Source organism: Acinetobacter colistiniresistens (assembly GCF_000413935.1).
Classification (GTDB): domain Bacteria; phylum Pseudomonadota; class Gammaproteobacteria; order Pseudomonadales; family Moraxellaceae; genus Acinetobacter; species Acinetobacter colistiniresistens.
In genome coordinates, this window is sequence record NZ_KE340381.1 from 256,880 (window position 1) to 372,222 (window position 115,343).

Annotated in this window: 95 protein-coding genes and 5 pseudogenes (2 of these 100 running past the window's edge); 40 read left to right on the forward strand and 60 right to left on the reverse strand. The window is 39.1% G+C overall.

Annotated features, from left to right (window positions below):
- The 6 genes and pseudogenes from F907_RS04255 to F907_RS04230 all read right to left on the reverse strand — a co-directional run.
- Positions 1-29, reverse strand: partial view of a type I restriction-modification system subunit M gene (locus F907_RS04255; RefSeq protein ID WP_016652909.1) — the 5' end (the start) only. The gene continues 1,531 nt to the left of window position 1, outside the view; only the first 29 of its 1,560 coding nucleotides appear in the window; its start codon is at positions 27-29; its stop codon lies beyond the left edge, outside the window.
- Between the two features lie 85 nt (positions 30-114).
- Positions 115-2,058, reverse strand: coding sequence for a BRCT domain-containing protein (locus F907_RS04250; RefSeq protein ID WP_016652910.1), 1,944 nt, complete (start codon positions 2,056-2,058; stop codon positions 115-117).
- Between the two features lie 74 nt (positions 2,059-2,132).
- Positions 2,133-3,290 (reverse strand): annotated as a pseudogene (gene ligA, locus F907_RS04245) (NAD-dependent DNA ligase LigA); the annotation flags it as partial.
- A 71-nt stretch (positions 3,291-3,361) separates the two neighbouring features.
- The gene (locus F907_RS04240) at positions 3,362-4,351 is read right to left on the reverse strand and encodes a cell division protein ZipA C-terminal FtsZ-binding domain-containing protein (RefSeq protein WP_016652912.1); all 990 of its coding nucleotides are present in this window, start codon (positions 4,349-4,351) and stop codon (positions 3,362-3,364) included.
- 1 nt (position 4,352) lies between these two features.
- Complete coding sequence (gene smc / locus F907_RS04235) at positions 4,353-7,802, reverse strand: chromosome segregation protein SMC (RefSeq protein ID WP_016652913.1); 3,450 nt, start codon at positions 7,800-7,802, stop codon at positions 4,353-4,355.
- Positions 7,803-7,812: 10 nt separating this feature from the next.
- Positions 7,813-8,508, reverse strand: a complete 696-nt coding sequence (locus F907_RS04230) for a GntR family transcriptional regulator (protein ID WP_004663651.1) — start codon at positions 8,506-8,508, stop codon at positions 7,813-7,815.
- A 347-nt stretch (positions 8,509-8,855) separates the two neighbouring features.
- On the opposite strand from F907_RS04230, the gene F907_RS04225 reads away from it, so the two are divergent.
- The gene (locus tag F907_RS04225; RefSeq protein WP_016652914.1) at positions 8,856-9,821 is read left to right on the forward strand and encodes a hypothetical protein; all 966 of its coding nucleotides are present in this window, start codon (positions 8,856-8,858) and stop codon (positions 9,819-9,821) included.
- A 14-nt stretch (positions 9,822-9,835) separates the two neighbouring features.
- The gene (locus F907_RS04220) at positions 9,836-10,378 is read left to right on the forward strand and encodes a GTP-binding protein (protein ID WP_016652915.1); all 543 of its coding nucleotides are present in this window, start codon (positions 9,836-9,838) and stop codon (positions 10,376-10,378) included.
- Here the strand turns inward: F907_RS04220 and F907_RS04215 are convergent.
- Entirely contained in the window at positions 10,375-11,175 is an 801-nt protein-coding gene (locus tag F907_RS04215) for a sulfite exporter TauE/SafE family protein (RefSeq protein ID WP_016652916.1), read from the reverse strand. The genes F907_RS04220 and F907_RS04215 overlap by 4 nt on opposite strands.
- Before the next feature lie 29 nt (positions 11,176-11,204).
- Here F907_RS04215 and F907_RS04210 point away from each other — a divergent pair, with 29 nt between their 5' ends.
- Both F907_RS04210 and F907_RS04205 read left to right on the forward strand, forming a co-directional pair.
- Positions 11,205-11,957, forward strand: a complete 753-nt coding sequence (locus F907_RS04210; protein WP_016652917.1) for a biotin--[acetyl-CoA-carboxylase] ligase — start codon at positions 11,205-11,207, stop codon at positions 11,955-11,957.
- A 14-nt stretch (positions 11,958-11,971) separates the two neighbouring features.
- Positions 11,972-12,715 (forward strand): pantothenate kinase, encoded by a 744-nt coding sequence (locus F907_RS04205; RefSeq protein WP_016652918.1) that lies wholly within the window; start codon positions 11,972-11,974, stop codon positions 12,713-12,715.
- Here the strand turns inward: F907_RS04205 and F907_RS19485 are convergent.
- Positions 12,685-12,807 (reverse strand): annotated as a pseudogene (locus F907_RS19485) (serine hydrolase family protein); the annotation flags it as partial. The gene F907_RS04205 and the pseudogene F907_RS19485 overlap by 31 nt on opposite strands.
- A 37-nt stretch (positions 12,808-12,844) precedes the next feature.
- Complete coding sequence (gene ffh, locus F907_RS04200; protein WP_016652919.1) at positions 12,845-14,251, reverse strand: signal recognition particle protein; 1,407 nt, start codon at positions 14,249-14,251, stop codon at positions 12,845-12,847.
- A gap of 147 nt (positions 14,252-14,398) precedes the next feature.
- Between ffh and F907_RS04195 the strand changes: the two genes are divergently transcribed.
- A complete protein-coding gene (locus F907_RS04195) occupies positions 14,399-15,208 on the forward strand; it encodes a cytochrome C assembly family protein (protein WP_016652920.1) in 810 nt (269 codons plus the stop codon).
- A gap of 80 nt (positions 15,209-15,288) precedes the next feature.
- A complete protein-coding gene (locus tag F907_RS04190) occupies positions 15,289-16,218 on the forward strand; it encodes a tRNA dihydrouridine synthase (RefSeq protein WP_016652921.1) in 930 nt (309 codons plus the stop codon).
- A gap of 67 nt (positions 16,219-16,285) precedes the next feature.
- Here the strand turns inward: F907_RS04190 and F907_RS04185 are convergent, their stop codons facing one another.
- The 7 genes from F907_RS04185 to F907_RS04155 form a co-directional block, all read right to left on the reverse strand.
- A complete protein-coding gene (locus F907_RS04185) occupies positions 16,286-17,320 on the reverse strand; it encodes a DUF6160 family protein (RefSeq protein ID WP_016652922.1) in 1,035 nt (344 codons plus the stop codon).
- 98 nt (positions 17,321-17,418) lie between these two features.
- Positions 17,419-20,079, reverse strand: coding sequence for a DUF6160 family protein (locus tag F907_RS04180; protein ID WP_016652923.1), 2,661 nt, complete (start codon positions 20,077-20,079; stop codon positions 17,419-17,421).
- 27 nt (positions 20,080-20,106) lie between these two features.
- Positions 20,107-20,865, reverse strand: coding sequence for a hypothetical protein (locus tag F907_RS04175; RefSeq protein WP_016652924.1), 759 nt, complete (start codon positions 20,863-20,865; stop codon positions 20,107-20,109).
- Positions 20,866-20,940: 75 nt separating this feature from the next.
- Positions 20,941-22,434, reverse strand: a complete 1,494-nt coding sequence (locus F907_RS04170) for a hypothetical protein (RefSeq protein WP_016652925.1) — start codon at positions 22,432-22,434, stop codon at positions 20,941-20,943.
- A 13-nt stretch (positions 22,435-22,447) separates the two neighbouring features.
- Positions 22,448-25,009, reverse strand: coding sequence for a hypothetical protein (locus F907_RS04165; protein WP_016652926.1), 2,562 nt, complete (start codon positions 25,007-25,009; stop codon positions 22,448-22,450).
- Between the two features lie 325 nt (positions 25,010-25,334).
- Positions 25,335-25,904 (reverse strand): dCTP deaminase, encoded by a 570-nt coding sequence (dcd, locus tag F907_RS04160; protein WP_004675063.1) that lies wholly within the window; start codon positions 25,902-25,904, stop codon positions 25,335-25,337.
- A 115-nt stretch (positions 25,905-26,019) separates the two neighbouring features.
- Positions 26,020-26,613, reverse strand: coding sequence for a LysE family translocator (locus F907_RS04155; RefSeq protein ID WP_016652927.1), 594 nt, complete (start codon positions 26,611-26,613; stop codon positions 26,020-26,022).
- Between the two features lie 311 nt (positions 26,614-26,924).
- Between F907_RS04155 and F907_RS04150 the strand changes: the two genes are divergently transcribed.
- A complete protein-coding gene (locus F907_RS04150) occupies positions 26,925-27,497 on the forward strand; it encodes a DUF2062 domain-containing protein (protein ID WP_016652928.1) in 573 nt (190 codons plus the stop codon).
- An 18-nt stretch (positions 27,498-27,515) separates the two neighbouring features.
- Here the strand turns inward: F907_RS04150 and apbC are convergent, their stop codons facing one another.
- The 3 genes and pseudogenes from apbC to F907_RS0118120 form a co-directional block, all read right to left on the reverse strand.
- Entirely contained in the window at positions 27,516-28,745 is a 1,230-nt protein-coding gene (gene apbC, locus F907_RS04145; protein ID WP_016652929.1) for an iron-sulfur cluster carrier protein ApbC, read from the reverse strand.
- Between the two features lie 160 nt (positions 28,746-28,905).
- Positions 28,906-29,442: a hypothetical protein gene (locus tag F907_RS04140; RefSeq protein ID WP_016652930.1), complete on the reverse strand. Its 537-nt coding sequence runs from the start codon at positions 29,440-29,442 to the stop codon at positions 28,906-28,908.
- Between the two features lie 190 nt (positions 29,443-29,632).
- A pseudogene (locus F907_RS0118120) lies at positions 29,633-30,169 on the reverse strand (GNAT family N-acetyltransferase).
- 107 nt (positions 30,170-30,276) lie between these two features.
- On the opposite strand from F907_RS0118120, the gene F907_RS04135 reads away from it, so the two are divergent.
- A complete protein-coding gene (locus F907_RS04135; RefSeq protein WP_032862347.1) occupies positions 30,277-30,774 on the forward strand; it encodes a hypothetical protein in 498 nt (165 codons plus the stop codon).
- 52 nt (positions 30,775-30,826) lie between these two features.
- Here the strand turns inward: F907_RS04135 and F907_RS04130 are convergent, their stop codons facing one another.
- Together F907_RS04130 and F907_RS0118125 are read right to left on the reverse strand one after the other, a co-directional pair.
- A complete protein-coding gene (locus F907_RS04130) occupies positions 30,827-31,276 on the reverse strand; it encodes a hypothetical protein (RefSeq protein WP_016652934.1) in 450 nt (149 codons plus the stop codon).
- Positions 31,273-31,713 carry a hypothetical protein gene (locus tag F907_RS0118125; RefSeq protein ID WP_032862303.1) on the reverse strand — a complete coding sequence of 147 codons (441 nt, stop codon included), beginning with the start codon at positions 31,711-31,713 and terminating at the stop codon, positions 31,273-31,275. The genes F907_RS04130 and F907_RS0118125 overlap by 4 nt, the downstream gene beginning before the upstream one ends.
- Positions 31,714-31,907: 194 nt before the next feature.
- Between F907_RS0118125 and metG the strand changes: the two genes are divergently transcribed.
- From metG to F907_RS04115, 3 genes are all read left to right on the forward strand, one after another.
- The gene (metG, locus tag F907_RS04125; protein ID WP_016652936.1) at positions 31,908-33,965 is read left to right on the forward strand and encodes a methionine--tRNA ligase; all 2,058 of its coding nucleotides are present in this window, start codon (positions 31,908-31,910) and stop codon (positions 33,963-33,965) included.
- An 85-nt stretch (positions 33,966-34,050) separates the two neighbouring features.
- Positions 34,051-34,536: a hypothetical protein gene (locus F907_RS04120; protein ID WP_016652937.1), complete on the forward strand. Its 486-nt coding sequence runs from the start codon at positions 34,051-34,053 to the stop codon at positions 34,534-34,536.
- A gap of 133 nt (positions 34,537-34,669) precedes the next feature.
- A complete protein-coding gene (locus F907_RS04115) occupies positions 34,670-35,647 on the forward strand; it encodes an MBL fold metallo-hydrolase (RefSeq protein ID WP_016652938.1) in 978 nt (325 codons plus the stop codon).
- A 60-nt stretch (positions 35,648-35,707) separates the two neighbouring features.
- On the opposite strand, the gene F907_RS04110 is transcribed toward F907_RS04115, so the two are convergent.
- Positions 35,708-36,331, reverse strand: a complete 624-nt coding sequence (locus F907_RS04110; protein WP_016652939.1) for a LysE family translocator — start codon at positions 36,329-36,331, stop codon at positions 35,708-35,710.
- 356 nt (positions 36,332-36,687) lie between these two features.
- Here F907_RS04110 and F907_RS04105 point away from each other — a divergent pair, with 356 nt between their 5' ends.
- Positions 36,688-38,310, forward strand: coding sequence for an oleate hydratase (locus tag F907_RS04105; protein ID WP_016652940.1), 1,623 nt, complete (start codon positions 36,688-36,690; stop codon positions 38,308-38,310).
- Between the two features lie 46 nt (positions 38,311-38,356).
- Here the strand turns inward: F907_RS04105 and F907_RS04100 are convergent, their stop codons facing one another.
- Both F907_RS04100 and F907_RS04095 read right to left on the reverse strand, forming a co-directional pair.
- Positions 38,357-39,115 carry a class I SAM-dependent methyltransferase gene (locus F907_RS04100; protein ID WP_016652941.1) on the reverse strand — a complete coding sequence of 253 codons (759 nt, stop codon included), beginning with the start codon at positions 39,113-39,115 and terminating at the stop codon, positions 38,357-38,359.
- A 100-nt stretch (positions 39,116-39,215) separates the two neighbouring features.
- The gene (locus F907_RS04095) at positions 39,216-39,893 is read right to left on the reverse strand and encodes a DUF1345 domain-containing protein (RefSeq protein ID WP_005158588.1); all 678 of its coding nucleotides are present in this window, start codon (positions 39,891-39,893) and stop codon (positions 39,216-39,218) included.
- 334 nt (positions 39,894-40,227) lie between these two features.
- On the opposite strand from F907_RS04095, the gene F907_RS04090 reads away from it, so the two are divergent.
- On the forward strand, positions 40,228-41,100 hold the full coding sequence (locus tag F907_RS04090) for a 1-aminocyclopropane-1-carboxylate deaminase/D-cysteine desulfhydrase (protein WP_016652942.1): 873 nt from the start codon (positions 40,228-40,230) through the stop codon (positions 41,098-41,100).
- 53 nt (positions 41,101-41,153) lie between these two features.
- Positions 41,154-42,350: a BaiN/RdsA family NAD(P)/FAD-dependent oxidoreductase gene (locus tag F907_RS04085; protein ID WP_016652943.1), complete on the forward strand. Its 1,197-nt coding sequence runs from the start codon at positions 41,154-41,156 to the stop codon at positions 42,348-42,350.
- A gap of 35 nt (positions 42,351-42,385) precedes the next feature.
- Here F907_RS04085 and F907_RS04080 read toward each other — a convergent pair whose 3' ends face one another.
- The 3 genes from F907_RS04080 to F907_RS04070 form a co-directional block, all read right to left on the reverse strand.
- Positions 42,386-42,565 carry a hypothetical protein gene (locus F907_RS04080; protein ID WP_005158592.1) on the reverse strand — a complete coding sequence of 60 codons (180 nt, stop codon included), beginning with the start codon at positions 42,563-42,565 and terminating at the stop codon, positions 42,386-42,388.
- A 256-nt stretch (positions 42,566-42,821) separates the two neighbouring features.
- Positions 42,822-44,384: a mechanosensitive ion channel gene (locus F907_RS04075; protein ID WP_016652944.1), complete on the reverse strand. Its 1,563-nt coding sequence runs from the start codon at positions 44,382-44,384 to the stop codon at positions 42,822-42,824.
- 228 nt (positions 44,385-44,612) lie between these two features.
- Entirely contained in the window at positions 44,613-44,813 is a 201-nt protein-coding gene (locus tag F907_RS04070; RefSeq protein ID WP_032862350.1) for a hypothetical protein, read from the reverse strand.
- 206 nt (positions 44,814-45,019) lie between these two features.
- Between F907_RS04070 and F907_RS04065 the strand changes: the two genes are divergently transcribed.
- Positions 45,020-45,442, forward strand: a complete 423-nt coding sequence (locus tag F907_RS04065; RefSeq protein WP_016652946.1) for a hypothetical protein — start codon at positions 45,020-45,022, stop codon at positions 45,440-45,442.
- A 20-nt stretch (positions 45,443-45,462) separates the two neighbouring features.
- Here the strand turns inward: F907_RS04065 and F907_RS04060 are convergent, their stop codons facing one another.
- Entirely contained in the window at positions 45,463-46,224 is a 762-nt protein-coding gene (locus F907_RS04060) for a ferredoxin--NADP reductase (protein WP_016652947.1), read from the reverse strand.
- Between the two features lie 84 nt (positions 46,225-46,308).
- Between F907_RS04060 and gigC the strand changes: the two genes are divergently transcribed.
- On the forward strand, positions 46,309-47,193 hold the full coding sequence (gene gigC, locus F907_RS04055; protein WP_004663735.1) for a LysR family transcriptional regulator GigC: 885 nt from the start codon (positions 46,309-46,311) through the stop codon (positions 47,191-47,193).
- Between the two features lie 9 nt (positions 47,194-47,202).
- Here gigC and F907_RS04050 read toward each other — a convergent pair whose 3' ends face one another.
- The 16 genes from F907_RS04050 to ndhC all read right to left on the reverse strand — a co-directional run bounded on the left by F907_RS04050 (position 47,203) and on the right by ndhC (position 64,191).
- The gene (locus tag F907_RS04050; RefSeq protein WP_032862306.1) at positions 47,203-47,910 is read right to left on the reverse strand and encodes a cold shock domain-containing protein; all 708 of its coding nucleotides are present in this window, start codon (positions 47,908-47,910) and stop codon (positions 47,203-47,205) included.
- 76 nt (positions 47,911-47,986) lie between these two features.
- Positions 47,987-48,280: a cold shock domain-containing protein gene (locus F907_RS04045; protein ID WP_016652949.1), complete on the reverse strand. Its 294-nt coding sequence runs from the start codon at positions 48,278-48,280 to the stop codon at positions 47,987-47,989.
- A 117-nt stretch (positions 48,281-48,397) separates the two neighbouring features.
- Entirely contained in the window at positions 48,398-49,033 is a 636-nt protein-coding gene (upp, locus tag F907_RS04040) for a uracil phosphoribosyltransferase (protein ID WP_004663741.1), read from the reverse strand.
- A gap of 108 nt (positions 49,034-49,141) precedes the next feature.
- Positions 49,142-50,638: an NADH-quinone oxidoreductase subunit NuoN gene (gene nuoN, locus F907_RS04035; RefSeq protein WP_016652951.1), complete on the reverse strand. Its 1,497-nt coding sequence runs from the start codon at positions 50,636-50,638 to the stop codon at positions 49,142-49,144.
- 3 nt (positions 50,639-50,641) lie between these two features.
- Positions 50,642-52,240 (reverse strand): NADH-quinone oxidoreductase subunit M, encoded by a 1,599-nt coding sequence (gene nuoM / locus F907_RS04030; RefSeq protein WP_004663744.1) that lies wholly within the window; start codon positions 52,238-52,240, stop codon positions 50,642-50,644.
- A gap of 1 nt (position 52,241) precedes the next feature.
- Positions 52,242-54,137: an NADH-quinone oxidoreductase subunit L gene (gene nuoL, locus F907_RS04025; protein WP_016652952.1), complete on the reverse strand. Its 1,896-nt coding sequence runs from the start codon at positions 54,135-54,137 to the stop codon at positions 52,242-52,244.
- The gene (gene nuoK, locus F907_RS04020) at positions 54,134-54,442 is read right to left on the reverse strand and encodes an NADH-quinone oxidoreductase subunit NuoK (RefSeq protein WP_004638057.1); all 309 of its coding nucleotides are present in this window, start codon (positions 54,440-54,442) and stop codon (positions 54,134-54,136) included. The genes nuoL and nuoK overlap by 4 nt, the downstream gene beginning before the upstream one ends.
- Positions 54,442-54,960: an NADH-quinone oxidoreductase subunit J gene (gene nuoJ, locus F907_RS04015; RefSeq protein ID WP_171068390.1), complete on the reverse strand. Its 519-nt coding sequence runs from the start codon at positions 54,958-54,960 to the stop codon at positions 54,442-54,444. Before nuoJ ends, nuoK begins: the two co-directional genes overlap by 1 nt.
- Positions 54,960-55,502, reverse strand: coding sequence for an NADH-quinone oxidoreductase subunit NuoI (gene nuoI, locus F907_RS04010; RefSeq protein ID WP_005273046.1), 543 nt, complete (start codon positions 55,500-55,502; stop codon positions 54,960-54,962). The genes nuoJ and nuoI overlap by 1 nt, the downstream gene beginning before the upstream one ends.
- A gap of 18 nt (positions 55,503-55,520) precedes the next feature.
- The gene (gene nuoH, locus F907_RS04005) at positions 55,521-56,537 is read right to left on the reverse strand and encodes an NADH-quinone oxidoreductase subunit NuoH (protein ID WP_004770773.1); all 1,017 of its coding nucleotides are present in this window, start codon (positions 56,535-56,537) and stop codon (positions 55,521-55,523) included.
- 3 nt (positions 56,538-56,540) lie between these two features.
- Complete coding sequence (nuoG, locus tag F907_RS04000; RefSeq protein WP_016652954.1) at positions 56,541-59,225, reverse strand: NADH-quinone oxidoreductase subunit NuoG; 2,685 nt, start codon at positions 59,223-59,225, stop codon at positions 56,541-56,543.
- An 11-nt stretch (positions 59,226-59,236) separates the two neighbouring features.
- The gene (nuoF, locus tag F907_RS03995; protein ID WP_005273043.1) at positions 59,237-60,562 is read right to left on the reverse strand and encodes an NADH-quinone oxidoreductase subunit NuoF; all 1,326 of its coding nucleotides are present in this window, start codon (positions 60,560-60,562) and stop codon (positions 59,237-59,239) included.
- Positions 60,559-61,068, reverse strand: a complete 510-nt coding sequence (gene nuoE, locus F907_RS03990) for an NADH-quinone oxidoreductase subunit NuoE (RefSeq protein WP_004804770.1) — start codon at positions 61,066-61,068, stop codon at positions 60,559-60,561. The genes nuoF and nuoE overlap by 4 nt, the downstream gene beginning before the upstream one ends.
- A 12-nt stretch (positions 61,069-61,080) precedes the next feature.
- Positions 61,081-62,868, reverse strand: a complete 1,788-nt coding sequence (nuoC, locus tag F907_RS03985) for an NADH-quinone oxidoreductase subunit C/D (RefSeq protein WP_005239472.1) — start codon at positions 62,866-62,868, stop codon at positions 61,081-61,083.
- Between the two features lie 87 nt (positions 62,869-62,955).
- Positions 62,956-63,633, reverse strand: a complete 678-nt coding sequence (locus tag F907_RS03980; RefSeq protein ID WP_004638049.1) for a NuoB/complex I 20 kDa subunit family protein — start codon at positions 63,631-63,633, stop codon at positions 62,956-62,958.
- Positions 63,634-63,639: 6 nt separating this feature from the next.
- Positions 63,640-64,191, reverse strand: a complete 552-nt coding sequence (ndhC, locus tag F907_RS03975) for an NADH-quinone oxidoreductase subunit A (RefSeq protein ID WP_005239474.1) — start codon at positions 64,189-64,191, stop codon at positions 63,640-63,642.
- Positions 64,192-64,588: 397 nt separating this feature from the next.
- Here ndhC and F907_RS03970 point away from each other — a divergent pair, with 397 nt between their 5' ends.
- The 3 genes from F907_RS03970 (at position 64,589) to F907_RS03960 (ending at position 67,474) form a co-directional block, all read left to right on the forward strand.
- Positions 64,589-66,007 carry a GGDEF domain-containing protein gene (locus F907_RS03970; RefSeq protein ID WP_016652955.1) on the forward strand — a complete coding sequence of 473 codons (1,419 nt, stop codon included), beginning with the start codon at positions 64,589-64,591 and terminating at the stop codon, positions 66,005-66,007.
- A 92-nt stretch (positions 66,008-66,099) separates the two neighbouring features.
- On the forward strand, positions 66,100-66,456 hold the full coding sequence (locus F907_RS03965) for a hypothetical protein (protein WP_005239477.1): 357 nt from the start codon (positions 66,100-66,102) through the stop codon (positions 66,454-66,456).
- 316 nt (positions 66,457-66,772) lie between these two features.
- Positions 66,773-67,474, forward strand: a complete 702-nt coding sequence (locus tag F907_RS03960) for a glutathione S-transferase (protein ID WP_016652956.1) — start codon at positions 66,773-66,775, stop codon at positions 67,472-67,474.
- Between the two features lie 144 nt (positions 67,475-67,618).
- Here the strand turns inward: F907_RS03960 and bfmS are convergent, their stop codons facing one another.
- Together bfmS and bfmR are read right to left on the reverse strand one after the other, a co-directional pair.
- The gene (gene bfmS, locus F907_RS03955) at positions 67,619-69,259 is read right to left on the reverse strand and encodes a sensor histidine kinase BfmS (protein WP_016652957.1); all 1,641 of its coding nucleotides are present in this window, start codon (positions 69,257-69,259) and stop codon (positions 67,619-67,621) included.
- Positions 69,260-69,366: 107 nt separating this feature from the next.
- The gene (bfmR, locus tag F907_RS03950) at positions 69,367-70,083 is read right to left on the reverse strand and encodes a response regulator transcription factor BfmR (RefSeq protein ID WP_004655457.1); all 717 of its coding nucleotides are present in this window, start codon (positions 70,081-70,083) and stop codon (positions 69,367-69,369) included.
- A gap of 545 nt (positions 70,084-70,628) precedes the next feature.
- Here bfmR and F907_RS03945 point away from each other — a divergent pair.
- Both F907_RS03945 and F907_RS03940 read left to right on the forward strand, forming a co-directional pair.
- A complete protein-coding gene (locus F907_RS03945) occupies positions 70,629-73,469 on the forward strand; it encodes a ribonucleoside-diphosphate reductase subunit alpha (protein ID WP_016652958.1) in 2,841 nt (946 codons plus the stop codon).
- 133 nt (positions 73,470-73,602) lie between these two features.
- Positions 73,603-73,992, forward strand: coding sequence for a hypothetical protein (locus tag F907_RS03940; RefSeq protein ID WP_016652959.1), 390 nt, complete (start codon positions 73,603-73,605; stop codon positions 73,990-73,992).
- Here the strand turns inward: F907_RS03940 and F907_RS03935 are convergent.
- On the reverse strand, positions 73,960-74,622 hold the full coding sequence (locus tag F907_RS03935; protein ID WP_016651315.1) for an IS1595-like element ISAcra1 family transposase: 663 nt from the start codon (positions 74,620-74,622) through the stop codon (positions 73,960-73,962). The two genes, F907_RS03940 and F907_RS03935, sit on opposite strands and share 33 nt — an antisense overlap.
- A 97-nt stretch (positions 74,623-74,719) precedes the next feature.
- On the opposite strand from F907_RS03935, the gene F907_RS03930 reads away from it, so the two are divergent.
- The 5 genes from F907_RS03930 to F907_RS03910 all read left to right on the forward strand — a co-directional run bounded on the left by F907_RS03930 (position 74,720) and on the right by F907_RS03910 (position 79,989).
- Positions 74,720-75,580 carry a tyrosine-type recombinase/integrase gene (locus tag F907_RS03930; RefSeq protein ID WP_016652960.1) on the forward strand — a complete coding sequence of 287 codons (861 nt, stop codon included), beginning with the start codon at positions 74,720-74,722 and terminating at the stop codon, positions 75,578-75,580.
- A gap of 2 nt (positions 75,581-75,582) precedes the next feature.
- Positions 75,583-76,986 (forward strand): tyrosine-type recombinase/integrase, encoded by a 1,404-nt coding sequence (locus F907_RS03925; protein WP_004777369.1) that lies wholly within the window; start codon positions 75,583-75,585, stop codon positions 76,984-76,986.
- Complete coding sequence (locus F907_RS03920; RefSeq protein WP_004777370.1) at positions 76,986-79,046, forward strand: hypothetical protein; 2,061 nt, start codon at positions 76,986-76,988, stop codon at positions 79,044-79,046. Before F907_RS03925 ends, F907_RS03920 begins: the two co-directional genes overlap by 1 nt.
- Positions 79,047-79,068: 22 nt before the next feature.
- A complete protein-coding gene (locus F907_RS03915; RefSeq protein WP_004777371.1) occupies positions 79,069-79,485 on the forward strand; it encodes a hypothetical protein in 417 nt (138 codons plus the stop codon).
- Between the two features lie 63 nt (positions 79,486-79,548).
- Positions 79,549-79,989: a hypothetical protein gene (locus tag F907_RS03910; protein ID WP_004777372.1), complete on the forward strand. Its 441-nt coding sequence runs from the start codon at positions 79,549-79,551 to the stop codon at positions 79,987-79,989.
- Between the two features lie 197 nt (positions 79,990-80,186).
- On the opposite strand, the gene F907_RS03905 is transcribed toward F907_RS03910, so the two are convergent.
- The 5 genes and pseudogenes from F907_RS03905 to F907_RS18575 all read right to left on the reverse strand — a co-directional run.
- Positions 80,187-81,722: an SAVED domain-containing protein gene (locus F907_RS03905; protein ID WP_004777373.1), complete on the reverse strand. Its 1,536-nt coding sequence runs from the start codon at positions 81,720-81,722 to the stop codon at positions 80,187-80,189.
- A gap of 19 nt (positions 81,723-81,741) precedes the next feature.
- Positions 81,742-82,686, reverse strand: coding sequence for an AAA family ATPase (locus F907_RS03900; protein ID WP_004777375.1), 945 nt, complete (start codon positions 82,684-82,686; stop codon positions 81,742-81,744).
- A complete protein-coding gene (locus F907_RS03895; RefSeq protein ID WP_004777377.1) occupies positions 82,686-83,207 on the reverse strand; it encodes an HORMA-1 domain-containing protein in 522 nt (173 codons plus the stop codon). Before F907_RS03895 ends, F907_RS03900 begins: the two co-directional genes overlap by 1 nt.
- 10 nt (positions 83,208-83,217) lie before the next feature.
- The gene (locus F907_RS03890; RefSeq protein ID WP_004777378.1) at positions 83,218-84,183 is read right to left on the reverse strand and encodes a CBASS oligonucleotide cyclase; all 966 of its coding nucleotides are present in this window, start codon (positions 84,181-84,183) and stop codon (positions 83,218-83,220) included.
- A 321-nt stretch (positions 84,184-84,504) separates the two neighbouring features.
- Positions 84,505-84,615: pseudogene (locus tag F907_RS18575) on the reverse strand (IS3 family transposase); the annotation flags it as partial.
- A gap of 573 nt (positions 84,616-85,188) precedes the next feature.
- Between F907_RS18575 and F907_RS18580 the strand changes: the two are divergent.
- From F907_RS18580 to F907_RS19490, 7 genes are all read left to right on the forward strand, one after another.
- A complete protein-coding gene (locus F907_RS18580; RefSeq protein ID WP_004655460.1) occupies positions 85,189-85,320 on the forward strand; it encodes a hypothetical protein in 132 nt (43 codons plus the stop codon).
- Between the two features lie 141 nt (positions 85,321-85,461).
- Positions 85,462-86,745 (forward strand): ribonucleotide-diphosphate reductase subunit beta, encoded by a 1,284-nt coding sequence (locus F907_RS03885; RefSeq protein WP_016652961.1) that lies wholly within the window; start codon positions 85,462-85,464, stop codon positions 86,743-86,745.
- 854 nt (positions 86,746-87,599) lie between these two features.
- Complete coding sequence (locus tag F907_RS03880; RefSeq protein WP_016652962.1) at positions 87,600-89,024, forward strand: NERD domain-containing protein kinase family protein; 1,425 nt, start codon at positions 87,600-87,602, stop codon at positions 89,022-89,024.
- A gap of 53 nt (positions 89,025-89,077) precedes the next feature.
- Positions 89,078-90,243 (forward strand): IS3-like element ISAba22 family transposase gene (locus tag F907_RS03870; protein ID WP_085944217.1). Its coding sequence is split into 2 segments (ribosomal slippage): positions 89,078-89,336 and positions 89,336-90,243, totalling 1,167 coding nucleotides; the frame shifts between segments, so codons are not numbered across the junction.
- Positions 90,244-90,293: 50 nt separating this feature from the next.
- Entirely contained in the window at positions 90,294-93,797 is a 3,504-nt protein-coding gene (locus F907_RS03865) for an AAA domain-containing protein (RefSeq protein ID WP_016652963.1), read from the forward strand.
- Positions 93,790-95,352 (forward strand): hypothetical protein, encoded by a 1,563-nt coding sequence (locus F907_RS03860; protein WP_016652964.1) that lies wholly within the window; start codon positions 93,790-93,792, stop codon positions 95,350-95,352. The genes F907_RS03865 and F907_RS03860 overlap by 8 nt, the downstream gene beginning before the upstream one ends.
- Positions 95,353-95,770: 418 nt before the next feature.
- The gene (locus F907_RS19490) at positions 95,771-96,004 is read left to right on the forward strand and encodes an ion channel (protein WP_373866227.1); all 234 of its coding nucleotides are present in this window, start codon (positions 95,771-95,773) and stop codon (positions 96,002-96,004) included.
- 530 nt (positions 96,005-96,534) lie between these two features.
- Here the strand turns inward: F907_RS19490 and F907_RS03855 are convergent.
- The 4 genes and pseudogenes from F907_RS03855 to F907_RS03845 all read right to left on the reverse strand — a co-directional run bounded on the left by F907_RS03855 (position 96,535) and on the right by F907_RS03845 (position 99,850).
- Positions 96,535-97,647, reverse strand: a complete 1,113-nt coding sequence (locus F907_RS03855) for a DUF3800 domain-containing protein (RefSeq protein ID WP_016652965.1) — start codon at positions 97,645-97,647, stop codon at positions 96,535-96,537.
- 53 nt (positions 97,648-97,700) lie between these two features.
- A pseudogene (locus tag F907_RS18590) lies at positions 97,701-97,861 on the reverse strand (IS5/IS1182 family transposase); the annotation flags it as partial.
- A gap of 977 nt (positions 97,862-98,838) precedes the next feature.
- The gene (locus F907_RS19300; RefSeq protein WP_016652966.1) at positions 98,839-99,108 is read right to left on the reverse strand and encodes a hypothetical protein; all 270 of its coding nucleotides are present in this window, start codon (positions 99,106-99,108) and stop codon (positions 98,839-98,841) included.
- 178 nt (positions 99,109-99,286) lie between these two features.
- Positions 99,287-99,850, reverse strand: coding sequence for a TetR/AcrR family transcriptional regulator (locus F907_RS03845; RefSeq protein ID WP_016652967.1), 564 nt, complete (start codon positions 99,848-99,850; stop codon positions 99,287-99,289).
- Between the two features lie 1,085 nt (positions 99,851-100,935).
- Between F907_RS03845 and mqo the strand changes: the two genes are divergently transcribed.
- From mqo to F907_RS03825, 3 genes are all read left to right on the forward strand, one after another.
- Positions 100,936-102,576, forward strand: a complete 1,641-nt coding sequence (gene mqo, locus F907_RS03835; protein ID WP_016652969.1) for a malate dehydrogenase (quinone) — start codon at positions 100,936-100,938, stop codon at positions 102,574-102,576.
- A 78-nt stretch (positions 102,577-102,654) separates the two neighbouring features.
- On the forward strand, positions 102,655-103,896 hold the full coding sequence (locus F907_RS03830; protein WP_016652970.1) for an MFS transporter: 1,242 nt from the start codon (positions 102,655-102,657) through the stop codon (positions 103,894-103,896).
- A 38-nt stretch (positions 103,897-103,934) separates the two neighbouring features.
- Positions 103,935-104,390, forward strand: coding sequence for a hypothetical protein (locus tag F907_RS03825; protein ID WP_016652971.1), 456 nt, complete (start codon positions 103,935-103,937; stop codon positions 104,388-104,390).
- A gap of 48 nt (positions 104,391-104,438) precedes the next feature.
- Here F907_RS03825 and F907_RS03820 read toward each other — a convergent pair whose 3' ends face one another.
- Positions 104,439-106,499 carry a choline transporter gene (locus tag F907_RS03820; protein ID WP_016652972.1) on the reverse strand — a complete coding sequence of 687 codons (2,061 nt, stop codon included), beginning with the start codon at positions 106,497-106,499 and terminating at the stop codon, positions 104,439-104,441.
- A gap of 117 nt (positions 106,500-106,616) precedes the next feature.
- The gene (locus F907_RS03815) at positions 106,617-108,227 is read right to left on the reverse strand and encodes a BCCT family transporter (protein WP_016652973.1); all 1,611 of its coding nucleotides are present in this window, start codon (positions 108,225-108,227) and stop codon (positions 106,617-106,619) included.
- Between the two features lie 265 nt (positions 108,228-108,492).
- On the opposite strand from F907_RS03815, the gene betI reads away from it, so the two are divergent.
- The 4 genes from betI to F907_RS03795 all read left to right on the forward strand — a co-directional run bounded on the left by betI (position 108,493) and on the right by F907_RS03795 (position 113,213).
- Positions 108,493-109,119 carry a transcriptional regulator BetI gene (gene betI, locus F907_RS03810; RefSeq protein WP_016652974.1) on the forward strand — a complete coding sequence of 209 codons (627 nt, stop codon included), beginning with the start codon at positions 108,493-108,495 and terminating at the stop codon, positions 109,117-109,119.
- Complete coding sequence (betB, locus tag F907_RS03805; RefSeq protein ID WP_016652975.1) at positions 109,112-110,584, forward strand: betaine-aldehyde dehydrogenase; 1,473 nt, start codon at positions 109,112-109,114, stop codon at positions 110,582-110,584. Before betI ends, betB begins: the two co-directional genes overlap by 8 nt.
- Positions 110,585-110,674: 90 nt before the next feature.
- Positions 110,675-112,369, forward strand: coding sequence for a choline dehydrogenase (gene betA / locus F907_RS03800; RefSeq protein ID WP_016652976.1), 1,695 nt, complete (start codon positions 110,675-110,677; stop codon positions 112,367-112,369).
- A gap of 61 nt (positions 112,370-112,430) precedes the next feature.
- Positions 112,431-113,213, forward strand: a complete 783-nt coding sequence (locus F907_RS03795) for a TorF family putative porin (protein WP_081402449.1) — start codon at positions 112,431-112,433, stop codon at positions 113,211-113,213.
- Between the two features lie 71 nt (positions 113,214-113,284).
- Here the strand turns inward: F907_RS03795 and F907_RS03790 are convergent, their stop codons facing one another.
- Together F907_RS03790 and F907_RS03785 are read right to left on the reverse strand one after the other, a co-directional pair.
- A complete protein-coding gene (locus F907_RS03790; protein ID WP_016652978.1) occupies positions 113,285-114,460 on the reverse strand; it encodes a zinc-binding dehydrogenase in 1,176 nt (391 codons plus the stop codon).
- Between the two features lie 774 nt (positions 114,461-115,234).
- On the reverse strand, positions 115,235-115,343 hold the final stretch of the coding sequence (locus F907_RS03785) for a GMC family oxidoreductase (RefSeq protein WP_016652979.1). It continues 1,496 nt past the right edge of the window; 109 of the gene's 1,605 nt are visible here — the last part of the coding sequence; its start codon lies off the right edge, out of view — the gene reads right to left on this strand; it ends in the stop codon at positions 115,235-115,237.

Here is a 115,343-nt window from a genome sequence, read left to right on the forward strand (position 1 = left end):
AGTTCGGCACGTTGTTGTAAACTTGTCATTTGTTAATTCCTGCTTTTAATTCGTTTATTGGTTGTCCACCAGCGTATGCCTATTCGCGACTGGCTTTTAGCAATGAGCCGCTTTCTAAAGTTCCCCAATTAATTTAAGGTATTCCTGTTCAGTCAATACTTTAACGCCTTTATCACGAGCTGCAATAATCTTAGTTTCACCGACCTTGTCGCCAGTTACTAGATAGGTAGTTTTACCAGTAACCGATTTAGCCACGTTAGCCCCAAGTGCTTTCGCATGCTTTTCCATATCGCTACGGGAACCTTGTTGCATCGAACCAGTAAATACAATAAGTGATCCAGCTATAGGAGAATCTGAACGCTCTCTATCAGACTCCTTGGACGTAATACTTAAATTGAAACCTAGGTTATATACTTTAAAAAACTCTTCTTTCACATTTGCTAGACCTTCAACAATAGCTTCTGCACTTAATTGTGCAAACCCATCTATTTTAACCAAGTCCTCGACCGATATTTCAAAAACTTCAGCAATGGCATGATGCTGAAGTAATCTTTCACAGTTTCCGCCAGCTAATCGGGTAACTCCAAATGCAGCAAGAAACCTCCAATCCTCTATTTCAATCTGTCTACTTGCTTGGAGTTGATCAATAAGATTCTGTGACGTTTTATCTCCAAATCCAAACTCTACAAATTGATGCTTAGGAATCTGATAGATTTCGTGGATATGCTTAATACCTTGATTGGTTATTTTTTCAATCACCTTTGGCCCAAAGCCATCTACATTACCCAATGTTTTAAAAAAATGAATCAGTGTATTTTCGGTTTGGGCTGGACAGTCTGACTTATTCGGGCATATCAAATGATCGCCTTCCCAAATAAGATGAGCACCACAACTAGGACAATTTTCAGGTAATTCTGGCTCTGCTGGTTTAATAACTTGTTCAATTTTTGGAATAACTAAGCCACTTCTGACTAGCTTAATGATTGCGCCAGGACCAACTCCATTTGTCTTCACCATATGATAGTGGTGAACAGTTACTCTGCTTAAAGTAGCCCCACTAAGTTTTGTCGGAACCAATTCAGCTACTGGTGAAACTCGACCAGTCCTTGAGGTCTGAGGAACAACTTTTAATACTTCAACTTCAGCCGATTCATCGTTCACTTTAAAAGCAATTTGCCACCTATGAAACTTTCTCGTAGAGCCCATATGCTCTTTGATCGGTGCATTTGTAGTTTCTAAGACTAATCCATCAATATCAAAATCAACTGAGTTCCACATACTTTCAAGAATACTCTCAAAGTTTGACAATAACTCTTCAATACTTCCCGTCCAGTTATCTAATAGTGAAAAAGGGTAGAAGACACAGACACCTTTATCAATTGCCTTTTGGACATCTTCATCAACTTTCTTTTCAGCGATAATTGCTGCTTGGATATTGCGTGAGTTTTCAAACTTTTCTATCAACACCCTATTAAAGTAACTTTTCTTGATTACGATTTCGCCAGGGCCTAAACCTCTTCCTGCATTTTTTGCTACTTTAAGTCCTCGTTCAAATGCACGAGTAATATCTTGACCTCTTGTCCCATCACCTCGGGTGTAGAGAGTTGTACCATCATCATAAGCAGCATAACCATCAAGTTTTGGTGTAACCTTAATCTCAATCAAATTTTGATCAAATTCAATTTCTGAAGCGGCTTTAGTAATCCTTTCCGTCCATTTTTTAATTTCTTCCAAAGAATATGCTTTATCGGTAGAAAGCATTTTCTTTGGAAGTGGAACAGTCTTACTATCGATTAAAACTTCAGGCTCTACACTTAATAAGAATGGGTTCTCTGGATCAAGAGTTTTGAAGTAGTTAAGATATTCATCATACTGCTTATCTTCAATAATCGGATAACCGGATCTGTAAAGAGCATTAGCAACTTTAAGCAATATTTCCAACTCTTCCCAACTGTGATTATTTGAAAAAAAGAGTTTCTCTACATCGTCTATACTTAAATTAAGCTCGAGCTTTTCAATAATGGCGATTTGGTTGTCGTTAAATTTATAGTTAGACATTACTGCTACCCTTATACTGCCATTTGAAAATCTAATTGAGTTCTACTTGAAATACTTGAGTTCATGGTGACACCTACATCGCCAGTACGATAGACGCTGACAGTATCGCCTACACGCACATCTAAACGATGGATTTCACCAATATTGTGTAAAGTCACATTGGATACGGTAACGCCTCCCACAAATACAGGGGCTAAACGCGCAACTGGGGTAAGTGTTCCAGTACGCCCCACTTGCCAGTCAATATTTTCGACTTTAGTGAGCGCAGCCTGTGCTGGGAATTTATAAGCTGTTGCCCAACGCGGTTCACGACTTAAAAAGCCCAATTGTTGTTGCTGTTTAAGGCTGTCCACCTTAATCACCATACCATCAATTTCAACTTTAAGATCTGGACGTTCTTGTTGGATTTGTTCATAGCGTTGCTGTACCTCATCAATCGAGGCACAGAGAAATTGACGTTCTGCGATTTCAAAACCAAATTTGGTCAACCAATGCAGGCTATCATGCATGGTCTCTAGTCCATGATTCGGTACACACTGCGCAATCCCATAAGCATAGAACGCTAATGGACGTGAGGCTGCGATATTTGGATCAAGCTGCCTTAGACTTCCTGCTGCGGCATTCCGTGGATTCGCAAAAGTCTTCTCGCCTTTCGCTTCTTGATCGGCATTGAGTTTTTCAAAGCCTTGCTTTGGCATCAGCACTTCACCACGCACCTCAAGAAACTCTGGAATCGCTTGATGCTGACTGGATAATACTTTAGGTAGATTCCGAATGGTTTTAACATTTTGAGTAATGTCTTCACCTGTCTCACCATCGCCACGAGTGACCCCACGAACCAATACACCATTTTCATACCACAGTGAAATCGCTAAGCCATCGAGTTTAAGTTCAACTTCATATTGAACTTTTTGATTCGGTAGACGCTCATCAATACGGCGTGCAAAGGCAAACAGGTCTTCCTGATTAAAAACATTACCTAAAGACAGCATCGGCACTGCATGAGTCACGCTTTCAAATTTTGACAACGCTTGACCACCGACTTTATTGGTCGGGGTATCTGCCTGAATACATTCTGGATATTGTTGTTCTAAGGCTTTCAGTTGATGAAATAAATGGTCATATTCACTATCAGAAATGGAAGGTTGATCCATCACATAGTAAGCATGATTATGTTTTGCAATCAGTTGAATTAACTGACGCATTTGCTCAATAACTGAGTTGTGTTCCATTTAAATTTCACCATATAAAAGGGCGGAAAAACCGCCCTATAATTTTTACTAAATTTATTATAAAAGATTCATTAGACGGTTGCTTGATTTGGACGATAATCAATCACATGATGACGCCAATGTTCTTTCAACTGCGGCGTGAATTCAAGATTGTTTTCATCGTAAACTTTACCATCAATCTCACGCGCAATTAAGCCTGCGATACTGGTCATCATGTCATAGCCTGTCACCGCCTTGCTATTTGGCAATGCAAGGAAAAATGCCAAACCCTGCACCTGTTCCGCAGACAATGTTTCCAAATCAAAACCAGCAGGTCCATTATCTGTGACACGTAATACAGAGAACATTAATGGGCTTGGCTCATCGGTATTTTCATAACGATGGAAGCAAGACATCTCTCCAAAACGCAGGCCATATTTCAGCAATACTTTGAGTGCTTTATCACCAGACAAAGCACGGCGTGGGTTTGGATAAACATTAAGGGCAATGATCTGTTCAGCAGTCGCCAATGCACTTTCATCATCACAGCGTTGCTGCTCATGCAGATGCACATCCAGAATATTGCTTTCACCGTCAAATTCCTCAATTTCAACAGTTGCAATATTTGGGTTTAAGCTAAGCTCTGTTTCAGCTTTCTCATCCTCAGCTTTTTCTGGCGTTGCTAAAAGCGCTTCAACTTCGTCTTGAGACTGCGATTCTAGAACTGTCTCTTGTTTATTTGCACTCGGAGTGAACTCAACGACTGGCTCAGGTTCAATCACAACATCAGTTTCACTCGCTTTTACAATGTTTTCTGCAGCAGTTGTTTCAACTGGCGCTTTTGCTTCAATCGGTGCCGTGTTAAAACTTGGTTCAACGCGTTCAACTGTAGCGGCGACATTGCTTTGTAGAAGTTGATCTCGCACATGACGAGGAATCACAGGTTGCTGACTTTCAGGGTTAACATGAAGATCTGCTTCTAATGAAGGCTCAACTGGTTTTGGTTTTCTTAAAATCATGATCAAACCAACGAGCATAATCACAACGGCGATAACAATGCCTATTATTGTATTCATTTCCATATTAGGACTCCGCAACTAACCCGTATTCTTTTGCCTGTTCTAAATCGACAGTCACTAATTTTGATGTGCCCGGCTCTGGCATGGTCACTCCCAGTAAATCAGTTGCCATTGTCATCGCCAATTTATTATGTGTAATGTAAATGAATTGCACTTGTTCAGAAAGCTCTTTTACCAAATTACAATACCGCTGCACGTTGGCATCATCAAGTGGTGCATCAACTTCATCTAATACACAGAAAGGTGCTGGATTTAACCTAAAGATCGCAAATACTAAAGCCAGAGCAGTTAAGGTCTTTTCACCACCAGATAATAGTGCCAAAGAACTATTACGTTTGCCAGGTGGACGTGCCATCAGCTTCACCCCAGACTGCCAATCACCTTCAAGGCTTAAAGCCGCTTCACCACCACCAAACACCTTTGGAAATAGCAGTTGTAACTCTTGATTGACCTGATCAAAAGTGGTCATAAACAACTTACGCGTTTCCTGATCAATACTTTTCATCGCGTCTTTAAGCTGATCAACAGTATTTTGCAAATCTTGCATCTGATGACTCAGCTCATCAAAACGCTGTGACACCTCTTCGTATTCTTGAGAAGCTGCTAAATTAACTGCGCCAATTTTCTCAAACTGTTGTTGTGCTTTTTCCAGTTTTTGCTGATGATCTTTCATTTCTATCGACAGATCAGATAAAGCTTCCGCATTTAATTCTTTCAGCTGTTCCAGATAATGTTCACGATCTGATTTTGCTGTCTGCCATGCTAAACGCTTTTGTTCCAACTGCTCACGCACCTGCTCGTCTTTCTGTTGAGCTTGATGACGTTGTTCTGTGAGTTGTTGCTGTTTCTCTTGTACTTGATTGAGTTCAAGCTGCCATTCATTCCATGTTTTCTGTAGCTTTTCTGTTTGCTGAAATTGCTCGTGAAATTCAGACTCCAAGTTCGGCAGCTCAAGCTGAATCGGATCAACAAACTTCTTAGCCTGCTCAATTTGTTCGATGATTTGACGATATTGTGTTTTCAGGAACGAGATATCTTTTTCCAATAACTCAATTTGCTGATTGGCTTGCGAGGTCTGGCGGCGTAAAGCTTCACGTTGCTGTTGTTGTTGAGTCAACTGCTGTTGTTGCTCATCCAACTGCTCATTCAAGTTTTCCACCTGAAACTGTAGCGTCTTATAGTTCGGCAACACCGCTTCTAATTTCAATGCAAGCGCATGTAGATCAATCTCCAGATCATCACGCTGCATGGCATCTTCTTCCAGTTGCACATCCAGTTGTTTCAGTTGCTCTGCCAGTTGCTGCTGTTGCAGCACAAAAGCCTGTGCGGTACTTTGTAGCTTGGCAATCTGCACATCCAGTTGCTGCAACTCTTTTTGCTTTTGTTTCACACTTTGCTGCTGTTGCTGCAAGATTTGTTGTTGCTGTTGCAGGCTTTGCTGTTGTTGGAAAAACTGGTTTTCCAAATCAAGCAACTGGGGTTGTTTCTGTGCCAGTTGCTGTTGAATTTCCTCTAAACGCACCTGATGAATGAGCATCCCCTGCGCAGTTTGACTATCTTCATCATAGTGCAGTGCAATCACCCAGTCTGAGCCGACATGATAACCATCAAGCGTCAGAATAGATTGTGCTTGCTGGAGATGCACTTGATATCGCAATGCTGTGGCTAAATTTTCTGCAACGGCGACATTTGTCCATAAAGAAGATTGTGGTGCCTCGATCCATTCACTCAAACAAGTCAGCTCTGCAACTTGAATAGGCTGCTGTTGTGATGATTTTAACTGTCGAGCCACACCTTCCTGAAATGATTGTTCACCATCCAGTACATGCGCTTGCAGCCACTTAGCCAAGAACTTCTCAATAATGCTTGCATGCGCTTTAGCTTGAGCGCTTAAACGTAGGCTTTGCATCAGTCGAACTGCATGTTGATCCTGCTTCGGGCTTTGCTTTGCGACAAGCTGATTCAGGTTTTTTTGTTCAGCCAATAACACCTGAATCTCTGTTTTTAAACTCTGTACATCAGTCTTGCTTAACTGTTGTTGATCTTGCTTAGTCTGAACATCCTGCTGTAATTGTTCAATCGCAGTTTCTAACGTAATAATTTCCTGTTGCAGTTGCTGCTGCAATTGTTCTAACTGCGCCTGTTCATCATCCTGAACCTGAGCACGAATCTGAGTGGTTTGTGTTTGCAGGGTCTGCTTTTGCAGCTCAATCCGTAGCACATTCTTACCCAACTGCTCAATTTGCGCTGCCATCTGCAATTTTTTTTGTTGTTGCTGATCGACTTGGATTTTCAGTTGTTCAAATTGCTGTTGTGCTTGCTTATGTTGTGCTTGAACATCAGTAAAATTTTGCTCAGCCGTTTGTGTCTGCTGTTCTAAAGCAAGTAAGCTTTCGTTTTGCTCATCAAATTGAGTTGTTAAAGTTTCGACCTGTAACTCTGATAATTGTAAACGCTCTTTGGTTTGTAATTTTTGCTGTTCAAGTTGAACCAAACTACTGCTGTTTTGCTGGAATAAACTCTGTTTTTGTTCCAAGGTCATTTTTAATTCAGATAGCTTTTTCTCAGCCTGTTGCCATTCATGCTGTAAAGGCGAAGACTGCTGAATTAAACGCTGGAATAAAGCGCTGGTGGCTTCAAGATCATGTTCAATGGTTTGAGATTCAGAACGAACCAGTTTAAAATTTTCGCCCAGTGCCGTCATTTCAACCGTATATTCTTGCTGTAATTTCTGACTCTGATTAGCTTGGAACGAAAGGATTTCAATTTTTAAAGTTCGAATCTGCCCTTCTAGGGTCTTATATTGAATTGCGGCTTCAGACTGGCGCTTTAAACTTCTAAGTTGGGATTTTAGTTCAGCGGCAATATCGTCTAAACGCGCCAAATTCTGTTCAGTATGCTCTAAGTGCTGCAAGGTTTCACGACGACGCGCCTGATAACGTGATACCCCTGCAGCTTCTTCGATAAACACGCGCATTTCTTCGGGCTTGGCATCGACCAAACGGTTAATCATGCCCTGTTCGATCACCGCATAAGAACGTGGCCCTAGGCCTGTCCCCAAGAAAATATCGGTGATATCACGACGACGACAACGCGTGCCATTTAAGAAATATTCAGACTTACCTTCACGTGTGACTTGGCGACGGACGGCCAGCTCGCTATAAGCATTATAAGCACCGCCTAATTTGCCATAAGTATTATCAAAACGAAGTTCGACACTGGCAACCCCGACAGGTTTACGTTTGGCTGTCCCGGTAAAAATGACATCCTGCATACTACCGCCGCGCAACTGACGTGCATTGGATTCACCCATCACCCAACGAATAGCATCGATGACATTTGATTTACCGCAACCGTTCGGTCCGACCACCGCAGTACGGTTTGCTTTGAAATGTAATGTAGTACTATCGGCAAAAGATTTAAAGCCTGAAAGTTTTAAACTGCTTAAACGCATACTGCCCTAACTAGCGGCGTGAGCGTCTAGCCCAAGCCAATTCAATCTGTTTCATACGTGTCAGAGATTCCAACACAAGGTTACGTAAGTGTCGACAAAAATCTTCCATAAATAAAGCGGCTTGTTGTGATTTTCGGATCAAAATAGCATCAATCACTAACTTAAACAGGGTAAAAGATTCCTGTAATTCACGACGTGAAGTATTTAAGGTTAAAAAGTAGCTACGACGTAACGAAGGCAACAGTTCTTTATAAAATTGCATTAAATAGGGATTGGCCACCATATCATGCTGATCTGCTAAATATTTAAAAATCGAATCGTAGAATTTTTCAATGTCCCCAGCACGTACAAATTCAACCAGTTGATCTAATAAGGTCTGTAGCTGTTCAGCCTCGTTAACTCTCCAAGTCTCACTAATTCGTTGCACAATATGCCCAAGTACCATCACATTGGTGTCAAACAGCGCCTTGACCTGCTGGGCCGACATTTCAGAGACTATTGCGCCACGTCGTGGAAAAATTTCAATTAAATAGGTACGCTCCAGCAATAACAATGCTTCACGAACAGAACCTCGACTCACATCTAATTCTTTCGCAATACGTAGCTCTTGAATACGCTCTCCCTCAACCAGCTCACCACTAATAATTTGTTCACTAATATATTTTGCAATCTGTTCAGAAAGACTATCAGCCTCTTCGAGATTCATGATCCCCTCGCTATCGTTGTTATACGCATATTCCAATGCTATTTGCGCTTTTTTGTTTTAACTGATCTCACTGCATAAATTCTATATCATTGTCTAACAATTTTATTGCTTTTTAAGTCAATCGAAAGATAAAAACAATATTTTAAGGAAATATTTGGTTAAAAATTTAAATTCCTTATGTTTAAGATCAATGAGTTAAGCTTACGAAATTGCGCTAACCAGATATCTGAAAATTAATTTATTTACCAAAAATTTATTGATATTAATCACATAAAACAATATATTCCACAAACATAAGCACGTTTTTATTAATTTTACTGAATTGCTCAGCAATTATGAGTAGCATTATGAGTCTTCATCAAGCTGTTAATATCGCAATTTTTGGGCTCAGTCTCAGAACATTGAATGAATTAAAAGAACATATACAAACTGCTATTCCTAGTCATATCCAAGTCAATTGGAGCAATATTGCTGAACCACATCTCGATATTTTGATGATCAATCATATCTTTTTTGATTCACCGAATATCAAAAGCTTAATCCAAAATAACCATATTAATGTTCTACAAATTGCCAATAATGCTGATAAAAATAGTTCAATCGAAGATGACATTCTATATCTACCATTGAATCATCTTCACTCACTACATCAATGGCTAAATGAGCGCTTAGCTAAAAATGCTGCGATAGAGAAAGTATCCCCACCTCAAGCAACGAATACTACAATTCATCGGAAACAAATCGGGGAAGTTCTACAAGAAATCCTCAATCCTAAAAATGGCAAAATTCAGTTGTTTGATCACAATGGTTTAATTGCAATTGCAGACCCTCGTAACGAATGGGTTTGGCAAAATCCGATGCTACAAACATTACATACAGATCCAAGCTTAAATTACACCTACGCAACACAAAATGACCAACTTTGGATCACAGAGACTCCACAACAAGATTTAAAACAATGGTTATGGAATTTACTTTGGGCATCAAAAGATTTTAATGAACTTTGCCCCCCCTCTGCATCAAGTTTCTATTTAGAGATTTGGCCACAACCAATAAATAAAATTGAGCGCCAAGATATTTTACGTATGGCTGCTTGTTTTGCTAAAGGGGCTGAAATTTCAGTTGTAGCCAGCCAATTAAAATTACCTGAACAGCGTGTCAAACAATTTGTTGCAGCAAGTTTAGGTGCAAATTACGGCAAAATTATCAAAGATCATCAAGCCAACTATCATCCGCAAAATAATCAAAATATGACTGAACAAAATTTTATGAAAAAATTGTTTGGTCGATTACGTAACCGTTTAGGCTTCTAACCTAGGATAACTCTATGATTATACAACAATATAAAATTGTCTTTGGTGGAACTATGGGGTCAGGTAAATCCAGTGCGATAAAGGCCCTCTCGGAAATTGAGGTACTCAGCACCGAGGCTTTAAATACTGATCTTGAATCGCATGAAAAAATGCTCACCACTGTCGGTATCGATTATGGTGAGATTACTTTAGATGATGGCGTCAAAGTCGGGTTATACGGGACGCCTGGACAAGAACGTTTTGATTTTATTTGGGCTGTAATTTGCAAAGGTGCAATTGGTACGATTGTCATGATTGACCACGCCACAGAAAATCCACTACTCGATCTAGCTCAGTATGTAGAAGCGTTCAAACCATTTGGCAATAATATTGTGATTGCGATTACTCATATTGATCAAAAACCAGAAAGAACGCTTTCGATGTACCGAGATTGGCTTGCAACACAAGGCGTTAATTATCCTCTGTTTTTCATCGATGCACGGCAACAGGATGATGTTTTGCTATTGGTAGAGACGCTGATCGCAAATATTGAAGTACATTATGGGCTGATAACTTAAATTAAACCTTTATAAATAAAGTAGCAGCCAACAACAACTAATAAGCCTGCAAAAGATTTTTTTAACATCGCAGATGATAAGCGATGTGCTACTTTTGCTCCCAGTTTAGCTGTAATAAAGCTCATTGCGCTAATACTAAGAAAAGCATAAATATGAACATAACCAATCGTATTTGGCACATTAATTTGCTCTTTTGCACCAAACCACATAAATCCGATTGCACCAGCAATCGCAATCGGCAATCCACACGCCGCTGAAGTTGCCACCGCCTTTTGCATCACCACACCATGACGGTTCAAATAAGGTACCGTTAGGCTACCACCACCAATCCCAAATATCGCAGATGCCACTCCAATTCCACCACCAGCAATAAACTGTAATGGTGCAGATGGTAAGTGGCGATTTGGATCAATAACAGCATGCGCTCCGCTAAACATTTTGTAAGACATCCACACTGCAAATACACCAATAATTAACTGTAAATGCTGCCCAGAGAGTAAATCCGCCACACCTGCACCGAAGAAAGCCCCCAAAACCAAACCTGGTGCTAAATTACGAAATACATTCCACAAGACAGCGCCTTTTTTATGGTGAGCAGTCACAGAACTAATTGATGTTACAATAATTGTAGCTAGAGATGTCCCCACAGCTATATGCATGATCACATTCGGGTCATAATGCATTTGAGTAAAGACAATATATAAAATTGGTACAATAATTAATCCACCCCCAACACCAAACAAACCTGCAGTAAATCCAGCAATTGCGCCAATCAGCAAATATATGATTAACTCCATAAACACATGACCACTCTACTTATAAAACAATGGAAGATTTAGCAACTCGCCAACTTCAGCAATTACTTAATGCAAAAAATCAATTTCCTGAAATAGTCTTGCTCAAAACAACGACAACATCGACCAATGATGATATGCGTGAAATTGCACAAAAAGGCATTAGCTCAGGATTAGTTTGCAGTGCACAGCAAACACAAGGTCGAGGTCAGCACCAACGACAATGGGTCTCTCCTGAAGGGAACATTTATTTAAGCACACTGATTCAAACCAAAACAGCTTTAGATGGTCGTCTTGCCCTAGAGGTTGCACTCAACATCCTACAAATGCCAAGTTTACAAGGTCTAAGTTTACAAATTAAATGGCCAAATGATTTATATAGTGCCCAAGGCAAATGGGGTGGAATTTTGGTTGAACCACTCTCCCCTCATCAAGCGATTGTTGGCGTAGGCATTAACTTAAATACGCCCCCTGTAGAAAATGCGGATCAGCCAATTACCTCTCTGGCGATGCTCGGTTTAGCTCATACTGATCGTTTAACACTGATTGCTGAGCTTTACACTGCGATTCAACAGGCTTCTCAATGGTTTGAACATGGCAGTTATAATTTAGCTGAACGCTTTAACCATCATGCAATATGGCTCAATCAACAAGTTGAGTTTGAACATGCGCAAGGTAAGCTTCAAGGGCGTTTTCAAGGCATCTCCAATGATGGTGCTGTACTCATTAAAACCGATCAGGTTCAAGCCTTCTATCAAGGCCGTTTACGCCTCGCGCCCATTTAAGGAATGATCATTTTATGAAAAGTCTATGGTTGGATATTGGTAATACCCGTTTAAAGTATTGGATGACCGAAAATGATCAAGTGCTTGAACATGCTGCCGAATTACACTTACAGTCACCTGCCGATTTACTGTTAGGTTTAATTCAACATTTTAGACATCAAAATTTAAGTCAGGTTGGAATTTCATCTGTTTTAGATACAGAAAATAATCAACGTATTCAAATGATCCTCGATATTTTGGAAATTCCAATTATCTTCGCTCAGGTACATGCTAATTATGCAGGACTTCGTTGTGGTTATGATGTTCCAAGTCAACTCGGGATTGATCGTTGGTTACAGGTCTTAGCAATTTCAAAACCTGATCAAAACTTTTGTGTGATTGGCTGTGGTACAGCGCTGACCATTGATTTAGTAGAAGGGTTACAACATTTAGGCGGTTATATTCTGCCAAATTTATATTTGCAACGAGATTCACTGATTCAAAACACCAAAGGCATTAAAATTCCTGATTCTGCATTCGATAATCTGAAACCAGGACACAACACCGTTGATGCTGTGCATCACGGTATCTTGCTAGGTCTAATTAGTACCATTGATCAAATTATGCAACAGTCACCTAAACACCTGATTTTAACAGGCGGAGATGCTGAGATATTTGCCAAATTTCTGCAACACCATCGACCTTTGATTGAATCTGATCTCTTACTTAAAGGACTAAAAAATTACGTTCAACTTAAGTCAGCATTAACCAATGTTTGAAGTATCTGGAACAACTGAGGAAACATCGTATATCCATCTTCAGTGCGAAAATGCCCTGCATGAACAGCTTCAATCAGTTGGGCATTCAGTAAAAAGGCGCAATTTGCGCCTTTTCTAGAGAGCTTTAGGTTATTTTTTTGGTTCATTACTACCAAATAAAGGTCCCATGTTACCGCCACCAAATTGTTTTTGCATATTACCTAATGACTTCAACATTTTGCTCATTCCTGACGGATTCGCAAATTTCTTCATCATTTTCGCCATTTGAGCTTGTTGCTTAATTAATTTATTCACTTCAGCAACGTCCATACCACAACCCGCAGCAATACGCTTTTTACGGCTTGGATTCATCAAATCTGGGTTACGGCGTTCTTTAATGGTCATCGATTGAATAATCGCTTCCATTTTTTTCACTTGCTTTTCAGGATTTGCTTGTGCAATCGCATCTTGAATACCAGAGTTACTCATGCCAGGCAACTTATCCAAGAAGCCCATCATACCGCCCATCTTGCTCATTTGCTCAAATTGCATCAGCATATCTTCAAAGTTGAAGGTTCCGCCTTTCTGCAATTTCTTCGCCATTTTTTCGGCTTTTTCTTTGTCGATTTTACGTTCAACTTCTTCGACCAAAGAAAGTACGTCACCCATACCTAAGATACGTTGTGCAACACGATCTGGATGGAATGGCTCAAGTGCATCTAGTTTTTCACCGATACCTAAGAACTTGATCGGTTTACCTGTAATCGCACGAACAGAAAGTGCAGCACCACCACGTGCATCACCATCAGTTTTAGTGAGAATAACACCAGTCAAAGCCAGAGCATCGTTAAACGCTTTTGCTGTATTAGCAGCATCCTGACCTGTCATCGCATCGACAACAAACAGAGTCTCTGTTGGCTTAACTGCAGCGTGTAATTCTTTAATCTCATCCATCATGTCTTCATCGACATGCAGACGTCCTGCGGTATCGACAATTAAAACATCAGCAAACTGGATTTTAGCTTGTTCAATCGCACGATTAACAATATCAATTGGCTTTTCAGATGCTTGCGATGGAATGAAACCCACGCCAACTTCATTGGATACGGTTTCTAACTGCTTGATTGCGGCTGGACGATAGACGTCAGCAGAAACAGTCATTACTTTTTTCTTTTGGCGCTCTTTTAGAAAACGCGCTAATTTTGCGGCAGTTGTTGTTTTACCCGCACCTTGCAAACCTGCAAGTAAAACCACGACAGGTGGCTTTGCGCTTAAATCTAGAGTCTCATTTGCCTCACCCATCATTTTGGTGAGTTCATCATAGACAATTTTTACAAATGCCTGACCTGGAGAAAGCTGAGTCATGACTTCTTGACCGAGAGCTTCTTCCTTAACCTTCGCGATGAATTCACGAGTTACAGGTAATGCCACATCGGCTTCAAGAAGTGCCATACGTACTTCACGTAAGGTATCTTTAATATTGTCTTCGGTCAGCTGCCCTGAGCCAGTAACATTTCTTAAACTCTGTGTGAGTCGTTCTGTTAAGGTATCAAACATTGCGAAATCCGCTTAAAATGGCTAGTTGCAAAAAAATCTTTCTTAAAATAGAAAATTTATGCGTAAGATGCTATAGGATACTGTAGTTCGAAGCGAATTTACATCTTATATAGTGAATATTATTCAACCCCCTGAAAAAGGTTTGACATGATCAGTCTCCCCTTGGTTTACACAATTTTGGCACTTGTAGCCTATACCAGTTCTTTTTGGTATTTGTTTATACGTTTGATGTCAAAACGTACTCCAAATCTTTGGTGTTATTCGATTATGATTGGTCTAGGGCTACTACTGCATAGTACGGTGCTCTATCAAGACATGATGACACCAATTGGCGTGAATTATGATGTATTTAACCTAATGTCATTTACTTCGGGGCTGATGCTAGCACTCAGTTTAATTTTAAGTTTCATTCGACCAATCTTGCCATTAAATTTAATCGGCACTCCTGTTGCCGCAATTGGTTTAATTTTAGGATATGCTTTTAGTCAACCAAACCAAGTTATTGAACAACATAGCTTAGGTTTAGATCTTCATATCATCCTCTCTTTATCAGCTTATGCTGTTTTACTAATGGCAACTATTCATTCCGTATTGCTTTGGTTTCAAGATAGAGAACTTAAGAAGAAACAAAAAAGACGAATTTGGGTTAACTTACTTCCACCATTCCAAGTGATGGAATCAGTACTCTTTGATTTAATTATCACAGGTTTTGGCTTACTCACTGCTGCACTTCTCTTTGGCTTTTTTACAATTGATCACTTCTTTGCTCAACATCTTGCTCATAAAACCGCTTTTAGTATTATTTCATGGTTTTTATATGGTGCGCTTTTAATTGGCCATTACAAATTCGGTTGGCGTGGGCGCAAAGCAATTCGCTTTACCATTACAGGTTTTATCTTACTTGCAATTGGTTTTATCGGTAGTAAGTTTGTTTTAGAAATGATTCTAGGACGTTGATTTCTAGCTTCAGAATAAACTAGACAGCCTATCTGAAAATGCGTATAACGCTGTATTCGCTTCATTAGGTAATAATAATCGTGAAACTTGTGCTCGCTCCAATGGAAGGTCTAACTGATCCGATCATGCGTGATGTGCTCACTCATGTTGGCAGTTTTGATTGGTGCGTAACCGAGTTTATTCGTATTACCGATAGTATTCTTCCAGATCATATTTATTATAGTTTTTGTCCCGAACTCAAAAACTCAGGTAAAACCGCAGCAGGCACACCTGTGCATGTACAGTTTCTTGGGAATAATCCAGAGATGTTGGCCGCCAATGCCGCGAAAGTTGTGGAACTCGGCGCACCTGCAATTGATCTCAATTTTGGCTGCCCTGCCAAAACCGTCAACCGTCATCGTGGTGGTTCTGTTCTATTGGATGAACCTGAAACCGTACACCTCTTAGTTAAAGCAGTTCGTGATGCTGTACCTGCACATATACCCGTTTCGGCTAAAATGCGACTGGGCTATCTAGATGAAAACCACACTTTAGATAATGCACATGCGATAGAAGATGCTGGTGCAAATTGGCTTACCGTACATGCGCGTACTAAAGCAGATGGCTATACCCCACCCGCTTATTGGGGAAAAATTCAGCCAATTACTGAGGCACTAAAAATCAATGTCATTGCCAACGGTGAAATCTGGAATAATACAGATGCCAAAGCTTGTATAGCGCAATCAGACTGCAAAGATATTATGATTGGACGTGGTGCGGTTACAACACCAGATTTAACCTTATGTATTCGAGAGAATAGTGATCAAGCTATCCTTTCTTGGTCAGAGTTAGTGCAACTCCAGCAACGTTTTTTAAGTGGTCAGTACAAGACCGAAGTCGGTATGATTGGACGTTATAAGCAATGGCTAGGAATGATGACGAAAGCCTATCCTGAGGCTCAAGAGCTTTGGACAAAAGTAAAGAAAGAGAAACAACTAGATGAGATTATTAATTACTTGAAGCAGAGCTGACCTTTTTTAATAAGAGTATATTGATAAAAAAAGCGACTGAGGTCGCTTTAATAAAATGACTAACTTATTACATCCCACTAACTTTCATCTTTAAGTTAGTAACTGATGCACCTACAGCACCTATACTTCCAATTGAAGCATTTGGCAATCCATTAAAAGTACTTGATGGATATGTCGTAGACGGACTTCCAGACTGTCCTAAAATTACGTTATTTAAACTCAAGTTAAATTTGTCTGAAATTCCCGAATTCCCAAAAACTAATCCACCAGAATCTGTGCCATTTTTACCCTCAATACCAGCATAAAAACCAGTCAGCCCAAAAGGTGAATTATTATAACCCGTAAATTGAAAATCAAAACCGATACCATATGGATTATTGCTTCCATCATAGTCAGAAACAGCAACTATATTACAACCACTACCTGAACCACAAATTGAATTTATTGCACCACCAAACATAACCATATGCCCTTGTGGTGCTGCACCTAATTGAATATTTACTGTTGGTTTATTAGCGGCAAAAACGATATCTATCCCACTTGCACCACCAACTCTTACTATTTCTTTCACTAAACCTACTTTAGGTTTTAATGTAGAACTATCATAGATAGTACTTTTACTGTATGAATTACTAATGATATCAGAGAGAGTACCTTCACTAGCAGCATATACAGAAAAAGGAGAAATACGAATTCCTGTAATATTATTATTAAAAGATAAAGCAATATTTGTGAAAGCACCTTTATTGGCGACTGTTCCAGCATCTGAATCAATTACAGCGTTGAATCCAAGAATAGTTTCACTAGAACCATTTAGCCCTACAACTCGAACAGGGCTAGAAGACGTTTGCCCTCCAATCACTAAACCAGCCCTTTTAGTATAATCAGGCGATGTATACAATGAAGAACCACTACCGTATGACAAACCATCATTATCTATCATAGAAAGTTGTTTGAATTCAACATTTGCCTGCGCTTGAATAGTCAAACCATCCTGCCCAGTCATTGTAGCAAGACTTTGGTCATCGATAGGTTGCATCGCCATAGTACATGGACTTAATAGCAGTAACGATAGACATCCTAGCTTTTTATTTTTTTTCATTGCCCTGATCCGTAGACAAATGTTTAAAATACATCCGATAGATTAACATAGCTTATCATCTATTCAATCTATTTCAGACCAAATAGATGATGCACATATTAATTACGCGGCATAATACCAAATTGACTTGTTAAGCGACCACCAGTGATTGCTAACTCTCCCAAACGAGCACCTGCACCAGTATTCGGTGGATACAGATTTATATCTCTTGCACGAAATACGCCATCGGTTGTTCGATCTGGGTTAAATGTAAATGATGAGTTGAAGCTAACCATCCCTTCAGCACCATTTTGATTGGCTTTTGGGGCAATTACAATTGCATTATTAAATGCCATTTTACCCGTTAAATTATCTAAACCGAGTGTAGAGCCATCAAGAGGATCACTAATTTGAATTGTATTACCTTGTTTTGGGTCTAAAGTAAAATCACCAACAATATTTAAACTACTCCCAGTTCCATCAGACTTATACTCACTATTTGGTATAAGTGAAAAATCCATGCTACCGCCAGCGCGTAACTTAATACCAAATAGCACATCATTTGATGTAGCAAAATTATTTAATGCTACTTTATTATTAGCTGGAACAGAGCTATTACATCCTGCATTTGATGTAGACAATACACAAGTTTGGTAAGTTGTCCCTGGTAGATATCCAGCAGCAACTTGCGCTGCAGCCACAATAAGTAAATCTTTTAAACTAACGTTTAAACTACCCTTTTCTACACCAATATTACCAGTGCCTTTGAGTAATAAATCAATATTACGCAACCCCATATAATAATCAACAGGTTGATTATTAGCACCTATTTTTTTACCATCAATTACTAAAATTGATGTTGTTTTACTTCCATCAGAACTTACACCCTCAGTACTCATGGCCAGTGAAAAACCTAGACGCGGCGTTAAACCTGTACCAACAACAACTTTATTTGTAGACGATTTATTATAGCCTTTATAATCAGACGTATAAGCATAAGCAGTAGATGCATCAACATTGGTACCAAAAATCGCCATGTTGGCATTTAAATTGTAAAAAGGTAATGCTAGTCCCCATTGATTAGTACCATTATGCTCTGCAATATTTGGAACTGCTGCACCAGTTGCATCATTTGTTCGAGCACTATTTGTAAAACGACCTAGACGAGATATTGCTTGGAATTCAGCACCTCGAACCGCTACTAGTAAACTATAAGGATTTTGATTTGCAGCGATACCATTTGGAGTGTCTGTATAGATATATTGAATATAATCATTATTACTAGTTAAAAAATTACCATTACCAAATCGACTGGTTTGGAAAAGTTTATTTGCAGGTAATAAAACTGTTCGAGTATCAGCTAGATTCACATATACATTGCCACTATCAAATGAACCACGATCAGTTGCGACTAATCCTGTTAAATTTCCAAATTCAAAACCATAAGTATTTAAGCCTGCACTACCAATTTCTAGCGTAGTTGCCTTACCATCACTTCCCAACATTGGATCATTATCTTTAGTAAATTCAGCAGCCATACGGAAAGCAATACCTGTACTCCCCATAATATTATTTCCAGTTGTTGTAGTAATAGGATTATTTGCTGCTAATGATAAATCAGTGCTTAAGTTGTTAGTTTTACCAACAATATTACTTTGATCAGATTTACCATAATTTACTCCAGTATAATCTGGATTATTCTTATTTGTTGTATTCAAGCCTCTCAACTGTAAATAACCATTTACCATTCGACCACTTGCGCCAACACGTATTAATCCCTTGGCATTACTCGGACTATTAGTCCCATCAAGAACATAAGGTGAAGTTTTGCTTACATCTTTATTCAGTAAAAATTCTAAATTTAAACCTGAGTTTGTTGTATCACCACCAGCACCGACTACACCATTACCATAACTGCCAGTATTTCTTAAATTACTAGATGCAGAATCTGTAGTTCTTCTAAAATCAACATATCCATGTGTTGCATCTGGTTGAGTACTAGATGCTAAATTTATTGTGCTATTAGAATTATATGCAATTGTTGCTTTACCAACACCGTCGGAATTAGTTTGTAATCTAAAGCCACCAATGGCATCTACAAACATAACGCCTTTACCTAAAAAGTTAAAATTAAAGTTCTTAAGTATGAGTTGATTAAGCTCATTACTAACATCTTTTTGTCCTAAATAGATATTCGCATTTTTCAATCCTAAATCTAAAGTTGCTTGCTTATCTTTACTAAAAAGTCCATCACGAGTCTTAAAATTAAGATCAATAACTGAACTTGTTTGAATTGCCATATTCCCAATTGGCGCGCTGCAACGCTGAGTAGACTCAGTGTCGCATATTTTAAATTGATCAATCGTAATCAAAGAAGGATTTGCCGAAATAGCTAAATCTAGTCCAGTTCTGCCAGCATCACTACCACTACCACTCCCTATATTTATTTTATAATCTGTTCCTGGAGTCCGATTTGAAATAGGTAAGTTTGAAACGTTAGCATTGGTTGACTGAATCTTAAAATTTTCAGCTGTCGCTTGTAAGTTACCATTTGTTCTACTCGAAGTTCCTATTCCAGCATTATCTTGCCAATAAAGCTTATCAACATTAATTTCATCATAAGAGGTTGAAATATGAACTCCATCTTGACCATTAACATTACGCAATGCACTATCATCTAAGCTTTGTAATGCATGCGCAGAATTTATGAGTAGCATACTTGTTGCTAAAGTATTTAATGCAAACCATGCTGTATTGTGATTTTGGTTATTTTTTTTCATCACTTCAATCCTTGATAATCTCTAGCTCTAGCAACGTGGATGACTGCTATCACAACCAAACATCATGATCTTACCTTGTATAGCAAGATTACCATTCATTCTCATACCAACAAACCCAGTTTCCTTACCCTGATCATATAACGATGTTGCAGCATTCGTTGCGTTATAAGTCGTTGCTTTTAAATATCCATACCCACTAGTTGGTGGGGTACTAGCAGAACCTTCAACCACTTTGCCATTTGAATCGATATAACTTGTAAAATCATCTTGTTCAATCGCAAGTGCATTAAAACCAAAATTTCTAATTAAAATAGGCATACTAGCATCAAGGCTAAGTTGCATAGAAGGTTTAATCTGATCAATTCCACCATCATTCTGATATACTAAATCAACACCATCTAAACCTAGTTTTTGAATATCAACAGTTCCTTGGATTCCCTTGAACACTAGCCATAATTTTCTTGCTGGATTTGCTAAAGTTGGATCACTTTCTGGTACATCCCATAAAGTGTTAGCTCCTTGCACACGACTACTAACAAATCGTTTATTTACCGAAAGTCCTAAATGACAATAACCTAAACCAGTATTATTATTCGCTGTCTTATCGCAAACACCACCAACACCATCATCAAATTGATAAGTACTGGTATGATTTAATGAAAATTTCAATGACAAATCTGCTCCAGCTTGCCCCTCAACCTCTCTCAAAGCTTGGCTATCCAAAGTTTTTAATTCAGCATGTACTATACTTGTGCTGAATAGGAGCAAAATCATCATTTTCTTCATTATAATATCCTGTACTTATAGCATCAAAACCAGCTATTGATTACTAAACCACCACTTTCTTCCCGAAAATAGCTATTAACAAAACTTCAAACCACCCCAACAGTTAGGTGCAAAATTTTGATTTGTTAATTTAAGGTTACTAATATTTAAGTTTAACGCACTATTTCTTAAATCGATATTTCCGATATTCACTGTTAAATCCCCACCTCCTAACAAGCCCCCAAGATCACTTGTATTTGCTTCATTACCACCACCACGGCGTAAATAGTAGGAAACAGCACTTGCAATCTGAGGAAAAAGTGGAGAAATATCAATAGGATCTTGCGGAATTACATATCCAATATTTACTGGATCGGCAAATGACATCCACCAACCTTTTTGTGCAACATCATCCGATTTCGCTCCTGGCCACTGCAATGCTTGTTGCTGTAAAGATAAAGAAAATGGCGAATTAATCGGTAAATTATGAATTAAACCTAAAGACTGATTTAGATTTAAATTTGCAGTAATGTTTGAAATCTGCCCATTCATATAAACATTTTGGAATACGTCTCCTTCTTGCGCGACAAGGCAAGAAATGTCATAGCATTTTGTTACTGTTGCTTCAACCCGACCGCCTTGTGTATAAATAGCTGAAGGCTCTTGGTATGCTGGATCATGTGGACCACTTGAGTTATATTGCACGGACCCATTCACAGGGTAGTTTGCATCACCAGGTCCACCTACATAGATATTAGGGACATTTACAGGAGCTGATAAAATTTTAGACTTTGCTCTAGTTTCATTAACTAAAATTGCTGGAATTTCAAAATAGTTATTATTAATCTGAGGGATATTAAAACCACCAGCAGAAGTCTTAAAATCGGCTCCATTTAAACCTAATGCTTTTAGGGCACCTGTAATCACTAAATCATTTGGATTTAAATAGGTACCATAAAGATTGTCTCTCGTTGCTGCTGTCGTTGCATACCCTTTTATGATACCTGAGCTGTCAGACTGTACTTTCATATAGCCTGAAATAGTATTAATACCATTTGCAACTCCAGTATTTTCCGTTCCAGTTGATAATAATCCTAGCGCTTTTTCTGCACTTAAACGGAATCCAATAACTTGACGCATAGAAGCAGACTCAGGATTTTTAACTGCAAATTCAATAAATGGATTGGTTATTTTTGCCGAAGAAGCAGCTCTTTCCTCATTAGTCATTGCAAGAGGTTTACCATTACTATCAACTTTTAAACCACTTAAACTTAAATTATCAATATCAATATCACAGTCACCAATACCATTTACACCACCACAGCCTAACTGTAGTTTTTTAATATTTGCGTTTAATTCAATTTCTGCTTCCATTCCTAATTTATAGAAACCAATATCTTTAGTACTTCCTGTGCGAGTTGATTCTAAATTTTTTGTATCAACAGGAGAGATATAAGATAGGCTCATTAAAGCCTGTCCTTGTACTTTTGATAATTCATCATCAGTTAAGTCAACCATTGAAGATGCATATAGTCCTTGACTAAATAAAACAGTAGCAATACTAAAGCCCAAAATATTAAAATTAAACATGATGACTCCCGTCTTATAATCCCTTCGTTGTTATTTTCATATGCTGAATTAACAGCCCATCAATCACAGCTGAACCAAAGTTATTTAATGCTGATGGATTCACACCACCTGTCACAGCAGTTGGTACAATATCAGAAGTGATTGCAGTTGAAGATCCTAAACCTGAGCCATATGCAACAGCTGCTTGTCCACCTGCAACTCTAAACCAAGGTGCATTTGCACGTGTCCCATATGTCCAATTGGTATTATTCACATGCGTTGGAGTAGGCGTATTAGAACTTCCACCATTATTAACTGCGCTTAAACGTGACAATCCATACAACCCACCTGTTGTTGTACTGCCTGAACTACCATTACATTGACCACCAGTTTCACCAGGCCAACAATCATCAGCGCCGCGCTGCCCACTTCCAGGGTTAGCAGTACTACCACCCACGATCTGACTCACATTGGTAACAGCCGCCGGATAACCGTTTCCTGCACCGCCAGTACCCAACGCGGCTCCGTTGTACCAAGTTAAACAATCTGTTGTGGTATTGGTACAATAACGAGCATAAGTACCATCGTCATTGCCAAAGATCTTGTTACCACTTGCATCAACACTCGTTAAATAAACCCAATCAACATGATTACCAGAAGTGTTATACCAACGATCTGTAGAAGATGAACAACCACTAATCCAAGTATAATTACAAGAAATTGAAGCTTGACCATACGGATCTGCTCTAGTCGCTGTTCCACCGCCACTAAATCCACCCGCACCACTAGAAACTGTGAGTCTATAACGATCTGTCACAATATAGCTGGTATCAACACGTTGCTGACGTTGTTGATATTGAGCTTCTTTAAAAATCTGGGTTCCTGAAATATTCGTTCTATTTTGTGGTGTGCCAAAAAATATCCCTAATGCTTCAACACTACTATCCGCAACTAAAGTTTGCCCACCATCATTACTTTTCACAGTACCAAAACTGATACTACTGTGCGTTGCAAGTTTTTTACCTGCTAATGCTGTAGATGAATAATCATTTAAGGCAGATCCACCTTGGTAGCCAGCGACAGTTGAACTACCACATTGGTAAACATTACAAGTAGAACCATAATAGGTCACACCTGTATCACTTGTATCACCTGCATAACGAGTATAAATTTTTGTATAAACATCTTGTTTATTTGGAATACGTGCTATTTCCAAACTAAAGTTCGTACCATCGGAACCAAAAACAACTGGTTGATAGAGTGAGCCTAATACTAAATTAATGTTAGGGTTATAAATAAATATTCCATCATCTGCTGCAAATGTAGGTGCATTCCCCCCCCCCAAAGCAGGTGTCGAGACTAAACTGGTATTTGATGTTTCTCTTGTACTCAATCGTAAAACATTACTTCCATTTGGATCTGGCGCAGTCCAAGATGCTCCAGAAACAGTATCTTTTACAGCACGATCTCTATAACGGAATTGACAAGCAACAGAACTAAATTGGACACCACCAGCATTACATCCGCCGGCAGAGCCATTATCCCCACCTAAAATACTGGTATTAGCATAGGTATTCCAAACCTCTGTATTTGACCATCCCGTTGATGCTGCTGTGGCATTTCTGTCTGTATTATAAGTTCTTGTTGATACACCAGCAATGTAAGTTGCTTTAACATTTGCAGCATCCCCACTGTTAAAACGCAAAATACCAGAAGCTCCAAGAGTATTATTATAAAATTTACTCATACCATTATTGATACCAGTATCACCAGAAAGACCAACTCCCCCTAAAGTTTGGAACAATTGTAAATTACTTCCATTTACACTGAAATTATTCCAAATCGCCTGCAATCGTAATCGATTTTCACGTGGTATTTGCGCCGTGTTTACAGCACTTGTATTACGAGTACAACCATTTAAGCAAAATTGATTTGCGTCACCTTCTATTTTACTTGGGTCTCTCACGAAAGCATCAGCCCATAAACCCAATTTAAGTTTATAAGCATCTAGCCCTGTATCTGATGTAAGTCCAGCAAGACTTTGATTATAAAGTGGAGCTTCCATAGAAAGGTAAGTAACTGAACTTTTAGATGTACCACCATTTGTACCATTGACATAAAAATCAGGTACATTGTAAGCAGTACTTGCCTTTAATAACCAAGGATTACTTGCTGTTCCCCAGCTCTTAATACTTGCATTAGCAGCAGTACTTGCTATACGGGTATTGGTATTGTTATCAGATTTAGAAACTGCTAAACCATATAAAAACAAATCTGCTTTACCAGCACCAGCTGCACTAGCTTCTGATGTTAAAGGGCCAACAGGAATGTAACGGATATAACCAGTATCATTTAATCGATCATCCGTATTACCAGCAATCCCATCCGCTCCAGCCAATGGAGTAGCCTCATTAGGACCTGCGCCACGGAAAATCATATAAGTATCTTGGGGTAGTAAAGCGATGCCTTCACCAGTGGTTTCACTTAAACCATCGTCTGATAATTCTTGCAATGCAAAAACTGACTGATTTAGACATAAACCAATCAAGGTCGCCAAAACAGTTTTTTGAAATGATACCGTATGAAGTGTAGTCATCTTGACCTTCCCATTACGCGATGCTCCGCACCATCGTTATTTTTCTAACTTCCTTTTGAGTGATTCCCTAAAAGAGAAATTGTATCCAAACATCACTCAAACACAGGTAATTTTACCCATATATATTCATTCTTAATTATGCCGATAATTTACACAAATGCAAAATATATTAGGTAAACGTTTTATTTTCCGATGAATGAATTATTGTTCTTAAATAATTTCTTTTAAATATATATCTGAATATTATATTTTTATTCCTTAAATATAAGGTTTATATTGCAACAACCAAAAAACCTTATGATTGTTGCAAAATGTAATTTAGAAATCATGTTTTCGGCAAAGTCACCCCTGTTTGCCCCTGATACTTGCCACCACGGTCTTTATAAGATGTTTCACACACTTCATCACTTTCAAAGAATAGCATTTGTGCAACACCTTCACCCGCATAAATACGTGCTGGGAGATTCGTTGTATTTGAAAACTCAAGCGTAACATGACCTTCCCACTCAGGCTCTAGTGGCGTTACATTCACGATAATACCGCAACGGGCATAAGTCGATTTACCTAAACACACCGTTAGGACATTTCGTGGAATACGGAAATATTCAATCGTACGTGCGAGAGCAAATGAGTTCGGTGGAATAATACAAACATCTGATTCGATATCGATAAAACTTCTATCATCAAAATTTTTCGGATCAACAATTGCAGAGTGAACATTGGTAAAAACTTTAAATTCACGTGCGCAACGAACGTCATAGCCATAGCTAGACACCCCATAAGAAATCAGTTTTTCTCCGTTTGCATCGAAACGAACTTGATTTTCTGCATAAGGTTCAATCATGCCGTGTTTTTCGCTCATTTCACGAATCCAACGATCAGATTTTATTGCCATAACTTTATATCCAAAATCTAAGTTAATGATTGGTGGGTACTTTAACGTAAAACGACATTAATGAAAACAACTGAACCCTGCTACCCAGATGGTTCAAGGTATCAGAAAATTAGAATTAGAGATTAATTAGAGCTGAATAGCTAATCGGAATAGCAAAGCTGATCAGTACAACTGATGCTGTACGCTGTAACTTAGATTGAGATAACCACTTAACTTTACTGGTTGCCAACACAGCGCCGACTGAAATCCAAAATAGTGCAATTGGGAGAATGAGTGCAACAAAGCTACTCATGTGCGCAACATAAATTTCTTGCGTTTGCCATGCCGTTGTTGGAAAAATTGCTGAAGCAAATAATAAAGCTTTAGGGTTTAATAATGTCGCACATAACAATTCTCTAGGTCGAATTGTAGGTTGATTTAAAATCACTTCTTGATTTGCTGTACGCCATAATTTAATCGCAAGGAAAATAATATACCTTGCACTTAATAGTTTTAAAAATGTTGGTAATAAAGGTAATGTCGCTGAGACTTTACCAATCAACATTCCCCATGCACTGATCGCAAGAATATAACCAATCGCTTCTGCAGGAATCAGCAATAAAGATTCACGCAATCCCACCTGAATACCAGAGGAAGCAAGTAAAGTATTGGTTGGACCAGGGGTGAGCAAAATAGTGATCACTAAACCAATAAAAAACCATGAAATCATTGAATGACCTCACTAAAAGATAAATTCAGATTAATATAATTGCCAAATGATAGCAAAATTTTAACTGTAAGCACTTATGACGAGAGCCTATTTAAATAAATGTTTTATCTATATTTTATTAATTACAAGTACACTCTACTCAAGAGTCACATGAGTAAAAAACCACGCTAAAATACAACACATATAACGTATTTTAAGTTTTTTTATTTTTTAACAAGATAAACTTTGGTGCTATTTTAAGTTTTCAATAAGTAAATAATGTTATTTTATATACATTCGTTCACTTTCTCTTTAAATGTGTTCCCTCGCTTATGCCTAAGAAGTTTTTTAACAAGTGGCTGCCTTCATCAGAGAAAGTTGCTAGTCTAAAATTTATGAGAATTTTTGGTGAGCGCACCTTAAATCCTCTACTTTGGTATGTGAACCGTCGTTCTATCGCGAAAGCCATGTTTATTGGAACATTTTGGGGAATATTACCTGTCCCTTTTCATAGCCTATTCATTATTTTGACTGTGTTATGGTTTGAAGTGAACTTGCCTATTGGTCTATGTATGGCTTGGTTAACCAATCCGCTCACTGTCGTTCCAATTCTCTATTTAGGTTTTTGGTTTGGAACTAAAATTTATCATGTGCGCATGATCAATAGCGATATGCTTTTAGGAGTTTTACACCAAATTATCAATTGGCTTAAGAATTTTGGTCATGGTCATATTGATTTCAGCCTTGCGAAGATTCTCGTGTCAGGGCTTATCATTGAAGCAATTTTATTTGCGATTAGTTTTTATTTAATTACACATTTACTTTGGCGTTGGAGCGTAGTGAATGCTTGGAAAAAAAGAAAACAAGTACTGCAATCAAATAATGACATTAAAAAAAGCCTCTAAATGAGAGGCTTTTCAAATTTAGAAAATACGATTTTCATCACGCTGACGTTTTGGCAATTTATCCATTTGTTTTAATACAGCTTGTGCGATATTGAGGTAGCTCTCTGCGGCTGCATCCTGAGCAATCACACTTGGTTTACCATTATCTGCATGTTCACGAATTTTTGCGTCTAAAGGTAAACGTCCTAATAAAGGAATATCATATTGCTCAGACAATTGATCTCCTCCGCCTATCCCAAAGATCTGTTCTTCATGCCCACAGTTAGAACAAATATGTGTCGACATATTTTCAATAACACCGAGTACAGGAATATTTACTCTGTTAAAGAGTTCGATTCCTTTTACCGCATCCATAAGTGCAACATTTTGAGGAGTCGTGACAATCACAGCGCCTGTTACTGGAATGCGTTGTGCCAAAGTCAGTTGGATATCACCTGTACCAGGTGGCATATCAATCACTAACACATCTAAATCTGGCCAAAGTGTTTGGTTAAAAAGTTGCATCAATGCACCAGTCGCTTTAGGACCACGCCAAGCCACAGGTGTATTGTGTGCACCAATCAAATGTCCGATTGAAAGCACAGCCATGCCATACGCATCTAAGGGCACAAAATTTTCATTTTCAATTTGTGGAGTACGTCCAGCATTCCCTAACATGGTTGGAATACTTGGACCATAGATATCTGCATCCAAAACACCGACTTTTAGACCGAGTTGTTGCAATGCAAGCGCCAGATTCACTGTGGTGGTTGATTTACCGACCCCACCTTTTCCTGACGATACCAATATTACATTTTGAATACGTGGATGTGCAGCCACATCGCGTTGTTGTGGTGCAGCTTTTTGAATCGGTGGATTATTGGGATCGACTTCCGCTTTAGGAGAAGCATCCATTACAGGTGGTAAATTGCTATTTTCTGCTTTTGGCTTCGATGAGCAGCTATGACCTGCTTCACCATGCGCTGCATGTTTTTGTTGGATAATATGTAAATTTAACTCTTGGATACCGCATTTTTCCAGAGCTTCAGCGAGTTCGTCGTGAATCTGTTGTAAGTGATCTTTTTCTTGAGGAAAAGTATTAATCGTGAGTTGTAAAATCCGACCTTGTACATTCACTTGGCTGATACGATCTTTTAATGCATTTTCAGAATGTGGCAGCACATAATTTTGTAAAACAGTTTGAATTTCATCTTCCTTCACTTCTTGTGCTGGTGAAAAAACAGATTTTAAGGAAGAAAGCCACGACATTTTGTTTACTCCAAAAACAGATGATCAATATATCACTGAGTTTGGCTAGTTTAGCAGTATTGAAGATTGGACGCTCACATCAGAGAAGATAATTGCTCATTTTTTATGAACGTGTTTTCTTCTCTGAGTATAAGCATGATGTTAAATAGTCATCAAAAGATTAACCTTTGAATTTATTTAATGTATCTGTTGCAGCTTTCTTTAAATCATCCAGTTTATGGCTCGCTTGAGCTTTTAGATCTTCAAGCTTAGCAGCAGCTTCATCTTTTAGTTCAGCAGCTTTTGCTTTGGCATCTTCTAACTTATGGCTTGCTTCTTGTTTTAAATGATCTAATTTCTCTTTGGCTGCATGCTGAGTATCTGCCAATTTTTCTTTCAGCTCATCTGCTTTAGCAGATAAAGCAGCTTTGCCCTCACCATACTGATCCGTTGCATTTGTTTTTAAATCATCTAAAGTTTGCTCACCCTTTTGCTTCAACTCATTCGCTTTATCTTTCGCTTGTTGCAGATCAGCTTTCGTTTGATCAAGATCTTTAGCTGCAAAGTTTTTAACGTCTTCGACAGTTTCCTGACCTTTTTGCTTGATGTCATTTCCAAGTTCGCTGACTTTATCTTTGGCTTGCTGTAAATCTGTTTTAGTTTGCTCCAAGTCTTTTGATGCGAACTCTTTTAACTGATCAATTTTGTCATTACTCATGTCTTGTTCCTCTTGTTATATCGTAATAAATTACTGTTGCTTTCAGTTATAGTTATACAAGATTCTGCGGATATTTAGAGGAATTGCTGCAAATTGAAACAAATGGGATACAGGATGATTCAAATCATTTCTGTTCGATAATCTTTTGAATTTTTAGATATAAGAATCATATAAAATAATAACAGCGGTTTTACCCCTTAAACTCCTGTTTAGATATTTCATACAGTACGTGCCAGCTTAATGGATGATTGATATCTAAAGCAGGATGTTGAAATTCAGTGATCTTTCTCATTTTTATCTTCTCCATCACCTTCTAAGATTTTTTATTATCTAGGGTATAAAAGATACAACTTTTTTCTAGTTTGAACTGATCAAACGCAAAAGCTAAAGCAGCATTTACCGCTTCTGGCGCATAACCCCTCCCCCAAAAAGCTTGATCTAAGCGCCAACCAATTTCAACGTAAGTTGAAAAGGAAAATTGTGTGGGTTGATCATGTAAACCCACAAAACCAATAAATTGTTGGGTTTCTCTGAATTCCACTGCCCAAAAACCCCAACCTTGTTTTTGAATGATTGCTTTTAATTTATCAATATAAGCATTGCTTTCAGCGCGAGTTAGAACTTTTGGAAAATACCGCATAACCTCTGGATTAGCGCTCATCTCTGCAAAAGGTAAATAATCCGTGTCTCGCCATTGGCGTAAAATCAGTCTTGGTGTTTCGATCATTTTTACAACCATCAAATTTCAATTAAAAACTATTCACAATATACAGAAATAGTTCAGATATACTTTTGCGCTATCGTGAAATTAACCTGACTTATAAAGCTTTATATATGAATGAAAATGAACTTCTAGAAATTCAAAATGAACTGCAAGCTCAACAAAAGCGCCTGAATTATATTCTTTCGAGCAAACGAAGAATCCAAAGCATGATTGATTCTTTTGAAGGTGATTTGGCAGAACAATTACTTCCTGTCATTCATAATGAAAGCAATGATTATGCGGGAATCGCAACAAGTTTGGCACTTTCAATTTGTTGGAAATTTTCAAAAGTTGAATTTCCAAAGACCGTTCATTGGTGCAGCGAAATGAGCATTAGCGACTTACAAGTTAAAGATGAATTTACGACTGTGATCAAAGCTCAAGCATGGTTAGGTACTTTGGGAAGTGATGAACTTTGGCAAACACCGCTATTTGCCGAAATTACAGTTGATCCAAAAACCAATAGTTTAAAAAGCTATCACATCCATTTCTTATCTAAAGGGAAAATCATCTCTTTAAGGAAGAACTCCAAGCAAAGTGTGACCGTTAAGCAGATGCAAAGTATGTAATCCTTAGGGATGCATACTTCACTAAAAACAAATTAATTCAAATATTTGATTATTATTTATCTAAGAATTTTTCTATACTATTTGCTGTAATAACTCCAAGTAACAGTGGAATTAGCATAAAAATATATGCAGAAATCAAAGTGATCAATAGCTCTAACTGAAAGCCCAATAAGAGAATACTGCTTACAAGATAACCTATGAATAAAAAAACTAAAGCTCTAAGAATTTGCGATTTATCTATGACTTTCTTAGGTTTAGGTAAAAAATAACCAATTACAAAATAAAGAAAACTATGCCATCCAATCAAAATTGGAGTAAACATAATTATTGCCCCAATACCTCTAATTTCTCCATTAGAAAGAGTTTCAGAAGGAAAGTACTGTTCATAAATCAGAAAGCCCCATACACAAATCACAATACTAATAGTTGCAACTGATCCCGAAATAATTGAACGGATACACCACCATATAAAAGAAATATCTTCACTATAATAATTTTTCATTTTTTACCTATTAAAAAGTAACATGTATTCGCACTCATACATCCTAACGCCAGAATCGGTAGCATGGTGAAATACATCAAAATACCGATCTTTAAGGCTGAGAAATCAATCTGATTGACCTGATCTTCGAATAAAATCATTGCAACGAGGAATGTCCAAGCAATTAAAATGACAAGGCTTATTTTTAAAAACTGCAATAAATCAAAAATCTGAGTGGGCAGTTTCAATACTGCAAAAACAATCAAATAAAAGATAAAAGCCAAAATGAGAAGGATTGGGGTCAGATACATCATGACTTCCATCCTATCACTGACCACATGAATCAGATGATTCTGTCGAACATTTAAGAACAAACAAAATGGAATCACAAAACTAAAAACAGAAACTATACTGGCTGAGAGTGATGCACAGACTAAAGACCAAGACCTCTTTTCTATTCCTCTATTTTTGAGATTGTGCTTATTTTTAACAAATGAAATGTGTTTTGGTTGAAGCCAAAGTGAAGCTTGTATGAAGTTTCAAAATAAGATTCCCTTCAGGCTAAAAAGATTTCACCGATTCCCTTGTGCAAGTCGCTCTTAAGTCATGTAAAATCATTTGCCTTGTAAATACGAATGAGAGAACAATATCCGTGCGTAAAATTTTAGTCACCAATGCCCTTCCTTACGCCAATGGCCCGATTCATATGGGTCACTTACTTGGCTATATCCAAGCAGATATTTGGGTACGTGCCATGCGTGCGATGGGTCATGATGTGACTTATGTCTGTGCGGATGATGCTCACGGAACCGCGATCATGCTACGTGCCGAAGCGAATGGCATTTCACCTGAAGCGCAAATTGCCAATGTGCAAAAAGAACACATTCGTGACTTTGACGGTTTCGGTGTGCATTTCGATCATTATGATTCTACACATAGCGATACCAACCGTGCCCGTGCGTCAGAAATCTATGTGAAAAACCGTGATGCGGGCAATATTGCAGTTCGTCCGGTGACCCAGCTTTTTGATCCTGAAAAAGGCATGTTCCTGTCAGACCGTTTCATTAAAGGCACCTGTCCGAAATGTAAGGCGGAAGATCAGTACGGCGACTCATGTGAAGTCTGCGGTGCAACTTATAATGCGACAGAGTTGTTGAATCCGCATTCCACTTTAAGTGGCGCAACTCCAGTCGAAAAATCATCTGATCATTACTTCTTTAAATTGCCAAATTTTGGTGAATACCTGCAAAAATGGACTCGTGATGAAGGTCGCTTGCCGGTATCGATTGCCAACAAGCTGGACGAATGGTTTGAAAATGGCTTGAATGACTGGGACATCTCACGTGATGCGCCATACTTCGGTTTTGAAATTCCAGATGCACCAAACAAATATTTCTATGTTTGGGTCGATGCACCGATTGGTTATATGTCGAGTTTTGAAAACTACATCAAAACCAAACGTCCTGATTTAAGCTTTGATGATTTCTGGAAAAAAGACAGCGACAAAGAAGTTTATCACTTCATTGGTAAAGACATTGTTTACTTCCATGCACTGTTCTGGCCTGCAATGCTTGAAGGTGCGAACTACCGCACCCCATCTGGTTTATTTGTAAATGGCTTCTTAACGGTGAATGGTCAGAAGATGTCAAAATCTCGTGGCACATTCATTAAAGCTGAAACTTATTTACAGCATTTGAACCCAGAATATTTACGTTATTACTTTGCTTCTAAGCTTTCTGACAAAGTTGAAGATTCAGATTTGAATTTGGATGACTTCGTACAGAAAGTGAATTCTGACCTTGTCGGTAAAGTGGTAAATATTGCCAGCCGTTGTGCAAAATTCATTAACAGCAATTTCAATAATACGCTTTCTAACACATGCGCTGAACCTGAATTGGTTCAAAGCTTTATTGATGCGGGCGATTCAATTGCTCAAGCCTATGAAGCACGCGAATTTTCTGCGGCTATTCGTGAAATCATGGCACTTGCGGATAAAGCGAATCAATATATTGATGAGAAAAAACCGTGGGCACTTGCGAAGCAAGAAGGTCAAGAACAACAAGTTCATGATGTTTGCTCAGTTGGTATCAACTTATTCCGTCAGCTTGCGATTTACTTAGCTCCAGTGCTTCCAACACTTGCGGCTCAAGTTCAGTCTTTCTTACAACTTGAAAGCTTTGACTTTGCATCACGTCAGCAAATCCTCGTTGCACACGAAATTGCACAATTCCAACCACTGATGCAGCGTGTTGATCCTAAAGCAGTTGCTGCAATGGTTGATGCATCTAAAGACTCTTTAGCTGCTGCGGCAGAAGCACCAAAAGTGGAAAAGAAAAAAGAGAAGAAAGCCGAGAAGAAGCCTGAACCTAAAATGGGTGAAGCTGAAATTATTGGTATTGAAGACTTTATGAAAGTTGACCTACGTGTAGCTGAAGTTTTAGAAGCTGCAACGGTAGAAGGTTCTGATAAATTACTTCAACTCACGTTAAATGTAGGTGAAGCTGAACCACGTAATGTGTTTAGTGGTATTCGTGAGTTTTATGAGCCCGAAGACTTAAAAGGCAAATTGGTGGTGATGGTGGCTAACCTTGCACCTCGCAAAATGCGTTTTGGTATTTCTAACGGTATGGTACTTGCCGCAGGTAATGGCGAAGGTGTTTGGGTGATTTCACCTGAATCTGGTGCTAAAGCTGGTGATAAAGTGTCTTAATCAGCGTCTAGTGGCTTAAAAGACTTCTTTGGAAGTCTTTTTTTGTGTTAGTGTGCAAAAATAAAACCATGATAAAACTTATAATATGCCTATTACAAACACGAACTTTCCACAGAAACCTAAATGGCTTAGTTCAGCATTTGTCATTTGGGGACCATTTATTGGAACATTAATCATTGTAATCACATTTCATAGCCCCATTATGTTTGGTGATCCAATACGCTTTTTAAAAGGTCTCATTACGCCCTCAATCATATTTCCAATGATTGGAGGATTATTTTTAATTACACCCTTTGGTTATTTACTTGGTATCATTCCTGCAATAATCACTCAATTGTTGTTCCAGCATTTCTTTGCCAAAAAGCTTGCTCAAATATCCTTAATGCGCAGCATGATCTATAGTTGCATTTTAGGCTTTATGCTTGCACCCTTTATTTTAATTCTTGCTATACTCACCCCATCACCTTTAATCACCTTTGGTTATCTGCAATTTGTTCTCATCCTCCCTACAATATTAATTTGCACTGTTATTGAATGGAAAAAAGTCCAAAACAATCGACAAATAAATTGAAGCACGAACATAAACTCTTTTGAAACTCAGAACAAAACTCACTTACACAGACAGATTTTTTGTTGGAAAATCCTCCCTGTCAAGTTGCAATTCATGTTAAAAGTGTTGTTTCTCTAATAACTTTAATGACCTTATGAAAAAAACAGCCCTACTCCTTTCAGCATCATTCTTAAGCAGCCTTCCATTCCTTATCCATGCAGAAACTAGCAAAACTCTGCCGATCATTGAACAACAAAAACAGGTTGCAGGCTACTACCAATATCAAGCAGATGACGTACAAATCACTGCCTTGCTTGATGGCACCAACTTTATGTCGCCAAACTTATTTAAAGACATTCCACAACAACAAGTTCACGAGATTTCAAAAAAATACTATGCAGATCAAGATAAAGGCGTACAAACTTCAGTCAATGCCTTCCTCGTCAATACAGGAAAATCTCTGGTTTTAGTCGATAGCGGTGCAGCGAGTTGTTTCGGCTCACATTTAGGTTCAGTGTTAACCAACCTAAAAGCATCAGACTATCAACCAGAACAAGTCGATACGATTCTACTCACACATCTACATCCCGATCATGTCTGTGGTATTAGTAAAGATGGCGTTGCCAATTTCCCGAATGCAACCGTATACGTATCGAATGATGAAGCAAGTTTTTGGTTAGATCCGAAACAAGCAGCAAAACTACCGAAAGAAAAACAAGCCAATTACTCAGGTACGGTTGAGAAAATTAAACAAGCGATTGCGCCTTACCAAGCCAAACAACGCTTTAAAACCTATAAACTCGGTGATGAAATTCAGGGCTTTAAAGTCATTAACACGGCGGGTCATACACCTGGGCATTTTAGTTATGAATTAAAAACCAAAGATGAAAATGTGGTGTTTATTGGTGATATCGTACATTCACATACCGTGCAATTTGATAAACCTGAAACAGCAATTGAATACGATATTGATCCGAAAAAAGCGGTTCAAACACGTTTAAAGCAATTTGCTAATTTCGCTAAAAATGGACAAACCATTGCCGCTCCACATTTACCGTTCCCCGGCATTGGACATATTTATTCAGCAGATGGAAAGAGCTATCAATGGATTCCTGTACATTTTAAAGATTAAGACAAATGAGCTGATTTTAGGCAATAAAAAAGCGACTTCCATAGTCGCTTTTTTACGGTATCACTTCATTCCAAAGATTAACTTCAATCCCAGCAAGGTCATCACCCCACCTGCAATACGATCAAAAACAGCCTTAGATTTTAAATACACTTTGCGAGGACCTTCTGCTGACAATGCAACAGCCACTAGCGAATACCAACCTGCATCAATAAAGAAGCATAGCATCGGCAACACCACATAAAAATACGTTGGGATTTCTTTCGGCAATAACGCGGTAAAAATACTGGCAAGGATAATCGCAATTTTAGGGTTACTGAGTTGGGTAATCAGTCCTAAACGAAATGCTTGCGTATAACTCATGGTCTTCACTGCACCATTTACAGCTTCCATGGGTTCTTTGGCATGTTTAATAATTTTATACGCCAGCCAAAGTAAGTAGAGACCACCAAAAACTTTCAAAGCAATATAGGCAGAAGGCACAGCCAGCAAAATCGCTTGTAGCCCCATCACTGCCAGCAAACCAAATAATGCTGCACCCGTGCCTGTACCAAGCGCAGTAAATAAGCCATGTTTACGTGAAATCGCAATTGAGTTTTTGGCAACATAAATAAATGTAGGACCAGGACTAATTGCCCCCAACATTAATGCCAAAGTAATAGAGCCTAAAATCAATAATGATTCCAAGATAGACCTCAAGATTAGAATAATTTTCAACTATTTATTTTACTTAAAAAACTATAATAGAAGATATAATTTTTTTGATTTCTGTTTATAAATTTAAGGATTTTTCCAGCAATTTGATATTTAGTAAAAAACCAAAAATAGAGTAAAAACTCAATTTAATTTCAATATCAAACAGTTAAAACATAGCATATGAACAGTAAAATTTTATTGTGCATCCATTTTTTCTATTAAAGTTTTTTTCTGATAATAATTTATCATCGATTTTTAGCAGAACTTTCATATATTTTTAAAACACATAATCCCATAATAAAATTATGGCTTTAATTTTCTTTAGAACTACAACCGAGGCACATCAGATGCAAAATAAAAGACTGAAAACATTAGATCGCTCTAAATCACATCTTTGGATTGTAGGTGGAGGCATAGCTGGTATGGCTGCTGCTGCTTTTGCGATTCGTGACGCTAAAGTGCCAGCCGAACATATCCATATTCTAGAAGAGTTGAATGTTTCTGGTGGTTCAATGGATGGTGGACATAATCCGCTTAATCCGAACCAAACATGGGTCACGCGTGGTGGGCGTATGCTAACTGATGAGACTTATTTGTGTACTTGGGATTTATTTTCAAGCATCCCATCTTTAGAAAATCCAGACATTTCTGTTCGTGAAGAATGTCGTGAATTTAACGAACAAATTAAAACCAATGCTCAAGCACGTTTGATCGACTCAAATCATATTATTGCAGAAGCTCAAAAATTGGGATTATCAACGCTCAACCGTGCTCAAATGTTACGGCTGTTAGCATTAAAAGAAGATCGTATTGGTAGTCGCCGTATCGATGAATTTTTTGATGATGCATTTTTCCAAACTAATTTTTGGCGGATGTGGCGAACCACTTTTGCGTTTCAAAAATGGCATAGCGCAGCAGAATTACGCCGTTATTTTTTACGTTTCATTCAAGAATTACCACGCATTCATACCTTAGCAGGCGTGAAAAGAACCAAATACAATCAATATGATTCAATGATTCATCCGCTACAACGCTGGTTGGTGGAACAAGGCGTTGATGTTCGTTTCGGTAGTTATGTCACAGATGCAGACTTTGTCGAAGATGCCCAAACGAAGGAACGTAAGGCAGCCAAACTCTATGTCAACATTCCAGAAGGCACTGAACAAATTCAACTGGGCGAGCATGATCTTGCACTCTTTACTTTAGGTTCAATTACGGCTGACTCACGTTATGGTGATAAATTCGATGTTCCTGAGCTGATTCGTGATCGACAAGATCATGGCTGGCGTTTGTGGGAAACACTGGCTCAAAAAGCCCCTGATTTTGGTCGTCCAATGACCTTTTATGGCAACATTGATGAGCATAAATGGAAATCCTTTACGCTCACCATGCATGATGATGTGCTGCTAAAACGGATTATTGATTACACAGGAAATGAACCCGGTACAGGTGCATTGATGACTTGGTTTGAATCTGGTTGGCATCTGTCTGTGGTCGTTCCAGCTCAACCGCATTTTGCTGACTTACCAGAAGGCAAATTTACCTTATGGGGTTATGGTTTTGAAATTGATCATATCGGCGACTACATTAAAAAACCAATGAGTGAAGCCACAGGTCAAGAGATTTTAATTGAGTTGATTCATCAATTTGGTTTCGATGACATCTTAGATCATGTGTTGGCACATACCGACATTACCACGGTAATGATGCCTTATGCCTCTGCCCTATTTGCATGTCGTAAAGCTGGTGATCGCCCATTGGTCATTCCAGAAAATGCGGTCAACTTTGCTTTCTTAGGTCAATTCGTAGAGCTTGAAGATGATGTGGTTTTCACGGTGGAATATTCAGTACGTTCTGCCATGATTGCCATTTATCAGCTCTTAGGTGTCGAACGTGAAATTCCAGAGATTTACAATGGTTTACTCGATCCTAAAGTTGGCTTAAATGCTTTGGAAGCAGTTTTTCATTAAATTTTAAAAAGCCATAGGGTAAATTGCTGCCCTATGGTTATTCAACTTATTTTGATAAAACGATATAAGCAACTTCACTGCTAAAAGAACCATCGGCTTTGATTTGATAATATCGTTGCACCTGCTCTGATGCTTTGCTTTGTAAATCACGTATGGTGGTAATGGCATATTCAGGCGTTTGCATCCGTTCTGTCCAACTTTGGAAATCTAAATCCAAACGTTGCTTTGCAACGGTTTCAACTTTAAAGCCTGTAGATTCCGCGAAATACATCCATTCCTGCAAACTATAATTTCTGACATGACTCGGATCTCGAATCATTTCAATGGTCTGAAAAAAGCTATCAATCGCTGGATTTGAATTTCCTAAAATATCAACAATAATAACTTTGCCGTCTTGAGTTAATACACGATAAATTTCATGCATTGCCTGAGCAACACTCTGCCAATGATGCGCTGAATAACGCGTGATGACACAGTCAAAACATTGATCTATAAAAGGTAATTTTTCCGCTGCACCTTGTTGGGCAATCACGTTTTCAAAACCTCGTTGTTTGGCTTGAATCGATACAAGCTCAACCATTGACGGTGTTAAATCATAGGCAACTACTTCATCAACCAATGCTGCCACCTGATAAGTCACATGCCCACCACCACAGCCCAAATCTAAGACTTTTTGAAATTGATGAGATTGGATGAGTTGTTGTATCTTCTGAAATTCGACGCCTTGTGCATGTACGTGACTGTTTAAATAAGCTTGCGATTTATCTTGGTATTGCTGTTGATTAACTTGATGCTGAGTGGTCATGTTTTTATCCTTGCGATGTCATCTAGCTTTTAAAATAGACGTCACTAATCAAAAATAAAAATGATGAATTTTAATTCAATCAATAAAAATAAGTTATCAATTATAATCCAATCAAACTGGCTGCCACATTGATTGCGATGGCTAAAATCATGGTATTAAAAATAAAAGCCAAAACACAATGAAAAATATTCAGATGCCTCAATTCAGAACTGGTAATCGAAACATCTGCCGTTTGTGCAGAAGTGCCGATAATATAACTAAAATAAATAAAATCGAGATAATCAGGTTGATCAGTTTTTGGAAAATCTAAACCAGGATTCTTTTGCTGACTTTTGGCAAGATAATAATCATGCGCATAATGAATCGCAAATAAGGTATGTAGTAACAGCCATGTTGAAAAAATAGTCCCTATGGTCAATAAAATCAGGAATCCTTTTAAAAAAGCCTGATCTTTGGGGACATGGCTGAGTTGTACTACAATTGAAATAAAACAGATCACAATGGCGATCAAGACAACATTCAGAATTGCCCATTTCCCTGCATCTTGTTGCTGAGCGCGTTGTAAAATATGAGTTGAGTCTAAGCGCCACATCATTTTTAAAGTCAGAAATAAATATAACCAAATGGCAATATTCCACCCAATTTGTAGACAAGTCGCCCATTGCCAAGGCGTAAAAAAATGCAAAACAGCATAGATCACTAAACCTAAACTAAAGGTTGCTGATAAGTATGGGCGATGTTTTAGCCCTCTCGCAAAACGCTTTACAAAGCCTTGCATCTTTCACCCGCTGCTATTTTTTATTCACAATCAATTTAGGCTTATATTTAACACTGTAATCTTATATCAAAGTACCTTATTGCCTATATTTTACCTAAACCACACAAACCATGAGCCAAGTGATAGACACTTAAACTTTTGAAATTCATCTATGGTAAATGTTATCGAAAAGTAGTTAAAACATAAGCGAATTAGATTGGACTAAATCGAATCATGCATAAAGTAATTTAGCCATTCCAATACTGACCAAGATGAACGAGGTTCGAAGAACAATACTGACTTTCACGATCGAATACACTTACAATAGGATTCAATTCATTTCCCTTGTTCGAAAATGTTTGATCACATTGCCTTTGATACACCTTATCAAACATTGCAACTTCCCCAGCCTGTTCAACTGACCATCAAACGCCTTGACCTGATTCATCCCCAGATTTCGGGCAATAAGTTTTTTAAACTCAAATACAACCTCTTGGCAGCACAACAGCAAGGTTTTTCTCAAGTCCTCACTTTTGGCGGTGCATTTTCCAATCATATTGCAGCAACGGCTTATGCAGCTCAACGCTTTGGCTTTCAAAGTATTGGCATCATTCGTGGTCAAGAACTTGCGACCCAAGACTTAAATCCTACTCTACAAACAGCGCAAGATTTTGGCATGCAACTGCATTTTGTCAGCCGAGCCGAATATCGTCTGCGCCATGAAGTGGAATATTTACAACAACTTCAACAGCAATATCCTCAAGCCTTTATTATTCCAGAGGGTGGAAGCAATTCCCTTGCCATTCAAGGGACACAGGAAATCCTCTCCCCTGATGATTTAGAAAATTATGACGTAATTTGTTGTGCTGTGGGTACTGGTGGAACTCTTGCAGGCATCATTGAAAGCAGTTCAGATCACCAGCACATTTTAGGCTTTTCAGCCTTGAAAGGTGATTTTCTCAAACAGGACATTCAACAATGGACTGATAAAAGCAATTGGTCTTTAACCGATGCCTATTGTGGTGGCGGCTATGCCAAAACCACACCTGAATTATTGAAATTTATTCAAAATTTTGAGCAAAAATATCAAATTCCACTCGAACACATTTATACAGGTAAAATGATAATGGGACTTCTTGATTTAATCCAGCACAATCATTTCCCTGCCCACACTCGAATCCTGGCCATTCATACAGGTGGGTTGCAAGGAAAGCTTAAAGCATATTAAAACCCCCACAAATCTTTTATAATTGCTCGCTTTTCGTCTACCGAGTAATCCTCATGGTTCATCAAGTTGATGTTGTTGTTTTAGGTGCAGGTGCATCAGGCTTGATGTTGGCTGCAGAGGCTGGTAAACGTGGACGTTCCGTTGTCGTATTAGAAAAAGCCAATAAAGTAGGTAAAAAGATTCTAATGTCTGGTGGTGGCAAGTGTAACTTCACTAACCTAGATGTTGAACCTTCAAATTATATTTCTGAAAATCCACACTTTGTTATTTCAGCGCTCACTCGTTACACCAACTGGGATTTTATTGGTTTGGTCTGCGAATATGGTATTGAATATGAAGAACGTAAACACGGTCAGCTATTTACAATCAAAGGTGCAAAAGAAATCCTCGAACTTTTACTTGCAGAGTGCAATAAAGCGAAACAGGTTCAGATTCAGACCCATTGCGAAGTACAACGCATAACAGCACAAACAGATTCAGGTTTTATCATTGAAACCAATCAAGGCACTTATCACTGTGAATCTCTCGTTGTGGCGACTGGTGGCTTATCTATTCCAACACTAGGAGGCTCTGGTTTTGGATATGAACTTGCTCAACAGTTTGGACACCATGTTTTTCCTACCCGTGCGGGTCTAGTCCCCTTCACCTTTTCGGACCATTTTAAAGAAGTCACAACACGCTTAAGTGGTAATGCTTTAGATGCAACACTGGTGAATGATCGCCATCAATTTACTGAAGCTTTGTTGTTTACTCATCGAGGCTTAAGTGGACCAAGTTCATTACAGCTCTCAAATTATTGGCATGTGGGTGAAAGCTTTAAAATTGATTTTTTCCCGAGCCAAGATTTAGTTCAATTCTTCAAGGAAAAGAAAAAGTCGCAACCCAAAGTTATGCTCAGAACTTTGCTCAGTGAATTCACGGCGAAAAGTATCGTGCTTGAGCTACAACAACTAATTTGGGCGGAACAAAGTGAAACTGCGATTGGCAATTTTAGCGATTTACAACTAGAGCAAATTGCTGATCAATTGCACGCCTTTTCTGTTAAACCATCTGGAACTGAAGGATATCGTACTGCTGAAGTCACATTAGGCGGCGTAGACACTAGCGAAGTTTCTTCAAAAACCATGGAAAGTAAAAAGCAGAAAGGCTTATATTTTATCGGTGAAGTACTCGATGTAACAGGTCATTTGGGAGGATATAACTTCCAATGGGCATGGTCTTCGGCTCAAGCAGCGGCTCAATTTGTTTAGTTCACTTAACACATTAAGCCGATTGCTAAATAACACTAAGCATGATGATCTGAAGAGTTAGCAGCTTCTGTAGAAGATACTTTTTGAGTATTTTTAATTGGTTTTTCTTTAGCTGTATTTGATTTCGCAACAACAAATTTGTACGCACTCGCCAAAAAACCTACAGTAATACCTGCAATAATAATCGGTGCAAATACGCGATTTGGCCTCTTCATTTCACTCTCCTCTATAGAATTTTTATTTAGAGACTATTGATACTTTATCTATTAATGAATTGCTTTTCAGGTCAAATTTTTGATTAATCCTATTAAACTACAGTCATATGTACCCTAAAATTCAGTTTTAAGTCTCGTTTTTCTAAAATATGCCCTAATCACGATATAGATAAAAACTCAATAATGCTTATACAAACAAAACGACCACCCTTCTTAGAGTGGTCGAATTGGTTCAAAAAATCAAAGATTATTTTTACTATTCATCCGAATAAGGTGGGGTCGGTGGTGTTATTGGTGGTACCGAATGACTTGGTGTGATTTCTTTATCTAACGGATTTGGCTGTTTCGCTTCATTCTCTGCCTTATCTAATAAACCTGTCAATAAGCGTTCTGCAGGTTGACGACCACCTAAACCAAATGCCAAGGCAAAAGCAACTGCAACTGAACCAAGCGTCAAACCAAAAGCCAAATTCACAATGGAATCCGCAATACCCATAGCTTTTAGACCCATCGCAATCACTAAGCCCATAATTAAAATACGAACTAGGTTTGCTAACCAACGTGAACTATTGTATTCACCGCGTTGTACCACATTAGCCACGACATTGGCGAGCCAGAATCCAATCACCAAAATGACTGCACCCAATAAAATACTTGCACCAAAATGAATAAACATCGCAATCAGAACACTTACTTGCTCTAAGCCAAGACGGTTCGCAGCTTCAGAGATTGCAAACAACATGGTAAAAAATACAATCAAATAACCGATCAGATCAGAAATACGTGTTTGTCCAAGGAATCGTTGCAAATCAAGCTTCATTGGAATTTCATCAATTCCCGCCCCTGAAATCAGTTCAGCGACTAAACGTCCAACAAAACGAGAAACAATATAAGCAACGATTAGAATTAAACCAGCTGCAATAATTTGTGGAATTGCATACATAATTTCATTCAACATCGCGGTTGCGGGTTGAGAAATCGCTTGGATTCCTAAAGCTTCAAATGCCACAATCAACGCTGTGATGACAATAATTGCAAACACAAATGAGCCTAAAAATTTCGATATATTTGAGTTTTTAAATAATCCTACTTTTTCAGCTTGCGTTTGTAATCCCAAGCTATTACCTAATCCCTCGACAATACCGCGCACAATCTTGGCGAGAATATAACCTACAAAAAGGATCACACCCGCAATAAACAAATTAGGCAGATAAGCAATCGCTTCGTTTACCATGTTTTGTACAGGAATCAGCAGTCCTGTTAAACCTAAAATAGACAGCACAATTGGTAGAAATAGTAATAAAACCAACCAGTAAAAAATTTCTGCGATATTACTACTTAAAGCGTTAACACCAACTTCACTGCTTAGCTTCTCATCTAATTCTGTTCTAGATAATACATTGGTCAATCCAGCACGTACCAAACGCGCCACAATCCAACCAATAAATCCTACTGCAACGGCTGCAAATAAGTTTGGTATATAAGCAAGTACTCGTCCTACCATATTGCTAAACGGGTCACTTACACCACTAATATTTAAAACATTGAGTGAGCCAACCACAGCGAGAATCATAACAAACCAAAACACCAATTTAGAAACCAAGTTTTCAATATTGGGCGTACGATCAGTTACCGAAGATAACTTGTGATTGGTACCAACCTTTTGCAATAGCCGCTTTACACCTGCGGCAATGATTAAGGCAATAATCCAACCCACTAGTAAGATCATAATTGCCGCTAAAATTGGGTGAAACTGGTCCCAATAATACATTGCGTTGAATCCTCCTCTCTGGGAGGGATCAGTAAAGTATTCATTCATGTGTTGTTATCCTTATGTTGTGTTTTAAAATTAATCAAAGCACCCATGATCGCTCTATAACCAAGAACATAACTTATGGATGCCTCAACCTTAATTTTTGTCTATTTTCCAATCAACAAGCGGCAGCACTAATACAACAAAAAGTCCGCATAATTTTGCAAAAAAACTCATTGATTCACACCAATGAGTTTTTTCAATTCAACAGGTTTTGGTCTAAAAATAAACGATCTAGGCATCCAAAAGTACCGACTGCATATGAGACAGTATTGCCTGTGCAGTTGGATTCGCTGAATGATCCGCGACCATATAAACAAGAAGTGCAATTAGGAAAACCCCCACAATGATCAACATATAAACGGGTAGTTTCCTTTTCTTTGCAATTTCCTCTCGACTCGCCACATGAGGTTGTGGCTTACTAAAATCATGCATCATAGCAGCCCTCATCCTTTTATTTGTTAGGCTTTTATCTTAGCAATACTCAATGTTGCATTGTGTGAAAAAGCTTCGGACTATCGTTGCTGTGTTTGCAGAACTCTACTTTTTTTATTTATTTTTTTGTTTAAAATATAGTCGGTTTTAGAATACGCTAAAAATAAGCTATACTAGTCTGCTTCGTTTTTCATATGTTTTGCTTTATGTCCTATAGTCAACAAAGTGTTTCTCTTGATTTAGACACGGATGTTACTCATCAATGTTTTTTACATCACACACGTGATGAACATTTAATAGGAATTATTGAGTTCAATAAGCCAAGCTATATCTTAAAGTGGGGAGATTTAGAATACTTCCGTCGTCGTACTGAAGAATTCTCCGTCATGCCTTTACCTGATTGTGTAAATGCAATGATTATCGATATTCGAAATGTACAACCTTTTTTAGACAATGAAGTGCCTATTTTACCTTGGCGCCTACTCGAAGAAGATTGCCCTGTTCGCCTTGTTGTTCCTCAAGACCGTTTAGAACATTATATCGGTATTTTTGAACCGACATGGCTGAACACTGATGTCGATACTGCCATTCAAGAAATCCGTGAATTTATGGATATGTTTGTACATTAAGACATATCCATACCATACGACTACCAATAATTCTCTACTGCAATATTACCTTCACCACGACGATTCATCGTTAAACCTCGTTGTTTAAGTGCCTCTTTTGTATCCTCAACCATCTGAGGATTACCACACAACATCACATGACTACTGGCAGGGTTCAAAGCTAATCCTGCTGCGTTTTCTAATTCGCCATTACCAATTAAAATTGGGAGTCGATCATGTAATGCGGCTTGGGGATCACGGGTAATAATCGGAATGAATTTAAATCCTGAATGCCCTTCACCAAATGATGCTGCGATTTCTTCAATACGTTCCACATAAGCCAACTCAGACTCTGTGCGGACGCTATAAACAAGATGAATATGTTTATATTTATTCCAAGTTTCAAAGTCTTGTAACATGCATAGAAATGGTGCAAGTCCAGTACCAGTCCCCAATAGCCAAAGATCTTGCGGTAAAGGTTGTTGATACCTTGCCAAAGTCAAATAACCATAAGATATTTTATCTAAATAAAGTTCATCACCGACTTTAAGGTGTTGCAAATTTGACGTAAATGCACCATCGGGAACAACAATCGAAAAGAATTCTAAAGTTTCATCAAAGGGTGAAGAAACAACAGAATAAGCTCTTACAACTAACTCACCATCAACCATTAAACCAATTCGCGCAAACTGCCCTGCTGTAAATTTAAAATGAGCGGGTCGAGTCATGGTGAAACTAAAAAGATTGTGAGCCCAACGATGAACAGATAGAACTTTTTCTACGCTAAATTTTTCAATTGACATGATTTGAACGTGGCACGAAACAGTAGGCTCATGTTAGCATGATCGAATAATTGATGGATACTCAAAACATTAAGGCTATTTAACATGCGCATGACCTTACGCCAATTGGCTGTTTTCGTGGCGGTTGCACAAGAAGGAACTGTAACCAAAGCGAGTGATGCTGTCAGACTGACACAAAGTGCAGCAAGTATGGCTTTAGCTGATTTAGAAGATGGCTTAGGTGCGCCTTTATTTGACCGTTTAGGTAAGCGTTTACAACTGAATGATTTGGGGCGTTTTTTATTGCCTCAAGCTTTAGAAATTTTAGGTCGCTGCGAATCGTTTGAACAAGCTGCTAAAGGTGAACTGCAAAGCATTGATTTACGTTTAGGTGCAACCTTAACGATCAGTGATTATTTAATGCCTGATCTCATGGCTGAATTTTTACAGCATCATCCTCAAGCCCATCTTCAATTACAAGTCGGCAATACTCGCCAAATGATTGAAGCAGTGAATCAATTTCAGCTTGATTTAGCCTTGATCGAAGGTTCTTGTCATTTGCCTCAATTACAATGTATTCATTGGCGAGATGATGAGCTTGCAGTCTGCTGTGCACCTGATCATCCTCTAGCAAAGTTAGATCGCCCAATTACACCAGCAGATTTCCATGAGGTTGAATGGATTTTACGTGAAGAAGGCTCAGGCACACGTGAAGTTTTTGACAATGCGATTTTACAAGATCTACCAGATGCTAATATCCGTTTAACCCTCGGTCATAACGAAGCAATTTTAAAAATTGTTGCTGGTGGTTTGGGCATGTCTTGTGTTTCAAGACTCGCGATTGAACCGCTGGAAGAGAAAGGTCAATTGGTTATTCTTAATACACCTTATTGGCAATTAACTCGTCCATTGTACATGTTAGTGCATCGTCAAAAATACCAAGGTCCTGGACTCAAAGCCTTTTTACATTTTTGTGAAGATCAGGTTTAAGCCCAACCTTTATCTTCCAAATTGTCGTTCACATGGTTCACCATCATTGTTTCCATCCATTTGTGTATTTGGACAATTTCTTACAAACCAACGTGCCTCTTCAAGTGATCGCATTTGAGAACAGTGAGTTCGCCCATCACAACTAAATTGGGTTTGCGCGGTGGCAGCTTGCTGTTCTAATCGTTTTTGATCATGGTGTACTGGTGGTGTTGGTATTGCTTTTAAAGCTTGCTCCGTTTTTTCAGATAACTTTACTTCAGGTAAATCACCCAAAGCCTGACGCTGAGCCTCCACAATCCTCTTTTGCTCTTCAATCAACTGCGCTGCTTTTAACCTTTGTGACTGTTGATAAGACTGATATTTTTGAAATACCAATCCCATTAGAACTGCAATAATGACCAGACCCACAATCGTAAAAGTAATCCCCTTTTTATTTAATGGAGGATTATTCGGAACCACCACGCTCTGAGTGATTTCTTTTTGAATAGTGTGATTCACCAAATCTGAATGCTTTGAATCCAGCCGTACAATATTTACAGCCTTAAACTTCCCTTTATCCTCAACCATCAGGAATTTAAGTCTTTCACCAACCTTGGGTTCGCCTGCTGCTTTGGGAAAAGCGGTAATATGAAAGAAGATATCTGCCTGCCCTTCAAGCGCTATAAAGCCAAACCCTTTTTCTGAATTATATTTTTTAATTTTACCTTCAACAAACATATTTTTTTTCTCATTTGCAGAGCTTAATAGATCAATATGGAGATCAAAAAATTCTCTCCATATTTTATCTAGATGATTAACGTCGAAAGTTTGATAACAATTCTGATGTAATCGATTCATTATGAGCCAATATTTTATTTTTTTTAGTTTTTGCAGGATTCGGATCTACTCGTTCAATTTGGACTGCTTTAAATTTTCCATTATTTTCTAGGGCTACAAATTTTACTTTTTCATTGCGTTTCGGCTCACCTTCCGATACAGGAAAATCTGAAATATGAAAAAAGATCTCGCCTTCAGCAGTTGCAATAAAACCAAACCCTTTGTCTGGATTATATTGTTTAACTTTTCCCTGATAAAATTCTTTTTTCATGACATTCACCTAATTTTGCAAGTACTGCATTTCAGTATATAAAAAAAGAGACTTTAAATCCTCCCCTGAAAACAGTACGGTTGGATTAAGTCTCTTTTTTAAGCATATTTTCAAAAATTAATCTTTTTGAACACTACCAAAAATCTTATCACCCGCATCACCAAGACCTGGAACGATATAGCCATCCTCATTCAGACCTTGGTCAATCGATGCCGTATAGATACGCACATCAGGGTGCGCAGCTTCTACTTTTGCAACACCTTCAGGCGCAGCAACCAAAACCATAACACGTATATCTTTACAACCACTTGCTTTAAGCACATCAATTGCAGCAATAAGTGAATTACCCGTTGCCAGCATTGGATCAATAATCATCGCTAAGCGATTCGCAACATCAGGTACTAATTTTTTATAGTAAGTACGAACTTCTAAAGTCGCCTCATCACGCTCTAAGCCCAAGACACTCACTTTGGCACTTGGGATCAAGCTCAGTACGCCTTCAAGCATACCAATTCCAGCACGGAGAATCGGTACAATGGTAATCTTCTTACCAGCAATACGTTGAGTCGAAACTTTACCTGCCCAACCATCAATTTCATGATCGACAACAGGAAGATCCTTAGTTGCTTCATAAGTGAGCAACATCGTGACTTCTTGCGCCAATTCACGGAAGTTCTTTGTGCTAATGTCTGAACGGCGTAATAAACCAAGTTTATGACGAATAAGCGGATGGCGAATTTCTTGAATCGACACGAGTAAGTACCTAACTAATATTAATCTTTGAGTATTATAGAGTGTTTTTTTACTCTTCATTAAAAAAAGCCCCCAAATTTTGGAGGCTTTTTTGTACAAATCAAATCATTATTGTTGTTGAGATAACATGAAATGTAATGGAGAAAGAATTTCTGACTTCAATGCCAAATTGATCATTGGATCTGGGTATATACCAAGTAATAATACAAGCAATGCTGCACCAAGTACCATGATACCACCAACTTTAGTTCCCCAATGTGCATCAGCATCAATACGAGGTGTTTCTGGTGGTGTCATATACATCACCACCATGACACGTAAGTAGTAATACAAGCCAATACCACTTCCGACAACGACCATTGCAGCCAAGAACCAATGTTGAGTTGTTACAGCAGCCATTATCACAAGGAATTTACCAATAAAACCTGCAGTTAATGGAATCCCTGCTAATGACAACATCATCACGGTTAATGTTGCAGTCAAGATCGGACGACGCCAGAACAAACCACGGTAGTCTGCAAGACTTTGTGCTTCATCAACGTTGTTATATGGACTAGACATTAACGCAACTGCACCAAATGCACCGATTGTGGTGAGTACATAAGTAATCACATAAACCGTTACACTGCCTAAACTTGCATAAGTCATACTAATCAAAGCAATCAACAAGTAACCAAAGTGTGCAATTGATGAATAACCAAGGATGCGTTTTAAGTTAACTTGACGTACTGCAAGTAAGTTACCGACCAAAATTGATAACACAGCAATGACTGTCAAAACAGTCACTATTGATTCAACTAAGATTGCACCAGAACTTAATAAGTAACGTACAAATAAACCAATCGTTGCAACTTTGGCAGCTGTAGCTAAGAATGTCGCCATAGGTGCTGGTGCACCTGCATACACATCAGGCGTCCATTTATGGAATGGTGCAAGTGAAAGCTTAAATGCAACAGCAAAGATAATGAGACCTAAACCTAATAGCACCATTGGTTGCTTGATCGCAGTCATCAAAGCTTCAACAGAATCATAGAATGACAATGAACCTGTATACGCATAGATATATGCCATACCCATCAACAACATCGCAGATGCAGTTGCTGAAAGTACAAGATACTTAATTCCCGCTTCTAAAGATTGGCTACGTTGATGCGTGTAAGCCAACATACCATACACAGGAATTGACATTAACTCTAAGCTAATGAAGAAAGAAGCATAATGAGAACTTGCAACCAATAACATTGCACCTGCTACAGAACAAAGTAACAAGATATAAAGTTCTTCACGATTATCTTTATACGTTTCAATGTAGGCATGTGAAAGCGTACTACAAGCCAAAGCAGCAATCAAAATCAGGAATTGGTAGAGCATGGTAAATGGATCAACCATAAACATGCCCATCACGTTCGCAGGAACAAAGTGCCCGCTAAACATGGTATATGCAATTAGAATTGCAGAAAGGTTTAGACCCACAACTGTCGTTGTTGCTATCAGGTTATGATTACGTTTAATCGCAATCAATAACATCACAACAACTGCAGTCAATGCCACAATCATCGCTGGGGCAAGTGGCATAAGCTCAGAAAAAGAAAGTGTGAAGTTCATGGTTTATCGCATCTCCACTTGTTCAAGTTGAGTCGCAGTCTGCTGAACAGTTTCGACAACTTCTTGTACTGGCATATAACTATTGACTAACCACTGCATACTTGAATGTGACATATCCAAGAATGTCTGTGGGTAAAGTCCTAACCAAAGTAAACCAATCACACAGATCATCAAAATACTAACTTCACGTACTGATAAATCTTTCAGTGGACTCGTGTAGTGTTGCTTTTGTTCAGCATTTGGTTCACCAAAAAGTGCTTTGTGAATCAGAATCAGACCGTAAAGACCTGCAAATACTAAACTTACTGCAGCAATGATGGTGAAGGCTGGATAAGCTTTAAATGAACCCATAAGAATCAAGAATTCACCAATAAAGTTACCTAGACCAGGTACACCGACAAGCGCTGCAACAAAGAACATCAGGAAAAATGGCAAGTATTGCAGTTGGCCACGAAGACCACCCATTAAACGTAAATCACGGGTATGTAAACGTTCATACACTTGACCAGACATAATGAACAATGCAGCAGATGACAAGCCATGTGCCAACATCATGATCATCAGACCTTGGAAAGTTAGAATATTACCTGCGTAGATTGCAAGTAAAATGAAACCCATGTGTGAAATAGACGTATACGCAAGCAGACGTTTCATGTCTGTTTGTTGGTAAGCTAAGAATGCACCGTAGAAAATACCAATTAAACCCAAAATGATTGCAATATCAGCAAACTGAGCTGACGCTGCTGGGAAGAATGGAATGACGAAACGAAGTAGACCGTACGCTGCTGTCTTAATCAAAATACCAGCCAAGTCCACAGAACCCGCTGTTGGTGCTTGTGCATGCGCATCAGGTAACCAACCGTGTAATGGGAATACAGGTAATTTAACTGCAAAACCAACAAAGAAACACAACATAAATGCATATGCAACTTCTGGTGGTAAGTGGTTTGCAACAGCCAATAAGTAGCTGTAATCAAAACCAATCATACCTGTCATCATATATCCATAGACCACTAAGCCTAAGATACCGATTAACATAATCAAACCAGCAATTTGTGTATATAAAAAGAATTTAGTTGCAGCATAAACACGTGAACGACCATTTGATCCTGAGTGTCCCCATAACGCAATCAAGAAATAGATTGGTACAAGCATCATCTCCCAGAAGAAGAAGAACAAGAATAAGTCAATTGCAAGGAATACACCGATAACCCCACCTAAACTCCAAAGGAGGTTTAAGTGGAAGAAACCAACATTCTTTTGAATTTCACCCCATGAACAACCAACAGCAAGCACACCAAGTAACGCTGTAAGTAAAACCATGAGTAGAGATAAACCATCCACAGCCAAGTGAATGCTGATCCCTAAAGTCTGAATCCATGGGAGATGGAATTCAGCAGCCCAAGTTGGGACTTTACCGCCCAACTCGTAGCTATATGTACCAGTTTGCCATAGTGCAATACCCAAACCAAAGGTAATGAGCATACCAATCAAGGCAATCCAGCGTGGCAAATGTTGGTCAAATTTATCAACCAACCAACAAATAAAACCAGCAATGAAAGGAACTAAAATCAGTGCGGGTAAAATTAAATTGTTTTCCATTTTATTTCCCCACAACCTGAATCACGATCAAGATCATCAATAACACCACTACACCGAGTGACATGCTTGATGCGTATTCACGCAATGAACCTGTTTGACGCGAACTTGTAAAGCTATTACCACCTTTCACAAGTGCAGGTAGCACTAACCATAAACCATCAATTGGATCACGACCTAAAATTTTCGCAATCAATAAATATGGTTTTACAAAAACGATGTCATACAAAGCATCAAAACCAAATGCGGTACGGCAAATATGCGCTAAACCAGAACCCAAAGACGTTTGAGCAAATGATTTAACCGCACCATACGCAAAGGCAAATAAGAAAATACCAACAACCAAACCAACAAGGGCAACACCACTTGCTAAATGTTCTGCATGTGCAACGGCTTCTTCTAAAGCTTCAGGAACAACAAAGCTTGGAATACTTGCAGCAGTCAATAATTTCGCAACAGGTGCTTGTAAGAAATAACCAATACCTGTTGATAAGGTCGCAAGAATTGCAAGCGGTGCCCAGTAAGTCACGCCATGAATGGCATGTGCATGGGTTTTTTCTTCGCCAAAGAATACCACCCAGATTAGACGGAAAGTATAGATAGACGTTAAGAATGCACCCGCGACACCAACCCAGTACAACGTATTATAAAGTGGAAGGTTTGCAATCGTAGACTGTGCATATACTGCACCTAAAATCGCATCTTTAGAGAAGAAGCCAACTGTTACGATTGGAAGTGCAGCTAATGCGCCACCACCGATGACGAAACACCAGAATACAAATGGAATCTTTTTACGTAATCCACCCATTTTGAAAATGTTTTGTTCGTGATGACATGCAAGAATTACGGCACCCGAAGAAAGGAACAATAACGCTTTGAAGAATGCGTGAGCAAGCATATGGAACAAACCAGCTTGATACGCCTCAGCACCCACTGCCATAAACATATAACCGAGCTGACTCATGGTTGAGTAAGCCAAGATACGTTTGATATCGGTTTGAACCAATGCGGCAAAACCAGCTACAAGTAAGGTTACTGCACCTGTAATCGAGATGAACTGCATTACTTCTGGTGCCATTTCCATCACAGAGAACATACGGCAGCATAGGTAGACGCCCGCTGTCACCATCGTTGCAGCGTGGATCAATGCAGATACTGGTGTAGGACCAGCCATCGCATCAGCTAACCAAGTTTGTAATGGAATTTGCGCTGATTTACCTGCTGCACCTAAGAACAACATCAATGCGGTCCAAATCGACAATGATGAGCTTTGCGTCATCACACTCGCTGCATGTTCAACAATGTACTGTGTATTCAACGTACCAAACTGTTGATAGAGCAAGAACAATGCGATGAGTAAGAAAACATCACCCACACGTGTTACGGTGAATGCTTTGATTGCTGCCCAACCATTTGCAGGGTTTGAGTAGTAGAAACCAATCAAGAGGTATGAACACAGACCTACGCCTTCCCAACCTAAGAACAATAACGCCAAGTTATCGCCAAGTACCAACAACAACATGCTGGCAACGAACAGGTTGAAATAAGAGAAGAAACGTGCGTAATCTTCTTCACCACGCATATACCATGATGCAAAGATGTGAATCAGGAAACCAACACCTGTGATCATGCCAGTCATCAATAATGACAAACCATCGAGGTGCAAGCTGATGCCTGGCTCAAAACCGCCAACACTGAACCACGTCCATAAGTGTTGAACAAAAACAGTTTGGCCACTGCTAGTAAATGCAAGGCCAGCGATTAAAGCAAATAAGGCAGATAAACCAACTGAACCGACACCAATAATGGCAGCGACATTTTCAGACAGTTTGTTACGCCCTGCCGCTAACAGGATAAAACCAATGAGCGGGAATAAAACGGTTAAATATAATGTACTCATCCGCGCATCTCACTAGCAGCATCCACATCCAAGTGATGGAAGCGATGATAAAACTGAAGGACGATCGCAAGACCAATACACGCCTCTGCCGCAGCAAGCGTTAGGATCAAAATGAACATCACTTGTCCATCTGGTTGAGCCCAAACACTACCTGCCAAAACAAATGCCAATGCAGCAGCATTCATCATCACTTCAAGGCTCATTAGCATAAATAATAGGTTGCGTCGCACCATTACACCGTAAAAACCGAGTGCAAAAAGGATGGTTGCAACAATCAAACCATGTTCTAAAGGGATGTGTCCCATTATTCTTTATCCTCTTCTGCACTTGGTTCACGTTTGCCAAGGTGATATGCAGCAACTAAGGCTGCAAGCAATAACATCGCGGCAACTTCTACCAATAATAGATAGTGAGTAAATAATGCTTGACCGACTGCTTTAGGACCTACAATTTCTGTACCTAATGGTGCAGAAATTGTGGTGTATTCTCCACCCAACATCCAAACCAAAACCAAGCCCAATAAGAAACTCATTAATGCAGGATATGCCCATGCATCAGAAGTTAACCATTTACGTTCTTGTTCAACCGTGTCTTGTCCAAGGTTCAACATCATGACCACGAAGACGAACAACACCATGATTGCACCAGCATAAACAATAATCTCAAGTGCACCCGCAAAAGGCGCTCCCACGATCATGAAAATACCAGCAACAGCAAGAAGCGAAACGATCAAACTTAACAGTGCATGCACAGGGTTCGTATTCGTTACAACACGAACCGTCGAAACGATGGCCACAAGTGCCATCAAATAAAATGGCCACATCATGGTAATAAGCTCCGTACATCAACAGGTGCACTTTCTTTCTGTGCTTGACCTTTTTCTTTGCCGCTTACAGCCATACCAGTTACACGGTAGAAGTTGTAGTCAGGATATTTGCCCGGTCCAGAAATGAGTAAGTTTTCTTTTTCATAGACCAAGTCTTGACGTACATATTCACCCAGTTCGAAATCCGGGGTCAGCTGAATCGCTGTGGTTGGACATGCTTCTTCACACATCCCGCAGAAAATACAGCGTGAGAAGTTGATACGGAAAAATTCTGGATACCAACGTCCATCTTCTTTTTCCGCTTTTTGCAATGAAATACAGCCCACTGGACAAGCAACCGCACATAGGTTACATGCCACACAACGCTCTTCACCATCTGGATCACGCGTCAACACGATACGACCACGGTAGCGTGGTGGCACAATTTGTTCACCTGGTACTTCTGGATATAAAATCGTGTCACGTTTACGTGTGACATGGCTGAACACCATCCACAATGAACGTACAATCGATCCGAATCCAGCTAGAATTTTATACATTTTGTACTCCCTGCTGTCCTAGGCCTGATTCATCAGAATCACAGCACCAGTCACTAACAAGTTGACCAACGCCAATGGCAAACAAACTTTCCAACCAAAGTTCATCACTTGGTCATAACGTGGACGCATTAACGAACCACGTGCCAAGACAAACATCATTACGAAGAATGCTGTTTTAATGATGAACCAGAATAATGGTGGAACAAATGGAATTTCTAAGTTAAATGGTGCAAGCCATCCACCGAAGAATAAGGTGACGATCAAGGCAGAGATCAATACCACGTTGACATATTCCGCAACGAAGAACATCCCCCACTTCATACCACCATATTCAACATGGTAACCTTCGGCCAATTCTTGCTCAGCTTCAGGTTGGTCAAATGGATGACGATGCGTTACTGCAACACCGGCAACAACGAAGATCAGGAAGCCTAAGAATTGAGGAATGATGAACCACATATCACGTTGTGCTTCAACAATCTCTCGCATGTTGAATGAACCCGCAATCGCAACCACACCCATCAACGAGATACCCAAGAACACTTCATAAGAAATGGTTTGAGCGGCAGAACGAAGACCACCGAGTAATGAGTATTTGTTGTTAGACGCCCAGCCACCAAATAACACTGCATAGACTGCGATACCCGCCATTGCCATAAAGAACAATAGACCGATACTCATATCCGCAACGCCCAATGTAGGACTTACCGGGATCACCATAAACGAAAGTACCGCAGTTGCCATCGCAACTGCTGGTGCTAAACGGAACGTGAGCTTATCAGCAAACTTTGGTGTCCAGTCTTCTTTGAACATGATCTTGAGCATGTCGGCAACGATCTGGAACATACCGCCAGGACCAACACGGTTTGGACCGTAACGGTCTTGCCATAATGCCAAGAGACGACGCTCAATAAATGACATTAACGCAGCAACCAAAACCACCACCAGCAAGATCACAATGGCTTGAATCACTGAATAAGCGATTGGCCAGTTCTCAGCCCAAAGTGGCGTTTGACGTATAATTTCTTGATTCATGAATTACACTCCTACCGCCACAGACACAGGCTCTGCCAATGAAACTGTTGGTGCTAAACCAATTGGATAACCGATATAGCCTGTTGGTAAATATTCGATCACTTGTACCGGTAAGCTGATGCTGGTCTCTCCCGCTTGCACGGTAATACGTTGACCATCCTGAACATTCAAGCGAGTCGCATCTTGCTCACCCACCGCAAACATGGCTTCAGGAATACGCGATTCCATCGCTGGTGTTTTAATGGTGAATTCACCAGAACCAAAGATATGGTGCATTGGCACAAGACGGAAGCTTTCAGGGTTCACCACCACAGCGGTTGGTGCAACATAGCTACGTGCAGGACGTTTTGCTAAACGATCGAATAAACGGATACCTGAATCACCACCTTTTAAGTGACCACCCACTTCATCTTGGTATTTGTTCCAAGCTTGTGGTGAGTGCCAGCCTGCAGACCATGCGAAAGGCACCAGTGAAGATGCAGTCTGAGTTCCGACATAACCTTCCATCGAGAACGTCAATGCTGAATCCGGATCAGTCGGCTGTTTCGGTTCGTGAATCGATAACGGCGCACGAATTGCAGTACGGCCTGAATAACGACGTGGTTCACGCGCAATCTTCAAGCCGTGGATACGGTAACCCGCATCTGGTGCAACATCTTCGATTGCTGCAAGTACCGGTACATTCTTGACGATGTCTTCAATCACATCATCCAGCAATGTCCAATCGACTGCTTTGCCTTTAAGACCTGTCTCAATGGCATGTAACCAGCGCCAAGATTCTTTGATCGCATATTCTGGCGTGTAGTAGCTTGGGTCATACACTTGGTAGAAACGTTGTGCACGGCCTTCTTGGCTCACGACAGTACCATCACCTTCGGCAAAACTTGCTGCTGAAAGTACGATATCTGCAAGTTTCAAGGTTTCAGTTTCGCTATGATCCAATACGATCACAGTTTCAGCTTTATCTAATGCAGCTTTGACTTGTGCCACTGGTAAACGACGGGTTAAGTCATTTTCAACCACAACCACAGTATCAAAGTCTTGTGCAAATGCTTGTTCTAGACTTAAGCCACCGAACAATGCCAAGCCCATTGAGTTCACTTCAGGAACAGTCAATGACAAGCCTGCATTTGCACCAAGGTTCTGCGCAACTTGTGCCGCAGCTTCCATAATTGCAGGATCTTGTAAGCTGGTGCCCGAAATAATCAATGGCTTTTTCGCAGCTTTCAAGGTGTCCGCAATGGTTTGCGCAAATGCTTTAGCATCATCCGCTAAACCAGAGAGTGCTTCGCCTTTCACCGCAGCAGCAACTGCAAAACCTAAACGTGCGATATCATTTGGCGATGCAACCACTTCACCTGTTGCCACATCCGCTAAACGCGTTTGCGTTGCAGCAAGGATATAGATTGGTGATTTTGCATCTTGACCGATACGTTGTACCGGTTCAGCCAACCAGTCTGGCGTACGTGTTGCAGCAGCCATTTCTTTGGCTTTGTTTTTCGCAGCTTGGCGAACTGATAAAGCCATACGTGGCGCAGTTTGAGTTAAGTCTTCACCCAAGATCAATACTGCATCATAGCTTTCAATTTCACGCATGTTCGGGTTATAGATACCCTGTGTTTGCATGATTGATGCGGCTAACTCAACCAAGTTCTGCTCTTTTTGAGACATCCCTATTGAGTAGTTGTCTTGTCCAACCAATTCACGCAGTGCGTAGTTTGATTCCAAGCTTGCGCGTGGAGAACCAATTCCTAACACTTTCTTGCCTTTCAGCTGTGCAATCACTTGATCAAGCGCCTGATCAACGCTTACGGTTGCAACAGTTTCACCATTGCGGAACTGTGGTTGACGTGGACGATCTTCACGGTTCACATAGCCTGTACCGAAACGACCTTTATCACACAGGAAGTATTGGTTCACAGAACCATTGAAACGATTTTCAACACGACGGATTTCGCCATAACGCTCACCCGGAGAGATGTTACAACCTGAAGAACAGCCGAAACATACGCTTGGCGCATATTGCATGTCCCATTTACGGTTATAGCGTGCTGAATGGGTCTTGTCGGTAAATACACCTGTTGGACACACTTCAGTCAAGTTACCCGAAAATTCAGATTCTAAAGTACCTGATTCTGGGCGACCGAAGTAAACACGTGATGCATTGGCATAGACACCAAAGTCCGTACCACCGGCATAGTCTTTGTAGTAACGCACACAACGGTAGCACGCGATACAGCGGTTCATCTCATGCGCAATAAACGAACCCAACTCTTGGTTATAGTGAGTACGTTTAGTAAAGCGGTAGCGACGACGATCGTGTTGCGTCATCACCGTCATATCTTGTAAATGACAGTGACCACCTTCTTCACAGACTGGACAGTCGTGTGGGTGGTTCGTCATCAAGAATTCAACAATCGACGCACGGAAATCCGTTGCTTCTTTGTCTTCAATCGAAATATAGGTATTGTCGGTCGCAGGTGTCATACATGACATCACCAGACGTCCACGTGTGTCCTCAGGATTCGCATACTGAGTCACCGCACATTGACGACAAGAACCAACAGAACCTAAGGATGGGTGCCAACAAAAATACGGGATGTCGATGCCAAGGCTGAGACATGCTTGTAGCAAGTTTTCTGAGCCGTTGACTTCATACGATTTTCCATCGACATGAATTGTAGCCATAGTCGAATTCCTTAAGCTTGTTCTACGTCTAGAGCAGGAGCATGGGTTTTAACCTTAGCTTCAAACTCGTTACGGAAATATTTAAGTGCGCCCATAAGCGGCTCCATCGCACCCGGTGCGTGAGCACAGAAAGTTTTACCGATCCATAATTTACGCGTCAGTTCTTGTAAATGATCGATATCTTCTTTCTTACCTTCGCCTGTTTCCAGTGCTTTAAGCGCTTTCACTGCCCAAGGTAAACCGTCACGACATGGTGTACAGAAACCACATGATTCACGCGCAAAGAATTCTTCTAAATTACGTGTTGCAGAAACCATACATTGGGTTTCATCCACCACCATGAGTAGACAAGTTCCTAAACGAGAACCTGCTTTCATGATCGTTTCTGAATCCATTGGCAAATCAATGTGTTCAGCAGCCAAGAAGTCCGTTGATGCACCACCCGGCAACCATGCTTTCAAGGTTAAACCGTCGCGCATACCACCCGCATGTTCTTCAATCACTTCACGCGCAGTCGTACCAAATGGTAGTTCCCAAAGGCCCGGGAATTTAACTTTGCCTGATGCACCATAAATCTTGGTGCCTGGATCTTTTGATTTACCCGCAGACAGGTTGATATACCACTCTGGGCCACGCAACATGATCGCTGGCAAGTTATTGTAGGTTTCAACGTTGTTGACAATCGTTGGACGACCCCATGCCCCTGCTACTTGCGGGAATGGCGGTTTGGTACGCGGATTGGCACGGCGACCTTCAAGCGAGTTGATCAATGCAGTTTCTTCACCACAGATATAACGACCTGCGCCTGTGTGAACGTGCATATCAAAGTTCCAGCCTGTTCCAAGGATGTTGTCACCCAAGTAACCTTTGGCACGGATTTGCTCTAATGCTTCATTTAAGTATTGAGCCGCTTCAACATATTCACCACGGATGAAGATATAACCTTGAGTTGCTTCTAAGGTATAACCTGCAATCAACATGCCTTCGATCAATTGATGAGGAAGTTTTTCCATCAACAAACGGTCTTTAAAGGTACCCGGTTCCATTTCATCGGCATTACAGATCAAATAGCGTGGACCACCATCATTTGGCGCCATCAATGACCATTTAATTCCCGCTGGGAAACCTGCACCACCACGACCTTTGACTGTCGCAGCTTTAATGACTTCAAGTACATCTTTTGGTGGCATGCTCAAAGCTTTTTTAAAGCCAGCATAGCCTTCCAGTGCTTCGTACTCATCGGCCGCACGAACAAATTCTTGTTTGCTCAAACGCCAAGTCAATGGATGTGTTTCTGGGTTACCGTCGCCATAGATTGGTTTTGGTTCAGTATTCATACATACTTCTCCAATAACTGTTTAACCGATGAAACGTCCACGAGACCGTGAGTATCTTCATCAATCATTAAAGTTGGACCTTTATCGCAGTTGCCTAAACAGCAAATTGGGAGCAAGGTAAAACGACCATCTGCTGTGGTTTGTCCATACTGGATACCCAACTCGCGCTGGAACGCTTCTGCCAAAGTTTCTGCACCCATCAAGAAGCATGCAATTGAGTCACACAATAGAATCACATGACGGCCAACAGGTTGACGGTAGATACGGTTATAGAAAGTTGCAACACCTTCCAGATCCGCTACGCTCATGGTCAACAGCTGTGCAATCGCATTCATCTGTGCATCATCTACCCAGCCATTACGGCGTTGTACACACTTCAAGGCATCCAAAGATGCTGCACGTGGGTACGGGTAATGACCAATGTGATGTTCGATGTCATGGATTTCGTCCGCAGTCAAAATCCCTTCAACATTCACACGTGGTTTTTTATCAGTCAAAATCATCATAATCGTTTACCCCTAGCGATCCACGTCAGCCATAACCACGTCAATGGTTGCCAAATAAATGATCAAGTCAGAAACCAAACTGCCGTTAATCACGGAAGGCATTTGCTGTAAATGCGTGAACGTTGGTGTACGAATACGGGTACGGTAACTCATGGTTGACTTGTCAGAAGTGAGGTAATAGGTACTCGCACCCTTCACAACTTCAGTCATAAATGAAGACTCGCCCGCTGGCATTACAGGACCCCAAGATACGCTTAAGAAGTGCGTAATCAAGGTTTCAATATCTTGTAATGTCTTATCTTTCGGTGGTGGAACAGCCAATGGATGATCCGCTTTATATGGACCAGATGGCATGTTGTCCAAGCACTGCTGAATGATTTTCAATGATTCAGTAATTTCACGGAAGTGAACCAGTACACGTGCATACGCATCGCCTTCGTATTCCACTGGAATATCAAAGTCGAAGTTTTCATAACCACTATATGGACGATATTTACGAACGTCGAAATCAATACCCGTCGCACGTAAACCTGTCCCTGTCACACCCCAAGCCAACGCAGATTTCGCATCGTATTGCGCAACATTGCGGGTACGACCGATAAAGACTGAGTTTTTAAGCGCAGCAGTGTAGTACTCGTTCAAACGCTTCGGCATCCACTCTAGCAATTCTTTAACAAGTTTTTGCCAGTTGTTTGGAAGGTCATGCGCGGTACCGCCGATACGGAACCATGCTGGGTGCATACGGTAACCGGTAATCGCTTCAACGATGTCATAGACTTTTTGACGGTCTGCGAACATATAGAATACAGGGGTCATACCGCCCGCATCCTGAATCGCGGTACCACAGAATAATAAGTGGTTATTGATACGGAATAACTCGTTCAACATCACACGAATGACTTGTGCACGCTCAGGTACTTGAATCCCTGCCATTTGCTCAACAGCCATCACGTATGGCATGTTTTGCGCACAACCACCGAGGTAGTCGACACGATCCGTATACGGAATGAATGAATGCCAAGTTTGACGTTCAGCCATCTTTTCCACGCCACGGTGGTGATAGCCGATATCAGGCACACAGTCTTTGACTTCTTCACCGTCCAACTGTAATACCACACGGAACGCACCGTGTGCAGATGGATGGTTCGGACCCAAGTTCAGGAACATGAAGTCTTCGTCATCATTACCGCGTTTTAGACCCCAGTCTTCTGGTACAAAGCGTAAGTGTTCTTGTTCGAAATCTTGCTTCGCTTGATCTTGCATATACGGGGTATATTCTGTCGCACGGGCAGAATATTCTTTACGCAATGGATGACCTTCCCAATAAGTTGGCAACAAGATACGACGGAGCATTGGGTGCCCTGCGAAATCGATACCAAACATATCGTAAGCTTCACGCTCATACCAGTTGGCATTTGGCCAGATATTGGTTGCGGTTGGGATGCTTAAATCATTTTCATTCAATGCAACTTTAATACGAATATCACTATTACGCTCAAGCGATAACAAGTGATAGAACACAGTAAAGTCAGATGCTGGCAAACCGTCACGGTGAACACGTAAACGCTCATCGACCGCAGACAAGTCAAACAACATTACATAAGGACGTTCCACTTTACGGAGGAACATAAGGACTTCTTGCACGCGTGCGCGCTCGACCCAGACTGTTGGAAACTCTTCAAAAGTCGCCTGCACATAGAAGTTCTCACCAAACTTGGTTTTGAGCTCTTCTACGATTGCAAATGCTGGGCGGGAATCAACTGGAGTTGATTCTGGCATAGCAATGTCAGTTTCAGCCATTGGCTTGGCTTCCTATTTAATACAAATTTTGTCAACTTTCCCGACGACCATATCCATCATGGAATATGTCAAAATTCATCGTTAAAATTATTTAATTTCATCCATAGAGCGTAGGTTTTTCACCGCAATACGTTCCGCATTTTTACGGTCACGTTCTGGCATCATCTTTGGCTTATACACAGGCTGAAGATCATCACCAATAACCGCTGAAAGTGGACGGCGCTCTAATTGAATTTGGTCTTGAAGTAACATCAATGCTTGGATCAATGCCTCTGGACGCGGCGGACAACCTGGGATGTACACATCAACAGGAATAATTTTGTCTACGCCTTGAACCACTGAATAGATGTCGTACATACCACCTGAGTTAGCACAAGCACCCATCGAGATGACCCATTTAGGCTCAAGCATTTGTTCATACAAACGTTGGATTACAGGCGCCATTTTGACAAAGCAAGTCCCTGCAACAATCATCAAATCCGCTTGACGTGGTGAAGCTCGAATCACCTCGGCACCGAAACGTGACAAGTCATGAACACCCGTTAATGTGGTTGCATATTCAACGTAGCAGCATGACGTACCAAAGTTAAATGGCCACAAAGAGTTTTTACGCCCCCAGTTCACGGCTGTATGCAACACATCCTCAAGACGTGTCATCATCACACTTTTATTCACTTCTTCCTCAAGTGGATCAGTGACGATTTGACGATCTTGCAATGGATATTGATCGGCATCCGGATTCGCACGGGTTAAAGTATATTTCATCCCGACTTACTCCTGTTCAAATGATGATGTAGTCGGTGTTTTTGATTTAACACGACCAGAAGACTGTGCTGGAATATGACCAGTAGGATCGACAACTAACTCTTCAATGTTATTGAATCGCGTAATGTCAGCAATATTCATATTTGGCGAACCAATTTTGGTTTTAACACCCGCTGCTTTACGACGATCCGAAGGTGCCCAGTTAAGTGCGCCAGTCGAAAGCTCATAAATCAAACCGATCAATAAAACTAAAATAAACACGGCAGCCGTTGCAAAACCCACCCAGCCGACTTCGCGAACGGAAGTTGCCCAAGCGTAGAGATAGAGGGCTTCCAGATCGAAAACCACAAAGAAAATTGCAACTAAATAGAATTTGGCTGACAGGCGGATACGAGCACCGCCCGCACCTACTACACCTGACTCAAACTGCTCTTGCTTTGCACGTCCCCATGCTTTACCCCCGAGGAGTAAGGGAACTGTCAGCATAAAAACGCAAAGAAATGTAACGCCGATCACGAAGGCAATTATTGCCCAATCGTATGGAGTAATGGCACTCATGCGGGGATAACTCCTGGCAGGCCTATTTTTAACAAAGAATGTATGTATTGGCCTTCAAATACACCAAACACAAAATTAATCCCGCCAATTGTACCTGATTTCTAATTTCTCATGCTAGTTGAAGCGCTTTAGTCTTTCGGATGATTTTGTCCTTAAACTTACAGATATATCCAAGATCACGGTTAATTCACCCCCAAAAATCGAATTATCTAATCAAGAAGAGCATATTGATCATTTTTTTCTTTATGTATAGATCAAAAACATTCGTATTTTAATCAACATGCCCCAATATATTGCAGCACGAACTAAACCATTGCATTGGCGTAGTTTTATGGTGAAAATTTAAACATAATTTATATAATAGCGCGACCTCATCTCGCCATAGAAACACGTCTCTATGCCTCAAGCCCATGCAGCACCCAAACCACGCTCGCTTTTACAATTATTCGCACTCTTTACTGGGGTGATTCTGCTGTGCTGCCTCATTGGAATCGCCACCAGACACCTTACTTTTCTCGCCTCTTTCTGGCCTGCCAATTCAGTTCTACTCGGGCTGCTGATTCGCTTTCCGCACACCCGCCACCCGATCAGTTTTATTGGTGCAATCGTAGGATATTTGCTGGCGGATACCTTACAAGGCACTCCGCTCTTGCTCAATATCTGCCTGAACTCTGCCAATCTGCTCTATGTCATGACCACATTGGCTTTATATATCAAATTTAATGCCTTTATCCGCTCTACGCATCAAGGCTATTTCTATCTGTTTCTATTTAGCTTTTGCTGTATTGGTGCTTTGGCCAGCTCTTTATTTGCGGCACTGACCCTCCCCTTATTCAATACCAAATTTGCTCTGGGCTCGTTCTGGACGGATTTTGGCTATTGGTTTACCGCAGAGATCCAAAATGCGCTGTTACTGCTCCCTGCGATCATCAGCGCGCCGCATTTCTCTGAGTTTAAACAACAACTCAAAGAATTTAAAACCCAGACCGTGCAAGAAAGCTTGCCCTTGTTTGCAGTTATTTTTTCAATTGCGATTGGCTATTACGATGCAGGCCCCGGTTCACTGCTGTATCCCATTGCAGCACTCATCTGGTGCGCCCTGAGCTATCGCCATTTCTCAGTCACCATCATCACCTCAATCAGTTGCGCCTTTGTGATCTATCATGTTTCACAAAACTATCTGCTACTTTATCCAGAACAATTTTTAAACAATGCCATTTCGATCCGCCTCGGATTGATTATGATGACCATTGCGCCGCTCACCGTTTCCAGCATCAATATCTTGAGATCCAAACTAATTCAAGAATTACAGCACACCATTGCCCACGATGAACTCACCTCAAGCCTGACCCGACGTCAATTTCTACAATCCGTACAATTATTACAACAACAAGCCACCCGCTCAGGACAAACCACGGCTTTTTTGATGCTTGATATTGATCACTTTAAACAGGTGAATGACAGCTATGGACACCAGATGGGTGATCGTGCCTTGCAAAGCTGTGTACATACCATTCAAAGTCTGCTCAGGCCTCAAGACCTGCTCGGGCGCCTAGGCGGTGAAGAGTTTGCCATTTTCATGTCCAATACCAATGCCGATGCGGCTTATCTCTGTGCAGAAAAAATTCGCCTGCAAATCAGTAAAACTCCGATTGAATATGAACCGACGCAAAGCTTTTCAATTCAAATCAGTATTGGCATTTATATGTGTACACCTGAAAATCAGCACCTCATTGAACAGCTATTTAAACAAGCCGACAATGCACTGTATCAAGCCAAAAGACAGGGCCGCAACCAAGTTGTCATTTCGACATAATATGTTGCAATTCAGCTAAATACTTTAATTATCTTTATACACAGTTAGCGTAATAGATGAGTATTCTAAGAGAAGCAAACAAGGAGAAAAACATGCATCTAGAATATACACACGACTCAGATTACTTCTTTTTTTCACAACTTCTGATGCGTCATATCGAAAGTTATGTTCGAAAACATCCAGATGCTGATAATGCAATTTTTGATTTAAGAGACATCTACGAAGTATTTAGAGAAGATTTTGCCGCAACCACGACTAACCTTGAGAGCATTTTGAATATTGCGGACAGCTATAAAGTTGAAACCTTAAATGGCGATCAAGCACTCATCAAAGGTTATAAAATCGATATTAAAAATAATGCCCTGCTCATTGACTTCAATGCTGATGCATTGCAAGGTCTGCGCTCAGGTAAACCCCTGATTGAACCTGATCCTTCTCTGCATGAGTAAAAATCATTCAGGTCATACCAAGCGGCGCCCAGCACTTTAGATTCTGACTCTTTTTCACTCTATTTATAAAAAGCAGCAACTAAGCTGCTTTTTTCTTGTCAGCAACGATATGCAGAACAACAGACAGTCTAACAATAACACTCTCATTCAGAGGATAAATAATGCAAATCAAACAGCAAACCCAAAGTATCATCATCACTCTGTCACTCACATTGACGACGGCAGCCTCAGCCAACACCATAGAGCAAGCCTTTACAACCGGACATCAGCCCCCCCCCAACCGGCGGACACGATGAACTAGAACTGATTAAAATCCATGTTAAAACTCTACCATTTAAGTAACTCTCGCTCACAGCGCATTGTGTGGCTGCTTGAAGCCTTACAACTCGATTATTCGCTTATTTTTTGTGATCGCACCCCCAACGGCGAGGCACCTGAGTGGCTCAAAGACATTCATCCTTTGGGTAAAGTTCCAATTTTGGTGGATGACATGTATAGCCCGCCCCAAGTGTTAGCAGAGACTTCCGCCATATTAGATAGCCTGCTAGCGAATGGATTGCCTCATCAGCTCCAACCAACAAACTCAGTAAATAAACAGCAATATTTTTATTGGAAAAATTTTGCAGATGCAACGCTGATGCCGAATTTAGCACTCAAGCAGATTTTTTCTCGAATGGTAGATCGGTCACCTTTTTTTGCACGACCTTTAATCAGAATAATAAAGCGGTCCTTTGACCGACAGTTTCTCAATCCAACCCTTTATCAGCAGATGACATTGATAGAGCAGCATCTTGCAACACACACATGGTTTGCAGGAGAAGCTTTCTCAGCTGCCGATATCATGATGGTCTTTTTAGTAGAAGCCCTGCTCGCTTTAATTCCAGACAGTACACGATTCTCTGCCACAACAAACTATATGCAACGTATCCAGAAATTAAATTCTTTTCAGGCTGCCCAAATTAAAGGTCAGTGGAACAGTACAGAACATCAGGCTTACTGGTCAAAAACATGGGCATAATTGCCCCATGCGCCCCCTCTGTTCCTGCCAAAGCATCTCGCTATGCAAAAGTAAGTGAACGGGCTTAAAATTTTGCTATAAAAAAAGCCAAGGCAATATCCCCTGGCTTTTTATTACATCAAAAAGAGCAACTGTCTTTTCATTCTATTTTTTAATCACTTGCTTATAACGCTTGGCAGGCCAAGTCATGATAAAACGCGCACCGCCCAAGTTTGGACTTTGATCGACTTGAATGGTGCCACCAAACCAGTATGCAATCCGGCTGACAATTGACAAGCCCAGACCATAACCACCCGAAGCACGGGTACGACTGTCATCTAAACGGGCAAAGGCTTCAAAAATACGACTGCGTTCTTGCTCTGGAATCCCCGGTCCGTCATCTTCCACACAGACATAGGCATTGCCATCAGCATGAATCCCACCGCTGATACGCACCTTATGATCACAGTAACGTACCGCATTACCCACCAGATTTTGTACTACACGATGCAGGTAACGACGTTCCGCATCTACCTTTAAAGACAACGCTGGTGCAATCAGCTCAATTTCTTTTTGCGTCTTCAGTGCCTCGGTTTCCATCGCCACCTGATCCAGCACCTCGACCAGAACAATGTCTTCAAAATCCAAAGACGGTGTGCCCTGTTCCAGTTTGGCATAGGTCATGATCTCGTCAATCAAGGTATTCAATGCCTCAATATCCTTATCAATCATATCGACCTGTTGAATACGATAATTATAATCGTCTTCCTCTGCCAGCATTTCCATACCAAAACGGATTCGCGCTACAGGTGTTCTCAACTCATGTGACACCGCACGCATCAACTCACGCTGCGCTTCAATCAAACGCTGAATATGATCCGACATGTTGTTATAGCTGGAAGCCAAGTTTGCCATTTCATCGCTTCCCTCAATCGGGACACGCAGGGACAAATCGCCTGATTTCATCTTGTTCAGAGCGTAACGAACCTGACGGATTTTTCGCTCCAATGGCAAGATCAGACCATAAACCCCCAAGCTCAAAAGGAACAAGCTAAATAAGGTAATGCCTGCAGACAACTGGAACGGCATCCAGTTGAACATCGGCACAGGCCCCAAAATCAACACTTGCGCAGGATGGTTCGGCATTGGAGAAACAATCGAAATGGTGGTTCCGCGCACCGTGGCGCTGTCTTTATACAACAACACACTCTGATCTTGGTGCAAACGACCAATTTGCTCTGAATCCAGATTTATATCTTTAATATCGGCAATTTCAATCGGATAATAGAAATGCTTTTTGATTTTATCTAAGTACTCACGCTCCTGCCCCGGATAGAAGATCAAATAATCCAGTACAAAAATCGGTAGCGCTTTCATTTGGCGTTCGCCAATTTTATCGACTTTGATATACAGGTAATGCTTAGGATCGTCTTTTAAACCGATAATGATATAACCAATGCCATTATTGGCATCATAACGAACCACTGATTTTTGTTCTGCGATACGTTTTTTCTCGGTGCGAGATAGCTCTACCCGTTCCGCATCGACATAGTAGATTGGCAATTCCAGCAAATCAGAAGCATCTGAAATCCAATCTAACTTCTGCTGTTTTTCTGGCTGACGAGATACACCTTCACTAATGACATAGGAAATACCATCAGTAAGAGATTCACGATATTCTTGTGCACGTTGATAGTTAATGATCTGCACCAGCAAATAACAAAATGCGGCAACCACAACGACCAAAACGACCAAACCAGCATAAATACGCAAGAATATGCTGTTTTTCAGTACTCGACTTACCATAGGGTAAATAATTCCAAGCTAGTGAACATCTCCCCTGAGCAGCTGTGCTGCACAAGGCCCCTCCGATCAAGGGAAAAGCCCCCTGTGATCAGGAGGCTTTAGAGTGTTTAGATTCCGTTGGTTTCTTTAACGAATAAATAACCTTTACTACGTACGGTTTTAATACGTTTTGGATTTTCCGGGTCATCACCAATTTTTGGACGAATACGTGAGATACGGACGTCGATTGAACGATCTTGACCATCGTATTCGATACCGCGTAGGCGCTCGAAAATATCTTCACGAGACAGGATACGACCTGCATTCGATGCCAATAACCATAACAAGTCATATTCAGCGCTGGTGAAATCAACCAACTCACCATTTAAAGTTACTGAACGACCACCGTTATCAATCACCAGATCATCAAACTCGATACGTTGTGCCACTTCGTCTTCTACTGTTTTGTCAGTGCGACGTAATAAAGCACGAATACGCGCCAATAACACACGTGGCTGAACAGGTTTCGCCACATAGTCATCGGCACCCATTTCCAAACCAAGAACCTGATCCATATCTTCTGTACGCGCAGTCAGCATCAAGATCGGTTGGTGATAATGTGGACGCACTTCACGACAAACGGTTAAACCATCTGCGCCTGGTAACATGACATCGAGGACAACCAGATCTGGCTGCTCGCTGATAATACGACGAATTGCACGATTACCGTCTGTTTCGACCCCAACTTCCAAACCGTTACGGATCAAATACTCTTGTGTTAAACGTGCTAAGCGCTCATCATCTTCTACGATCAAAATCTTCGGTAACTTTTCTTCTTGGCTCATTTGTTTGCCCCTAAAATCTGAGTGAATCCGTCTATAAAAATCTGACAGATACATTGGTTTATGTTTTGCAATATACACACGTTTACATTGTAAACAAGTAGGCGTTCACCAAACTGATACACGCTTAGCCTCTTTTGTTATCTTTTTATTAAAATTATGAATTTTAATATATTTTTCAGTTTTCCATGCTTTTTCCGACAGGATGAATATTTAGTATAGATTTTGTGCCAATGTTAAACAATTTGTTTCTTTATTCACCCAAAACCATTTAAGTGTCTGTTTTTTGAGTTATCCACAGAGTTATCTATAAGCCTTTTTTAACGGCTTTGATATGCTATGTGACTGTGATTTCAGCAGTTAAGACATGAAAAAAAAATTAGTAAAATGTCAAGGATTGATCTGCTGGAAAAAATCCCGTATCTTGTGTTGAAAATAAACTTTAACCACTAAGTATTGTGTTTATCCCTCAAACATCGTGGCATACTTTTTGCTCGATTCAAACGGTCCATGAACATAAAAATAGATGATAATGGAGCTATGCTGACATGAGCATCATCACTTCTACTCCTGGCCAACTTCAGGTCATTAAGCGCACCGGTGAGATTGCGACATTTAATGCCGAGAAAATTTCTGTTGCGATTGGGAAAGCATTTTTAGCTGTTGAAGGTCAACAAGGTACTGACTCAAGTCGTATCCATGACCGTATTACACAACTCACAGAAATGGTAATGAACACGTTTAATCGTCGTTTACCGTCTGGTGGTACGATTCATATCGAAGAAATCCAAGACCAAGTTGAATTGGCACTCATGCGTACTGGCGAACAGAAAGTTGCCCGTGCCTATGTGATTTATCGCGACCAACGCGCAAGCGCTCGTCAGCAAACTGGTGCAAACCACCATCCTACCCTGCAAATTACAGATGCCAATGGTCAGCTCCAGCCATTGGATTTGAGCGCACTCACTGCAACAATTGAAACTGCAAGTGAAGGTCTGGAAGGGATTGATATTCAGGCAATCCTTGATGAAACCGTTAAGAACCTCTACAACGGCGTCAAAGAAAGCGATATCGCAACCACCATGATGATGGCGACGCGTACCCGTATCGAACAAGAGCCAAACTACACCTATGTGACTGCACGTTTGCTCAGTAGCGAATTGGTCAGCACAGGTTTAGAGTTCTTGGGTCTGCCAACAGAGACTTTAGAAGGCGATGCTTTAGAAACCTTCCTGAAGAAAGGTATTGAACTTGATCTTCTTTCTAAAGACCTGCTTGACTTCGACCTTGCGAAATTGGCTGCGGCGATCAAACCAGAACGCTCAAACCAGTTTACTTACTTAGGTCTACAAACTTTATTTGACCGTTACTTCATCCATTCAAATGGCGTGCGTTTTGAATTACCACAATTATTCTTTATGCGTGTATCGATGGGTCTTTCGCTCAATGAAGAAAATAGAGAAGACCGTGCGATCGAGTTCTATGACTTATTGTCTAGCTTCGACTACATGGCATCTACACCTACCCTGTTTAACTCAGGTACTTTGCGTCCGCAATTATCAAGCTGTTACTTGACCACCATCGGTGATGACCTGTACGACATTTATGGCGCAATGCGTGACAACGCAATGTTGTCTAAATGGGCTGGCGGTCTCGGTAATGACTGGACACCAGTCCGTGCCTTGAACTCTTATATCAAAGGCACCAACGGTAAATCACAAGGTGTTGTACCGTTCCTGAAAGTTGCCAACGATACAGCTGTTGCGGTGAACCAAGGTGGTAAGCGTAAAGGTGCAGTTTGTGCATACTTAGAAACTTGGCATTTGGATGTTGAAGAATTCCTAGAGCTACGTAAGAACACCGGTGATGACCGTCGTCGTACCCACGACATGAACACAGCGAACTGGGTGCCTGACTTGTTCATGCAACGTGTATTTGAAGATGCTGAATGGACACTGTTCACGCCTTCTGAAACACCAGACCTGCATGATTTAACGGGTGCAGAATTTGCTGAGCGTTACGCACACTACGAAGCAGTCGCAAAACAAGAAAACATGCTGCACAAGAAAGTACGTGCGAAAGATTTATGGCGCAAAATGCTTTCGATGTTGTTCGAAACAGGCCATCCGTGGATCACATTCAAAGACGTATGTAACTTACGTTCACCACAACAACACGTGGGCGTGGTTCACTCATCTAATTTGTGTACAGAAATCACTTTAAATACCAACCAAGACGAAATCGCGGTATGTAACTTAGGTTCGATCAACCTTGTACAACACGTTCAAGGCGGTGTATTAGATCGTGAGAAGCTTGCCCGTACTGTAAAAACAGCAGTTCGCATGCTCGATAACGTGATCGACATTAACTACTATGCGGTACCACAAGCGAAGAACTCAAACTTGAAACACCGCCCTGTGGGTATGGGTATCATGGGCTTCCAAGATGCATTGTATGAAATGAATCTTGCTTATGGTTCAGATGCAGCGGTTGATTTCGCTGATGAATCAATGGAAGTGATCAGCTACTACGCAATCGAAACCTCAAGCAATCTTGCAATCGAACGTGGCGCTTACTCAACATTCAAAGGTTCATTGTGGGATCAAGGAATCTTGCCAATCGACTCTTTAGAAATCGTTGCGAAATCACGTCCAGAGCGTATGTTCGAAGTTGATCGTACACAACGTTTAGACTGGGATTCATTGCGTACTAAAGTTCAAAAAGATGGTATGCGTAACTCAAATGTGATGGCGATTGCACCGACTGCAACCATCTCTAACATTTGTGGCGTATCTCAATCGATTGAACCAACGTTCCAGAACTTGTATGTGAAATCGAACCTTTCTGGTGAATTCACCGTGATCAACCCTTACCTCGTTCGTGCATTAAAACAACGTGGTCTATGGGATACCGTGATGGTCAATGACCTGAAACACTTCGAAGGCTCAGTACAAAAGATTGCGCGTATTCCTGATGAATTAAAAGCAATCTTCGCGACTGCATTTGAAGTGGATACTCGCTGGATCGTGGATGCTGCATCACGTCGTCAAAAGTGGATCGACCAAGCACAGTCATTGAACCTTTACATCGCTGGCGCGAACGGTAAGAAACTGGACATCACCTATAAGATGGCATGGTTACGTGGTCTTAAAACCACCTATTACCTCCGAGCTTTAGGTGCAACTTCAGCAGAGAAATCAACGATCAATACTGGCGCACTCAATGCAGTGAAACCAGCATCGGTTGAAGCACCTGTAGTTGCAGCACCAGCGGCAGTGGTTGCAGAGAAGAAACCTGAAACTGCGGTTGAAGAAGATGGTTTCACCACGGCAGCTCCAGTGCCAATGGCGTGTTCAATTGACAATCCAGACTGCGAAGCTTGTCAGTGACAGTGATATAGATTAAAACGTATATATAATTAAACAATACCCTTTGTAAATCTTAAGGTTAAGCTCTTTACAAAGGGTATATTTTTATATTTAATAAAGTTATGGGAGATGATATTTAGAAAACGTATACAATATGATAAAAAGAAGCATTAAAGAGTTTGTTGCAAGTGATGAACACCCAATGGTAGTACTCATTGATGAGGATAGAATTCCGCTGTTCTATCCAAATGTTTATGCCATGACTAAATATAGGAGCTTAGGACGTGCAGCTAGCACCACTGATAAAGCACTGCGATGTATTGGTGTTGCTCATTTATGGGCATCGTTAAATAATATAGTTTTAGAAGATAGCATCTTATATTCAGATTTCTTAACCTTAGAACAACTTCAAGATTTAGCTTTTTTTCTTAGAATGAATCGAAAACATCAAGATCAAATGATCGCTCAGGAAAATAAACAAGGCTCTAGACTAGCAGATTTACACTTAATTTTACCTAATGAGGTTCCACAGCTCAGTTGCTAACTCATTAGGTTCCCTCATCCAACGCCATTCAGTTTCTTTAAGATGATAATCAAAGTACTCTTTTGATATGCCGTTAAACTTTGCTAGCCTTCTTTTACAAAAGCTCCAAAATGATTCTATTCCATTTATATGGCATTGTCCTCTAGCAAACTCATTTGCTCCGTGATTTACCCTAAAATGCTTTGAATAACCCACATCAACAAGACCATTATAGCCACGCCATCCATCACTATAAATCACACTCTCAAGTGAAACTTTACCAATTATAACCTCTTGTAAAGTCTTCATTTTACAGTCAGGTACGATTTCAGTATAGACGCGCCCATTACGTTCGAATATTCCAAATACTGGCTGTTTTAGAGTCCCACGACCACGCTTTAACTTTCCATGAAACCCACGTTGCCTTTTCGCTCCAAAATAGCTTTCATCTACTTCTATTGAACCAACAAACTTAGCTCTTAAATCTGTTTGATGATCATAGATAGTTTCTCTAAAAAGCATGTACCAATAATTAATCGTATTACGATTTAAATTGAGTAATAAGGCTGTTTTGGAAGCAGGAATATCAACACAAAAGCATTGAATAATTTTTTTAATCTTGTAGTGACTTAATTTACTGTTTTCTATCATTATTCTAGACTAACATAATTATTCTGCTAGTCTAGAGCCTAAACAATTATCAATAAACCCAAAGAATATTGCAAAAAAAATTGAAAATCTGATCTACATGCCTAAATTAAAACAAGAATCAAAAGCTTCAACTTCAGCAGAAGAAGGTTCATATCGCATAAAGACAATTTTTAATTATCTTAAGTTCTTGCTCCAAAGATCAAAACACCGCCTTAATAAAGATAAATATAATGACATTGAGCAACGTTTAAATTACTTCAGTTCACTAGGACCAAGAGTTTCCAATAAAGGTGATCAAGATGCACCAGAAGGGCTTTCTTCTAAGGAACGGAATACAGTGCTAGAGATCATAGATCCAGAACACCCAGATAATCCTTTCAGAAATGAATTCTTAAAGCATAGAAATCAGTTGATTTATGAAATTCTACTAAGTACAGGAATGCGAAGAAGCGAGCTGAGATATCTAAAGATAGAAGACTTTAATTATAGTAATCATACCATCACTATTCGAGTTTCTAAAACTGTTGAACGTGACGTTAAGTGCTCCTCCAAGGCCTGTGAATATTTTCACAACTATATTACAAAGCATTTAAATAAAATCCCGTTCAAAAATAGAAAACATGGTTATCTATTTACAACCGAGACGGGTCAACATTTATCAAATGATGCAATCAATGTAATGTTCAGAACCTTAAGGCAACATGCCAATATCTCTACGCAGCTCACCCCCCACACAATGAGAAGAACCTGGAATGATGTTTTTAGTGAGATGTTAGATAACATTCCAGAAGATCGGAGACCAGATAAAGAAGTGGAGAAGCAAATTCGAAATAGATTAATGGGGTGGAGCTCAATATCAGAAATGAGTAGTCGGTATGCACGCAGATCTATAAGAGAAAAAGCAGATGAACTTGCTGAATTATTGGCAAATAATATTAATACTAATTCAGAGCATTAAGTATGCAAAGTAATCTAAGTGAAGACCTTAATCTAGTCACTGAACGAATTGTAATATTACTTGATGGAAGACAAATAAATGCAAAACTATTTTGCACTTACGAACTAGAGAATCATGATCAACTTAAAGTCAACTTGAAATTTGGTATATTTTCTAAAAAATCAAAAGTTCATCATGCTTTATCAAATATTATTGCAGATCTATTATCAACTCACTCAATCAAATATATTTCATCTATTCTATATGCATTTGAAGATTGGATACATATTGAGAATAATGTTAATCATGAAATACTAGATTTATCATCCTTAGAATCACTTCAGATGATTAATCCCTCTTATCCTGCTTTTATAACACCGATACTAAGACGTTTATCAAAATATTATCCTCATTTAATAGATACAGAATTCAAAGATTTTTTAGAGAATACAATTAAATGGGAAGAAAGAAATTCTGCTTATTTTAAACTAATAGTAAATGATCCAGAAAAAGGTGCGTTTACCTTACAAGAGTTAGAAAGCATACATTCAGAATTCAACTTGGCATTTAGTAAAAATACTATCAGCTTAAAAGATTACACACTAGGCTGGTTCATCATCGCAACAGGAGCACGACCAGTCCAACTATCACGCTTAAAATTTGAGGACATACAAGTTATTGATAAAGATGTAATGATTAAAATGCCTCTCGCCAAAGGAGAAGGAATAATCGAGCAAGGTTATTTTCTTAGAAAAGCACCAACAATTTTAGCTGACTGTATAATCAAATATCTAGAGCAATATTCCCCCTCTGTCGAAAATTCAAATTTCTTCAAACTAAATCCAACCCAAATTAGTTATAAAGCCACACAGATTTTCGAAAATTTAAATACTTACTCTTCAAGATTAGAAGAAAAAATACCGGTAAATGCATATAGATTCAGATATACCCTTGCAACAAGAGCTTTAGCAAGTGGTGCTTCAGATCAGGAAGTTGCAAGACTGCTAACCCACCGTTCTTTAAGTTGCATCCGTTTCTACCGTGCATCAATGCCAGAGCTACAAAAACCAATACAAGATACATTAGATGAAGAAATGAACTTTTTTGCAAAAGCATTCAAAGGAAAGTTAATCCCATCTTTAAATGATGCAAAATTTCAGGACTCTGCCATTGCAGATTTCTTCCGATTAGCAGGAAAAACTGTTGGTTCATGTGGCACACAAGCTAAATGCTATCAAAATGCACCTATAGCATGTTTAACATGCCCCTACTTTGAGCCATTAATAGATGCGCCTTGGGATAAATTATTAAAATACCTAATCGGAGATCAAGCGAGAGAACAATCATTGAGAATTAAAGAAATCAATATACAAGCTATTAAAGCAGTTAAAGATATTATGAATCTTATAGAATCAGGGAATAATTAATGACTACTGTGATAGACATTACATCAGCTCAGCAAATAGAAGTACAAAAAAACTTAGAGGCCTTTATTGCAAAAAATAAAACCAATTTAATATTCACAAACAATAATTGGGACGATAATATTTGGGATATAACAGATTTCTTAGAATCTAAGATTATTGACAATAAATCAAAAAAAGTTTATTTCCGCTCAGTAAATGAGCATTTAAAATCAAAAAATAAGATTAGTAATCCTATATCTGAACCTTTACTCAATTTCGCTAAAGCTGTATTTTGCGAAATCATGAGAGTAAAAAAACTATCTGAATACAAACGAATTATTTATGCGATTCAAGCTTTGGAGTTTGCATTAATTGAACAAAAAAGCACTCTTTGTGTAAGTGAAATAAATTTTCACACCTTAAACCTAGCAGAAACCTACCTACGCTCTAAATATAAGGACCCATGGAGTATCGCAAGAAATTTAGATTTTATCGTAAATAACATAATTATAAAAAAACATCTAAATACAAAAATTTATGACTGGTCAACAACTATTACTTATACAGCACCTATAAGGAATGACCGCACACAAGAAAAACACATAGAAGGTAGCAAGTCCAAAATTCCTCATTTAGAAGAAATCCTAGCTCTTGCCGACATCCATTACTCTAGTGACCATATTCCAGATAGGATCGTTACCTGCTTTGCTGCATTAGCGATGTTCGCTCCAAGTAGGGGATCAGAGATATTGTCTCTACCAATAGATTGTATTGTAAAATCGACTCAACATGAGCAAGAAATTATGGGGATAAAATGGCTTCCTTTAAAAGGCGGTGACCCATTAATTAAATTTGCTGTCACTAAAGAATATGAAGAATTAGCTACCGATGCTATACGATATTTAAAAGAAATTGGTAAACCTGCTCGTAATGCCGCACGATGGTATAGTGAGAACCCAGACCTATTATATCTCCCTGACCATTTATTACACTTAAGAAATCAACCCATAACTCTATGGGAGGCAGCCCAAATCTTAGGAAAAGAAAACTCTATTAATGGATGTCATGCGTTTAGATATGGCTTTTCTAAGCCTATAGGAAGAACCACAGAAAAAGAGAGAATGAATGATAAAGCAAGCCATTGGGTAGCAATTTATAAATTTGAAGAGCTAGAGAATTTTATAACTACAAAATTACCGCAAACATTTCCAATATTTGATGGTAGAACAAAGCAATATTGGCATGAATCATTGTTTGTTTTCCCTAAAAACATCCTAAAACCTGATGCAGATATACTTCTAAATGTGCCAGTATCAATTGATATTAATCAAATAAACAAACAATTAGGTAGCAATCCTCAAGGTATTACAGTTTTCACCAGAAATAAAAAACAATTTTCTAATGGTCAAAAAATGTATATTACTACTCATCAATTCCGGCATTTACTAAATACACTAGCACAATCAAAAGCTCTTGCTCAGGAACTCATTGCATTTTGGTCTGGAAGAAAAAGTGTTAAGCAAAATGACGTTTACAATCACTTATCTCAAGAGGCGATTATTGAAGCATTTACCACACTTGAAAATGAGGTAAAGTCCCTTAATCAGATAGGAAATTTAGAAGAAAAAGCTATAGCTGTCTCTAAAATAAACTCCATTAGCTATGAACAGGCTTTGAAAATAGAGTTAGGCTCAGTCCATTTAACTCAATATGGTGTTTGTCGCCACGACTATTCCCTTACACCCTGTCCTAAGGATAAAGATTGTGGAAATTGTGGTGAGTTCTCCGTTATGAAAGGTAATTCAGCACATACAAAAGAAGCAGTTTATCAAGTACAGATACTAGAAAATGCATTACATAGCGCAAAAGAGGCTGAAAGAGATGGTCATACAGGTGCAAGAAGATGGATTGAGGTCAATGAGCCCAAATTAGAACGATGGAAAAAAATTAAAGCATTCTTAGAAGATGACAAGATTCCAATTAATACAATGTTTACACTAGCTGATTCAACAGACTATCATCAAACCAAAGTTGGCTTAGCGTTTGCGGTAAGAGACTTAGAACAAAATTCGAAGGCTTAATTTTTTTGGATTAATATCATTTATGGCTACTGCACCAAGATTAACGAATGAAAGAATAGATATTGCTTTAAAGTTACTTGATGGCTGGACTGGAAAACTGACTTGGCCTCGTTTTCTAGCTATGCTCGAAATAGATCTAGGTCACAAATATACGAAAGCCGCTTTATTAAGACACGCAAAATTCAAGAACGCATGGGACAAAAGAAGATGGGATGAAAACCCAGATAGAAATAGTAGAAATATTTTTGGCAATCATGCTTTGCAGACAGCTTTAGAAAAAATTGAAAAGTTAGAAAAAACTATTGAGCGATTAGAGAATGATAATAATCTACTCAACGAAAAATTCATTGTCTGGGCTACAAATGCTGCATATAAAGCAATTACCGTAGAAGAGTTAAACAGACCAATACCAATGCATTCAACGAAAAACACAAGCTAAATATAAAACTTTATATTTAGATTGAATTTTCTAAAATTTAAGGAAAAAAGGAAACAATATAGTATGAAATCAGAAGTATCATTAATTGAACTAAATTATTTAAAGACACTATTAACTAAGATTTTAATAGAAGCCACCCATTTAGACGGAAAAAAAATATATGCTAAAATTAACAGTTATGATAATCACTCAACAATTTATATTGATACAAGAGAACAATCAAATGAATTATATGTAAAACTAATAAAATTGAAAGACAGAAAAGAAATCATTATTTCACGTATTATGCTAAAACAAACCAAGGAGGGAGTTGGCACTAAAATATTAAAGATAATTTCAATATTTGGAGAAAAATATGATTATCAAACTCTAACAATTGATTCACCTAATACAGATTGTAAAAAATTCATGAAAAAAATGGGATTTGAACCAGATAAAAGCTGGTCTTTAAGAACCAATCAATTAATAAAAAATATACAGAAATATGAAGAACAAAAAATATAACAATAATTTATCATAAATCGAGGACTGATCAGTTTATTTTGTAATATTTGTAGCATGAATTCCTAAATTTTCATGCATACTATGTAGAAGAAATACCATAATTTAAAAAAGCTTTCAGACTCTCAGGTTAAGTGCTATATAGGTCTATCTCATTTAATATTTTCTCTCATGGTTGAACACATGAAGTTGCCCTCCCTCTAAAGGGACTGTTCAATTTTTTTTATCGGAAGAGCCAAGGAGTTTACATAACCACCATGTACTAGTCCCTCGAAATCAAATTCATATAGTACTACACTACCTAAATTAGGTAACCTTTGACCTAAATAAAATAAGAAGCTATTTGGAGCAGCAATAAAAATATGTAATCTTGATTTAGGTCTTTCTTGATGAGAATTTATTTGTTTAACTAATTTTTCTACAAGTTCAAAAGCATGTTGCCCACATTCTACAGATGTATTACCAGCATCCTTATTCAACTTAGCAATCATAACTTCTTTTATATTACACTGAGAAGCTAAATAATTTAGTACATCTTTTTCTATGTCATGAGTTAATGAAATAGCTACAGCTATATCTTCAGCTTTTTCTTGGCCAGATTTCCAGTCAAATTTCCAATCTGACCAGTTAGAATCAGTTTGTTTATCGCCAATAAACCAATCATTCTTATTAATGGTTCTTTGTTCAATAATAACTTTTATCCCTGATTTAATGTTAATAATTGAACCCGCTGCAAAAGCTAACGTTGAGTGAGCATCTAATACCAATTTTATTGTATCTGTAGATTGTACAGCCTCAAGCAAGAATTTTTTAAGCTCAGGATATAATTTTTTAGACCAATCATCCTGATTACGAATTTCACGCTCATTAAACTCAGAAATTAAATTTAAAACTTTCACACAACGGTTTTCTAATCTATCAATTGGATGCTGAAATGATTTAACACCATATATTATCGGACGATTACTGCCTTTAGTTAATAAACCCTCACTATCACAGAGTTGTCTGAAAGTTTGACGATCTAGTTTGTCTCTACCTTGAGCCATCCATTGGAAAGCTAGATCATCATAGTGAAAGGTACTAAGGCTCATAGGAACACGTTCTAAGCCCACGAAAGCAAATAAATCATCAAGTTGATTTCTTACAGCATTTAAAGGATCAGCTCGCTCTGCTATCGCTAGGGCATGTACAAATTTTTTTAACTGTTCATCATTTATATTTAAATGTTCACGCCATGCTTTTCTTATTCTTCCATCTTTACTTTCATCTGTTTTGGAAAAAAATAATCTATCGGTACGTATATTTCCAGCACGAGTGCTGATTAGAGACTTTAAGTGATCGTCAATATGTACGCGCCAATTAGTTAAAAGTTTGAATTGAACTCCAATACCTTCATCATTTCCGTAAGTAGTTTGAGCAGTATAAGCCCTCTCAATAAAAGATTTACTTGTAGCATTAATAAACTCTGGATCTATTAAATCAGTATATCTATATTGGTCTGGCGTAACGTGCCATTTACATTGGATATGCTCTCTCAATATTGGATGCCCTAAATGATCTTTAGGGCTTTTTGTACCATCATATTCCACCCAAATATCATCAAAACATTTAGGCCCAACCTCAAATCCTATTTCTTTAACTGGACTATCCATATCGAGCAAACGAGCTGCATATAGCCAGAATATCCTCGCTTGGAAGTTATCACCATCTCTTCTAACAGTCACAGCTTGAGTCATAGATGAGTCCTTTGTTAATTTACACTATGGATTTATCTTGAAAAGGAGGGGTTGGCATGAGGGCTTCTGCTAAAGAGATAGCATCACTACCATTTACTGGCTTTGAAGGAAAAGCATTTAAAATAATATTTGGAATTAAACGATGAGTAATATCCGAGAAGGTGTAAGGTATAGAGTAATTGTTTTTTCCACCAGTAATCTCAATCAAACGGTCAATATCCTGAGAAGATACATTCAAGGGCGCTAAATTTTTTTCAAGCAAAGAGCGTCGTTGAATCTCATCTGGGCGATGGAAAGTTAGAATGTCAGCAGCGCGGCGTCTTACAGCAGGGTCTAAAGCAGATAATCTGTTAGTGCACATAATCACTACTACTGGTAATTGAGCATTAGCTATGCGATCAATACCTCTAATAAATGCATTTACTCCTGCTCTATCCTCATGATGCATTTGGGCATTTTCTCTAGATTGCGCTAAAGCATCAGCTTCATCTATTAATAAAATAATGCCACCCCTTGCTTTACTCGAAGTTTGAGACTTTAATTTTTCTGCTTCTTTAACAGTGTAATCAAATGCACTAGCTAGAAGTTGCGTCATCTCTCCAACACGACCTTGCCCTCTAGTAGATAGACTAAGAGGAAACAACATAAGATCAATATTATTCTGACGTGCTACTAGATCCCCGATAGTTTCAGCTAATTCGGTTTTTCCTGATCCTACATCTCCAGAAAGTACTACTAAAGGAGGACGACGTAGAAGATTATCAAGATTTAAATCAGATTCTGGATGATAATGTTCTAACCATCTTTTAAGTCTAGTTTTATCAATTAACATGCCAATCATTTTAGCAAGGCGATCTTTTTTATCATCTAAACCCACCAAACGATCAAGACGCTCTTTTTTCTCAAAATCAGGGTAACTAGCACGATGCTCAAAGAGCGTATCTATGGTATTACTAGTTGTCATCAGAAACTCCTAACACTTGAGCGATTTAAAGCTCTTCCACCTGCTGAATAAGTACGATCATTTTCCAAATAGCCGTTAATATCGGGTTCTGGCATTTCAGATCTTTGGAAAGGTAAATTTTTCTCAAATTCTTGCTGTTGAGAGTAAGTTAAGTCATGCCACTTAGAACTGTATATTAAGTAGCTTGAGAAAGTAGCACCTATAATATTAGCTCCTGGCCGAATCTTGCCAGGATCATCATCATTGACTGACTGATTTTGACTAAGCTCCTGAGCCGTATAACTTATAGCTGGCTCTATAAAAGCACCATTTTTTTTGAAGCCGTAAGTAACCTTTTCTAAATAACCTGCTTTTAATAATGCGATAATCTCATTTTGATATTGTTCAATATGCCCATCATTAGGAGATTGATAGAACCTCTGTATCCTTTTAAGATCAGTTGCTACTTTAGCGGCTATATGCTTAGCGTGAGTAAGCGTAAATGTTGTTGTTTCTGATTGAGTATAAGAATAGGAAGACATATTAATCACCTTAACCTTGAAAAGATGGGCCAAATACTTTTTGCCAGTAATAAACAGTTTCATGCTTGGTGGGTGCAGTAAGAGCTGCATCTATGGCATCACCAGCATCCATTGCGGCTTCAACAATTTTATTTATATTGTTCCTATCGTAGAGATTAGAAACATTATTACTAGGGTTTACAGGATCAATAATCTTCATAGGATCATTGAAATCAGAAATATCTGATTTTTTATAATTATCTTCAAAAAATATTAGCTCACTTAAATTTGAAGTAGCAATATAAGTAAAAAATGACTGTAATGCCTCTGGATAGTCTGAAAAATCTACTCCCCTATCACATAGTTTTGCTAGAATTAATTCAATCATAAATGATTTAAAACGAAAACCTTCTTGCTCCTGTTTCATCCGTCGAGCCCAAAACTTTACTAATCTTACAACCTGTGCAAAGTGAGTGGGATGAACATTCTTACGCTTACGTGCAAAATCAAGATGCAGGGGTATACTGGTTTCTAAAAATGAACCATCGTCTTGACTAACTAAATTACCTCTCCAATCTGGCTTACCGTTGTACAAGATAGGAACAACATCAACATCCAAACCGCTACCCCTAAAAGAAACCGTAACAGAATAAGTTTGTGGTTGAACTTGTTCAGGAGTGAAGTTTGGAAAAGCTTTACGTAGCTTTTCAGCCAAATAGTCCAAAAGTTCATTTATTTGATGGGGAGCATTTGCACCACTAATATAAACTGCCATATCTATATCATTTAAAGTTCTTAACGCTGTACCTTTAGCTAAGCTTCCTGATAACTGTAAACGTTTAAGTGAAAAATCTTGATGCTCGGATATATAGCCTTCTAATTTTTCACGCAACCTTCTAGCTTGTGCTCTATACTCATTAGCTTTATCTTTAGGTAGATTGACTTTTTCTTCGGCGAACCTAACTAAAGTACTATGACTTACATGCTCTTTTGACATATTAAAATTAATCTAAATTTAACCTTAAACACAATATATAGTAATTTTTTTCTTAAAAGCACAATATGTTGTTTTTTTCATTGTAACAAAAATTAAATAATCTATATCCAATTTGCTAATGTAAAAATATTTTTCTTATAGAAAAAAATAATAATATTGCTCAAATCTTAGCTACTAGTGATTGAAAATACACTAAGAAAAGTAATCGTTACTCTTGATTCAGAGACCTTTAAAAAATGACAATACGCGATACTTTAAATGGTACTGCATTATCAATGCGTTAACTGGACTGCTCCCAGTATCTTAGACACGAGACAGCCTTCATTTTGAAGCTGTCTCGAATGCTTCTGGGGTCATACCATCGAGATGCGAATGTCGTCTGATTCGATTGTAGAATATTTCGATATAATCAAACACATCCGCAAGAGCCATTACTTGCAAATTAACACTCAGTAATTCCTAACAGGCCGTAATCTATTAATCGTTTCCTCCATTGTTTCTTATTTTTTTATTGTTTTTTCAATTTGTATACTTCGCTAAACGTAAAAATCTTCTTTTCCTATAACTGTGTACTATACGGAGAAACTTGTAACACCTTTAATTGCAATATCTTGTAAGAACCTATTGGTGACTTGATTACGCATTAACCACAAGATATAGATTTTTTAAAGAGTATATACACCATATAATGTGTTCTATATAATAATTGCCAAAGCATCATTCTGTGATGTTTAAACAGATATTGAAGCGTATTTTGTAGAAATGCTTGTTGATATAAAATGGCATCAAATTTTTGGTTTGAAAGAATGTATACATTTTTTCATTATTTTTATTCAGGATAGGTAACTATCCAAATGTAAATAAAGGATTTTTTTAATGTATACATTTTTAACATCAATAGAATGTCAGTAATTTTATTCCTCTCTTAACAAACTCCCTCTCCGTTTAGGAGAGGTGAGGAGCAACTAAAGCTCCGCAAGAGAGGTTCCTATAGAGGCATCGATCATGTTCCATCTCAGTCATAATTATCAATTTGGTGTGATTGTTCTGATTTGTGCCTTTCTAGTGTTTTATATCCCCCTCGTTTACGCGTTTTTTAAAATACGTAGACAACAGCGTAATCAAAATAAGTCTTAGGGATTGTCAGTGCCATTGGTCACTTTTTAAAATTCAATCAATAAAACTTAATTTTGCTTACACAAATTGAGCGTATAGTAGGACATCTCCTTGCTTGAGATGTCTAAATAAAAGATATAAAGCAACGAAGAGAGAATTGATATGTCTATCCTTAGTTGGGACGATTTTGAAGATGATTCGCAAAAACCGACTGCACCTGAACACAAGTCTGCGACCATCGACTCGCAAAAAACGACTAATACGCAAGTGGTATCTGATTCAGAGCAATCATCGCCGCGCGTGGCAGCTGCACAACCCGCTGGAACCAATTCCGTGCGATCAACAAATCCCACCGATTCGTTGGCACGAGCATCTGCTGCCTTAGAACACCTCGACGTTGCACCAGGCTTGGAAGAGCTTGAAATGGGTGCACAGCGTGTTCAGGTGGATGATAAAGCAATGATCAACTGTCGCGCAGACTTAAACCAGCTTGTTCCGTTTAAATACGAGTGGGCTTGGCAGAAGTATCTTGACGGGTGTGCAAACCACTGGATGCCGCAAGAAGTCAACATGAACCATGATATCGCGCTTTGGAAGTCTGAAAATGGCTTAACTGAAGATGAGCGCACCATCATCATGCGTTCTTTGGGTTTCTTCTCGACTGCGGACTCATTGGTTGCAAACAACTTGGTATTGGCGATCTACCGTCACATTACCAACCCTGAATGCCGTCAGTACATCTTGCGTCAAGCATTTGAAGAAGCGATTCACACCCACGCTTACCAATACTGTATCGAATCTTTGGGTATGGATGAAGGCGAAGTCTTCAACATGTACCGCGAGATTCCAAGTGTTGCACGTAAAGCATCGTGGGGCTTGAAGTACACTCAATCTTTAAGTGATCCGACGTTCAACACGGGTACGCCTGAAAACGACCAACGTTTATTGCGTAACTTGATCGCATTCTATTGTGTTCTTGAAGGGATCTTCTTCTATTGTGGCTTTACTCAAATCTTGAGTATGGGTCGTCGTAACAAGATGAATGGTGTTGCTGAGCAGTTCCAGTACATCTTGCGTGATGAATCTATGCACTTGAACTTCGGTATCGACATGATCAACCAGATCAAGATCGAGAACCCACATTTGTGGACGGCTGAGTTCCAAGAAGAAGTGATTCAAATGATTCTTGAAGGCACCATGCTTGAAATCGAATATGCGCGTGACACCATGCCACGTGGTGTATTGGGTATGAATGCAAGCATGATGGAAGAATACTTGAAGTTCATCTGTAACCGTCGTTTAGCGCAACTTGGTTTACCTGAGCAATTTGCTGGTGTAACCAACCCGTTTGCGTGGATGTCTGAGATGATGGACTTGCGTAAAGAGAAGAACTTCTTTGAAACGCGTGTAACTGACTACCAAACTGGTGGTGCGTTAAGCTGGTAAGTTGAATCACCCGTCACGCGACACATAAATTGTCATTTATAAAAAAAACCGCTATAAATTGGCGGTTTTTTCTTTAATTAAATTTTAATATCATAAATCTAATTTAACTATTTGATCATCCTTCCAAATATAAACTTGTTTATGTCGATATTGTTTAGTTTTGAAATATTCATATACTTCAACGCCACCTTTATAGTTTTGTCTCCGCTCCCCCCATAATATCCATATAAAAGTTTGTCCAGTTTCCGTCAGATATTTTTGGAAAAGATCTTTTCTCAAATATGATAAATGACCTGTCAAATTCCCAATATCAGTTTTGAATGTTCTAAAAATAGATGCTACTCCATAAATATCATATAAGTCTGGATCGCCATTATGATATTTTAAATCTAGTCTTTGACATAACTCTGGATTTGGAAAGTCAATTCTACTAACACTATAAGGCTTCCATTTATCATAATTCTTTTAATAAAATTTAAAAATCTACTAGCCTCCCATCCAAATTACTCTTCAATCCTTTATTTAAAAATATTTCACCACTATCAACATTGAAAAATAATTTTATTTAAAAAAAGGCCAAACATTACAATAAAAAATATCAAAATTAATCACTCCAAAACTTAACAACTGCTGTAAACACTAGAATTTACAATTAGTATTTTCTAAATATCTAATATTTACTAGGTACAACAACTAAAACAATAAATATTTCTTATGTTATTTTAAGTTATTACTAAAAACGATCTAGACTAAAAACATAAATCCAGTTAGGATAAACAATTTTAAATAAAATTTAACTCATAAAACTGATCAAATCAAATGAGTTCTTGCTAAAAATTGAGAGTGTAAAAACTATGGATCTTAGAATTTTAGGGGGTACTGGGTTACATGCAAGTGAAACCCGAGCTGTTGCATTAATGAAAGAAAAGCTTCGTAGTAGTTGGAAAGCATATGCTAGTTTATTAATAATTGATGATCAGGGCTCTATGGACATAGATGTCCTCATCATTACACATGATCGGTTCCTTTTAGTTGAATTAAAAGAGTGGAATGGTAAATTAGAAAGTAGTGAAGGTAAATGGTATATTAACGGACGCTCCAGAGGGAAAAGTCCTTATGAAATTAAAAGGGTTCATGCTCAAAGAGTCAGAAAACTATTAGAGCTTGAGCTAAAACATAAATTAAAAGGTTATTCCCCGCATGTTGAAGCTCACGTAGTTCTGTGTGGTAATGCTACTCCAGAACACCTTTCAACTATGGAACGTAAGTTTGTTCACACTATAGATGAGTTTCTGACAATTGCTAAAACTGAAGGATATGAAAGTTTAACTCAAAACACAAATATAGCATTTTTATTTGAGTCAGAGACCAATCGAGGCAAGGGTTTCTTAAGACCAAACAATCCTGAATCACTCAAAATATTTGAAGAATTCTTTTCTGGACCAAATATAAAACCAAAAGATTTTGAATATCATAATTATATCGCAGCAAAAGATGAATGGTTTAAACATAGAGAGGATCTTTATATAGAATATAGAGGTCATCATTATGAAAACCCAGATATTGGGTTATTAAGAAGATGGAACTTAAACAATCTAGGAATTGCAAGGTCAAATCAAAAAGCATGGTCAGAAATCATTCTCAGAGAATCGAGAATAAATAGCTTTATTAGGGATATTGATAACAAATCTGCAGATTATATGCTACGTTCATTGGTTCCGCTTGGAATAGAAGATATAACGGAGGACACAACTGAACTATATGAACTAAGAAAAACATATAAAAGACTTGATGAGTTTATCAGCTTAAATGCTCCTAACTGGGGCGAAGATAAGATTATTGATACTATAAGATCACTGATTGTACCTTTTGCGGAACTACATGGTGCAGGGATTAGCCACAGAGATATTGATTCTCATAATATGTGGTTTGCTACAGATAAAAACTGTATATTAGTTTCTGGTTTTTCCTCAGCTTTTTTTCCAGAGAAAGGAACTATTTCAGATCTCAGATCCTTATTACAAAGTTCACATATAAAGCTTCCTGAAGATATCTATAACATTGACATTAAAGACCCATTCAAAATTGATGTGTTTATGCTTGCAGCATTGGCATATCAAATATGTTTCGATGGAAAGCAAATTATCAAAGAAGATGGTGTTCCTGTATGGTCTAAAAGTGAACATGACAAATTTAACGGAAAACTAGATGCATGGTTTGAAAAATCATTAGATTGGGAACCTGAAAAAAGGTTCGCTAATGCTTCTGATGTGTGCTGAAAAAACAGGAGGTTTTAACTTGGTAAACTAAACACACTCATCAGGAGTTTACCATGAGCAAGAAACACAAGACTTACACCACAGAATTTAAAGCTGAAGCCATCAAATTAATTGAAGCCAATCAAGGCAATGTCTCGGAAACAGCTAGACAACTTAGCATTTCAATGCAAACTCTTTCAAATTGGAATACCAAAGCAAAGGCTGGAACTTTAGCAGGTACAAAACAGTATTCACCTGATCTAAACGCTCTACTCGAAGAAAATAAAAAACTCAAACAACAGCTCAAAATAGCTGAAATGGAACGTGAATTTTTAAAAAAGGCAGCAGCGTACTTTGCCAAAGAAAGTCAGTAAGGTACGCCTATATGAAACAAAAAAGATATTCTTTTCCAATTACCTTAATGGCTCGATTACTTCATGTTTCAGTTTCATGTTTTTATGATTGGCTCAAGAGAGGCGTGAGCAAAAGAACGATTCAACGAAATCAACAGACGATATTGGTGAAAATAGCCCATGAGGAGACAAGGCAGAGCTATGGTTATATTCGATTAACCAAATACTTACAAGCTCAGGGCATAAAAATGAGTATGTACGCTGTACGTCAGATAAAAGCGCTGAACCACCTGTATTGTAAGCGACACAAGCGTTTTAAAAGGACTACGAATAGTGACCATAATCGAGCGATCTATGAAAACCTGCTGGAGCAACAATTCTCAATGACTAGACCAAATCAAGCATGGTCAAGTGATATTACGTACATATGGACTGTTGAAGGATGGCTGTACTTAGCAGCGGTAAAAGACCTTTACACGAAGCAAGTGGTTGGCTATAGCTTAAATGAGCGCATGACAGCACAGCTTGTTTGTAATGCGCTAAATATGGCTATTCACAATCAAAAACCAACCAAAGAACTGATTGTGCATTCAGACAGAGGAAGTCAATATTGCAGCCATGAATATCGAAATATACTTGAGCAATATGGTTTTCAAGGTTCAATGAGCAAGCGCGGAGACTGTTACGATAATGCACCGATTGAAAGCTTTTGGGGAATACTGAAAAATGAGTTAGTGCATCATTACAACTATCAAACCAGAGAAGAAGCCAAAGCAGATATTATAAAATACATTGAATTATTTTATAATCATCGAAGAATTCAAAAGGGTTTGGGTTTTAAGACACCAAATCAAATGGCCGAAGACTTTTATAAGTTGGCTGCCTAGAATCTCCCAAGGGAAAGTCTCCTGATAATTCAGCGTATATCACTTCAGACATGCTTGCAGAATTTAATAAGCTCACAAAAAATGAGTTAGAACACAATAGTTATAGTGATTTATTATCTAGTATAAAGATAGGCAGTTTTTACAAAGGTGACTGGAACCCATTTACTTTTTATCAGAAATATCCTCCTTCTGGTGAAAGCACGGTTTCTGGTAATAAGTTCAAATATAAAATATCAATAGAAGACAGACTTTACTTATGTAAAGCCTGGAATAATATTCAAATCAATAATGAGAATTTAGGCCAAACTCGAAAAGTTCTCAATTTTAAGCAAAGAGTTGAAGCCCTAAATAATAATAACTTCTCAGTTCCTTCAATCCATGATTATGGATACTCACCTTCCTCAGGTACACTATTCGTTATAACTGAATATGTTGATGGTGTAACTTGGGACAACTTCCATCTAAAAAATCTATCTTTAGATAGTAAAAAAAAGTTAGCTAAAATTTTAATTACCTCTGTAGCTAATTGTCATTACCGTGGTATCGCACATGGAGACTTGCATCCACAGAATATTATTTTAAATATAGTCGATGAGAACATTGAGCTTTACTTAATAGATATGATTGACTTTAGTCTAGAGTCTGAACCTTTTAATTTTGAGTACGGCCCTGTTAACCCAGCTATTACAGACTCATTTGGTCGTGATAGATACGCAGTATATAAATTAATAAAAGAGTTGTTCATCGATGATAGTTTACCAACTATTCAAGAAGAAATTAATATCGGGTTTTCTTGTAAAGATCAAGTACCAGTTTCATTAGATCCGCTGCTCACAGCTTTAGAAAATGAAAATATTGAAATATTAGAATTACCTATCCAAGAGCTCATACAATTAAGCAGGCAACACCAATCATTCCCACCTCAGTTAACTCAAATTTCTCAGGAAAATAATAATTACTTCTTCAATTGTAAGTGGAATAGGTTCAATAGTTCCATTTTAGATTGCTATATAACAGGAACAAAACAGCAGCTAAAAATTGAGCTGAATCCTGAAAAAAGAACAATTGATAGATTAAACTATATTCCCAATATTTCATTTTCAGAATTGGTATCGGCATCTTCAAAATCACAGGCAGTTTTAGCTGTAAACCTATCCATAATCAATGAAAAACAAAATAAAATAAATGACCAAAAGTTAATAAATATACTATTATCTCTTGATATTGTTCTAGATGAATTAGAAAAAAAATATTCCGATTTAGATAAAAATCATATTACTGATAAAACTACTACTAAAGATTTAGTAGAAATTGATATCCCTATATCAAAGGCATGGCAAGCTTTATCTGAAACAGAGCTAGAGCTAAGATTCAAAATAATCATTGATAGCCCTGATATTAAGGAAAGTAAAACAGGAAATTTCTTAATCAGGTACTTACAACCACTAACCCAAAATATAGATTTTGATCTTGATGATACTGTACATGCTTATATAGGTGATGAAGAGTTTCAGATCGGCCAACTCGATCTAACGGAAACAAATTTAAATTATATTGCTGTCAAGCCTTCTCGTAGTTTTAATAAGCATCTTATCAGAAGTGGAGAAGAAATTTCTTTAGAATCAATTAAGAGCAAGGCCTCTCGCGATCGTAAAAATAAGGCATTAAATCGTGTTATAAACAATGAGGCGATAATAAATAATCTTGCAAATTACTTTGATATTAATAATAAAGGTGAAACTAACATTTTAGATAAAAAAATTTCAGAAGCTGAAATTCGCTCTTTATATGACTCACCTAATTCAGAAATGAATCCACAGCAAGTTGAAGCATTCAAATATCTGTTATCCTGTGATCCTATTTGTGTATTACAAGGTCCACCAGGAACAGGTAAAACTTCTTTTATTAGTAAGTTCATACATTACCTATTTGTAAAAGAAAATGTACGTAATATTCTACTAGTTGGTCAATCTCATACGGCAGTTGATAATGTAGCAATAAAAGCTAGAGAACTTTGTAACAGTAAAAAATATGACTTACAAATTGTTAGAATTGGTCATGAATCAATGATCGATACTGAGTTAATGCATACCCACCCTACTGCTTTACAAAGACAAATTCTTCACAAGTTTCATCGTGAGTATGAGCAAAGAGTTAGAGCATTATCAAGACATTTATTATTGCCCATTGAGCTAATAGATGAACTAACAAACTTACACCGCTCTCTTGCCCCTTTAATTAATAGCTTAAAGCTATATGAAAGCCTTTTAGAACAAGAAAAAGAGCATCATTTAAAAAATGAAAAAATTGATGAATATGAGGTATCTATAAAAACTAAAAAAGAATATTTAAATAGTATCGTCATGTCTAGATTTAATAAAGACTTGAACCTGGATTTTAGTACAGACCTATGGGAACAAATTGCTAATCACACATCAGAATTATATAGTATAAATAACCCAGCTGCATTAAAGAGACTAAAAGGACTGTTATTTTTAAGTGAAGAGTGGATGGGAGTTCTTCGTACAGGAGAAGCTAACTATGATAAATTCCTTGTTAAATCAAAACAATTAGTTTGTGGAACTCTAGTTGGTATTGGAAAAAAGCAAATTGAAATTGAAAATGTAGAGTTTGATTGGGTAATTATAGATGAAGCTGGCCGAGCCCAAGCATCAGAATTATTGATTGCAATGCAATCTGCTCGACGGGTTCTACTTGTAGGAGATCATAAACAATTGCCTCCACTCTACGAAAAAGAACAGTTACGATTAGCTGCAAAAAAAATCAATTCAAATATCGATATTTTTACGGAAAGTGACTTTGAAAGAGCTTTTAAGGTGACTGAAGGAATCACTCTAAATACACAATACCGTATGATTAAGCCAATCGGAGATATAGTTTCTCACTGTTTTTACAATGGTCAGTTAAAAACCGGGCGCGATGATTCTGAAGAATGGTTTAATTTATTAAAATCTCCACTTAATAAAGCAGTCACATGGATTGATAGTGCTAGTGACTTTGGAGAGCTAAATGATGGTTCTGGTAAATACTATAATATTAATGAATTAAATTGTATATGTACTCTTCTTAAAGGCCTATGTGAAGATAATACTATCCAGGAACTAAAGAAATTAGTAAATAATGAGCAGGCATTTCCTATAGGTATTATCACTATGTATAGAACTCAAAAAGAAAAAATTGAAAATGAAATAAGTAAAGCTGAATGGGCAAGACCAATACGAGATTTAATCAAAATTGATACTGTTGACTCATATCAAGGTCAACAAAATTCTATAATTATCTTAAGCTTAGTACGAGACAACATCCAACTATCTCAAGGTTTTTTGAAAGATAACTCGCGTATAAATGTCGCAATATCACGAGCTCAGGAACGCTTAGTAATTGTAGGCTCTCACAAAATGTGGAGCTCTCACAAAAATGACTCAGCGTTAAGTAGAGTACATGAATACATCTCTGAAAAAATTAGTTCTGGTGAAAATAACTACCAATATTTTAAAGCAGATGAAATTAATGGGGTAGTTACAAATGCTTGAACATAATATTGATGAAGATAGTATTGATAGATTGGGAAATATTATTTCCATTCTTCTTCCAGCTAAAAGCTATAAAATCCTTTGCGCATGGACTAATGAAGAAGCATTACCTGCTGTCGAAGATTTTTCTTGTCGTTTATTAATTTTATTCGGTGAGTTGTCCCCATCTGAATTAGGTGAATATTTTGGTCTTTCATATAGAGAGTGTGAAATTTTAATTGATTCTTTACTTCAAAAGAAATTAGCTATAGTTAATAATGATGGCAATTTAACAGCGGCCCCTTTATTAAACTCAAAAGTAAGAGGTGATATTTCAGAGACAATATCCTTAACAAATTTTGAAGAGAGAACTGAAACTGTAGTTTTTGATTTACTTACTTTAGGATTATTACCGAGCTTAAAGCATAATAGTGCTAGTAAATATGGATTACTTGAGGTATCCAAGGGCCAACATAAAGAAATTAGCATAAATGATGTTATTCAGTCATTTAGTTCTCAATTCCGAGCACATCTTGAGTATAGTAGAAGAAGTGAAAATGAAATAAAAAAGACTCGATTATACAAAATTATGTCTTGTGAAAAAGGAATGCCATTACAAATTCCAATTGATATTGAAGTAAAGCTAAAACCATCTGAAGGTTTTGAACCAATTCTCACTAGAGAAGTCAAAGGTGGCAGTGCAACAAGACAATATATAATTTCAAATGAATTGGAATCATGCATATCTGACTATATTGCCAGTCTTGAAGTACTTAATATTGGCACGTCATTTAGTGAATATTGTGATCTTGTTGACGATCATGTGTTAAAAAGATACATAGAGAATGAACAATTCAATTTCTCAGGGTGGTTAAAAGATAGACAGCACAAAAAAACGGGTTATGGTAATCAATTAACACGTGGGATGCTCGGACCAATTTATTTAGAAAAAAATTTAAAGAGAATCATTAGTGAAATTAAATATATTTTCACTAATAATGAGATTGAGGCACTCCCACCTGCACTATGGCTTTCTAGTAAATTACCGTTATGGGGTGCAAATGGTACAGAACTATATGAATTTGCTAAACGTATGGAAAAAGAGCTCACCCAAAAAGATGAACCTGGTTGTATTACTTTACTTTTCAATCCTCAAAATGAAGACAAAGCTTTACACGAAAAAAGATATAAGAATAGAATTCCTAATGCAATTTCATTGCAAGGTGAATCTATAACTGATTTCATTGAATGCTTTATTATTCCTGATCATTTAGCTGTAATTCAGTTTCATATATATCCTAGTAAAACTAGCTCTATTACGGTCCCCATAGGTTTTATAACTACAGAAAAACATCGTTTAGAGCAAATCTACCAACTAGTCACCTCCCGTATCATGAGTTCAAGCGATATAAAGGTAACTTGGGGAGGGAGAAATCTATCTGATCTTTTACCTTTATCTCTTCTGCAAGAATTAGAAAGTAGGCCACTAACTACTAAAAGACCTCATCAACAAAGAAAGGAAGTGAATGTATTAAGGAAGCGTAAGTTTTCATTTAAGAAACCTGAAAGTCATTAAAAAATTCTTAATTATAGAAAAGACAAACTACGAGTAATAGAATACCAATAATGACAGATCTTGTGTCATACTTGCTGTCATTATGCCTCACAAGGTATATATTTATTCATTGAGTTATTTAAGAATACTAGTGACAACGTTTCTGTCTCTTGACACGTAATGGTCATACGACACATATGTTATCATTGATTATTATAAGAAAATATCACGGTAATTAAAATCAATTACAGTGAATTAAGGCTGATATCACTTTCGCATACCAGCCTTTTTCATTAAAAAAATTAGGGGTAACAAATTTTCTAACGATATTAAAAAACAAACATTAATTCCAAGATTAGAAAGCCGCATCAAAAAACTATTTGATAACTCCTATAGGACGATTTTAGAGAGCTTCTTATTTATTTTTGGTTTTGTAGTTATTTTTTCATCAGCATTGTATTTTTGGTTAATCCCATTTTGTCATTATTTAAATAAAGAGAATATAGATATTTTTAATGAATTATACTTTAGCATCGTGACTTTTACACCACTTGGATATGGAGGTTTAAGCACTATAGGATACGACCGTCTTATTGCAACTCTTATCGTAGGGTTAGGCTTAATATTCATTGCTCTTCTAGTTAAAAATTCTCTTCTGAAAGACAACAAATAATCCTTTTATTATTGCACACAAGTAATTATCAAAGATGAATAATCAACTTTTCTTTAGAAGTAGAAGAAATAAATGCGTTATTAAATCGTTGCCATGGAGTGGTTCTTCAAATGGTATATTTAAACAAAAACTCTAAAAGATAAATCATACATACTGCTTTTTATATTTAATTTATTAATTTTTTAAGAAAAAAATAGAAAAAAACCTTAAGTTGGTCTATGCTTCATATTAATGTAACTTTTGAGAAAATTAATAATGACATCATTCTCTTAAAAAGATGTTCTCAAGGAAATGCGACTCCAATAATAAATAATTTTTACAATAATACTCCTATTGGTCCACAAAAAAATTAGCCTACCAACATTTATAAGGAAATTACAAAAAAACACTTGGTATTTCTAACAACCTAGTAAGTAAAAGTATTAATATGCTTCTTAAAAATATAAGCTACCGAAAATTAAAAATATATACAAATCTGCGTATTATGTTAATCCCCCTAAAATTAACATAATACCCCACCCTGCAACTAATTATGTGCTTTGCGCTTTCTTCATATTTATAAATAGATTTTTTTTAAATTCTTCAGTAAAGACTTTATTTGATGATTGATCCATAAGTTCATAGAGTTCAATCGTATCTTCAGTACCTTTTGCGTGACTAATACTTCCATCAAAACAAACTGTTCTAAGAGCATATTTCCCATAATCTGGTGAATTTATCATGAGTCCTCCTAAGAGTCTGGCCATTTTTTCATTGTCTGTAAAATTTTTTTTAAGGCAACGATTAGTGCTACTTACTAATAAATCTACTACTTGTAAACCATGAGATGTTTTTGAATCTGTGAATTTAAAGTCATCACCTAAAATAAGACCTAATTGGATTGGGTACATATCGTCTTTTAATGTAGGCAGATCAATTTCATAAAATTTAGCGTCACTCTCTAGTTTTTCATCACATTTTTTAGTATAGAATGACTTTAGTAAATAATTAAAGTCTTTACCTTCTCCGGCTACTAATCTCATGGGACTACGTAAAGTTGAAGAAACAGCAATAGTTAAGTATAAGGATTCAAAAACTTTTTCAAATTTTTTTGCGTTAGCCTCTATTCCTTTTTGATCTAATCTCCACTGAAATGATGACAATGATTGGGGGGATAATTTTGCATAAAAGTTTACAGCTTTTTCAATTAATCCTACTAGTAAATGACATTGCATATAAACTTGTTGAAATAATTGAAGGCTTAGATTTTCTAATAAACTTTTAATCTCCATTGAATGATTTAATTCATCTCCTACTAATTGTTCTTTTTCGATATGTTTTTCAATACCTTTGATAATTGAGTTCTTTCTTTGAACAATTGTTTCTGATTCATCAATAGAAATATTGGTAACTAATGCCTCAAAACTACAATTTAAAGATTTTAATTCGGTGATGAATAATTCAAAAGGTTGTGAAGAACAATCTGGTCTTGGGTTTTTAATTTCATTTTCACTTTCGATATCTAAAGCCTTTTTAAGATCATTTAAGGCATTTTCTAATTTCTCCATGGACTCATCAGGTACACAAAGTGCACCGATAGTACTACATGCACGATTATTATCAGTTGGTCTAAACAAACCAGATTCATCAATAAAGATATACATTTCGTAGACTCAGATTAAGAGATAAATTGATATTTTTAAGGTGTGTCGACATTTCAAGTATAAAATTTACCTGATATAGGAACCAAATAAATATACAGGATAAAGCAACTTCACCTTCATAACTGCACTTTAGCTTATCATATATAATTACAGTTACTCTGAATTGTTTCAACCTATAGAATATGTTTTCAACTAAATTCCTAATTTTATAAATTCATCAATCCATCAATCCATCAATCCATCAATCCATCAATCCATCAATCCATCAATCCATCAATCCATCAATCCATCAATCCATCAATCCATCAATCCATATGTTAATTTAATAAATTAAAATATTTTATAGATTTAGTAATGCTTATTTTAAGTTTTTCTAAAATTAACTCAATACAGCTTATGCAAAATTTAGCTTAGTTAACTTATATATTTTAGTATCTTAACTAATTTCTAAAAACATATTTATCACTGGATGGAATTTTTTATGAATCTTACCGTTCTACACCTAATATTTAATTAATGATCCAAGATTTATGTAGTGTATCTTAATTTTATAACTTTTAATCCAGATTTGTTCCAATAATTTAGTTTTGTACTACAATTAATAATCAAAGAAGTTAATTACATGAGTTCTACATTGCCAGTACTTACTCTCATTTATCATTCCAGAAATGGAACATTAAATTTCGAGCAGCTTGTAGAAGAATTATTCTCCAAATGGTATATGCTTGAAACTGAATTTAGCTTTTCACAAACTACATAAAATGCTGCTTTACATGAGGATTTTAATACACTTTTTAATTTCTATTACCCTCAGAAAATTAATAGTATACCGCTAAGATATTGGTACTTCTGCAGGTAGAATTCCGAGTAATAACACTTATGCTTTTTATAATGAAAATATCATTTCACTAGAAGATATTCTTGAAATTCTGACTAATTTTAATAAACAATCAATAGAAGAGTGATTTTATTACAAATCTAAAATGATCTTAATTTTTTTGCTCAAGGAAAAAATGACAGCTGTTGTGTCATTTTACCCAAAAATGACATAGGTTGTGTCGCTGATTATTGTTATTATGTATCACAAGGATTTAGAAGTTTTTGAATTTATGTATTCGATGATGACAAAGGACGTGTCACGTGACGTCACCAACTAGAAAAAACCGCCGAGATGGCGGTTTTTTTATAAAACTATTTAAATCTAGAAATTTCAAAATTCAGTCGATATGTCATAAAATTTATTAGACAAGCTTCTCTAATTCGTTTCTTAAATAGCTTCTTAAAAATAGGATTTGTTAAAAAAATGCTCAACACCATTACAAAAGCTTCAACATACAGATTTTCAAGCTGAAACACATTTAAAATCTCGGCAAAAAACTCTTCTATTAAATAGAAAAAAAACCAACTCAACGAAGAAACAAAAGATGAGAAAAAAATACTGTAAAAATTAAATACGATCATATTCACACCCTCATACTCTTAATAAAAAGCAATCAGTCAAGATAAAAAATTTAAATTATCTTAATAATTTTTATACACTTTTAAAGTTAAACTTACAACTATATTACCCCCTACTATCCTCCCTTATTCACCTCGACACAGAAAACTGACTCAAGTATTTTTAGTGGTTCAACCCGCCTTAAATAATGGGACTCCTCACCCCCACCAACCATCCTTCCAACAACTTCCCTTTATCCACTTTATGACCACTCAACAACTGCACCATCGCCCCATCCACCACAAACAAAAACATCTGTGCATCTGCTTTTGCAGCATTAATATCCACTCTTACCAACAACATATAAATTTCACGAATCAACCAGTTTCGGTACTCCACCACCATCTCATAAGCTTTCGGATAACGTGTTTTAATTTCAAAAACCGCCCGAAACAATAAATGGTACAGTCCTTCCAGATCGGCATGTAGACAGAAAATCTGCGTTAGCTTTTCGCGTTCTGATAAGTTTTTATCGACATAAATAATTGAACGTACTTCTTTTTTGAGTGCCGTTCTCTGTGCATTCAGCACCATTTCAATCAGTTGTTCTTTGGAGTCGAAGTATTTATAAAATGTGCCTTTGGCAACTTGTGACACTTCAATAATCAGGTCGACCCCAACATGATGAAAACCATCTAGACTAAACAGGGTTCGGGAGGTATCGAGCACCCTTGATGTACGATTAGATAAAGCAAAAGGTGGCATAGTATTTCCCTTTTAAAATCATTTTTATTCCATCGAAATTGAGATAAAACGCCCTGCAATGCTGTAATTTGCAAAAAAAAGGCATGCAAAAACCCGATAAGACGGCCTGAGCGCATCTCAAGTTTTATTGTTGATCTGATGTTTTAATCGTGACGAAGTTACGCTTGAAAACCTAAGGGCAATCAAACGGTGTCAAAGACTAATAATAAAGAAGAATAGAAATACGATGCATGGCCAACTCCTAAATCATTCGGAATTCTGCCAAGACATAAAGATTATGGTGGCAGGGAGAAAGAGGGTTGACAGACTGAACCTAAGAATCAGCACGCCCGAAGGCGTCCCCCTTTCGCCCTACCGCTACAAAAGAGGGACGAACAAGTCTACATCAAAAAAACAAGGTTTTTCAATGTACTTAGGAAACGGTCTGTCAAAACCGGCTGGCGATGTAGGCCAGCGCTTAAAGAATAATCAGTGGGTCTAAGGGTGTCAATGCTACACTTTGGGCCAAAGTAATTTTCTTATTATTTTTCAAATAGCTATATTATTTATTAATTTTAAATTATGATATAAGTGTATTTTTATAATCAAATAACAGACTTTAAAAACACAAATTTAAACCATTTAGGCCAATCCAACACATTCATGTATGAATAAAATAAGCCCATCTCAACCATCTTATCGGATGTATACATCGGATCGCTACAGATAGGATATAAATCAGTCAGTTTGGGGAAACTATTTACACCATTATGCATAGCTAAGCCTGTTTTTTTATTGTGCACATCATCGTATCTGGTCAAAATGTGACTCATCTCTCTAAACTATAAACCTCAGATTTACTAGAACTTTACACAATAAAAATACAATATTTAATCTAAAGCGACTTGATTTGTACATTTTGAAACATTAGTTCAACCAAAACACCATCTAAATTAAAGTAAAATTCATGAACTAACCTCTCTAACATCAGTGTAAAGGCCAACCCTTTGCTGATGTACCTTTATTGCGTCTGTATCATCATTTAAATTCTTTCTCTCTATATCGCTTGTCATATAGAGCGTCATTTAATTTTTAAGGTAAATTGAATGAAAAAATTTTGGAAATATTTATTAGTACTGCTCGTCGTACTGATTATTATTGCAATTGCCTTTCTTTTTAGACCAGTTGCGTCTAAGGCAATTAAAACCACCAACAACGAACCTACTGTCGATGTTGTACTGATCGGTGGCGGGATCATGAGCGCCACTTTAGGTACTTACCTCAACGAATTACAACCAGACTGGAACATCCGCATGTATGAACGTCTTGATGCTGTTGCACAAGAAAGTTCAAACGGTTTTAACAATGCGGGTACAGGTCACTCTGGCTTTATGGAAATGAACTATACCGAAGAAAAAGACGGTAAAATGGACATTTCTAAAGCCATCAACGTGGCTGGCCAGTTTGAAATTGCCAAGCAATTCTGGGCTTACCAAGTGAAACAAGGTGTGTTAGAAACACCAAATACGTTCATTAACCCAGTACCACACATTGCATTTGTGTGGGGCGATAACGTGAACTTCATGGAAAAGCGTTATGCTGCCATGGTTCAAAACCCGTTATTCGCGGGCATGAAAATGAGCGAAGACAAAGCTGAAATTCAGAAATGGGCACCTTTGGTGATGGATGGTCGTGATCCTCAACAAAAAGTGGCAGCAACCCGTATGGACGTTGGTTCTGACGTGAACTACGGTGCAATCACCACTCAGTTGATCAACCACCTCGAAAAGAGTCCAAACTTCAAACTCAGCACTTCAACTGAAGTAACAGGTATCAGCAAGAATGACGACAACACTTGGTCTGTTGCATTCAAAGATTTGAAATCTGGCAAAGTTGATCATGTTAAAACACGTTTCGTATTTATTGGTGCGGGCGGTGCTGCAATTAAATTATTGCAAATGACTGGCTTACCAGAAGCACAACAATATGCAGGCTTCCCTGTAGGTGGTGAGTTCCTTGTGACTGACAACCCTGCGGTCACTGCAAAACACACAGCCAAAGTCTATGGCCGTGCTGATCTTGGTGCGCCTCCAATGTCTGTTCCACATATTGATACCCGTTATATCGACGGTAAAAAATATGTGTTGTTTGGCCCATTCGCAACCTATTCAAACAAGTTCCTGAAAAATGGTTCACAACTTGATTTGCTTGCATCAACCAACAAAAACAACGTCTTGCCTATGGCTGCAATTGGTCTACAAAATGCTGACCTTGTTCAGTATCTCGTAAGCCAAGTGTTGATGTCTGATGCTGATCGTTTCAACGAGTTGAAAAAATACTACCCTGAAGCTGATCCAAAAGACTGGCATTTACAACAAGGTGGTCAACGCGTTCAGATCATCAAAAAAGAGCCGGGTAAACCTGCGAAATTGCAATTCGGTACAGAAATCTTTGCGTCTAAAGACAAGTCTGTAACGGCGTTGTTAGGTGCTTCTCCAGGTGCATCAACCTCTCCTTACATCATGCTCAACTTGCTTGAAAAAGCATTCCCAGAGCAAACCAAAGGTGTTTGGAATGAGAAATTGCATGAGATCGTTCGTTCTTATGGCAAAGACCTTTCAACCGATCCTGCGTTGTTAGATCAAATCCGTCATTACTCAAGTTCAACTTTGGGCTTGAACTATACGACACCTGCAAACTTGGTTCCTGCCAAGAAAGTAGAAAAAGCGGAAGCTGTTGCACAATAAGCAAGGCCAAGCCTAAATCAAAAGGGAGGAGTTTCGGCTCTTCCCTTTTCTCATTCTGCCTTTTATATTTTTCGCCCTATGCCTTCTGCTGTACCCGATTCTGCTTTTGCTGCATTTGCCAGTCGTGACTTTAGGTTATTGACCCTCAATCAATGCTGCCTAACCTTTGCGGTACTGATTCAAGAAGTGCTGGTGGCGTTTCATCTGTATCAAATCACCAAAAACCCGCTGATTCTCGGCTTGGTCGGGATCATGGATTTTTTGCCTTTTCTCGCCCTGTCTTTATGGGGCGGTTATATTGCTGACCGCTTTAATCGGCAGCGTATTTTGCAAATCAGTTTTAGTTTAGCCATTCCCCTATCGCTTGGCTTATGGATCTGCTTTGATCTGTTTCAGGCGGATAAAATCAGTTCCAACCTCTTACTCATTGCAACCTTCAGTATCCTGTTTTTATTTGGCTGTATTCGCGGTATTTATAGCCCCTGCTTCAACTCCTTACGCCCCTTTGTGATTCCTGAACATCTGTATGCCAATGCGGCAACATGGACCAGTATGTGCTGGCAGGCCTGTGGCATTCTTGCCCCTGTAATCGGCGGCTTTTTACTGGCTCATCTCAATTTAGAGATTACCTTTGCCGTGATCGTGGCACTTTTTCTGATTGGCTGTATCGCGCTGTGGTGTTTACAAAAACGAGCGTTTCCACAACTGCAAACCGAGTCGATAACACAAAGTCTGAAAGAAGCACTGCAATTTATTTTTAAAACCAAAATTATTTTCTGGGCGATGTTTCTCGATCTTGGTTCCGTTTTCTTTGGCGGCATCATCGCGCTGCTCCCCATTTTTGCCCAAGATATTTTGCATGTCGGCGCCGATGGTTTTGGTCTATTACGCGCTGCGCCTGCGTTTGGCGGCTTGCTGATGATGGTGATTTTAGTCCGCTATCCACCCAAGTCCCGACCATGGCAAATCATGTTAATTGCAGTGGCAGGCTTTGCACTATGCACCTTGTTATTTGCTGTTACCAGACAGCTCTATTTTTCTGTCGCAGTTCTCATTATTATGGGTGCCTGTGACAGCATCAACATTGTTATTCGTCAAACCATACTGCAACTGATTCCCCCCAAGGACATGCTTGGACGCATTGCTGCCATTAATGGCATCTTTGTCACCTCAAGTAATGAACTGGGTGCCTTGCAGTCCAGTGTGATGACACGCTTTTTCAGTGTAGTGCCTGCAATGTTGATTGGTGGATCACTTTCTTTGCTCTGTGTTGTATTAACAAAGATCAAAACCAAAGATTTATTGAATTTTCGTTTTTAATTTCTCAAACAAACAGCTATTTAAAAAACCAATGTAATATGAAACATACTTTGCCGCCCGCTTCAGGCCTATCTAAATTTATCATTTTTTCCGTTTTTGTATGGCTCGTACTCTTGTGGCTGCAGTCCACCTATATTGTGGTGATTGGCGGCCAAGCCTATCTGTTCTGGACTTCTTTCGGTCTGTTAATCTTAAATATTCTCAGCCTGCGACCAAGCACCTTAAAAAATCGAATTGCCTTGGCCATCACCGCCGTATTACTGGTCTATCTGGTATTTAACTCGCTGTTTTGTACCTATCTGATGATTGCCTTCTATTGTATTTTCTATCTCTATTCAGGCGAATATAAAAATAAACGTGCCATTAAACTGATCAGCCTGTTTTTGATTATGATCATCTTTGCCATCTATCAAAGCCAGTCCTTGCATGAACTAAAAAGCCACTATGCCCCTTATGAAACCGGTGAAACATGGCAAAAATACGGCGCCTTATAATTCAGCCCATAAAAAACCTCACGTGCAGTGAGGTTTTTTATGGAAGGCTTAGTCTTGTGAATCTGGATACAAAGGACGGTTACCAGGACTAATCCGATTGATATGCAAGAAAGTCATATGACGTTCATACTTATCCAGAATGTCATTAATCACCTGTTCTTTGGTGTATCCCACCAAGTCATTGTCCTGAGAACCTTCATACAAGAAAGTCTCTAAACGGTAGTAGAACTGCTTGCCACGTTTACCACGCTCACTAAAGGTCGGTGCGATATAACGTACCGGCCAGATCTGGTACACGAAGTTATGCTCTTCTTCGATGTAGATGGTGAGATCCAGATGGTACAGGCTGTCGCTTTCATCGACCTCGCCCTGCGTCACTTCCACATTCATGCCACGCTTGATCAACTCATCCGCCACGGTCTGTACCGCTGGCTTACATACACTGTCGAGCATACGTTGAGTTTCACTACTGCCCGGATGATGCATGACACGGGATAAGCGCTGCTTCCAGTTCAGGATGTCCACGTTTCCAACCACAGGTGCCGCATTTAAGCTACGACTGGCTTTACGATAATCCTCTAAACGCAAGGATTTATATAAGCCCGCCATCACCAACAACATCACAAAACTAAACGGCAAGCCCATGATCACCGTGGCGCTTTGCAGGGCTGTAATCCCGTTCGCCATCAACATCGCGATCGTGAGTAAACCAATTGCCGTTGCCCAGAAAATTCTCAGCCAACGCGGTGCGTCATTGTCAACATTGGAAAACTTGGTGGTAAAGTTACCGAGTACCAAAGCACCTGAATCCGCAGACGTCACATAGAACAGCAAACCAGTAATGGTGGCCACACCCGCAATAAAGGTAAAGCCCGGATATTGCGCCAACAGGTCATAAAAACCATGTGCAGGATCAGTCAAAACCGTTTGTGCCAGTGCCGTATTGCCTTCAAAAATCACGTTATATAAGGCGCTATTTCCGAAAATAGACAACCATGTAATCGTAAATAATAAGGGAATGATCAGGGTGCCACAGACGAACTCACGAATGGTACGACCACGTGAAATACGTGCCAAGAATAGCCCCACAAATGGCGACCATGCCACCCACCATGCCCAGAAGAACAAGGTCCAACTGTTCATCCAGTCTTTCGGGCGGTCAAAGGCAAAACTTTCCAGCGCCAGACTCGGGAAACGGCTGATATAGTCACCAAAGTTTTGCACCAAGGCATTGAGCAGAAATTCGGTATTGCCGAGGAACAGGACAAACAACATCAGGCCAATTGCGGCATAGATATTGATTTCAGACAGCACCTTGATGCCTTTATTCACCCCTGCGGTCACCGAAATAATGGTGACAATTACAGCAAGGCCAATCAGGGCAATCTGAATCCAAAGGTTTTCAGGTACATCAAACAGTACATGCAGACCATAGTTGATCTGAACGACGGCGATACCACAGGTGGTTGCGATACCAAAGATGGTGCCAATCACCGCAGCGGTATCGACGGTATGCCCAATTGGCCCGTCAATTTTATTACCAAAGATTGGGTATAAGGCAGAACGAATGGTCAGCGGCAAGTTATAACGATAACTGAAATAGCCCAAGGCCATCCCGACCAGTGCATACATGCCCCAACCGGTTAAGCCGTAGTGGAACAGGGTCCAGACCATGCCCTGACGAGCAGCTTCAAAGGTCTGCCCCTCGCCCACAGGTGGATTCATATAATGAGACAGCGGCTCAGCCACCGAGAAGAACATCAAGTCTGTGCCGATCCCCGCTGCGAACAGCATCGCCGACCAACTCAGCAGACTAAACTCGGGTTTAGAGTGCTTCGGCCCGAGCTTGATATCACCATAACGCGAGCAGGCAATAAAGATCACGAAGATCAGATACAGCGTTGCTGCCAGCAAATAATACCAGCTGAATTTATCACTAACCCAAGCCAGCACCACATTGAGTAAGTGGTTGGCAAAGTCATTAAAAAAAATCGTAACCAGTGCAAATGTTAAAATAAGTAGAGCTGAAACATAAAAGACCACACGATTTAACTGGTCTTTATTCGCTAATGTAGAATCATCAACCGCTCTTGGATTATCTGTTGCCATACAATCCTCAGGGAGTTAGAGAACAAAAAGAAAATATTCATCTACGTCTTTCCATCTTTGCATCAATGAAAAGACATGTCTGAATAAAAAATGAAAAATAAAAGTCATTTACCCGAATTACAATGTTTCTGATTTTTCAGTTATAGCTGGTGATGACTGAGTTACCTGCGTTATCACTTGCGGTGGTGTAGGACGAAATTGATCCTGTTTTAGTGCTTTGGCGAGGCCAAACATATACAGCAAAATAATAACGGAAAATGGTAAACCACACAGCACCACGGCACTTTGCATGGAGTGGAAACTCCCTGCCAACAGCAGACCAATACTGACAATGGTAATCACCACAGACCAGAAAATTCTTAACCAAATCGGCGAATCACTTTCATTGCTACCCCCTTTCGAGGACAGATTTGCGATCATGAGTGTACCAGAACCCACAGGGGTCAAAAACAATACGAAACAAATCACAACAACAATCCCGGCAATATAGGGATTGAACGGTAAAAATTCGAGAAGCTTAAATAAGGACAAGGCAGGGTCAGTCATGACCAGATCACCGAGGATTTTTTGCTTCTGTTCCAGAATAAAATAGATTGCAGTATTGCCAAAAATCGAGATCCAAGCCAAGGTAAAACCGAGTGGAATCAGGCAGACACCCAACACCACTTCGCGAATGGTACGGCCTTTAGAAATCCGCGCAATAAACATGCCCACGAATGGCGCCCATGCAATCCACCATGCCCAATAAAACACTGTCCATGAACCTAACCATTCACCTGCTTTACTGTTGTAGAGATACATATCAAAGCTTTTTGCCAGAAAATGATCGAGATAATCGCCCATATTCTGCACCAAACCATTCAACAGATGATTGGTTGGGCCTGTCAGGAACACGAATAATAATAAGGCATAGAGTAATCGTAGATTAATCCGCGATAACCACGCCAGACCTTTTTCAATTCCGACCACGGTAGTAATGGTCGCCACGGACATCATCAACAACACCACCGCAATCAGTGTGGTCTGGTTATTGGGAATTTCTGGGAGAAGATAATGTAGACCTGAGACCAGTACCAAGGCCCCGATGCCCAAGTTAGTCACCAAAGAAATGACTGTGGCTAAAATCCCGAAGCCATCGACAAAATCTCCAATCAAACCATGAATCCGCTCACCAAAAATCGGATACAGCGCAGAACGCAAGGCCAACGGCAAATCTCGACGGAAGGCAAAATAACCCAAGGTAACACCCAGCAAGGCATACAACACCCAACCATGAATGCCCCAATGTAAAAAGCTGTACATCATGGCATCACGTGCAGCTTGAATCGTTCCACCCTGACCTTCTGGCGGTCGCAGGAAATGGTCAACAGGCTCAGCCACACCGTAATATAACAATGCAATCCCGATCCCTGCCGAAAACAACATCGACACCCAAGCCAGATAACCAAATTCTGGTTTATCGTCATCTTTGCCCAAAGGAATCTGCCCAACCCGTGAAAACGCCAGCCAAGCAACAAAACCTAAACAAACCACGATCACCAACATGTAGTACCAACCAAACAATTGATTGGCCTGCCCTTGGATATAGGTCAACCAGAACTGGCTGCGCTGCGGAAACAACACAAACAATAGGCCAAAAATGCCGATACTGATTGCGGAGCTCCAAAAAACAAACAAATTTAAACGTATGGGTTCGGATGGGGATCCTTCATTACTTTTTGACACCATGTTCTTGCTCCTTGCAATTGGTGTATTTTTCTTTAAAAAATAATGTGATAAGTATCATTTAACACCTATCGCCTTATCCCTGAGAATCTTTGATTTATTACTTTACATCTGTTCTTGCCAATCAAAAATTCATTGATTTTTACAGATTATACTTTTTATTGATTGAACGTTCAATCAATAAAAAGTATGATAAAAAATGTTATGATGCTCTACATCGAGAAATGTTGAATAAAAAGCACCTTGGCAGGGCTTGAAATGGATAAGCATGACAAAGCGTAGAGTTAAACCAGAGCATGTGCGACGTGAAGAGATTATTAACGCCGCATTTTATGTAATTTCTGAAGTGGGGTTATCCAATACCACCATTGCACAGATTGCAAAAAAGGCCGAATTATCGACAGGTATCGTGAGTCACTATTTTGGTGACAAACAGGGTCTAATCAATACCTGTATGCAGGAAATGCTCAACGTTTTGCGTCAAAAAACCGACCAATATAAAACCGAAGCAGATGCGCATCCAGAAAACCAGATCAAGGCCATTATTGATTCCAACTTCGATATCAGTCAGGTCAACAAACAAGCCATGCGGGTCTGGTTAGACTTCTGGTCAGCCAGTATGCACCTGCCCGAACTTGGACGTTTACAACGAATTAATGATCAGCGCCTGTATTCCAACCTGAAGCATTATTTTTTGATGTTGGTAGAGGATAAACAACAGGCCAGCATTGCCGCTCGCGGATTGGCGGCTTTGATTGACGGATTATGGTTACGTGGCAGTTTGAGCAGTCATGATGAGTTTGACAGCCAGTTGGCACGTTCCATTGCTTACGATTATGTAAAAACGCAATTGCAATTTGCGAACAAACCTTTGCAGGAGAAACAGAATGAGTGATGCACAAGTTCACCAGTTATATATCCACGGACGTTATGTCGCAGCAACCAGTGGTCAAACATTTAACAGCATTAACCCTGCCAACGGTGAAGTGATCGCAACACTTCAACAAGCCTCACAACAAGACATTGAAGCGGCTGTTCAAAGCGCACAACAAGGCCAGAAAGTCTGGGCAGCCATGACCGCAATGGAGCGTTCTCGCATCCTGCGCCGTGCAGTGGACATCTTACGTGAACGTAATGATGAACTTGCCCGACTCGAAACCCTCGATACCGGTAAGGCTTACAGCGAAACCTCAACCGTGGATATCGTGACAGGTGCCGATGTCATCGAATACTACGCAGGTCTTGCCACGGCCATTCAAGGCGAGCAAGTGCCACTACGCGAATCCAGCTTCTTCTATACCCGTCGCGAACCGCTTGGCGTGGTCGCTGGGATCGGTGCGTGGAACTACCCAATTCAAATCGCAATGTGGAAATCGGCCCCTGCCCTTGCTGCGGGTAATGCCATGATTTTCAAACCAAGCGAAACGACGCCGCTGACGGCATTCAAACTTGCTGAAATCTATACTGAAGCGGGCGTTCCAGACGGCGTCTTCAACGTCGTTCAAGGTGCGGGTCGTGACATCGGTCAATGGCTGACTGAACATCCTGTGATTGAAAAAATCTCGTTCACGGGTGGTGTTGAAACAGGCAAGAAAGTCATGGCCAGTGCTGCGGGTTCGACCTTGAAAGAAGTCACCATGGAGCTGGGTGGTAAATCACCCCTGATTATCTGTGATGATGCCAACCTTGACCGTGCTGCAGATATTGCAGTCATGGCAAACTTCTTTAGCTCAGGCCAAGTCTGTACCAATGGTACTCGCGTGTTTGTACCGAAAGCCCTGCTTGCTGATTTTGAAGCTGCCGTTGTAGAACGGGTAAAACGGATTCGTATTGGCGATCCGATGGCGGAGCAAACCAATTTCGGTCCACTCACCAGTTTCCCGCATATGGAAAAAGTATTGTCTTTCATTGAGTCAGGCAAACAGCAAGGCGCAAAACTGTTGATTGGTGGTGGACGTGCCACAGAAGGTGACTTGGCTAAAGGTGCTTATGTGCTCCCGACGGTATTCAGCAACTGCCAAGATAATATGGCGATTGTGCAAGAAGAAATCTTCGGCCCTGTGATGAGTATTCTCAGCTATGAAACTGAGGAAGAAGTGATCCGTCGTGCTAATGACACCACCTTTGGCTTGGCTGCAGGTGTGGTGACTCAAGACATTAGCAAAGCGCATCGTATGATTCATCAACTTGAAGCCGGTATCTGCTGGATCAATACCTGGGGTGAATCACCTGCTGAAATGCCAGTGGGCGGCTACAAGCAATCTGGTGTTGGCCGTGAAAATGGCTTAACCACTTTGGGTCATTACACCCGTATCAAATCCGTTCAAGTTGAGTTAGGTGAGTATCACAGCATTTTCTAATGCGCTCAGCTGTCACCCTCAAAATTAATCCTCTATGCCGAGCAATCCCATGATTGCCTCGGCATCCTCAAGAATAGAAAAAGGATAACGATGAATACTCAAGCATATGACTACATTATCATTGGCGCAGGATCTGCCGGAAATGTGCTCGCAACACGTCTGACTGAAGACAAAGACGTGACTGTTTTACTCTTGGAAGCCGGTGGCCCAGACTACCGTTTAGATTTCCGTACTCAAATGCCAGCCGCTTTGGCTTTTCCTTTACAAGGCCGTCGCTATAACTGGGCCTATGAAACCGATCCTGAACCACACATGAACAATCGCCGTATGGAATGTGGTCGTGGTAAGGGCCTCGGTGGTTCTTCACTGATTAACGGCATGTGCTATATCCGTGGTAATGCCATGGATCTGGATCAGTGGGCAAGCATGAAAGGTCTGGAAGACTGGAGCTACGCCGACTGCTTACCCTATTACAAAAAAGCCGAAACCCGCGATATTGGCGGCAATGACTATCATGGTGACCAAGGCCCTGTATCGGTGGCAACCCCTAAAAATGGCAATAACGTGCTGTTCCATGCCATGGTTGAAGCAGGTGTACAAGCGGGTTATCCACGTACCGATGACTTAAATGGTTATCAACAAGAAGGTTTCGGTCCAATGGACCGTACCGTGACCCCTAAAGGTCGTCGTTCAAGTACCGCGCGTGGTTATTTGGATATGGCCAAAGGTCGTCCGAATTTAACCATCGTCACCCACGCCACCACCAATAAAATCCTGTTTAATCAAAAACAGGCGGTGGGTGTGGAATATATTATTGGCGCAGACCAAACCAATATGAAACAGGCACAGGCCAAACGTGAAGTGTTGCTTTGCGCAGGTGCGATTGCCTCACCACAAATTTTACAACGTTCAGGCGTGGGTGAAAGTACCTTCCTGAAATCGATGGATATTGATGTGGTGCATGATTTGCCCGGTGTGGGTGAGAACCTGCAAGATCACTTGGAAATGTACTTGCAATATCAATGCAAGCAACCTGTGTCACTTTACCCTGCGTTGCAATGGTATAACCAACCTGCGATTGGTGCTGAATGGTTATTCAATGGCACAGGTGTGGGTGCAAGTAACCAGTTCGAAGCAGGCGGCTTTATCCGCAGTTCTGAAGAATTTGACTGGCCGAATATCCAGTACCACTTCTTGCCTGTGGCGATTAACTACAACGGCAGTAATGCAGTAAAAGAGCATGGCTTCCAAGCCCATGTTGGTTCAATGCGCTCGCCTTCGCGTGGTCGCATCAAGCTCAAATCAAAAGATCCGTTTGAACATCCAAGTATCTTGTTTAACTACATGTCTACAGAACAAGACTGGCGTGAATTCCGTGATGCAATCCGTATCACCCGTGAAATCATGGCGCAGCCTGCGCTTGATCCGTATCGTGGTGAAGAAATCAGTCCGGGTAAACACATCCAGACCGATGCAGAACTGGATGAGTTCGTACGTAGCCATGCGGAAACAGCATTCCATCCTTCATGTAGCTGCAAGATGGGTGAAGATGATATGGCGGTGGTCGATGGACAAGGTCGCGTACATGGCGTACAAGGCTTACGTGTGGTCGATGCTTCCATCATGCCATTGATCATTACCGGTAACTTAAATGCCACCACCATTATGATCGCAGAAAAAATTGCCGATCAAATCCGTGGTCAAAAACTCCCTCGTTCTGAGGCAGGCTATTACAAAGCAGGTACAGCACCTGTACGTCAAGCGCCGTTACGTTCAATACTATAAGGAAGAAATTCCTCAGGGATACCCGAAGCTCAGCTTCGGGTATCACTTCATTCAGGGAGAAATGATGAAAAAATTATTATTGATTGCACCCTTCGCTTTTTCTTTTCAAAGCACGCATGCCACTGAACCGACCTCACCTTACTCTGCTAATATCACTGCAGCCAGCCAATACGTTTCACGTGGTTTTCAACAAACTTGGGGTAAAACCGCCTTGCAAGGTGGATTGGACTACAACCATAGCAGCGGTTTTTATGCAGGCACTTGGGCATCGACCGTAAGTGATCATTTTATTCGGGATGCCTCGGTCGAGTGGGATGTGTATACCGGCTATAGCCACAGTTTTGGCGATATCACCGTTGGCACTAAAGTCGCCTATTACTATTATCCCGGCGCGAAAACCACAGCCGAAACAGGCAATAGCCGCTTTGATTATGGAGAAATTATTCCTGAAATCAGCTACGGCCCGCTCAGCGTAAAATATGCCATCACCTATACCCAAGATTATTTTGGCAATAATTCGGATACTTTAGGCATCGGCAACAATAAGCACTCACGTGGCTCAGGTTATCTGGATGTCAATTGGCATCAACCAATCACACAAGGTTGGTCAGTCAATGCGCATTATGGCAACCAGCGCATTAAAAACTTTTCTGCCGCCAACTTCCAAGATGCCAGCTTTGCCGTCAACAAAGAACTGCCTTATAACCTTTCCAGCAGTTTGACCTATAGCAAGGCATGGGATAAAGACAGTTTTTATCAGCAATACAGCAATGGCAATCCTAACGCCAAAGTCTCCAATCCGATTGATTCAACCGTGACTCTATCATTGACCAAAAGCTTCTAATCCTAGCTGGATCAAGTCTTCTGACATAAAAAAGCCGCTTCATTGCAAGCGGCTTTTTAGAATCTTGGATATTAAGGCTTGATCAGTTCAATCGTTGCGCCTGCACGTTTTGGATCAATCAGAATCTTGGCATGTTGTTCTGGATCACGCAGCGCCTCAAAGGCATTGCCCACCCCCTCCAAGCCGACTACACCCGTAATCAATGGCGAACAATCGACTTTACCTTCTGCAATCATATGCAGCGTGTCACGGAATTCAAGTGGTGTATAACCCAATACATATTGGATTTCCAATTCCTTATTAATCGCCAATGCAGGTTCGATCTTGTCGCTTTGCATACACACGCCCACTCCGACGATACGTGAGAACAGTGGCGCACCTTCCAAGATTTGCTGCATGATCCCAGCCACGCCCACGCACTCAAAAATTACTGGGCGCTTTGGCAATATGCCAAGCTTATCCCCGACGCGCATGGCATTGACCCACGGTAATGAGTAAGTCTGAACCTTGTCAAAAATCCCCATCCCCATATTCACTGCTTCAGAGACATTGCCCAATAAACCCAGCTCTTTCCAACTGCTAAATGGCGATTGCTGTTTAGGGTCAATCAAGATATCGGCACCACATTGCTCAGCCAAACGACGGCGGTTTGGTGAAAAATCACTAGCAACCACCGTTTTAACGCCTGCGGCCTTAAGCATAATAATCACACCCAAACCAACTGGACCACAACCAATCACGATGGCTGGCTCATTTTTCTTGATTCGACTACGACGTACTGCATGCAGTGCAACAGCCATTGGCTCAGTCAGCGCTGCACTGTCCGCATCTAGACCATTCGGCACTTCAAACATCAGACTGGATTGCACCAAAACCTGCTCTGCATAACCACCTGAAGCACTCGGTGACAGGCCCGTAGGAACATAGCCTTGTGGATCAACATTTAACAAGGGCATGGCACAAACCAAAGTATCTGCTTTCAATTTACGTCGTGTTTTTAGGCCATAATCCAAGACTTTGCCACAGAACTCATGCCCGAAAACCAATTTATCCGAGGACTTTGCCACCCCATTAAAGCCGACGCGTGCTGCCAGATCATGCATGTGATCACAGTGATGTTGCATATGTAAATCCGAACCACAGATACCGCAACGTACTACTTCAAGTAAGACTTGTCCCTTTGCAGGAACCAATTGAACACTGTCTTTCAGTTTCAGCTCAGCGTTATGACAAATCAAAGATTTCATAGGATGCTTTCCTTTTTTGTTTTATTCCCATTGTTTACCTTCAGCACTTTAACCTGTTGCAGTATCAAGCAAACAACACATGACTCAATCCTGACAAGGATAATTGTCAAAAACTATGACCGAAATATCAATATCTCAAAGCAATAAAGTCAGCCAGAAAATTATGCATAAACAAGAGAGGGAGTTTAAGATGTTCAAACTCTAAAATTTTAGAAAAGTACATAGCAACACTTCACATCACAGCTCAACCCAAAGCTATTTTTACTCAGCATCCAAATCGATATATCGGCCCGTTTCCCCATAAATATTATATTGTTTTAAGTGATAACCAGACACAGACTCATCTATCAAATAATAATTATGGTCTTTAAACGCAATTTTGAAATAATTCTGAAAATTAATACTCTGAAAAATATTCTTCTCTATTGAAAAACAAGGATAACCTTCACAAATGTAGATTTGAACAAAATTATAATTTTTAGCTCGAATCTCATTAAAAATATCAGAAGGAATATAAATAGAAAGCCTCAAGATCGATACAAAATAATCGTATTCCCGCCATCCTGGCAAGCTAGTCAAGTTTTTGATAAATCATATCAATATCAAAATCCTTATCCATACTGACTTCTATATTATTCACCACAAGCAAAACCTTATTTTATTTAGTATCAATGTTTTATCAAATTTCAAAGAAATACCATGATCTCTTATACCAGACTGGATTAAAATAAAAAGAGCTAAGGAAAATACCTTAGCTCCACAATAACTTAGAACTTATTTCCAAGTTTGACGAATCAAATCCACCGCTTTTTCAGCAATCATAATTGCAGGCGCATTGGTATTGCCATTGACTACAGTTGGCATAATCGACGCATCAATCACA

Bases quoted from the DNA above. Each gene is read 5' to 3' on its own strand.
- F907_RS04065 (WP_016652946.1), top strand. From the start codon at position 45,020: ATGTCCTATAGTCAACAAAGTGTTTCTCTTGATTTAGACACGGATGTT.
- F907_RS04205 (WP_016652918.1), top strand. From the start codon at position 11,972: ATGAAAAGTCTATGGTTGGATATTGGTAATACCCGTTTAAAGTATTGG.
- F907_RS04195 (WP_016652920.1), top strand. From the start codon at position 14,399: ATGATCAGTCTCCCCTTGGTTTACACAATTTTGGCACTTGTAGCCTAT.
- dcd (WP_004675063.1), bottom strand. From the start codon at position 25,904: ATGGCAATAAAATCTGATCGTTGGATTCGTGAAATGAGCGAAAAACAC.
- nuoM (WP_004663744.1), bottom strand. From the start codon at position 52,240: ATGGAAAACAATTTAATTTTACCCGCACTGATTTTAGTTCCTTTCATT.
- F907_RS04225 (WP_016652914.1), top strand. From the start codon at position 8,856: ATGAGTCTTCATCAAGCTGTTAATATCGCAATTTTTGGGCTCAGTCTC.
- ndhC (WP_005239474.1), bottom strand. From the start codon at position 64,191: ATGAGTGCCATTACTCCATACGATTGGGCAATAATTGCCTTCGTGATC.
- smc (WP_016652913.1), bottom strand. From the start codon at position 7,802: ATGCGTTTAAGCAGTTTAAAACTTTCAGGCTTTAAATCTTTTGCCGAT.
- F907_RS04215 (WP_016652916.1), bottom strand. From the start codon at position 11,175: ATGGAGTTAATCATATATTTGCTGATTGGCGCAATTGCTGGATTTACT.
- F907_RS03860 (WP_016652964.1), top strand. From the start codon at position 93,790: ATGCTTGAACATAATATTGATGAAGATAGTATTGATAGATTGGGAAAT.
- F907_RS03900 (WP_004777375.1), bottom strand. From the start codon at position 82,686: ATGACAACTAGTAATACCATAGATACGCTCTTTGAGCATCGTGCTAGT.
- F907_RS04095 (WP_005158588.1), bottom strand. From the start codon at position 39,893: ATGCAAGGCTTTGTAAAGCGTTTTGCGAGAGGGCTAAAACATCGCCCA.
- bfmS (WP_016652957.1), bottom strand. From the start codon at position 69,259: ATGGTAAGTCGAGTACTGAAAAACAGCATATTCTTGCGTATTTATGCT.
- F907_RS04180 (WP_016652923.1), bottom strand. From the start codon at position 20,079: ATGAAAAAAAATAACCAAAATCACAATACAGCATGGTTTGCATTAAAT.
- F907_RS04165 (WP_016652926.1), bottom strand. From the start codon at position 25,009: ATGACTACACTTCATACGGTATCATTTCAAAAAACTGTTTTGGCGACC.
- F907_RS04075 (WP_016652944.1), bottom strand. From the start codon at position 44,384: ATGAATGAATACTTTACTGATCCCTCCCAGAGAGGAGGATTCAACGCA.
- F907_RS03980 (WP_004638049.1), bottom strand. From the start codon at position 63,633: ATGAAATATACTTTAACCCGTGCGAATCCGGATGCCGATCAATATCCA.
- F907_RS04150 (WP_016652928.1), top strand. From the start codon at position 26,925: ATGCCTAAGAAGTTTTTTAACAAGTGGCTGCCTTCATCAGAGAAAGTT.
- F907_RS03965 (WP_005239477.1), top strand. From the start codon at position 66,100: ATGCATCTAGAATATACACACGACTCAGATTACTTCTTTTTTTCACAA.
- nuoG (WP_016652954.1), bottom strand. From the start codon at position 59,225: ATGGCTACAATTCATGTCGATGGAAAATCGTATGAAGTCAACGGCTCA.
- nuoJ (WP_171068390.1), bottom strand. From the start codon at position 54,960: ATGTGGCCATTTTATTTGATGGCACTTGTGGCCATCGTTTCGACGGTT.
- F907_RS03940 (WP_016652959.1), top strand. From the start codon at position 73,603: ATGATAAAAAGAAGCATTAAAGAGTTTGTTGCAAGTGATGAACACCCA.
- F907_RS04100 (WP_016652941.1), bottom strand. From the start codon at position 39,115: ATGACCACTCAGCATCAAGTTAATCAACAGCAATACCAAGATAAATCG.
- nuoH (WP_004770773.1), bottom strand. From the start codon at position 56,537: ATGAATCAAGAAATTATACGTCAAACGCCACTTTGGGCTGAGAACTGG.
- F907_RS04090 (WP_016652942.1), top strand. From the start codon at position 40,228: ATGTTTGATCACATTGCCTTTGATACACCTTATCAAACATTGCAACTT.
- F907_RS03960 (WP_016652956.1), top strand. From the start codon at position 66,773: ATGTTAAAACTCTACCATTTAAGTAACTCTCGCTCACAGCGCATTGTG.
- betA (WP_016652976.1), top strand. From the start codon at position 110,675: ATGAATACTCAAGCATATGACTACATTATCATTGGCGCAGGATCTGCC.
- F907_RS03925 (WP_004777369.1), top strand. From the start codon at position 75,583: ATGCAAAGTAATCTAAGTGAAGACCTTAATCTAGTCACTGAACGAATT.
- apbC (WP_016652929.1), bottom strand. From the start codon at position 28,745: ATGTCGTGGCTTTCTTCCTTAAAATCTGTTTTTTCACCAGCACAAGAA.
- F907_RS04105 (WP_016652940.1), top strand. From the start codon at position 36,688: ATGCAAAATAAAAGACTGAAAACATTAGATCGCTCTAAATCACATCTT.
- F907_RS04120 (WP_016652937.1), top strand. From the start codon at position 34,051: ATGCCTATTACAAACACGAACTTTCCACAGAAACCTAAATGGCTTAGT.
- nuoL (WP_016652952.1), bottom strand. From the start codon at position 54,137: ATGAGTACATTATATTTAACCGTTTTATTCCCGCTCATTGGTTTTATC.
- F907_RS03930 (WP_016652960.1), top strand. From the start codon at position 74,720: ATGCCTAAATTAAAACAAGAATCAAAAGCTTCAACTTCAGCAGAAGAA.
- F907_RS03880 (WP_016652962.1), top strand. From the start codon at position 87,600: ATGGATCTTAGAATTTTAGGGGGTACTGGGTTACATGCAAGTGAAACC.
- F907_RS04250 (WP_016652910.1), bottom strand. From the start codon at position 2,058: ATGTCTAACTATAAATTTAACGACAACCAAATCGCCATTATTGAAAAG.
- F907_RS03865 (WP_016652963.1), top strand. From the start codon at position 90,294: ATGCTTGCAGAATTTAATAAGCTCACAAAAAATGAGTTAGAACACAAT.
- F907_RS04080 (WP_005158592.1), bottom strand. From the start codon at position 42,565: ATGAAGAGGCCAAATCGCGTATTTGCACCGATTATTATTGCAGGTATT.
- F907_RS04070 (WP_032862350.1), bottom strand. From the start codon at position 44,813: ATGCATGATTTTAGTAAGCCACAACCTCATGTGGCGAGTCGAGAGGAA.
- F907_RS04185 (WP_016652922.1), bottom strand. From the start codon at position 17,320: ATGAAAAAAAATAAAAAGCTAGGATGTCTATCGTTACTGCTATTAAGT.
- F907_RS04230 (WP_004663651.1), bottom strand. From the start codon at position 8,508: ATGAATCTCGAAGAGGCTGATAGTCTTTCTGAACAGATTGCAAAATAT.
- F907_RS03890 (WP_004777378.1), bottom strand. From the start codon at position 84,183: ATGTCAAAAGAGCATGTAAGTCATAGTACTTTAGTTAGGTTCGCCGAA.
- F907_RS18580 (WP_004655460.1), top strand. From the start codon at position 85,189: ATGTTCCATCTCAGTCATAATTATCAATTTGGTGTGATTGTTCTGATT.
- F907_RS04085 (WP_016652943.1), top strand. From the start codon at position 41,154: ATGGTTCATCAAGTTGATGTTGTTGTTTTAGGTGCAGGTGCATCAGGC.
- F907_RS04140 (WP_016652930.1), bottom strand. From the start codon at position 29,442: ATGAGTAATGACAAAATTGATCAGTTAAAAGAGTTCGCATCAAAAGAC.
- F907_RS03945 (WP_016652958.1), top strand. From the start codon at position 70,629: ATGAGCATCATCACTTCTACTCCTGGCCAACTTCAGGTCATTAAGCGC.
- F907_RS03845 (WP_016652967.1), bottom strand. From the start codon at position 99,850: ATGCCACCTTTTGCTTTATCTAATCGTACATCAAGGGTGCTCGATACC.
- F907_RS03790 (WP_016652978.1), bottom strand. From the start codon at position 114,460: ATGAAATCTTTGATTTGTCATAACGCTGAGCTGAAACTGAAAGACAGT.
- nuoC (WP_005239472.1), bottom strand. From the start codon at position 62,868: ATGGCTGAAACTGACATTGCTATGCCAGAATCAACTCCAGTTGATTCC.
- F907_RS03795 (WP_081402449.1), top strand. From the start codon at position 112,431: ATGATGAAAAAATTATTATTGATTGCACCCTTCGCTTTTTCTTTTCAA.
- F907_RS03915 (WP_004777371.1), top strand. From the start codon at position 79,069: ATGGCTACTGCACCAAGATTAACGAATGAAAGAATAGATATTGCTTTA.
- F907_RS04175 (WP_016652924.1), bottom strand. From the start codon at position 20,865: ATGAAGAAAATGATGATTTTGCTCCTATTCAGCACAAGTATAGTACAT.
- F907_RS19300 (WP_016652966.1), bottom strand. From the start codon at position 99,108: ATGATCGTATTTAATTTTTACAGTATTTTTTTCTCATCTTTTGTTTCT.
- betB (WP_016652975.1), top strand. From the start codon at position 109,112: ATGAGTGATGCACAAGTTCACCAGTTATATATCCACGGACGTTATGTC.
- F907_RS04155 (WP_016652927.1), bottom strand. From the start codon at position 26,613: ATGATTTCATGGTTTTTTATTGGTTTAGTGATCACTATTTTGCTCACC.
- F907_RS03910 (WP_004777372.1), top strand. From the start codon at position 79,549: ATGAAATCAGAAGTATCATTAATTGAACTAAATTATTTAAAGACACTA.
- gigC (WP_004663735.1), top strand. From the start codon at position 46,309: ATGCGCATGACCTTACGCCAATTGGCTGTTTTCGTGGCGGTTGCACAA.
- F907_RS04240 (WP_016652912.1), bottom strand. From the start codon at position 4,351: ATGGAAATGAATACAATAATAGGCATTGTTATCGCCGTTGTGATTATG.
- F907_RS04210 (WP_016652917.1), top strand. From the start codon at position 11,205: ATGGAAGATTTAGCAACTCGCCAACTTCAGCAATTACTTAATGCAAAA.
- nuoF (WP_005273043.1), bottom strand. From the start codon at position 60,562: ATGAATACTGAACCAAAACCAATCTATGGCGACGGTAACCCAGAAACA.
- F907_RS04115 (WP_016652938.1), top strand. From the start codon at position 34,670: ATGAAAAAAACAGCCCTACTCCTTTCAGCATCATTCTTAAGCAGCCTT.
- F907_RS04050 (WP_032862306.1), bottom strand. From the start codon at position 47,910: ATGTTTGTTGAAGGTAAAATTAAAAAATATAATTCAGAAAAAGGGTTT.
- bfmR (WP_004655457.1), bottom strand. From the start codon at position 70,083: ATGAGCCAAGAAGAAAAGTTACCGAAGATTTTGATCGTAGAAGATGAT.
- F907_RS03820 (WP_016652972.1), bottom strand. From the start codon at position 106,499: ATGGCAACAGATAATCCAAGAGCGGTTGATGATTCTACATTAGCGAAT.
- F907_RS03885 (WP_016652961.1), top strand. From the start codon at position 85,462: ATGTCTATCCTTAGTTGGGACGATTTTGAAGATGATTCGCAAAAACCG.
- F907_RS04045 (WP_016652949.1), bottom strand. From the start codon at position 48,280: ATGAAAAAAGAATTTTATCAGGGAAAAGTTAAACAATATAATCCAGAC.
- F907_RS03830 (WP_016652970.1), top strand. From the start codon at position 102,655: ATGCCTTCTGCTGTACCCGATTCTGCTTTTGCTGCATTTGCCAGTCGT.
- F907_RS04130 (WP_016652934.1), bottom strand. From the start codon at position 31,276: ATGAAAAATTATTATAGTGAAGATATTTCTTTTATATGGTGGTGTATC.
- F907_RS03815 (WP_016652973.1), bottom strand. From the start codon at position 108,227: ATGGTGTCAAAAAGTAATGAAGGATCCCCATCCGAACCCATACGTTTA.
- F907_RS04220 (WP_016652915.1), top strand. From the start codon at position 9,836: ATGATTATACAACAATATAAAATTGTCTTTGGTGGAACTATGGGGTCA.
- ffh (WP_016652919.1), bottom strand. From the start codon at position 14,251: ATGTTTGATACCTTAACAGAACGACTCACACAGAGTTTAAGAAATGTT.
- nuoK (WP_004638057.1), bottom strand. From the start codon at position 54,442: ATGGGACACATCCCTTTAGAACATGGTTTGATTGTTGCAACCATCCTT.
- F907_RS03970 (WP_016652955.1), top strand. From the start codon at position 64,589: ATGCCTCAAGCCCATGCAGCACCCAAACCACGCTCGCTTTTACAATTA.
- F907_RS04170 (WP_016652925.1), bottom strand. From the start codon at position 22,434: ATGTTTAATTTTAATATTTTGGGCTTTAGTATTGCTACTGTTTTATTT.
- mqo (WP_016652969.1), top strand. From the start codon at position 100,936: ATGAAAAAATTTTGGAAATATTTATTAGTACTGCTCGTCGTACTGATT.
- F907_RS04135 (WP_032862347.1), top strand. From the start codon at position 30,277: ATGAATGAAAATGAACTTCTAGAAATTCAAAATGAACTGCAAGCTCAA.
- nuoI (WP_005273046.1), bottom strand. From the start codon at position 55,502: ATGTATAAAATTCTAGCTGGATTCGGATCGATTGTACGTTCATTGTGG.
- nuoE (WP_004804770.1), bottom strand. From the start codon at position 61,068: ATGATGATTTTGACTGATAAAAAACCACGTGTGAATGTTGAAGGGATT.
- F907_RS03920 (WP_004777370.1), top strand. From the start codon at position 76,986: ATGACTACTGTGATAGACATTACATCAGCTCAGCAAATAGAAGTACAA.
- betI (WP_016652974.1), top strand. From the start codon at position 108,493: ATGACAAAGCGTAGAGTTAAACCAGAGCATGTGCGACGTGAAGAGATT.
- F907_RS03855 (WP_016652965.1), bottom strand. From the start codon at position 97,647: ATGTATATCTTTATTGATGAATCTGGTTTGTTTAGACCAACTGATAAT.
- F907_RS03935 (WP_016651315.1), bottom strand. From the start codon at position 74,622: ATGATAGAAAACAGTAAATTAAGTCACTACAAGATTAAAAAAATTATT.
- nuoN (WP_016652951.1), bottom strand. From the start codon at position 50,638: ATGAACTTCACACTTTCTTTTTCTGAGCTTATGCCACTTGCCCCAGCG.
- F907_RS03895 (WP_004777377.1), bottom strand. From the start codon at position 83,207: ATGTCTTCCTATTCTTATACTCAATCAGAAACAACAACATTTACGCTT.
- F907_RS03825 (WP_016652971.1), top strand. From the start codon at position 103,935: ATGAAACATACTTTGCCGCCCGCTTCAGGCCTATCTAAATTTATCATT.
- F907_RS03905 (WP_004777373.1), bottom strand. From the start codon at position 81,722: ATGACTCAAGCTGTGACTGTTAGAAGAGATGGTGATAACTTCCAAGCG.
- F907_RS04060 (WP_016652947.1), bottom strand. From the start codon at position 46,224: ATGTCAATTGAAAAATTTAGCGTAGAAAAAGTTCTATCTGTTCATCGT.